The sequence below is a fragment of the Streptomyces sp. NPDC059989 genome (genome assembly GCF_042736975.1).
In the GTDB taxonomy this organism is placed as follows: domain Bacteria; phylum Actinomycetota; class Actinomycetes; order Streptomycetales; family Streptomycetaceae; genus Streptomyces.
Genome location: NZ_JBHWUO010000002.1, coordinates 117,454 through 230,358 on the forward strand (window position 1 = coordinate 117,454; position 112,905 = coordinate 230,358).

101 protein-coding genes and 2 pseudogenes (2 of these 103 cut by a window edge) are annotated in these 112,905 nt (G+C 72.9%); 54 read left to right on the forward strand and 49 right to left on the reverse strand.

The window, feature by feature from the left end; translation table 11 throughout:
* The 5 genes from ACFWBN_RS02370 to ACFWBN_RS02390 all read right to left on the reverse strand — a co-directional run.
* Positions 1 to 1,051: the 5' portion of an ABC transporter ATP-binding protein gene (locus tag ACFWBN_RS02370; RefSeq protein WP_385169240.1), read on the reverse strand. 29 nt of this gene lie to the left of the window's left edge; 1,051 of the gene's 1,080 nt are visible here — the first part of the coding sequence; its start codon is at positions 1,049 to 1,051; its stop codon lies beyond the left edge, outside the window.
* Positions 1,048 to 1,938, reverse strand: a complete 891-nt coding sequence (locus ACFWBN_RS02375) for an ABC transporter permease (protein ID WP_385169242.1) — start codon at positions 1,936 to 1,938, stop codon at positions 1,048 to 1,050. Before ACFWBN_RS02375 ends, ACFWBN_RS02370 begins: the two co-directional genes overlap by 4 nt.
* On the reverse strand, positions 1,935 to 2,903 hold the full coding sequence (locus ACFWBN_RS02380) for an ABC transporter permease (protein ID WP_385169245.1): 969 nt from the start codon (positions 2,901 to 2,903) through the stop codon (positions 1,935 to 1,937). The genes ACFWBN_RS02375 and ACFWBN_RS02380 overlap by 4 nt, the downstream gene beginning before the upstream one ends.
* Positions 2,900 to 4,513 carry an ABC transporter substrate-binding protein gene (locus ACFWBN_RS02385; RefSeq protein ID WP_385169249.1) on the reverse strand — a complete coding sequence of 538 codons (1,614 nt, stop codon included), beginning with the start codon at positions 4,511 to 4,513 and terminating at the stop codon, positions 2,900 to 2,902. Before ACFWBN_RS02385 ends, ACFWBN_RS02380 begins: the two co-directional genes overlap by 4 nt.
* Positions 4,514 to 4,695: 182 nt before the next feature.
* On the reverse strand, positions 4,696 to 6,369 hold the full coding sequence (locus ACFWBN_RS02390; protein ID WP_385169251.1) for an amidohydrolase: 1,674 nt from the start codon (positions 6,367 to 6,369) through the stop codon (positions 4,696 to 4,698).
* A 127-nt stretch (positions 6,370 to 6,496) separates the two neighbouring features.
* On the opposite strand from ACFWBN_RS02390, the gene ACFWBN_RS02395 reads away from it, so the two are divergent.
* Entirely contained in the window at positions 6,497 to 7,192 is a 696-nt protein-coding gene (locus tag ACFWBN_RS02395) for a TetR/AcrR family transcriptional regulator (protein ID WP_385169254.1), read from the forward strand.
* 46 nt (positions 7,193 to 7,238) lie between these two features.
* Here ACFWBN_RS02395 and ACFWBN_RS02400 read toward each other — a convergent pair whose 3' ends face one another.
* Both ACFWBN_RS02400 and ACFWBN_RS02405 read right to left on the reverse strand, forming a co-directional pair.
* The gene (locus ACFWBN_RS02400; protein WP_385169257.1) at positions 7,239 to 9,302 is read right to left on the reverse strand and encodes a prolyl oligopeptidase family protein; all 2,064 of its coding nucleotides are present in this window, start codon (positions 9,300 to 9,302) and stop codon (positions 7,239 to 7,241) included.
* Entirely contained in the window at positions 9,292 to 10,341 is a 1,050-nt protein-coding gene (locus ACFWBN_RS02405) for an AI-2E family transporter (protein WP_385169259.1), read from the reverse strand. Before ACFWBN_RS02405 ends, ACFWBN_RS02400 begins: the two co-directional genes overlap by 11 nt.
* A gap of 252 nt (positions 10,342 to 10,593) precedes the next feature.
* On the opposite strand from ACFWBN_RS02405, the gene ACFWBN_RS02410 reads away from it, so the two are divergent.
* Both ACFWBN_RS02410 and ACFWBN_RS02415 read left to right on the forward strand, forming a co-directional pair.
* Entirely contained in the window at positions 10,594 to 11,886 is a 1,293-nt protein-coding gene (locus ACFWBN_RS02410) for an MFS transporter (protein ID WP_385169263.1), read from the forward strand.
* A gap of 152 nt (positions 11,887 to 12,038) precedes the next feature.
* Positions 12,039 to 13,334, forward strand: coding sequence for a radical SAM protein (locus tag ACFWBN_RS02415; RefSeq protein WP_385169710.1), 1,296 nt, complete (start codon positions 12,039 to 12,041; stop codon positions 13,332 to 13,334).
* On the opposite strand, the gene ACFWBN_RS02420 is transcribed toward ACFWBN_RS02415, so the two are convergent.
* Positions 13,294 to 14,235 carry a glycoside hydrolase family 20 zincin-like fold domain-containing protein gene (locus tag ACFWBN_RS02420; RefSeq protein WP_385169265.1) on the reverse strand — a complete coding sequence of 314 codons (942 nt, stop codon included), beginning with the start codon at positions 14,233 to 14,235 and terminating at the stop codon, positions 13,294 to 13,296. The two genes, ACFWBN_RS02415 and ACFWBN_RS02420, sit on opposite strands and share 41 nt — an antisense overlap.
* Before the next feature lie 282 nt (positions 14,236 to 14,517).
* Between ACFWBN_RS02420 and ACFWBN_RS02425 the strand changes: the two genes are divergently transcribed.
* A complete protein-coding gene (locus tag ACFWBN_RS02425; protein ID WP_385169268.1) occupies positions 14,518 to 15,315 on the forward strand; it encodes an endonuclease/exonuclease/phosphatase family protein in 798 nt (265 codons plus the stop codon).
* A 270-nt stretch (positions 15,316 to 15,585) separates the two neighbouring features.
* Positions 15,586 to 17,028: a nucleobase:cation symporter-2 family protein gene (locus tag ACFWBN_RS02430; RefSeq protein WP_385169271.1), complete on the forward strand. Its 1,443-nt coding sequence runs from the start codon at positions 15,586 to 15,588 to the stop codon at positions 17,026 to 17,028.
* Between the two features lie 124 nt (positions 17,029 to 17,152).
* On the opposite strand, the gene ACFWBN_RS02435 is transcribed toward ACFWBN_RS02430, so the two are convergent.
* The 3 genes from ACFWBN_RS02435 to ACFWBN_RS02445 all read right to left on the reverse strand — a co-directional run bounded on the left by ACFWBN_RS02435 (position 17,153) and on the right by ACFWBN_RS02445 (position 19,904).
* On the reverse strand, positions 17,153 to 17,875 hold the full coding sequence (locus ACFWBN_RS02435; RefSeq protein WP_385169274.1) for a transcriptional regulator: 723 nt from the start codon (positions 17,873 to 17,875) through the stop codon (positions 17,153 to 17,155).
* Positions 17,876 to 18,009: 134 nt separating this feature from the next.
* Positions 18,010 to 18,819, reverse strand: a complete 810-nt coding sequence (locus ACFWBN_RS02440) for an MBL fold metallo-hydrolase (RefSeq protein ID WP_385169276.1) — start codon at positions 18,817 to 18,819, stop codon at positions 18,010 to 18,012.
* A gap of 122 nt (positions 18,820 to 18,941) precedes the next feature.
* Positions 18,942 to 19,904 (reverse strand): aldo/keto reductase family oxidoreductase, encoded by a 963-nt coding sequence (locus ACFWBN_RS02445; protein ID WP_385169279.1) that lies wholly within the window; start codon positions 19,902 to 19,904, stop codon positions 18,942 to 18,944.
* Between the two features lie 52 nt (positions 19,905 to 19,956).
* On the opposite strand from ACFWBN_RS02445, the gene ACFWBN_RS02450 reads away from it, so the two are divergent.
* The gene (locus ACFWBN_RS02450; RefSeq protein ID WP_385169282.1) at positions 19,957 to 20,094 is read left to right on the forward strand and encodes a hypothetical protein; all 138 of its coding nucleotides are present in this window, start codon (positions 19,957 to 19,959) and stop codon (positions 20,092 to 20,094) included.
* A gap of 171 nt (positions 20,095 to 20,265) precedes the next feature.
* Complete coding sequence (locus ACFWBN_RS02455; RefSeq protein WP_385169284.1) at positions 20,266 to 21,768, forward strand: UDP-N-acetylmuramoyl-L-alanyl-D-glutamate--2,6-diaminopimelate ligase; 1,503 nt, start codon at positions 20,266 to 20,268, stop codon at positions 21,766 to 21,768.
* Here the strand turns inward: ACFWBN_RS02455 and ACFWBN_RS02460 are convergent.
* The gene (locus ACFWBN_RS02460) at positions 21,741 to 24,953 is read right to left on the reverse strand and encodes a BTAD domain-containing putative transcriptional regulator (protein WP_385169286.1); all 3,213 of its coding nucleotides are present in this window, start codon (positions 24,951 to 24,953) and stop codon (positions 21,741 to 21,743) included. The genes ACFWBN_RS02455 and ACFWBN_RS02460 overlap by 28 nt on opposite strands.
* 138 nt (positions 24,954 to 25,091) lie before the next feature.
* On the opposite strand from ACFWBN_RS02460, the gene ACFWBN_RS02465 reads away from it, so the two are divergent.
* Positions 25,092 to 25,841: an SDR family NAD(P)-dependent oxidoreductase gene (locus tag ACFWBN_RS02465; RefSeq protein ID WP_385169290.1), complete on the forward strand. Its 750-nt coding sequence runs from the start codon at positions 25,092 to 25,094 to the stop codon at positions 25,839 to 25,841.
* 115 nt (positions 25,842 to 25,956) lie between these two features.
* Positions 25,957 to 26,577 carry an NAD(P)H oxidoreductase gene (locus ACFWBN_RS02470; RefSeq protein WP_385169292.1) on the forward strand — a complete coding sequence of 207 codons (621 nt, stop codon included), beginning with the start codon at positions 25,957 to 25,959 and terminating at the stop codon, positions 26,575 to 26,577.
* 29 nt (positions 26,578 to 26,606) lie between these two features.
* Here ACFWBN_RS02470 and ACFWBN_RS02475 read toward each other — a convergent pair whose 3' ends face one another.
* Positions 26,607 to 27,638, reverse strand: coding sequence for a saccharopine dehydrogenase family protein (locus tag ACFWBN_RS02475; protein ID WP_385169295.1), 1,032 nt, complete (start codon positions 27,636 to 27,638; stop codon positions 26,607 to 26,609).
* Between the two features lie 97 nt (positions 27,639 to 27,735).
* On the opposite strand from ACFWBN_RS02475, the gene ACFWBN_RS02480 reads away from it, so the two are divergent.
* A complete protein-coding gene (locus tag ACFWBN_RS02480) occupies positions 27,736 to 28,683 on the forward strand; it encodes a helix-turn-helix domain-containing protein (protein ID WP_385169298.1) in 948 nt (315 codons plus the stop codon).
* A gap of 108 nt (positions 28,684 to 28,791) precedes the next feature.
* On the opposite strand, the gene ACFWBN_RS02485 is transcribed toward ACFWBN_RS02480, so the two are convergent.
* Both ACFWBN_RS02485 and ACFWBN_RS02490 read right to left on the reverse strand, forming a co-directional pair.
* Positions 28,792 to 30,402 carry an MFS transporter gene (locus tag ACFWBN_RS02485; RefSeq protein WP_385169301.1) on the reverse strand — a complete coding sequence of 537 codons (1,611 nt, stop codon included), beginning with the start codon at positions 30,400 to 30,402 and terminating at the stop codon, positions 28,792 to 28,794.
* 94 nt (positions 30,403 to 30,496) lie between these two features.
* On the reverse strand, positions 30,497 to 30,904 hold the full coding sequence (locus ACFWBN_RS02490) for a hypothetical protein (protein ID WP_385169304.1): 408 nt from the start codon (positions 30,902 to 30,904) through the stop codon (positions 30,497 to 30,499).
* Between the two features lie 245 nt (positions 30,905 to 31,149).
* Here ACFWBN_RS02490 and ACFWBN_RS02495 point away from each other — a divergent pair, with 245 nt between their 5' ends.
* From ACFWBN_RS02495 to ACFWBN_RS02555, 13 genes are all read left to right on the forward strand, one after another.
* Positions 31,150 to 31,335 (forward strand): thiazolylpeptide-type bacteriocin, encoded by a 186-nt coding sequence (locus tag ACFWBN_RS02495; RefSeq protein ID WP_385169306.1) that lies wholly within the window; start codon positions 31,150 to 31,152, stop codon positions 31,333 to 31,335.
* A gap of 139 nt (positions 31,336 to 31,474) precedes the next feature.
* Entirely contained in the window at positions 31,475 to 34,024 is a 2,550-nt protein-coding gene (locus tag ACFWBN_RS02500; RefSeq protein ID WP_385169309.1) for a lantibiotic dehydratase, read from the forward strand.
* Positions 34,021 to 35,778 carry a hypothetical protein gene (locus ACFWBN_RS02505; protein ID WP_385169312.1) on the forward strand — a complete coding sequence of 586 codons (1,758 nt, stop codon included), beginning with the start codon at positions 34,021 to 34,023 and terminating at the stop codon, positions 35,776 to 35,778. Before ACFWBN_RS02500 ends, ACFWBN_RS02505 begins: the two co-directional genes overlap by 4 nt.
* Complete coding sequence (locus ACFWBN_RS02510; RefSeq protein WP_385169315.1) at positions 35,775 to 37,712, forward strand: TOMM precursor leader peptide-binding protein; 1,938 nt, start codon at positions 35,775 to 35,777, stop codon at positions 37,710 to 37,712. The genes ACFWBN_RS02505 and ACFWBN_RS02510 overlap by 4 nt, the downstream gene beginning before the upstream one ends.
* Positions 37,713 to 37,772: 60 nt before the next feature.
* On the forward strand, positions 37,773 to 39,458 hold the full coding sequence (locus ACFWBN_RS02515; RefSeq protein ID WP_385169318.1) for a thiopeptide-type bacteriocin biosynthesis protein: 1,686 nt from the start codon (positions 37,773 to 37,775) through the stop codon (positions 39,456 to 39,458).
* A 143-nt stretch (positions 39,459 to 39,601) separates the two neighbouring features.
* A complete protein-coding gene (locus ACFWBN_RS02520; protein WP_385169321.1) occupies positions 39,602 to 40,807 on the forward strand; it encodes a sensor histidine kinase in 1,206 nt (401 codons plus the stop codon).
* Positions 40,804 to 41,469: a response regulator gene (locus ACFWBN_RS02525; protein ID WP_385169325.1), complete on the forward strand. Its 666-nt coding sequence runs from the start codon at positions 40,804 to 40,806 to the stop codon at positions 41,467 to 41,469. The genes ACFWBN_RS02520 and ACFWBN_RS02525 overlap by 4 nt, the downstream gene beginning before the upstream one ends.
* Before the next feature lie 147 nt (positions 41,470 to 41,616).
* Positions 41,617 to 41,907 carry an SHOCT domain-containing protein gene (locus ACFWBN_RS02530; protein WP_214957944.1) on the forward strand — a complete coding sequence of 97 codons (291 nt, stop codon included), beginning with the start codon at positions 41,617 to 41,619 and terminating at the stop codon, positions 41,905 to 41,907.
* Positions 41,904 to 42,686: an ABC transporter ATP-binding protein gene (locus ACFWBN_RS02535; protein WP_385169328.1), complete on the forward strand. Its 783-nt coding sequence runs from the start codon at positions 41,904 to 41,906 to the stop codon at positions 42,684 to 42,686. The genes ACFWBN_RS02530 and ACFWBN_RS02535 overlap by 4 nt, the downstream gene beginning before the upstream one ends.
* Entirely contained in the window at positions 42,683 to 45,253 is a 2,571-nt protein-coding gene (locus ACFWBN_RS02540) for an ABC transporter permease (protein WP_385169331.1), read from the forward strand. Before ACFWBN_RS02535 ends, ACFWBN_RS02540 begins: the two co-directional genes overlap by 4 nt.
* Positions 45,254 to 45,364: 111 nt before the next feature.
* Positions 45,365 to 46,213 carry a CPBP family intramembrane glutamic endopeptidase gene (locus tag ACFWBN_RS02545; protein WP_385169334.1) on the forward strand — a complete coding sequence of 283 codons (849 nt, stop codon included), beginning with the start codon at positions 45,365 to 45,367 and terminating at the stop codon, positions 46,211 to 46,213.
* Entirely contained in the window at positions 46,210 to 47,463 is a 1,254-nt protein-coding gene (locus ACFWBN_RS02550; protein WP_385169337.1) for a sensor histidine kinase, read from the forward strand. Before ACFWBN_RS02545 ends, ACFWBN_RS02550 begins: the two co-directional genes overlap by 4 nt.
* Complete coding sequence (locus tag ACFWBN_RS02555) at positions 47,427 to 48,071, forward strand: response regulator (protein WP_385169340.1); 645 nt, start codon at positions 47,427 to 47,429, stop codon at positions 48,069 to 48,071. Before ACFWBN_RS02550 ends, ACFWBN_RS02555 begins: the two co-directional genes overlap by 37 nt.
* 37 nt (positions 48,072 to 48,108) lie before the next feature.
* On the opposite strand, the gene ACFWBN_RS02560 is transcribed toward ACFWBN_RS02555, so the two are convergent.
* Positions 48,109 to 48,357, reverse strand: coding sequence for a hypothetical protein (locus ACFWBN_RS02560; RefSeq protein WP_385169343.1), 249 nt, complete (start codon positions 48,355 to 48,357; stop codon positions 48,109 to 48,111).
* Positions 48,358 to 48,401: 44 nt separating this feature from the next.
* Positions 48,402 to 48,905 carry a hypothetical protein gene (locus ACFWBN_RS02565; protein ID WP_385169346.1) on the reverse strand — a complete coding sequence of 168 codons (504 nt, stop codon included), beginning with the start codon at positions 48,903 to 48,905 and terminating at the stop codon, positions 48,402 to 48,404.
* Between the two features lie 197 nt (positions 48,906 to 49,102).
* Between ACFWBN_RS02565 and ACFWBN_RS02570 the strand changes: the two genes are divergently transcribed.
* Together ACFWBN_RS02570 and ACFWBN_RS02575 are read left to right on the forward strand one after the other, a co-directional pair.
* Positions 49,103 to 49,918 carry a serine protease gene (locus tag ACFWBN_RS02570; RefSeq protein ID WP_385169349.1) on the forward strand — a complete coding sequence of 272 codons (816 nt, stop codon included), beginning with the start codon at positions 49,103 to 49,105 and terminating at the stop codon, positions 49,916 to 49,918.
* Between the two features lie 129 nt (positions 49,919 to 50,047).
* Complete coding sequence (locus ACFWBN_RS02575; protein WP_385169352.1) at positions 50,048 to 50,425, forward strand: toxin Doc; 378 nt, start codon at positions 50,048 to 50,050, stop codon at positions 50,423 to 50,425.
* 28 nt (positions 50,426 to 50,453) lie between these two features.
* Here ACFWBN_RS02575 and ACFWBN_RS02580 read toward each other — a convergent pair whose 3' ends face one another.
* From ACFWBN_RS02580 to ACFWBN_RS02625, 10 genes are all read right to left on the reverse strand, one after another.
* Positions 50,454 to 50,843 (reverse strand): hypothetical protein, encoded by a 390-nt coding sequence (locus ACFWBN_RS02580; RefSeq protein WP_385169713.1) that lies wholly within the window; start codon positions 50,841 to 50,843, stop codon positions 50,454 to 50,456.
* A gap of 314 nt (positions 50,844 to 51,157) precedes the next feature.
* Positions 51,158 to 52,075, reverse strand: a complete 918-nt coding sequence (locus tag ACFWBN_RS02585; protein WP_385169355.1) for a MurR/RpiR family transcriptional regulator — start codon at positions 52,073 to 52,075, stop codon at positions 51,158 to 51,160.
* Between the two features lie 64 nt (positions 52,076 to 52,139).
* Complete coding sequence (locus tag ACFWBN_RS02590) at positions 52,140 to 52,772, reverse strand: NADPH-dependent FMN reductase (protein ID WP_385169715.1); 633 nt, start codon at positions 52,770 to 52,772, stop codon at positions 52,140 to 52,142.
* A 173-nt stretch (positions 52,773 to 52,945) separates the two neighbouring features.
* Entirely contained in the window at positions 52,946 to 53,287 is a 342-nt protein-coding gene (locus ACFWBN_RS02595; RefSeq protein WP_385169357.1) for a TcmI family type II polyketide cyclase, read from the reverse strand.
* A gap of 16 nt (positions 53,288 to 53,303) precedes the next feature.
* A complete protein-coding gene (locus ACFWBN_RS02600) occupies positions 53,304 to 53,783 on the reverse strand; it encodes an SRPBCC family protein (protein WP_385169360.1) in 480 nt (159 codons plus the stop codon).
* A gap of 1 nt (position 53,784) precedes the next feature.
* Positions 53,785 to 54,039, reverse strand: coding sequence for an acyl carrier protein (locus ACFWBN_RS02605; RefSeq protein WP_385169363.1), 255 nt, complete (start codon positions 54,037 to 54,039; stop codon positions 53,785 to 53,787).
* A 51-nt stretch (positions 54,040 to 54,090) separates the two neighbouring features.
* The gene (locus ACFWBN_RS02610) at positions 54,091 to 55,329 is read right to left on the reverse strand and encodes a beta-ketoacyl synthase N-terminal-like domain-containing protein (protein ID WP_385169365.1); all 1,239 of its coding nucleotides are present in this window, start codon (positions 55,327 to 55,329) and stop codon (positions 54,091 to 54,093) included.
* Positions 55,326 to 56,597 (reverse strand): beta-ketoacyl-[acyl-carrier-protein] synthase family protein, encoded by a 1,272-nt coding sequence (locus tag ACFWBN_RS02615; protein WP_385169368.1) that lies wholly within the window; start codon positions 56,595 to 56,597, stop codon positions 55,326 to 55,328. The genes ACFWBN_RS02610 and ACFWBN_RS02615 overlap by 4 nt, the downstream gene beginning before the upstream one ends.
* On the reverse strand, positions 56,594 to 57,037 hold the full coding sequence (locus ACFWBN_RS02620; protein ID WP_385169371.1) for a cupin domain-containing protein: 444 nt from the start codon (positions 57,035 to 57,037) through the stop codon (positions 56,594 to 56,596). The genes ACFWBN_RS02615 and ACFWBN_RS02620 overlap by 4 nt, the downstream gene beginning before the upstream one ends.
* A 66-nt stretch (positions 57,038 to 57,103) precedes the next feature.
* Positions 57,104 to 58,201 carry a SchA/CurD-like domain-containing protein gene (locus ACFWBN_RS02625; RefSeq protein ID WP_385169373.1) on the reverse strand — a complete coding sequence of 366 codons (1,098 nt, stop codon included), beginning with the start codon at positions 58,199 to 58,201 and terminating at the stop codon, positions 57,104 to 57,106.
* A gap of 276 nt (positions 58,202 to 58,477) precedes the next feature.
* Here ACFWBN_RS02625 and ACFWBN_RS02630 point away from each other — a divergent pair, with 276 nt between their 5' ends.
* Positions 58,478 to 60,115 carry an FAD-dependent oxidoreductase gene (locus ACFWBN_RS02630; protein WP_385169376.1) on the forward strand — a complete coding sequence of 546 codons (1,638 nt, stop codon included), beginning with the start codon at positions 58,478 to 58,480 and terminating at the stop codon, positions 60,113 to 60,115.
* A 122-nt stretch (positions 60,116 to 60,237) separates the two neighbouring features.
* Here the strand turns inward: ACFWBN_RS02630 and ACFWBN_RS02635 are convergent, their stop codons facing one another.
* Positions 60,238 to 60,402: a hypothetical protein gene (locus ACFWBN_RS02635; RefSeq protein WP_385169378.1), complete on the reverse strand. Its 165-nt coding sequence runs from the start codon at positions 60,400 to 60,402 to the stop codon at positions 60,238 to 60,240.
* A gap of 314 nt (positions 60,403 to 60,716) precedes the next feature.
* On the opposite strand from ACFWBN_RS02635, the gene ACFWBN_RS02640 reads away from it, so the two are divergent.
* The 3 genes from ACFWBN_RS02640 to ACFWBN_RS02650 all read left to right on the forward strand — a co-directional run bounded on the left by ACFWBN_RS02640 (position 60,717) and on the right by ACFWBN_RS02650 (position 63,752).
* The gene (locus ACFWBN_RS02640) at positions 60,717 to 60,938 is read left to right on the forward strand and encodes a hypothetical protein (protein ID WP_385169380.1); all 222 of its coding nucleotides are present in this window, start codon (positions 60,717 to 60,719) and stop codon (positions 60,936 to 60,938) included.
* Between the two features lie 239 nt (positions 60,939 to 61,177).
* Positions 61,178 to 62,611, forward strand: a complete 1,434-nt coding sequence (locus ACFWBN_RS02645; RefSeq protein WP_385169383.1) for a glycoside hydrolase family 16 protein — start codon at positions 61,178 to 61,180, stop codon at positions 62,609 to 62,611.
* 100 nt (positions 62,612 to 62,711) lie between these two features.
* On the forward strand, positions 62,712 to 63,752 hold the full coding sequence (locus ACFWBN_RS02650; protein ID WP_385169386.1) for a LacI family DNA-binding transcriptional regulator: 1,041 nt from the start codon (positions 62,712 to 62,714) through the stop codon (positions 63,750 to 63,752).
* A gap of 140 nt (positions 63,753 to 63,892) precedes the next feature.
* On the opposite strand, the gene ACFWBN_RS02655 is transcribed toward ACFWBN_RS02650, so the two are convergent.
* The gene (locus ACFWBN_RS02655) at positions 63,893 to 64,561 is read right to left on the reverse strand and encodes a DUF4360 domain-containing protein (RefSeq protein ID WP_385169389.1); all 669 of its coding nucleotides are present in this window, start codon (positions 64,559 to 64,561) and stop codon (positions 63,893 to 63,895) included.
* A gap of 176 nt (positions 64,562 to 64,737) precedes the next feature.
* On the opposite strand from ACFWBN_RS02655, the gene ACFWBN_RS02660 reads away from it, so the two are divergent.
* On the forward strand, positions 64,738 to 66,594 hold the full coding sequence (locus ACFWBN_RS02660) for a galactose oxidase-like domain-containing protein (protein ID WP_385169392.1): 1,857 nt from the start codon (positions 64,738 to 64,740) through the stop codon (positions 66,592 to 66,594).
* Between the two features lie 13 nt (positions 66,595 to 66,607).
* Here ACFWBN_RS02660 and ACFWBN_RS02665 read toward each other — a convergent pair whose 3' ends face one another.
* Both ACFWBN_RS02665 and ACFWBN_RS02670 read right to left on the reverse strand, forming a co-directional pair.
* Entirely contained in the window at positions 66,608 to 67,186 is a 579-nt protein-coding gene (locus tag ACFWBN_RS02665) for a HutD family protein (RefSeq protein WP_385169395.1), read from the reverse strand.
* On the reverse strand, positions 67,183 to 67,623 hold the full coding sequence (locus ACFWBN_RS02670; protein WP_385169399.1) for a MarR family winged helix-turn-helix transcriptional regulator: 441 nt from the start codon (positions 67,621 to 67,623) through the stop codon (positions 67,183 to 67,185). The genes ACFWBN_RS02665 and ACFWBN_RS02670 overlap by 4 nt, the downstream gene beginning before the upstream one ends.
* A 144-nt stretch (positions 67,624 to 67,767) precedes the next feature.
* Here ACFWBN_RS02670 and ACFWBN_RS02675 point away from each other — a divergent pair, with 144 nt between their 5' ends.
* From ACFWBN_RS02675 to ACFWBN_RS02695, 5 genes and pseudogenes are all read left to right on the forward strand, one after another.
* Positions 67,768 to 69,285, forward strand: a complete 1,518-nt coding sequence (locus tag ACFWBN_RS02675; RefSeq protein WP_385169402.1) for an MFS transporter — start codon at positions 67,768 to 67,770, stop codon at positions 69,283 to 69,285.
* Positions 69,286 to 69,311: 26 nt separating this feature from the next.
* Positions 69,312 to 69,827 carry a DUF664 domain-containing protein gene (locus tag ACFWBN_RS02680; protein WP_385169405.1) on the forward strand — a complete coding sequence of 172 codons (516 nt, stop codon included), beginning with the start codon at positions 69,312 to 69,314 and terminating at the stop codon, positions 69,825 to 69,827.
* Between the two features lie 106 nt (positions 69,828 to 69,933).
* Positions 69,934 to 71,460: a S1 RNA-binding domain-containing protein gene (locus ACFWBN_RS02685; protein WP_385169408.1), complete on the forward strand. Its 1,527-nt coding sequence runs from the start codon at positions 69,934 to 69,936 to the stop codon at positions 71,458 to 71,460.
* 137 nt (positions 71,461 to 71,597) lie between these two features.
* Entirely contained in the window at positions 71,598 to 72,245 is a 648-nt protein-coding gene (locus tag ACFWBN_RS02690) for a helix-turn-helix domain-containing protein (protein WP_385169410.1), read from the forward strand.
* Positions 72,246 to 72,253: 8 nt separating this feature from the next.
* A pseudogene (locus ACFWBN_RS02695) lies at positions 72,254 to 73,531 on the forward strand (MFS transporter); the annotation flags it as partial.
* A gap of 270 nt (positions 73,532 to 73,801) precedes the next feature.
* Here ACFWBN_RS02695 and ACFWBN_RS02700 read toward each other — a convergent pair.
* The gene (locus ACFWBN_RS02700; protein ID WP_385169413.1) at positions 73,802 to 74,089 is read right to left on the reverse strand and encodes a hypothetical protein; all 288 of its coding nucleotides are present in this window, start codon (positions 74,087 to 74,089) and stop codon (positions 73,802 to 73,804) included.
* A gap of 5 nt (positions 74,090 to 74,094) precedes the next feature.
* Positions 74,095 to 74,601: a DUF2269 family protein gene (locus ACFWBN_RS02705; protein ID WP_385169416.1), complete on the reverse strand. Its 507-nt coding sequence runs from the start codon at positions 74,599 to 74,601 to the stop codon at positions 74,095 to 74,097.
* An 88-nt stretch (positions 74,602 to 74,689) separates the two neighbouring features.
* On the opposite strand from ACFWBN_RS02705, the gene ACFWBN_RS02710 reads away from it, so the two are divergent.
* The 3 genes from ACFWBN_RS02710 (at position 74,690) to ACFWBN_RS02720 (ending at position 76,423) form a co-directional block, all read left to right on the forward strand.
* On the forward strand, positions 74,690 to 75,031 hold the full coding sequence (locus ACFWBN_RS02710) for a PadR family transcriptional regulator (RefSeq protein ID WP_385169418.1): 342 nt from the start codon (positions 74,690 to 74,692) through the stop codon (positions 75,029 to 75,031).
* On the forward strand, positions 75,028 to 75,708 hold the full coding sequence (locus ACFWBN_RS02715; RefSeq protein WP_385169421.1) for a hypothetical protein: 681 nt from the start codon (positions 75,028 to 75,030) through the stop codon (positions 75,706 to 75,708). Before ACFWBN_RS02710 ends, ACFWBN_RS02715 begins: the two co-directional genes overlap by 4 nt.
* 586 nt (positions 75,709 to 76,294) lie before the next feature.
* On the forward strand, positions 76,295 to 76,423 hold the full coding sequence (locus ACFWBN_RS02720; RefSeq protein ID WP_385169424.1) for a hypothetical protein: 129 nt from the start codon (positions 76,295 to 76,297) through the stop codon (positions 76,421 to 76,423).
* Between the two features lie 73 nt (positions 76,424 to 76,496).
* On the opposite strand, the gene ACFWBN_RS02725 is transcribed toward ACFWBN_RS02720, so the two are convergent.
* From ACFWBN_RS02725 to ACFWBN_RS02735, 3 genes are all read right to left on the reverse strand, one after another.
* Positions 76,497 to 76,802, reverse strand: coding sequence for an HIT family protein (locus ACFWBN_RS02725; RefSeq protein WP_385169426.1), 306 nt, complete (start codon positions 76,800 to 76,802; stop codon positions 76,497 to 76,499).
* A gap of 159 nt (positions 76,803 to 76,961) precedes the next feature.
* A complete protein-coding gene (locus ACFWBN_RS02730; RefSeq protein ID WP_385169429.1) occupies positions 76,962 to 77,570 on the reverse strand; it encodes a hypothetical protein in 609 nt (202 codons plus the stop codon).
* Between the two features lie 513 nt (positions 77,571 to 78,083).
* Positions 78,084 to 78,476 carry a nuclear transport factor 2 family protein gene (locus ACFWBN_RS02735; RefSeq protein ID WP_385169432.1) on the reverse strand — a complete coding sequence of 131 codons (393 nt, stop codon included), beginning with the start codon at positions 78,474 to 78,476 and terminating at the stop codon, positions 78,084 to 78,086.
* A gap of 203 nt (positions 78,477 to 78,679) precedes the next feature.
* Between ACFWBN_RS02735 and ACFWBN_RS02740 the strand changes: the two are divergent.
* Positions 78,680 to 79,188 (forward strand): annotated as a pseudogene (locus tag ACFWBN_RS02740) (IS5 family transposase); the annotation flags it as partial.
* An 18-nt stretch (positions 79,189 to 79,206) separates the two neighbouring features.
* Here the strand turns inward: ACFWBN_RS02740 and ACFWBN_RS02745 are convergent.
* Together ACFWBN_RS02745 and ACFWBN_RS02750 are read right to left on the reverse strand one after the other, a co-directional pair.
* On the reverse strand, positions 79,207 to 79,821 hold the full coding sequence (locus tag ACFWBN_RS02745) for a hypothetical protein (RefSeq protein ID WP_385169435.1): 615 nt from the start codon (positions 79,819 to 79,821) through the stop codon (positions 79,207 to 79,209).
* On the reverse strand, positions 79,809 to 81,518 hold the full coding sequence (locus ACFWBN_RS02750) for a hypothetical protein (RefSeq protein WP_385169438.1): 1,710 nt from the start codon (positions 81,516 to 81,518) through the stop codon (positions 79,809 to 79,811). The genes ACFWBN_RS02745 and ACFWBN_RS02750 overlap by 13 nt, the downstream gene beginning before the upstream one ends.
* A 254-nt stretch (positions 81,519 to 81,772) precedes the next feature.
* Between ACFWBN_RS02750 and ACFWBN_RS02755 the strand changes: the two genes are divergently transcribed.
* Together ACFWBN_RS02755 and ACFWBN_RS02760 are read left to right on the forward strand one after the other, a co-directional pair.
* Positions 81,773 to 81,910: a hypothetical protein gene (locus tag ACFWBN_RS02755; RefSeq protein WP_385169440.1), complete on the forward strand. Its 138-nt coding sequence runs from the start codon at positions 81,773 to 81,775 to the stop codon at positions 81,908 to 81,910.
* A gap of 419 nt (positions 81,911 to 82,329) precedes the next feature.
* Complete coding sequence (locus ACFWBN_RS02760; protein ID WP_171166537.1) at positions 82,330 to 82,761, forward strand: VOC family protein; 432 nt, start codon at positions 82,330 to 82,332, stop codon at positions 82,759 to 82,761.
* A 68-nt stretch (positions 82,762 to 82,829) separates the two neighbouring features.
* Here ACFWBN_RS02760 and ACFWBN_RS02765 read toward each other — a convergent pair whose 3' ends face one another.
* From ACFWBN_RS02765 to ACFWBN_RS02790, 6 genes are all read right to left on the reverse strand, one after another.
* Positions 82,830 to 83,597 carry a transposase gene (locus ACFWBN_RS02765; RefSeq protein ID WP_385169444.1) on the reverse strand — a complete coding sequence of 256 codons (768 nt, stop codon included), beginning with the start codon at positions 83,595 to 83,597 and terminating at the stop codon, positions 82,830 to 82,832.
* 42 nt (positions 83,598 to 83,639) lie between these two features.
* Positions 83,640 to 84,494, reverse strand: a complete 855-nt coding sequence (locus ACFWBN_RS02770) for an alpha/beta fold hydrolase (RefSeq protein WP_385169447.1) — start codon at positions 84,492 to 84,494, stop codon at positions 83,640 to 83,642.
* Between the two features lie 53 nt (positions 84,495 to 84,547).
* Complete coding sequence (locus ACFWBN_RS02775; RefSeq protein ID WP_385169450.1) at positions 84,548 to 85,807, reverse strand: tetratricopeptide repeat protein; 1,260 nt, start codon at positions 85,805 to 85,807, stop codon at positions 84,548 to 84,550.
* Between the two features lie 27 nt (positions 85,808 to 85,834).
* Positions 85,835 to 89,629 (reverse strand): hypothetical protein, encoded by a 3,795-nt coding sequence (locus ACFWBN_RS02780; RefSeq protein ID WP_385169453.1) that lies wholly within the window; start codon positions 89,627 to 89,629, stop codon positions 85,835 to 85,837.
* A gap of 2 nt (positions 89,630 to 89,631) precedes the next feature.
* Complete coding sequence (locus ACFWBN_RS02785) at positions 89,632 to 90,105, reverse strand: hypothetical protein (RefSeq protein WP_385169456.1); 474 nt, start codon at positions 90,103 to 90,105, stop codon at positions 89,632 to 89,634.
* A gap of 102 nt (positions 90,106 to 90,207) precedes the next feature.
* Complete coding sequence (locus ACFWBN_RS02790; protein WP_385169459.1) at positions 90,208 to 91,014, reverse strand: NADPH-dependent F420 reductase; 807 nt, start codon at positions 91,012 to 91,014, stop codon at positions 90,208 to 90,210.
* Between the two features lie 123 nt (positions 91,015 to 91,137).
* On the opposite strand from ACFWBN_RS02790, the gene ACFWBN_RS02795 reads away from it, so the two are divergent.
* On the forward strand, positions 91,138 to 91,620 hold the full coding sequence (locus tag ACFWBN_RS02795) for a hypothetical protein (protein WP_385169462.1): 483 nt from the start codon (positions 91,138 to 91,140) through the stop codon (positions 91,618 to 91,620).
* A gap of 99 nt (positions 91,621 to 91,719) precedes the next feature.
* Here ACFWBN_RS02795 and ACFWBN_RS02800 read toward each other — a convergent pair whose 3' ends face one another.
* Positions 91,720 to 93,081, reverse strand: a complete 1,362-nt coding sequence (locus tag ACFWBN_RS02800) for an FAD-dependent oxidoreductase (RefSeq protein WP_385169465.1) — start codon at positions 93,079 to 93,081, stop codon at positions 91,720 to 91,722.
* A gap of 206 nt (positions 93,082 to 93,287) precedes the next feature.
* Between ACFWBN_RS02800 and ACFWBN_RS02805 the strand changes: the two genes are divergently transcribed.
* The 3 genes from ACFWBN_RS02805 to ACFWBN_RS02815 all read left to right on the forward strand — a co-directional run bounded on the left by ACFWBN_RS02805 (position 93,288) and on the right by ACFWBN_RS02815 (position 95,876).
* Positions 93,288 to 95,069, forward strand: coding sequence for an Imm49 family immunity protein (locus ACFWBN_RS02805; RefSeq protein WP_385169468.1), 1,782 nt, complete (start codon positions 93,288 to 93,290; stop codon positions 95,067 to 95,069).
* A gap of 35 nt (positions 95,070 to 95,104) precedes the next feature.
* Entirely contained in the window at positions 95,105 to 95,296 is a 192-nt protein-coding gene (locus ACFWBN_RS02810) for a DUF5302 domain-containing protein (RefSeq protein ID WP_327412189.1), read from the forward strand.
* A gap of 172 nt (positions 95,297 to 95,468) precedes the next feature.
* Entirely contained in the window at positions 95,469 to 95,876 is a 408-nt protein-coding gene (locus tag ACFWBN_RS02815; protein ID WP_385169472.1) for a rodlin, read from the forward strand.
* A gap of 37 nt (positions 95,877 to 95,913) precedes the next feature.
* Here the strand turns inward: ACFWBN_RS02815 and ACFWBN_RS02820 are convergent, their stop codons facing one another.
* From ACFWBN_RS02820 to ACFWBN_RS02830, 3 genes are all read right to left on the reverse strand, one after another.
* Positions 95,914 to 98,703 carry an AAA family ATPase gene (locus ACFWBN_RS02820; protein ID WP_385169475.1) on the reverse strand — a complete coding sequence of 930 codons (2,790 nt, stop codon included), beginning with the start codon at positions 98,701 to 98,703 and terminating at the stop codon, positions 95,914 to 95,916.
* Between the two features lie 186 nt (positions 98,704 to 98,889).
* Complete coding sequence (locus ACFWBN_RS02825; protein ID WP_385169718.1) at positions 98,890 to 100,650, reverse strand: S8 family serine peptidase; 1,761 nt, start codon at positions 100,648 to 100,650, stop codon at positions 98,890 to 98,892.
* A 390-nt stretch (positions 100,651 to 101,040) separates the two neighbouring features.
* Positions 101,041 to 101,793, reverse strand: coding sequence for a DUF1838 family protein (locus ACFWBN_RS02830; RefSeq protein ID WP_385169478.1), 753 nt, complete (start codon positions 101,791 to 101,793; stop codon positions 101,041 to 101,043).
* A 180-nt stretch (positions 101,794 to 101,973) separates the two neighbouring features.
* Between ACFWBN_RS02830 and ACFWBN_RS02835 the strand changes: the two genes are divergently transcribed.
* The 3 genes from ACFWBN_RS02835 to ACFWBN_RS02845 all read left to right on the forward strand — a co-directional run bounded on the left by ACFWBN_RS02835 (position 101,974) and on the right by ACFWBN_RS02845 (position 104,399).
* Positions 101,974 to 102,972, forward strand: a complete 999-nt coding sequence (locus ACFWBN_RS02835; RefSeq protein ID WP_385169481.1) for a DUF1996 domain-containing protein — start codon at positions 101,974 to 101,976, stop codon at positions 102,970 to 102,972.
* Positions 102,973 to 103,068: 96 nt separating this feature from the next.
* Positions 103,069 to 103,680: a sigma-70 family RNA polymerase sigma factor gene (locus ACFWBN_RS02840; RefSeq protein WP_385169483.1), complete on the forward strand. Its 612-nt coding sequence runs from the start codon at positions 103,069 to 103,071 to the stop codon at positions 103,678 to 103,680.
* Positions 103,677 to 104,399: an anti-sigma factor family protein gene (locus tag ACFWBN_RS02845; protein WP_385169487.1), complete on the forward strand. Its 723-nt coding sequence runs from the start codon at positions 103,677 to 103,679 to the stop codon at positions 104,397 to 104,399. The genes ACFWBN_RS02840 and ACFWBN_RS02845 overlap by 4 nt, the downstream gene beginning before the upstream one ends.
* 440 nt (positions 104,400 to 104,839) lie before the next feature.
* Here the strand turns inward: ACFWBN_RS02845 and ACFWBN_RS02850 are convergent, their stop codons facing one another.
* The gene (locus ACFWBN_RS02850) at positions 104,840 to 105,571 is read right to left on the reverse strand and encodes a hypothetical protein (protein ID WP_385169491.1); all 732 of its coding nucleotides are present in this window, start codon (positions 105,569 to 105,571) and stop codon (positions 104,840 to 104,842) included.
* A gap of 110 nt (positions 105,572 to 105,681) precedes the next feature.
* Here ACFWBN_RS02850 and ACFWBN_RS02855 point away from each other — a divergent pair, with 110 nt between their 5' ends.
* From ACFWBN_RS02855 to ACFWBN_RS02880, 6 genes are all read left to right on the forward strand, one after another.
* A complete protein-coding gene (locus tag ACFWBN_RS02855) occupies positions 105,682 to 109,092 on the forward strand; it encodes a hypothetical protein (protein ID WP_385169494.1) in 3,411 nt (1,136 codons plus the stop codon).
* Between the two features lie 157 nt (positions 109,093 to 109,249).
* Positions 109,250 to 110,155 (forward strand): RimK family alpha-L-glutamate ligase, encoded by a 906-nt coding sequence (locus ACFWBN_RS02860; protein WP_385169498.1) that lies wholly within the window; start codon positions 109,250 to 109,252, stop codon positions 110,153 to 110,155.
* Entirely contained in the window at positions 110,152 to 110,961 is an 810-nt protein-coding gene (locus ACFWBN_RS02865) for a RimK family alpha-L-glutamate ligase (RefSeq protein ID WP_385169500.1), read from the forward strand. Before ACFWBN_RS02860 ends, ACFWBN_RS02865 begins: the two co-directional genes overlap by 4 nt.
* Before the next feature lie 74 nt (positions 110,962 to 111,035).
* Positions 111,036 to 111,797, forward strand: a complete 762-nt coding sequence (locus ACFWBN_RS02870) for a hypothetical protein (protein WP_385169503.1) — start codon at positions 111,036 to 111,038, stop codon at positions 111,795 to 111,797.
* Between the two features lie 66 nt (positions 111,798 to 111,863).
* Complete coding sequence (locus ACFWBN_RS02875; RefSeq protein WP_385169505.1) at positions 111,864 to 112,721, forward strand: DMT family transporter; 858 nt, start codon at positions 111,864 to 111,866, stop codon at positions 112,719 to 112,721.
* 40 nt (positions 112,722 to 112,761) lie between these two features.
* On the forward strand, positions 112,762 to 112,905 hold the start of the coding sequence (locus ACFWBN_RS02880) for an alcohol dehydrogenase catalytic domain-containing protein (RefSeq protein ID WP_385169507.1). It continues 918 nt past the right edge of the window; only the first 144 of its 1,062 coding nucleotides appear in the window; its start codon is at positions 112,762 to 112,764; its stop codon lies off the right edge, out of view.

Sequence of the window (112,905 nt, forward strand, 5' to 3'; positions counted from 1 at the left end):
AAACGGGCTCGGCGGAAACGGGCCGAGCGGGAGCGGGCTGGGCGGGAGCGGGCTGGACGGGAGCGGGCTGGACGGGAGCGGGCGGGCCGCTGCCGTCGAGTTCCGCGGCCCGGTGGCAGGCGACCTCGGCCGGGCCGTGCCGGAGCAGCGGCGGCGGGGACTGGTCGCAGCGGCCGGGCTCGGCGAACCGGCAGCGGGGTGCGAAGGCGCAGCCCGGCGCGGATTCCAGCAGTCCCATCGGGGCGCCGGGGATCGGGGTCAGCCGCCCGAGCGGGCCCTCCAGGGGCGGGGAGGAGCCGAGCAGTCCCGCCGTGTAGGGGTGCCGGGGGTGGGAGAAGAGCTCCGCGACGGGCGCCGTCTCCACGATCCGGCCCGCGTACATCACGTAGATCCGGTCGCCGACGGCGGCCGCCAGCTCGATGTCGTGGGTGATCAGGAGCAGTCCGAGGCCGCGTTCGCGCCGCAGCCGGCCCAGGACGGCCAGGATCTCCGCCTGGGTGCTGACGTCGAGGGCGGTGGTCGGCTCGTCGCACAGCAGCAGGCGGGGTTCGGCGGTGAGGGCCGCGGCGATCACGACGCGCTGGAGCATTCCGCCGGAGAGCTCGTGCGGGTACTGCTTCATGTGGCGGGCGGGGTCGGGCAGTCCGGCCGCGCCGAGCAGTTCGACGGCCCTGGCGTTCGCCTGGTCCTTGGACCAGCCGTGGACCCGGCGCAGCGGTTCGGTGAGGAAGTCCCCCACGCGGTGTACGGGGTTGATGGCGGCCCGGGGATCCTGGTAGATCATCGCCGCCTTGTTCGTGCGGACCTCGCGCAGGCTCGCGGTGTCGGCGCCGACCAGATCGGTCCCGTCGACGCGGACCCGGCCGGAGACCTCGGCGCCCGCGGGGAACAGGCCCAGGGCGGCGCGGGCGGTGACGGACTTGCCGGACCCGGATTCCCCGACCAGGGCGACGGTCTCCCCGGCCGAGATGCTCAGGCTGATGCCGTCCAGGATCGGGCGGGCCGTGCCGGGCAGGGTGACGGAGAGGTCCTCGTAGGCGAGCAGTGTCATCGGGAGTCCCTTCCCGCGAGCCGGTCGCCGAGGTCTTCCCCGACGACGTTGAAGGCGACGACGACCAGGACGACGGCGACGGCCGGCACGATGGCGGACAGCGGCTGTCCCTGGAGCACGGCGGCCTGCCCCTGGTTGATCATGGCGCCCCAGTCGGGGGTCGGCGGCTGGACGCCGAGCCCCAGGAAGGAGAGGGCGGCGAGGTCGAGCAGGGCGTAGCCGAAGTTCACCGTCGACTGGGCGAGCAGGGTCGGGGCGATGTTGGGCAGCACCCGGCGGACGGTGACGAACAGGGCGGAGTGGCCCTGTACCCGGTAGGCGGCGACGTAGGGCCTGGCCTTCTCCTGTACGGCCAGGGCGCGCACCAGGCGTGCGGTGTACGGCATGTAGGCGATCGCCATGGCGAGGACGGGGGCCGTCATGCCCTTGCCGAAGAGGGCCACCGCGAGGATCGCGAGGAGCAGGGCGGGGAAGGCGAACAGGATGTCGAGGACCCGGCCGGTCAGGGTGTCGACCCAGCCGCCGCGCCAGGCGGTGAACAGGCCGACGGCGATGCCGATCAGGGTGGAGGACAGCACGACGGCGAGGGGGCCGGCGAGGCTGGTGCGCGTGCCGGCGATCAGGGCGGAGAAGGTGTCGTGGCCGCCCTGGTCGGTGCCAAGCCAGTGCTCGGCGCCGGGGCCCAGGAGGGAGTCGCCGAGGTGTCCGAAGGTGGGGTCCTGCGGCGCGAGCCAGGGTGCCAGGAGCGCGACGAGGACGAACAGGACGAGGAGCAGCAGGCAGGCCCGCTGGAGCGGGCCGCCGCCGAGGCGCCGGAGCCGGGTGAGGGGGCGGCGGCGGACGAGGGCCGCCTGCGTGTTCGCTGGCGTGGTCGTGGGCGTGGTCATCGTGCGCTCCCGGCCGCCGCCATGCGCGGATCGATCAGCGGATGGACGAGGTCGACCAGGGCGTTGACCACCACGAACGCGGCCACGACCAGCAGGACGATCGCCTGGACCACCTGGAAGTCGAGCTGGTCCACCGACGTGACCAGCAGGGATCCCACCCCGGACATCCCGAAGGCGGTCTCCACGATCGCCGTGCTCACCAGCATCCCCGAGACGAGCATCGCGGAGACCGTCACGATCGGTCCGAGCGCGTTGCGCAGGACGTGGCGGCGGATGACGGTGCGCCGGGGTGTCCCCCGGCTGAGGGCGACCTCGACGTGCTCGCGGCGCAGTTCGTCGAGCATCGCGGAGCGGGTCACGCGGGTGACCAGCGCCACGAAGGTGACGGAGAGGGCCGCGGCCGGCAGGACGACGTGGTGCAGCCGGTCCAGCAGGCCGGTGCCGTTCCCGATGGTCGGGAACCAGCCCAGGCGCACGCCCAGTACCGACCGGAGCAGGAGCGCGGCGACGAAGGCGGGCGCGGCGGCGCCCACCGTCACCAGGAGCATCAGCGAGCGGTCGATGCGGGTGCCTCGGCGCAGCGCGCCGAGCATCCCGGACCCGATGCCGAACACCGCGATCATCAGCGCGGACACGCCGATCAGCAGCAGGGAGGAGGGCAGGCGCGACCAGATGACCGAGGAGACGTCCTGGTGGAAGAGGTAGGAGCGGCCGAAGTCGCCCTGCAGCACCCCTTCGAGCCAGTTCCAGTACCGGAGGAGGAACGGCTCGTCGAAGCCGTACTGGCGGCGCATCTCGGCGAGTTCCTGCGGGCCGGGGCTGCGCCCCTTCACGAGGAAGCTGACGGGGTCCCCCGGCGCCAGGAACAGCGAGGAGAAGACCAGGAAGGAGGTGACGAGCAGGGTCGCCGCCATGCCGGCCAGGCGGCGCAGCACCCGTCCGGCCCGGGCCACCGCGGGCGTCATCCCTTGGCTCCGATCTCGGCCGCCCACGGGTGGTACAGGTAGGCGATGGACGGCTGGACGCCGGTGATCCGCTTGCCGAGGAAGACGCTGACCGGCTGGGTGTACAGCGGCAGCCAGGGCAGTTCCTTCATGGCGATCTTCTGGGCCTCGGCGTTGGCGGCGGCGTGCTCGGCGGGGTCGTAGGCCGCGACGGCCCGGTCGACGGCCGCGTCGAAGGCGGGGTCGGACCAGTTGCCGTAGTTGCCGAAGGCGCCGGTCCGGAGGGTGCCGTACATGTCCATCGGGTCGGTGATGGACGTGTACCAGAAGGTGAGGAAGAGGTCGATGCCCTCGCGTGCGGCCGGGTCGGTGAAGAGGGTCGTGTACTTCTCGGCGGAGACGGAGTCGATCTGCGGCTTGAGGCCGATGGCCGTGGCGGCCTGGGCGACGGCCTGGGTGATGATGGTCGTCTGGGAGTCGAGCGGGCTGGTCGCGATCACGATCTTCTGGCCGTTCACGCCCGCCTCGGCGGCGAGCGCCTTGGCCTTGGCCGGGTCGTACGGGTACTTCGGCAGGTCCTTCAGGAGCGCGTCGCGGGTCGCGGCGGGCGCGTCGGCCCAGAGGTTGTCGGTGACGAGCGAGTCGGAGACCTCGCCGACCCCGCCGGCGCCGGCCTTGAGGATGCCCTTGCGGTCGATGGCCATGAGCAGGGCCTGGCGGACGCGGGCGTCGCCGAGCGGGCCCTTGAGGTTGCTGACGACCTCGTCGGCGACGGTGGTGTTGCGACCGAAGTAGAGCGTTCCGGCCTGGGTCGCGCCCAGTTGGGCGTACGCGTTCGGCGGGACCATCCAGCCGCCGTCGACCTCGCCGCTCTGGAAGGCGTTGACGCGGGTGGTGGCGTCGGCGAGGAAGACGAACTTGACCTGGCCGGACTTGGCCTTCAGCTCGGGGTTCCAGTAGTCGTCGAACCGCTTGAGCGTGAGCGACTGGCCGGAGGTCCACGAGTCGAAGGAGAAGGGGCCGGTGCAGTTCACGCCGGTCTGCGGATTGCCGTAGTCCTTGCCGGACTTGGCGAGGGTGGCGGCGGACTCCACGGTGCCGGGGCCGGCGGCGAGGTACTTGTTGAAGGTGGAGTCGGGCTGCGCGAGGGTGACGGTGACTTCCATCGGTCCGGTCTTGTCGACGGACGTGACGTTGCGGAAGGGGTAGGCCCAGACGCTGGCCGTCTGCGGGTCGAGGTTGCGGCGCAGGGAGGCGACGACGTCGTCGGCGGTGAGCTCCGTCCCGTCGTGGAAGCGGACGCCCGGGCGGATCCGGTAGACCCAGGTGGTGGGGGTGGGGTTGGCGTACGAGGCCGCGAGGTTGGGCGAGGTCGTCAGGTCGGGGTTCCAGCGCAGCAGGCTCTCGCAGACGTTGGCGAGGATCTGGTTGGGCGGGTAGTCGAAGGAGTAGGCGTAGTCGATGGTGGTCGGCTCGGCGAAGGTCGACCAGGTGAAGGAGTCCAGGTTTCCGGTGGCGGCGGGTGTCCTGTCCGTGAGCTTGTAGGCGACTGCCTGGTCCTTGGCCGGGTGTGCCGTGCCGCTGCACGCGCTCGTGATGAGCACCGCGGCCGCGGCGAGCCCGGCCGCCACTGCGTGCCTGGTCCTTCTGCGCCGGCGGGGGGATCCCGGTCGGGGTGATGACATCGTCTGGCTCCCTGAGGTGAGCTGGGTGGGGATGCGGGGGGGGCGGGATGCGGGGATGCAGGGGGATGCGGGTGCGGTGCGGACACGGGGTGCTCGGCCGGTGGCGGCCCGGCCGGTGACCCCGCGGTTCAGTGCGTGGCGGTGAAGACGGGCACGCCCTCGATGTAGGTGCGGGTCACGCGGGTCCGGCCGATCTCCTCGGAGGGGTGCGCGAAGGGATCGCGGTCGAGGACGACGAGGTCCGCGTACTTGCCGGGCTCGACGGTGCCGGTGACGTCGTCGAGGTGGTTGGCCCAGGCGCTGCCCGCCGTGTAGGCGGTGAGCGCCTCGGCCAGGGTCAGCGCCTGCTCGGGGAAGAAGGGCTTTCCGGGCTCCTCACCGGGTACCCCGTCGGGCACGACGCGGTTGACGGCGACGTGGATGCCCCAGAGCGGGTTGGGGCTGCTCACCGACCAGTCGCTGCCTGCGACCAGTCGGGCTCCGGCCCGCCGCAGGTCCCCGAACGGGTACTGCAGGGCGGCTCGTTCGGGTCCCAGGAAGGGGATCGTCAGCTCGTCCATCTGCGGCTCGTGGGCGGCCCACAGGGCCTGGATGTTGGCGGCCGCCCCCAGGCTCGCGAAGCGCCCGATGTCGTCGGGGTGGACGATCTGCAGGTGGGCGAGGTGGTGGCGGTTGTCGTTGGCGCCGTTGGCCGCGCGGGCCGCGTCGAGTGCGTCCAGCGCCTCCCGGACGGCGCGGTCCCCGAGCGCGTGGAAGTGGATCTGGAAGCCGGAGCGGTCGAGCCGGGACACCGCCTCGGTGAGCAGTTCCGGATCGACGAAGCTGAGCCCGGAGTTCGCGGTGGCGCAGCCGCAGCCGTCCAGGTAGGGCTCCAGGAGTCCGGCCGTGAAGTTCTCGGCGATGCCGTCCTGCATGATCTTCACGCTGGTGGCGTTGAAGCGGCCCACCCGGCCGGTCCGGCGGCGCTCCTCCAGCTCGGGTATCTGCTCCAGGCCGCGTTCGCGGTCCCACCACAGGGCCCCGACGACGCGCACGCGCAGGGATTCCTCGCGGGCGGCGCGCACGTAGACACCGAAGTTGTCGGGGTTGCCGGGGAAGGCGCCGATCATGGCGTCCTGCCAGGCGGTGACTCCGAGGGAGAGCAGGTGCTCCTGTGCGGCGAGCAGGCCGGCGTACGCCTCTTCGGGTGTCGCGAGGGGCACGTGACGGGCGACCAGCTCCACGGCGCCCTCCTGGAGGGTGCCGGCCGGGGTTCCGTCCGGTTCCCGCTCGATGCGGCCGTCGGCCGGGTCGGGGGTGTCCCGGTCGACGCCGGCGAGCCGGAAGGCCAGGGTGTTGGCCCAGGCTCCGTGGCCGTCGCGGTTGGTGAGCATGACGGGCCGGTCCGGCACCACCCGGTCGAGCATGGCCCGGGTGGGCGTGCCGCCGGGGAAGACGTCCATCGACCAGCCGCCCCCGCGGATCCAGGCCGCCCCGGGGTGCTGTCGGGCGTACTCGGCCACGACGGCCAGGTAGCCGTCGAGGGAGTGCTGCCCGCTGAGGTCGCAGCCGAGCATCTGGACCCCGGCCACCACCGGGTGGACGTGGGCGTCCTGGAATCCGGCGAGGAGCAGGCCGCCCGCGAGGTCGACCACCTCGGTGTCCGCGTCGGCGAGGGCGCGCACCGCGTCCTCGTCGGCGACGGCGAGGATCCGGCCGCCGCCGATGGCGACGGCGGCGTCGACGGGAGCCGGTCCGGTTCCGGTGAAGACCTTCCCTCCCACGAAAACGGTGTCGGCCCGCTGGCTGGTGTTCTTCCGCATCGACGCGTCCTCCGGCTCGGCGGGCGGACCCGCTCGGCGTGTTGTTGAGGAGGAGTGAACGGGAGCGCAACGTTGTTGTCAACGGTGTTGCGCTGGGTGTGTTCCGCATCGATACACTGGCCGCACCATGCCGAAGCCATCCGCCACTCCCGCCCGGTCCAAGCGCGCGGGCAGTCAGCTCACACCCGACGCGATCATCGAAGCGAGCCTGCGCATCGCGGCTCGCGGCAGCGAGGACGCCTTCACCGTCCGCAGGCTCGGCGAGGAACTGGGCGCCGACCCCACAGCGATCTACCGGCACTTCCGGGACAAGGACGAGCTGCTGCTGTCGGTCGCCGACCGCACGCTCGGGGAGGTCCTCGACAGCATCCCCGAGGGGCTCGGCTGGCAGGACCGGCTGCGCGCACTCGCCGCGGGCTCCCTCGACGTCGCGCTGAAGTACCCGGTGGTCGGCTCGACCATGGCCAGCCGGACCACCAGGAGGCCGAACGAGTTCCGGGTCGTCGAGCTCATCCTGGGCGCGGTGACGGAGGCGGGGCTCGACGGAGCGGAGGCCGCCGTCCACTACCGCATGGTCGGCGACTCGCTCCTCGCCTTCGTCGGCCAGCGCGCCGCCTACCTGCTGTTCCCTCCGGACATCCGGGAGGCGGACGAGACCTCCTGGAACCGCGAGTACCGCATGGTCGACCCGGAGGGATTCCCCCACATCACCCGCCTGAGTGCCGAGTTGGCCGAGGTGACGGAGGAAGAGATCTTCCTGGCCCGGGTCGAGGCCCTGATCACCGCGATCGAGACGCGGGTCGAGACGCTCCGCCGGCCGTAGGCCGTCCGGCCCGGTCCCCGCCGTGGACGCGGCGGGGACCCGCGGGTCACCGGCGCGGGGTCAGGCGCTCCCACAGGAAGGTGTGGACCAGGGCCTCGTTGAAGGCGGTCTGGCCGTGGTCGGTGGCTCCGGAGTGGCCGCCGCCGATGTGCTCGTGGAACAGGACGGGATGGCCGTGCTCGCGCAGCCGGGCGGCCATCTTGCGGGCGTGGCCGGGGTGGACCCGGTCGTCGCGGGTCGAGGTGAGCAGGAGCAGCGGCGGGTACGGGGTCCCGTCGGTCCGCACCCGGTGGTAGGGGGAGATCTCCTCCAGGTGGGGGCGGTCTGCGGGGTTGTCCGGGTCTCCGTACTCGGCGGTCCAGCTGGCGCCCGCGAGCAGCCGGTGGAAGCGGAGCATGTCCAGCAGCGGCACGTGCGAGACGACGGCGCCGAAGAGCTCCGGGTAGCGGGTCAGCATCGCGCCCATGAGGAGGCCGCCGTTGCTGCCGCCCTCGATGCCCAGCTGGGCGGGGGTGCTGATGCCGCGGGCGGTGAGGTCCCGGGCGACGGCGGCGAAGTCCTCGAACGCCCGGACCCGGTTCGCCCCGAGGGCCGCCTTGTGCCAGCCCGGCCCGTACTCGTGCCCGCCGCGGATGCCCGCGACGACGTACGTGCCGCCGCGCGCGAGCCAGGCCCGGCCGGTGACCGCGCTGTACTGCGGGACCATCGAGATCTCGAAGCCGCCGTACCCGTACATCAGGGTGGGCCCGGGGCCGGGCCGGTCCTCCGGCCCGACGACGAAGTAGGGGACCCGCGTGCCGTCCGCGGAGACCGCGAAGTGCTGGCGTACGACCAGACCGGTGGTGTCGAACAGCGCCGGGCCCTGCTTGACGCTCTCGCCCGCGCCCTCGCCCTCGCCCGCCGTACCGCGGTGGAGGGTGGACGGCTGGAGGTAGCCGGAGACGTTCAGGAAGTACTCGTCGCTCACGTCCGGGTCGGTGCAGGTGACGGAGGCCGTGGACAGCGGCGGTACGTCGGCCAGCGGGGCGCGGCGCCAGCCGTCGACTCCCGGTCCCGGGGTCAGGATCTCCATCCGGGATGAGACGTCGGCGCTGGTGGTGAGGATCAGGTGGTGGCGGGTCCAGCTCCAGCCGGCGAGCGCGGTGTGCTCGTCCGGCGTGAACAGCACCGCCGCCTCCCGCGCCCCCGCCCGGAAGGCCTCGAAGTCGAAGGCGAGCAGACTGCCGGCGTCGTGGCCGAGCCACGGGGACTTCGGGGCGACGAGCAGCCACTCGCGGTGGACGGAGGTGCCGGCGTCGTCCGGTACCTCGATCTTCTCGGGCTCCGCGGCCGATCCGTCCTCCGGGCGGAGGAACAGCTCCTGGTTCCAGAAGTCGATCTGGCGGTGGACGAAGTCCCGTTCGAAGCCCGGGGTGTCGTCGTGCCAGCCGGAGGCCGAGATGTCGGAGGGCCGGCCCTCGTAGACGAGTTCCGCGGCCTTCAGTGGCGTGCCGCGCTTCCAGCGGCGTACCTGGAGCGGGTAGCCGGACCCGGACATCGAGCCGGGACCGAAGTCCGTCCCGATCCACACGTGGTCGTGGTCGATCCACCCGATGGTGGTCCTGGCCTCCTCGACCTCGAACCCGCCCTCGACGAACTCCAGGGTCTCCAGGTCGAACTCCCGGACCACGCAGGCGTCCGCCCCGTCCCGCGACAGCATCACCAGGGCGCGGCGGTGCTCGGGCCCCAGGACCTGGCTGCCCGCCCAGGCCCACTTCTCGCCTTCGGCCCCGGCCAGCGCGTCCAGGTCCAGGACCGGCTCCCAGGCGGGCCGGTCCTTGCGGTACTCCTCCAGCGTGGTGCGCCGCCACAGCCCGCGTACGTGGTCGGCGTCCTGCCAGAAGTTGTAGAGGTGGCGGCCCCGGCGGACGACGTACGGGATCCGGCCGTCGTCGTCCAGCACCTCGCGGATGCCGCTTTCGAGCAGCTTGAACGCGGGGGTCTCGGCCAGCGCGGCCACGGTCTCGGCGTTGCGCTCGCGGACCCAGCCGAGGGCGGCCTCGCCGGTGACGTCTTCCAGCCAGAGGTAGGGATCCGCAGAGGGGTCCACGGAGGGGTGTTCATCGCTCATCCGCCGATTGTGCCCCGCGCAGGGCCGTGCGCACCGACCAGGTCACCGAGACGAGCGGCACGGCGACCACCGCGCCGACCACTCCGGCGGCGATGGCGCCCGCCACCACGGAGATCGCGACCACCAGCGGGTGCAGGCGGACGGCCCGGCTCATCACCAGGGGATGGAGCAGGTGGCCCTCGATCTGGCCGATGACCACGATCAGCGCGACGACCAGACCCGCGACCAGCGGCCCCTTCGCGGCCAGGGCCACCACCGCGGCGACCCCGAGCGCCACCGGCGATCCGACGAGGGGGACGAAGGCCGCGAAGAACTCCAGCAGCGCGAGCGGCACGGCCAGCGGGACCCCGAGGAAGTACAGCGCCAGGCCCACGAGCACGGCGTTCGTCGCCGCGACGATCACGATGCCGTGGGTGTAGCCGGTGAACGTACGCCACGCCGCGCGCCCGCCGATCGCCACGCGCTCGCGCGCCCCCTCGGGCAGCTGGGCGCAGAACCACGACCACTGCCGGTCCCCGCCGTGCAGGAAGAAGACGGAGGCGAAGACGGCGAGCGCGAGGACGGTGAGCACCTGCACCAGGTGCCCGGCCCCGCTGAGCGCCGTACTGACCACCGTCGAGCGGTGGCTCGACAGGAAGGCGCCGATGCGGGACTGGACGTCGGACAGCGCCTCCGGGTTCAGCCGGAAGGGCGGCTTCTCCAGCCACTCCTCGATGCTGTCCAGTCCGGCGCGGAACTCCCGGACGAGCGTCGTGCTCTCCCCCGCCACCGCCTCGCCGACCAGCACCAGGACGCCCAGCACCAGCAGCGCGCTGCCGATCAGGCAGACGGCGACCGCGAGGGACTGGGGGACGACGCGCGCGAGGCGCCGGGTGGGGGGCGAGAGCAGGGCGGTGGCGACGAGGCCGAGGAAGAGCGCCACGGCGATCTCGTGGAAGCGGCCGAGCACGGCGAAGACCGCGTACACGGCGGCGCCGACGACCAGCAGACGCCAGGCGTAGGAGGCGGCCGTACGAAGGAACGCTGACACCGGCGGCATGACGCATGGGTGCCACCGCGGACCTGCGATGGCACGCGCCGGAGCGCGTATTCGCCCGTCCGCGCCGGTCCGGGCAAGGTCCGGGCGGGGCCGGGCAAGGTCCGGGCGGGGCCGGGCAAGGTCCGGGCGGGGCCGGGCAAGGTCCGGGCGGGGCCGGGCAAGGTCCGGGCAAGGTCCGGGCAAGGTCCGGGCAAGGTCCGGGCACGAAATTCCGTTGCCGACGGCGGGGTGGACCACGGACGATGGCCCGTCGTGAGCACCTCCCGTCTGTCCGCCGTCCTGCCCGACCTCGCCCCCTGGCGGTCCAGCCGCGACTTCCGGCTGCTCTTCTACCAGGGAACGGTCACCTTCTTCGGCTCGTTCATGGCGATGATCGCGCTGCCGCTCCAGATCAAGCACCTGACGGACTCTCCGCTGGCGGTCGGGGCGATGGGGGCGGTGGAGCTGGTGCCGCTCGTGGTCTGCGGGCTGTACGGGGGCGCCCTCGCCGACGCCGTGGACCGGCGCCGGCTGATCCTGCTGACCGAGGCCGGGCTCGGGGTGCTCGCCCTGGTGCTCCTCGTCAACGCGCTGCTGCCGAGCCCGCTGCTGTGGCCGCTGTACGTGGTGGCCGCCGGCGTCTCGGCGCTGACCGGGCTCCAGCGCCCGGCCCTGGACTCGCTGATGGCGCGGATCGTGCCGCACGACCAGCTGACCGCCGCCGCCGCGCTCAACGGGCTGCGCTACCAGTTCGGCGCGATCGCCGGCCCTGCGCTGGCCGGCCTGGTCGTCGCGTACGCCGGCTACGCGGCCGCCTACTCCGTGACCGTCGCCGGATTCCTCGTCTCCGTACTGCTGTGCCTGCGGCTCGCTGCGGCTCCGCCCGCGGGCGACGCGCAGCGCCCGTCGCTGCGCGGGATAGCGGAGGGCGCGCGCTACGCGTGGAGCCGTCCGGTGCTGCTCGGCACCTACGCCATCGACCTGGCGGCCATGTTCTTCGCCTTCCCCAACGCGATCCTCCCCTTCCTCGCGGACGAACTCGACGCCGTGTGGGCGCTGGGCCTGATGTACGCGGCGGGCGCGGTCGGCTCGCTGCTGCTGGGGATGACCAGCGGCTGGACCTCGCGGGTACGCCGGCACGGGCTGCTGGTGGTCTGCGGTGCGGCGGTGTGGGGGCTGGCGGTCGCGGCCGCGGGCTGGTTCTCCAGCATCTGGCCGGTGCTGCTGTGCCTCGCGTTCGCGGGCGCCGGGGACATGCTCAGCGGGCTGGGCCGCGCCACGATCTGGAACCAGACGATCCCGGAGGAGCTGCGGGGCCGTCTCGCCGGCATCGAGGTGCTCTCGTACAGCGTCGGCCCGCAGCTCGGGCAGGTCCGTGCGGGCACGATGGCCGGCTGGACGGGGACCCGGCCGGCCTTCTGGAGCGGCGGTCTGGCCTGTGTGGCCTCGGTGGCCGTACTGGCCGCGCTGCTGCCGAAGCTGATCTCCTACGACGCGGACACCGACGAGGACGCGCTGCGCCGCAGGGCCGCCCGCGAGGCGGAGCCCGCCGCGGCGGCGGCCTGACGGGCGGCCGGATGCCCGGCCCCCGGCGGCTCCGGCGGCTCCGGCGGCTCCGGCGAGGGTGAGATCATCGCCATGTAGCCGATGTGATCGCGGAGTCGGGAATGGAGCAACACGTGGACAACCTGAGCCGTACCGCGCTGGTCGAGGGCCTGATGGAGCGCTTCCCGCAGGTGCCGCGGGAAGCCGTCATCAAGGAGGACCTCCTCCGCGGGGGCATGGCCTTCGACGAGTCCGCGCTCAGCGGCACCGCCGACGGGGCTTCGGGCGACGTCAAGCCGAAGTCGTACTTCATCTTCTCCTTCGACCACCGCACCCTCCCCGAGCTCGGCGCGGCCGCGCTCAACCGGCCCCCCGAGGAGATCGTGCTCACCGGTGGCCCGTACGGACTTCGCCGCACGGTGGTGTCCGTACGGGTCAACCCGGACTCGCCGTACGTCGTGCGGGGCGGCGAGGACGGCGCGCTCGGCCTGTACCTGGACGGCGCCCGGATCGCGGACGTCGGACTGCCGCCGATGCCGGAGTACTACCGGCACAAGCTCTCCAACGGCAAGTCGGTGATGGAGGTCGCGCCGACCATCCAGTGGGGCTACCTCATCTACCTGACGGTCTTCCGGGTGTGCCAGTACTTCGGTGCCAAGGAGGAGTGCCAGTTCTGCGACATCAACCACAACTGGCGCCAGCACAAGGCGGCCGGCCGGCCCTACACCGGGGTGAAGCCGGTCGAGGAGGTGCTGGAGGCCCTGGAGATCATCGACCGGTACGACACCGCGGGCACCTCCCGGGCCTACACCCTCACGGGCGGCTCGATCACCTCACAGGTCGGCGGCCGCGACGAGGCCGACTTCTACGGCCACTACGCGAAGGCCATCGAGGAGCGGTTCCCCGGCCGCTGGACCGGCAAGGTCGTCGCCCAGGCGCTGCCCCGCGACGCCGTGCAGCGCTTCCACGACTACGGGATCCGGATCTACCACCCCAACTTCGAGGTGTGGGACCGCCGGCTGTTCCAGCTGCACTGCCCGGGCAAGGAACGCTACGTCGGCCGCGACGAGTGGCACCGCAGGATCCTGGACTCCGCCGAGGTGTTCGGTCCGCGCAACGTCATCCCCAACTTCGTGGCGGGCATCGAGATGGCCGAGCCCTTCGGCTTCACGAAGGTCGACGAGGCGATCGCCTCCACCGCCGAGGGCCTGCGGTTCTTCATGTCGAACGGCGTCGTGCCGCGCTTCACCACCTGGTGCCCGGAGCCGACGACTCCACTGGGCAAGGCCAACCCGCTGGGCGCGCCCCTCGAATACCACATCCGGCTGTTGGAGACCTACCGGGCGACGCTGGAGGAGTTCGGCCTGAAGTCCCCGCCCGGCTACGGTCCGGCGGGCCCCGGGCGTGCGGTGTTCTCCGTCAGCTCGTTCATGGACAGCCTGGAAGGGCTGGAGGACACGGAGTCCTGAGCCGCGCGCCGTGCGCCGCGAGCCGCCGCCGGTGGGCGTCCCGGTCCAGGGCGGCGGCGGGTGACCAGCCGAGTTCGGCGATGTCCAGGACCCGGGGGAAGGCCATGGAGTCCCACGCGCCCGCGGTGGCGAGGGTCCGCGCCCGCAGGGGCGCCGGCCGCGCCCGGTCGCGGCGGACCGCCATGTGGCGCGCGCGGGCATGGCGGGCCAGGTCTCCGTACTCGTCCTCGGTCCAGAGTCCGTCGGCGAGGTGCAGGCGCAGCACGTTGATCTTGTACAGGGCCAGCCGGTCCACGTGCCGCTTCACGCGGGCGACCGTGACGGAGCGGGAGACGACCTCGACCGTCGCGACCCGGTGGGCGAAGCGGGGCGTGTCGGTGACCGTGCCGCCCGCCACCGTCCACGGCGCGCCGCCCGGGGACAGGAGCTGACGGAGGGTCTGGGTGCCGCGGAAGAGGCCGGCCGGCCGGTGGGCGGTGACGAGGACGCCGTCCTCGTCGGACTGGAGCCGGTAGCCCTCCTCGCCGAAGCTTCCGGCGTACGGGTCGAGCCGCAGCCGGATGCCGTCGGTGCCCGCTCCCGCGTCGGTCGCCCGGACCGGCAGCGGCAGGCGGGCGCCGGGGCGCCAGGCGGCCGCCAGCTGTTCGCCGATGGCGCGGACCTCGGCGGAGCCGGCCGTCGTACGGATGACCGTGCCCGGACCGAGCGGGTAGCCGGGGCCGCCGGGTGCGGTCGAGGCGGGAGCCGGGATGATCTGCTCGTACGGGGACGGCGGCTCGGCCCGCCGGACGGGCGCGGCAGAGTGCACGGGGTCCACCGGGTCCACGGCGGGCCCGGAGGTCGCGACGGCCGCGCAGAGGAGCAGGGCACCGAGGGCGCCGAAGGCGACGGAGAGCTTCACCGGTCCAGGAATAGGCGCGTTTCGCCGGATTTGCCGGTAGGTGCGTGCGGGACGGGCCGAGCCCCTCCGAAAGGACGCGCGCCGTCAGCGCCGTAGCGGTCACGCCGGTCAGGGCCGCGGACAGGAACGCCCGGCGGGAAGTGCTCATGGGCACGGACGGTCGCCGGCGCGGGCCCGCCGCCGGACGGCGACGCGCAGGCGCCCGCCGATCGGGCGCGGCCGCCACGCCGCCCGCGGGGCAGGAGCAGTGGTGGCCACGGCCGGGGCCGCTACGTTCGCCTGATGATGCCGACCCGTCGCGGCGCCCTGGCGCTGCTGGCCGCCGGGCTGCCGTTGCCGCCGGCCGCTCCCCCGGTCCCGGTGCGCGTGGTCTCGTACAACATCCACGCGGGCACGGGCGCCGACGGGGCCTTCGATCCGGGCCGGCAGGCGGCGGTCCTGCGCGCGCTGCGCGCCGACGTCATCGGGCTCCAGGAGGTGGACGTCCACTGGGGCGCCCGGAGCCGGTGGCTGGACGTGGCGGGCGAGCTCGGCGGGCGGCTGGGCATGCACGTCTCGTTCGCGCCGATCTACCGGATCGACGGCCGCGCGTTCGGGGTGGCCGTGCTGTCCCGGCATCCCGTGGCGGCGGCGCGGAACCACCGGATCACCCGGCTCTCCACCCAGGACCCCGGCCGCGGGCCCGCGCCCGCGCCCGGTTTCGGGGAGGTGGTCGTGCGGGTCCGGGGCGTACCGCTGCGCGTGTACGTCACCCACCTCGACCATCGCGCGGATCCCGCGGTGCGGGTGGCGCAGGTCGCCGACATGCGGCGGATCATGGCGCGGGGCGGCGGGGGGCCGTACGTCCTCCTCGGGGACTTCAACGCGCCGCCCCCGGCACGCGAACTGGCCCCGCTGTGGCGCGAGCTGACGGACGCGGAACCGGGCGGATCCACCTATCCCGCCCGGAATCCGGTGAAGCGGATCGACTACGTGGCCGTGTCGGCGGGGGTACGGGTGCACGGGGCGGCGGTCGCCGACACGCTCGCCTCGGACCACCGGCCCGTCCTCGCCGACCTGCGGCTGGAGCGCCACGGCTGAGGGGGTTACTCGCGAGGAAACACAGCCTTTGGCTATGGTGAGCGCCTTCCGGTCGAGTCCCCTTCGGATCCCATGGTCAATCACGGATCCGATGTGCCGATCGAAGGATGTCCTGCCACTCCGGGACGCATTGTTCAGTGCAGAGCGACGTACTGTCGGCAACACCGCCCGACGTCGGTTCCGTACGAGCCGGCCTGCCCTCGCCCTGTCACCCAGGCGCTTGAGGGCGGCGGTCCTCTCATTCACCTACCTCGCGAAGGCAAGGCAGAGATGGCAAGAATCTCCCGACAGTCCCCCCGGCAGTCCTCGCGGACGCCCTCCCGACAGCAGACCCACCCCGTCGACGAGTTGCTCCCGCTCCCCAGGCTCGCCCTCTACGGCTTCCAGCACGTGCTCGCGTTCTACGCGGCGGCGGTCATCGTGCCCGTCCTGCTCGGCAACGCGCTGGGCCTCTCCCGCCAGGAGCTCGTCCACCTCATCAACGCGGACCTCCTGACCTGCGGCGTGGCCTCGATCATCCAGGCGCTCGGCGTCTGGAAGATCGGCGCCCGGCTCCCGCTGGTCCAGGGCGTCACCTTCACCGCGGTCTCCCCCATGATCGCCATCGGGCTGGGCGCGGGCGGCGGCACCGCCGGCCTGCTCGTCGTCTACGGGGCGGTGATCACGGCGGGCATAGCCACCTTCGTGTTCGCACCGCTCTTCAGCAAGCTCGTGAAGTACTTCCCGCCGGTGGTCATCGGCACCATCCTCACCATCATCGGCATCACCCTCATCCCCGTGGCCCTCCAGGACGCGGCGGGCGGCGCCCACCTCATCGGCACGCCCGCGTACGGGGACCCGAAGAACCTCGCGTACGCGGGCGGCACCCTGCTCTTCATCCTGGCCATGGCCAGGATCGGCAAGCCCTTCCTCAGCAGCCTCGCCGTCCTGCTCGGGCTCGTCGTGGGCACGGCGGCCGCGTGGCTCTTCGGCGACGCCGACTTCGGGGCGGTCAAGGAGACCGACTGGTTCGGGGTCACCACCCCCTTCCACTACGGCATGCCGCGCTTCGAGCTGCTGCCGATCGTCGCCATGCTCGTCGTCATCCTCATCACCATGGTGGAGACCACCGGGGACGTGTACGCGATCGGCGAGATCACCGACAAGCGGGTCGACGCCGACACCGTGGCCCGCGCGCTGCGCGCCGACGGCGTGGCGACGGTCCTCGGCGGAGTCCTCAACTCGTTCCCGTACGTGGCGTTCGCCGAGAACATCGGGCTCGTGCGCATGTCCAAGGTGATGAGCCGTTACGTGGTCGTCGCGGCAGGCGTGTTCATGGTCGTACTGGGGCTGCTGCCGAAGGCGGGCAGCCTGGTCGCCTCGATCCCCCACCCGGTGCTGGGCGGGGCGGCGATCTCCATGTTCGGCATCGTGGCCGCCGTCGGCATCCAGATCCTGGGCAAGGCCGATCTGCGCGACGAGCGCAACACCCTGATCCTGGCGGTCAGTCTGGGCGCCGCGCTGCTGCCGAGTACGGTCGGGCCGTTCTTCGACCGGATGCCCGACGACATGCGGGCCGTGCTCAACAGCGGGATCACGCTGGGCGCCCTCACGGCGATCACGCTGAACCTCCTCTTCAACGTCTTCACCAGCCGCTCCACGATGGAGATCGACTGGGAGGAGATGGACGAGGGCGGCGCGGCCGGTCCGCACGCGGGAGCCGTCGCCCGCTGAAACGGGCTACGGCGACGGGTCGTTGGAGCCGGACGCAACCGTGAGCGCGGGCCGGGAAGGGGCGCCGATCCCCTTCCCGGCCCGCGCGCGGGTGTCCGCGTCGGCGCCTCGGCGCCTCGGCGGCTCAGCGGCCGCCGGCGGGGAACGGCGACGCCTCGCCCGCCTCGCCGATCAACTCCCAGAAGTGGTCGACGAGTCGGCGCAGGTACGCGGCGCGCTCGGCCGCGACCTCCTTGAGCCGGGCGTCGGCGTTGAGGGCGACGAGGTGTCCCATGTACCGCTCGGCGAACTCCGCGAACTCCGCGTGCATCCTCTGGAGGGCGTCGCCCACGCTCGTCGCGTCCACCACGACGATCTCCGCCACGGGCTCGACGTACGCCTTCCAGCGCCCGTCGACGGCCGCCCGCAGGAGCTCCGCCAGTTCGTCGACCCGGCCCATGATCCCGATGAGCTTGCGCAGGGACAGGCCCAGGGCCTCCACCAGCGCCCTGGTCTGGCGGGAGTCCCCGTGCCAGCGCTGCGCCTGCTCGGCCGCCCGGTATTCGCCGGGGTCCATGCCTATGCGGTACGCCAGCCGCTCCACCGTGAGCTGGCGGGCGAGGCGGTGCTCGGCGAGCGTCCGCGGCTCGACCCCCATCAGGGTCGTGGCGTCGCACCACAGGACGTTGGCCAGGGCGAAGAGCTGCCGGTCGGACGGAAGGTGGGAGCCCGCCTCCCACGCCGTGACCAGGTCGGGGTGGACGGGGGTGCCGCAGGCCGCCATGGAGTGGGCCACCTGGGCCGCGGTCAAGCCCATGCGGGCTCGCGCGGACCTGGCCTCGGTGGGGGAGAACGGAGTGCTGTACACGTACGAGACACCTCGCAACGCCCTGGGGCGTGGGGCGCCCGAGGGGGAGACGGATTGATGGATGAACACCAAGCGCGGGCACCGTACCAGATGTTCAGTGGGGCGTAACCGACCCGTCTCCTTCAATTCCAAGGCTACGCGGGTCCTCCAGGCTCGAAGTCGGCGAGCATCCGCTCCAAGGCGGCCTGGTCCGGTCCGACGAACGCGTCGATGCCCGGGAGGGCGGCGATGGTGTCGAGGAACTGGCCGGTCAGACCGGTCGCCGGCGGCAGGTGGGTGCAGAGGATGGTCTCCGGGTCCATGGAGCGCAGCGGCTCCACGGTGGCGAGGAACCGGTCCGGATCCACCATCTGGACCCAGGGGCTGTCCACGCTCGCCCAGAGCCGCTGGGCGGCCCGCAGGTCCCCGGCCGGCACGGCGGCGACGTCGGTGCCCGTGGCGGTCTCGGCGCTGGGCAGCGGGCCGCCGAAGCAGTCGGAGCTGAAGCAGGTGTGCGAGCGGTCGTCGTAGAAGCCGACGGTGGCCGGGTTGTCGAAGAGCGGAGGCCGGAAGGCGTGCAGCGTACGGTCGCCGACGTCCAGGCTCTGACCGGGGTTGAGGAAGTACAGGCGGTCCATCGGCAGCGGCCGCTCGCAGGACATGATCCCCGCGCCCATGAAGGTGGTGACCAGTCGGGCACCGGGGGCGGCTTCGAGCAGCTCGAAGAGGCCGCCCGTGTGGTCACGGTCGGGGTGGGTCAGCCAGATCCACCGCACGTCGGCGGGGTCGACCACGGAACCGAGCGTGTTCAGGAAGTCCCGGTCGGGCAACCCGAGGCCGGTGTCGACGACGACGGGCTGGTCCGCGTGCAGTACGAAGGCGTTCACCGGGATGAAGCCGATGCCCGGCACTTCCAGGCAATCGGCGAGAACGGTGGTGTCGGGCCCCACTTTGTGTGTGCTCATGGCGATCTCCACGACCCTGCGACGGCCCTGCGCGGTACAGGCTCTCCCTACCCATCTTGGCGCGCTCGGGTTGCGCCCGCGCGCGGAAGGGGCTACCGGCGGAGCGGGAAGGGGGTTGCCGGTCAGGGAAGCGGAACACCCCTGGCCGTCACCCAGAGTTCGTACCACTCCTCGTGCGTGAGGTCGGGGTCGCGCGTAGCGGCGTCGCGGCAGGCGCGGATGCGGTCGGGGCGGGCCGTGCCCACGACCGGCGCGATGCCGGCCGGATGCCGGCGCAGCCACCACAGCAGGACGGATTCCGGCGTCGTGCCCTTGCGGCGGGCGAGATCGGCCAGCAGTGCGGCTGTGGCCCGTTCGGCGGGGGTCTGCTCGCCGCCGGTGAAACGGCCGCGCGCCAGCGCTCCCCATGCCTGGAGCCGGATGCCGTGGTCCCGGCAGTGCTCCAACGTCCCGAAGGGGAAGCCGTTGGCCGTCGAGGCGGGGGTGTTGAGCAGGACCCCGGCCTCCACCCAGTCGCGGCTGTGCAGGCTCATCTCCAACTGGTTCGCCACCAGCGGTACGTCGAGGCGGGACTGGAGGTGGGCCATCTGCGCGGCGCCCATGTTGGACACGCCGAAGTGCCGTACGAGGCCCTGCCGGTGGAGGGACATCAGGGCCGACGCGATCGAGTCCGCGTCCGCGAGCGGGTCGGGCCGGTGCAGCAGCAGGACATCGATCACGTCGGTGCGCAGCCGGGTCAGGCTCTCCTCGACCCGCCGCGTGATGCTCTCCCCGCGCAGGTCGTACATCCCCGGACCGTGGGCGCCCGCCAGGCGGATCCCGCACTTGGTCTGGAGCGTGATGCGCTCGCGCAGCCCGGGGGTCCGCGCGAGCACCTCGCCGAACACGGCCTCGGCCTTGCCGTGCCGGTAGATGTCGGCGTGGTCGAAGGCGGTGATCCCGCTGTCGAGGGCGGCGACGACCGCAGCCTCGGCGGCATCGATGTCGGCGGGCCCGTACGGACCGGGCTCCCAGCTCCCGCCCAGCCCCATGCACCCGTACAGCACCCGGTCACCGCTCACGGCCGCAGCCTCGTCCCTCACCACGCCCCCACCCTAAGCGGGATCCGGGGCACCGGATCGGCCGTACACTCGGCCCATGGGTCGCACGAGTTCCACGGGGAAGTGCCTGCAGCAGGCCGCCTCCGGACTGCGCCCGGCCGCCGTCGATCCGGCCACCGCCGCCGACGTCGAGGCGCCCGAGACCCGCCGTACCGCGTTGCACGGTCACGGCTAGCGAGCCACTCCGCGCGCCGCTCCCGTCGCGCCACTCCCGCCGGGCCGATCCACCTCCTGCGACGGTCCGCGCCCCCGCTCCACATCACCACCGCAGCCTTCCGGCATCCCGCCGGCGCTGCCGCCTGGCTACGGCCGCACGCCCGGGCCGAGCCCCCTCGAAGGGAACATTGTGAAGCTGAGCGCGTTGCTGGCCGGGCAGGAGCACCACGTACTCCAGGGTGACCCGGAGACGACACTGATCACCGCGGGAACGACCTTCGATGCGGACCGGGTGACCCCCGGCTCGCTGTTCATCGCCGTGCCCGGGCACCGGGAGGGCGGCCCCGGAGCCGTCTCGCCCGTGCTCGCGCGCGGCGCCGCCGCCGTACTCGTCGACGGCAGGGAGCCCGCGCTGCCTCCGTCGGTGTGGCCGCCGGGTGCCTGCGCCGTGCGGGTTCCCGACACCCGGACGGCGGCCGCGGTCGTGACCTCCCGCTACTTCGGCGAGCCCGGGCGGCAGATGGACATGATCGCGATCACCGGCACGAACGGGAAGACGTCGGTGTCGTACATGGTCGAGTCCGCCCTGCGGATCTCCGAGGGCGCCAAGGTCGGGGTGATCGGGACGGCGGGCAGCCGGATCGGCGACGAGCTGATCCCGATGCCGCGCTCCGTGCTGACCACTCCGGAGTCCCCGGACCTGCAGTACCTGCTGGGCGTCATGCGCGACCGCGGCACGGGCAGCGTGGTGCTGGAGGCCACGTCGATGGCCCTGCTGACCCACCGGGTGGACCGTACGTTCATCGACGTCGGGGTGTTCACGAACCTGACGCAGGACCATCTGGACGATCACGGCACGATGGAGAACTACCGCGATGCCAAGCTCCGCCTGTTCCAGGGGCTGTGCCGGCACGCGGTGGTCAATGCCGACGACCCGGTGGGCGCCGGGATCCGGTCGATGATGCCCGGTGCGGTGACCACGTACGCCGTGGACGCCCCCGCCGACTACCGGGCGACCGACCTCGACGTGACCGCCTCGGGCACGCGGTTCACCCTCCGCCACGGCGGGCGGTCCTACCCTGCTTCGATCCCCGTCCCCGGCCGGTTCTCCGTGGCCAACGCGCTCGCCACGCTGGCCGCCTGCCACGTGCTGGGGCACGACTTGGAGGGCCTGGTTGCCGCGCTCGACCGGATGCCGCCCGTGCCGGGCCGTTTCGAACGCTTCCAGACTCCGCTCGGTACCTCGGTGATCGTGGACTACGCCCACTCGCCGGACTCCCTGGACAAGGTCCTGACCACCATCCGCGGCTTCGCCCGGGGCCGGGTGATCACCGTCTTCGGCTGCGGCGGGGACCGCGACACCACCAAGCGGGCCGAGATGGGGAGGATCGCCGGAACACACTCCGACCTGTGCGTCCTCACCTCCGACAATCCGCGCTCCGAAGATCCCGAGGCCATCCTGAACGGGATCGCCCCGGGCCTCGCGGTGACCGGCACCCCGTACGAGCGGCTGGCCGACCGGCGCGACGCGATCGCCTTCGCGCTGTCCGCCGCGGGCCCCGACGACATCGTCCTGATCGCCGGGAAGGGCAGCGAGCCGCACCAGATCGTCGGCGAGGAGCTGATCCCCTTCAGCGACATGGCGACGGTGCGCGAACTCGCCGGTCAGCCCGCGGCCGTGAGTCTTTCGTAAGCCGTACCGGCGGGCTCCCCGGCGCCGCGGGCGAATTCCGCGGCGAAGCGCTCGGCGCCCAGGGCCGTGCGGGCGACGGCCGTCGTACGGTCCACGTCGCCGCGTTCCGCCGGGGGCAGCGGGGCGCCCGCCGAGCGGCGGGCCGTGTCCGCCGCCCCGAGGAGGGCCGCCGCCGGGGCGGGCCGGCCGGCGAGGGCGAGGGCTCCGGCCAGGCCCTCCAGGGCGAGGGCCAGTGCGCGCGGGTCGCCGGTGGTGCGGGCCATGGCCAGGCCCTGCTCCTGCAGGGCCGTGGCGGCCGGGGCGTCGCCGCCGAGCTGTGCGAGGTAGCCCAGTTCGGCCAGGACCAGGGCGTTGGCCCCGTCGAGGCCGACGCTCCGGTGCCAGTCCAGGACCCTGCGCATGTGCCGTTCGGCCGCGGCCGGGTCTCCCGCGCGGCGGGCCCCGAGCCCCAGACCCAGTTCGGCGTTGATCTCCCCGGCCGCGAAGCCCTGCTCCGCCGCCAGCCGCCGGGAGCGCTCGTGCAGATCGCGGGCGGCATCGAGATCGCCGGTCAGCAGGGCGCTGCGGCCCAGCCCGGAGAGGAGGTCCGCGGCCTGGGTGGTCAGGCCCAGGCTCTCGGCGGTCTCCAGGCCCTCGCTCTGGAGGCGGGCGGCCTCGGTGTAGTCGCCGTGGATCTCGGCGAGGGAGGCCAGCGGGTAGACGGTCCACAGTCGTGCGCTCCCGTCGCCCAGTTCGCGGAAGAGTCCGGAGCTGCGGGCGCCGTCGCGGGCGGCCCCTTCCAGATCCCCGGCGATCAGGAGCTGTACGGAGCGGTCGGCGAGGGCGGCGGCCGTTCCCCACCGGTCGCCGAGGGCGAGGAAGCCTTCGAGGGCCTGCCCGGTGAGGTCCCGGCCGCCCGTGAGGTCGCCGGTCCCGCTCAGGGCGTGGGCCAGGAACCAGCGGGCCCAGGCCAGGCCGCCGCGGTCCCCGCAGGCCTCGTACGCCCGCAGCGCCTCGCGGATGCGGGCCGTGCGGCCGACGCCCTCCCCCGCCATGATCGCGAAGCCGGTGTGCCAGACGGCGGCGCGGGCGCGCAGTTCCGCCGGGGCCTCGCCGGGGGTGGCGAGCGCCGCCCGGAGCGAGCGCTCCCCCTCGCCGAGCCGGCCGCGCAGCACCCAGTACCAGGCGAGGGCGCAGACCAGGCGCAGCGCCGCTTCGCAGTCCGCGGCGGCGAGGGCGGTACGGAGGTTGGCGGCCTCGGTGTCGAGCCGTTCCAGCCAGGTCCGCTGGTCCGCGGCGCGCAGGTGCGGTGCGGCCTCCTCGGCGAGGTCCAGGTAGTGGGCCAGGTGCCGGGCCCGGGCGGAGCGGGACTCCCCCGCCTCGTCGAGGCGTTCGGCGCAGTACGCGGCCACCGACTCCAGCAGCCGGTAGCGCGGGCCGGCCGGGGCCGGCACCACCAGGGAGCGGTCGACGAGGCGGACCAGGAGGTCCAGGACGTCGGCGGCCTCCACGCCGTCGCCCGCGCAGACCTCCTCGGCCGCTTCGAGGGTGCAGCCCTCGGCGTGTACGGAGAGGCGGCGCAGGACGGTCTGTTCGGGGGCGGTGAGCAGGTGCCAGCTCCAGTCGATCACGGCGCGCAGGGTCTGCTGGCGGGCGGGGGCCCCGCGCTGCCCGGAGCTGAGGAGGCGGAAGCGGTCGTCCAGGCGCTCCAGGAGCCGGTCGACGCCCAGGGCGCGGATCCGGGTCGCGGCGAGTTCGAGGGCCAGGGGGATTCCGTCGAGGCGGTGGCAGACGGCCTCGACGGCCTCCCGGTTCTCGGCGGTGAGGGCGAAGCCGGGGGCGGTGGCCGTGGCACGGGCGGTGAACAGCTCGACTGCCGCCCGGAGTTCGAGGGCGGGGACGTTCCACAGGGTCTCGCCGGCCAGGGACAGGGGTTCCTGGCTGGTCGTCAGGATGCGCAGGGCCGGGGCCGTGCGGAGCAGGAGCTCCACGAGGGACGCGGCCTCGTCGACGACGTGCTCGCAGTTGTCCAGGACGAGGAGCAGTTCGCGCTCGCGCAGGGCGCCGGCCAGTCGTTCGGCGAAACCGGGGCGCTCGGCGGCCGGCGCCGCGCCCCATACGGCGTCGTCGCGGATACCGAGCGCGGCGGCGGCCGCCTCGGCCACCTCGCCCTGGGAACCGGCGAGTTCGACGAGCCAGACCCCGTCCGGGAACGTCCCGGTCAGGCCTGCGGCGGCCTCGACGGCCAGGCGGGTCTTGCCGACGCCGCCGGGGCCGGTGAGGGTGACCAGGCGCCGGGTGGCGGCCAGTTCGCGTACGGCGGCCACCGCCCGGTCGCGGCCGACGAGCGCGGACAGGGCGGCGGGCAGGTTCGTACGGGCCGGGCTCGCCGCAGGTACGGCCACGGGTGCGGCCGCGGGTATGGGTACGGGGTCCGGTTCGGCGACGGGCGGGGCCTCCAGCCTCGGGTCCTGGGTCAGGATCGCCCGCTGGAGGGCGACGAGGGCGGGGCTGGGGTCCAGGCCCAGGTCGTCCGCGAGGCGCGCGCGCAGGTCCTCGTAGCCCGCCAGCGCCTCGCTCTGCCGGCCCGCCCGGTACAGGGCGCTCAACTGGACGGCGCGCAGCCGCTCGCGCAGCGGGTGGCGTGCGACGAGCTCGGCCAGTTCCCCGACGAGCAGGGCGTGTTCGCCGCGTGCGAGGCGGGCCTCGGCGTGCTCCTCCCGTACGACGAGCCGCTCCTCCTCCAGCCGGTTGGCCGCGGCCCGGGTGAAGGGCTCATCGGTGAAGTCGGCGAAGGCGGGACCCCGCCACACGGCGAGCGCGTCGGCGAAGAGCGCCGCCCGCTCCCCCGGGTCGGAGCTCGCACGGGCCTTGGCCGCCAGCGCGGCGAAGTCCGCGCTGTCCAGGGACCCTTGGGGTGCGGCCAGGGCATATCCGGGTGCCCGGGAGGCCACCAGGTCGCGACCGCCGGGCTCGGCCTCGTCCAGGACCCGGCGCAGCTGGGAGACCTTGGCCTGGAGGGCGCGCAGGGGGTTCCCGGGCGGCTCCTCGCCCCACAGGTCGTCGATCAGCCGGTGGGTGGAGACCGGCCGCCCCGCGTCGGCGAGGAGCGAGGCCAGCAGGGTCCGCACCTTCAGCTCGGGAACCCGTACCGCTGTCCCCCCGGTCGTCCAGACGCTCAGCTGCCCCAGCACTCCGAATCGCATGCCGTCACCGTATCCCGGGCCCTGAGCAGGGCCGTAACGGGATCCGAACGGCTCCCGAGCCGGACCCGAAGCGCCGGGCGGCAGGCTGCATCACGTCGACAGCAGCCGACGGACACACCGAAAGCAGAGGAGCCCATCATGGGAAAGCTCGACGGCAAGACGGCACTGGTGACCGGTTCGAGTCGCGGGATCGGCCGCGGCATCGCCCTGGCGCTCGCCGCCGAGGGCGCGCGGGTCTCGGTGCACTACGCCGGGAACGAGGTCGCGGCGAAGGAGACGGTCCGTACGATCGAGGAGGCCGGCGGCCGGGCGTTCGCGATCCGCGCCGAACTGGGCCTGCCCGGTGACGCGGAGGCCCTGTGGGCGGCCTTCGACGAGCACGCCGACGGCCTGGACATCCTGGTCAACAACGCCGGCATCGCCGGTCCCGGCCTGATCCACGAGGTCACCGAGGCCGATTACGACAAGGTCTTCGCGGTGAACGCCAAGGCCCCCTTCTTCATCATCCAGAAGGGCCTGGAGCGTCTCCGCGACGGCGGCCGCATCATCAACCTCTCCTCCGGCGTCACCAAGGTCGCCTTCCCCGGCATGACCTCCTACGCCGCCAGCAAGGGGGCCGTCGAGGTGCTCACGCTGACCCTCGCCGAGACCCTGGGGTCGCGCGGGATCACCGTCAACGCGGTCTCCCCCGGCACCATCGAGACCGACATCCACCCGTGGCTGGCGGACCCGGCCGCCAGGGCCCATGCCTCCGGCTTCTCCGTCTTCAACCGCGTCGGACAGCCCGAAGACGTCGCCGATGTCGTCGCCTTCCTCGCCTCCGACGACGCCCGCTGGATCACCGGCCAGAACATCGACGTCAGCGGCGGCTCCGGGCTCGGCATCTGACCAACCGTCCGCTCCGCACTCCCCTCTCACCCCTTGCTCCGGGCCGCCGCGCATCCAGCGGCGGCCCGGAGCCGTTCCCCCTGACCCCGCCGTGCTCCCCGCCCTGGAGGCCACCGTGTCCCGCCGCACCCTGCTCGTCCTGGCCCACCCCCGGTCCGACTCCCTCACCGCCCAGGTCGCCGGCCGAACCCGCCGCCTGCTGGAGGCCGCGGGAGGATCCGTGGACCTGCTCGACCTGTACGCCGAGGACTTCGACCCCCGGCTGACCCCGGCCGACGAACCGGACTGGACCGACCGCGAGAAGCAGTACTCGCCCGAGGTCCGCGCCCACATGCGGCGGATCGAGGACGCCGATGACGTGATCGTGGTCTTCCCGGTGTGGTGGTTCGCCCCGCCGGCCGTGCTGAAGGGCTGGATCGACCGGGTGTGGAACTACGGCTTCGCCTACGGGCGGAGCAGGCCGCGCCTCGCCGGGAAGCGGCTGCTGTGGGTGGCCCTGGCCGGGGGCTCCGAGGCCTCCGCCCTCACCGACGCGCTGGAACTCCAGCTGACGCGCGGTGTCTCGGAGTTCTGCGGGATCGGCCGGACCGAGTTCCGGTTCCTGTTCGGGACGGAGTTCTCCGGCATCCCGGAGAACCTGCGGGGCGAACGCGCCCGGGAGGTGTTCGCCGAGGCGGAGGCCGCCGTCTCGGCGTTCACCGCCGGCGCCGACGCCCTGGCCCCGACCCCGGCCTGATCCGGCGACACCCCTGGGTGCTTCCGCGGTCAGTGCGGAAGCTCGACCGACACGTGCGGGGCCAGCGCCCGGAGGAAGTCCGCCGCGTCGAACACCGCGCCGGCCGATGCCACGCCCGTCGTCCGCGTCCGCCCGGCCAGGATGCGCTGGACGGCCTCCACCGCCAGGGGTGCGGTGACCGCGTAGATGTCCTGGCCACGGGCCGTGGCCCGGCGCTCGACGCCGCCCGCTCTGACCAGCACGTCGACGACGAAGGTCTGGTGGGACCGCCCCTGGGCGTCGACCGCCTCCGGCTCCGGCGTGTCCGCCCCGGCCAGGTCCCTCGCGGCCTCGACGGCCATGTAGGTGCGGACTTCGGGCACCGCCAAGTGGCTGGGCACGGTGACGACATCGGCCATGGTGAACTCCGCGATCACCGCCCGCCGGCCCAGCGGGTCCGGAAAGACCCAGTCCTGCTCCACCGGCTTGTCGTCGTGGTACCGCAACGCGCCGTCCGCGAACCGCACCCGCCGGCCCGCGCGGCGCTCGTGGGACACATCACCCGCCGCGCGGGTGCCGGCCGTCGGGTGCCAGCTGCTCAGCCCGTAGGCGACGTGCACCTCGTCCGCCGCCGTCCACTCCCCCATGACCGCCGTCACCAGCAGGTCGCCCAGTCCGCCGAAGAAGGCCATCGCCGGCACCACGGGGACGCCTGCCGTGCGGGCCGCTTCCGCGTGCTCGGCGAACATCGACGCGTTCGCTTCGATCTCCGCCGCGACGTCGACGTACGGGATCCCCGCGCGCAGGGCCGCCTCCACCACCGGGCCTCCCGTCACCGCGAACGGTCCGGCGCAGTTGACGACGGCCGCCGCACCGGCGAGGGCCCGGTCCAGTGCGCCCGGATCGTCCACGGAGGCAGGCCGCACCACCACGTCTCCCCACTCGGCGGCCAGCGCCTCCAGCCGGGCCGCGTCACGGCCGGAGACGATCGTGGCGAAGCCGCGCTCGCGCAGTTCGGCGACGACGAAACGCCCCGTGTGCCCGGTCGCCCCGTAGACCACTACCGCAGCCGCTGTACTCATGGTGCCCCCGCTCTCGTTGTGCTGATGGGCCCAGTCTGGCCGCAGCCGGCACCCGGCTGTGATGGTCCGGAACGACATCACCCGTACACTTTCGGACATGCCCTCTGTCGCCCTGCTGACCGCCGGTCACCTGCTGCACTTCGAGCTGGCGGTGGCCTACGAGATCTTCGGCAATCCCCCCGGTGAGGCCACGCAGGGCTGGTACGACGTCCTGCTCTGCGGGCCCGGACCGGCGAAGGTCGGACCGTTCATGGTCGAGCCCGACCACGGGCTGGAGCGCCTGGCCGAGGCCGACACCGTGATCGTGCCCGCGTGCGCCGACATCGACGATCCGCCGCCGCCTGAGGTGATCGAAGCCGTACGGGCGGCCCACGCGGCGGGTGCCCGGGTCGCCTCCCTGTGCACCGGGGCGTTCGTACTCGGCGCCGCGGGCCTGCTGGACGGCCGGCGGGCCACCACCCACTGGGCCCATGCCGCGGAGTTGAGTGCCCGGCATCCGCTGGCCGTCGTCGACCCGGACGTGCTGTACACGGACAACGGCAGCGTGCTCACGGCCGCGGGCAAGGCCGCCGCCGTGGACCTCTGCCTCCACCTGATCCACCTCGACCACGGCGCCACCGTCGCCAACTCCGTCGCCCGGCGCCTGGTCATGCCGCCCCATCGGCCGGGCGGGCAGGCCCAGTTCGTGACGACGCCGGTGCAGGTGACGGGCGACCACACCCTCTCCCAGCTGCTCGCCTGGGTCCGTGAGCGGCTGGACCAGCCGCTCACGGTGACCGACATGGCGCGGAAGGCGAACACGAGCCCGCGCCATCTCGGTCGGCAGTTCCGGTCGGTGACCGGGCAGACGCCGCTCCAGTGGCTGCTGACCCAGCGCGTACGCCGCGCCCAGGAGCTGCTGGAGGCCACGGACGAGGGCATCGAGGCGGTGGCCCGCGCCACCGGGATGGGGACCGCCACCACGCTCCGGCGCCAGTTCAAGCGGATCGTCGGAGTCCCGCCGGACAGCTATCGGCGCTCGTTTCGCAGCGCGAATCCTGCCTGAGCGGCCGGGTCGGTGCCGGGTCCGGGTCCCGGTCCGGGGCAGCGCGCAGAGCCCGGGCGGCGGGGGCCGGCCGGGCTCTGCGCGGAGGTCGTCGGTGCGGGGGATGGGTCAGACGGTGGCGGGCTCCTCGGGAGCGGCCCCCGCGTTCCGGTCCTCGGCGCCGATCGGGGGGACGTGGCGCAGCAGGACCGCCACCACGACCGCGGTCACCAGGGCCAGACCCGCACTGACCGCGGACGCGGTGTGGAACCCGGCGGTGAACGCCTCCCGGGCGGCGGCGAGCAGTTCGCCGCCCGGGGCCCCGGGCAGCCCGGCCGCCGCGTCGGCCGCGCCCCCAACCGTGTCCCGGGCCGCCGCGAGCGCCTGCTCGGGCACTCCGGCCGGCGCCCCGGCCGCTACTTCGTCCCGGTAGACGGCCACCGCGATGCTGCCGGTCCCGGCGATGCCGAGGGCCAGGCCGAGGTCGTAGGCGGTCTGGCCGGTGGCCGCCGCCGAGCCCGCCTTCTCGGCGGGGGCCGCGCCCACCGCCAGGGCGGTGCCGAGCACGCTGATGGGGGCGACGCCGAACATCACCAGGGCCAGCCCCGCCGAGACGGCGAGAACACCGTCGGCGGCCGACAGCCCGAACCCGGCCGCCGTGACCACCAGGCCGCCCAGGATCACGTGGGCGGGCCGCACGCGCCGGGCCAGGACCGGCGTCAGCTGGGAGCCGGCCACCAGGCCTGCGGCTCCGGGCAGCAGCCACAGGCCCGCCGCGAGCGGGGAGAGCCCGCCGATGGCCAGGAGGTACTGCGGGACCAGGTACTCGATGCCGTTGAGCGCCATCATGCCGAGCAGCAGGGTCAGCAGCGCCCCGGTGAACGCCCGGTTCCCGAACAGCCGCAGGTCGAGCAGCGGGGCGGTGAGCCGGCGCTGGCGCCGCACGAACAGGGCTCCGAACACCGCGCCGGCCGCGACGGCCGCCAGGTGGGCGCCCTGCGGTCCGAACTCGGCCACCTTCTTCACCCCGTAGACGACCGGGAGGATCGCCAGCAGGAACAGCACCACGCTCGGCAGGTCGACCCGGCCGGCGGCCGGGTCCCGGTACTCGGGCAGCAGCCACGGCGCGAACAGCAGCACCGGCACCATCACCGGTACGCCCAGCAGGAACACCGAGCCCCACCAGAAGTGGTCCAGCAGCACCCCGCCGATCACCGGACCGACGGCGATGCCCACCGACAGGGCCGTCACCCACATGGCGATGGCCGTGGCCCGCTGCCGGACGTCGGCGAACATGTGGCTGATCAGCGCGAGGGTGGACGGCAGCACCGCGGCCCCCGCCACCCCGAGCAGCGCCCGCGCCGCGATGAGCATCCCGGGGCCGGTGGCGTACGCGGCGAGCAGCGAGGACGCCACCACGCCGGCCGAACCGGCCAGCAGCAGCCTGCGCCGCCCGATCCGGTCGCCCAGCCCGCCCATGATCACCAGGAATCCTGCGGTCATGAACCCGTACATGTCGGTGGTCCAGAGCAGCTCGCTGCTCGACGGGCGCAGATCGGCCGTGAGGAAGGGGGTGGCCAGCCACAGCACCCCGAGATCGGCGGTCATGAGGGTGACGGGCAGCAGCAGGACCGCCAGGCCCAGCCATTCCCGTACGCCGGCCCTGCCCGGCAGCGCCCCCGAGCCGGAAGGCGATCCCGAAGTCGAAGTCGTAGTCGAACCCTTGGTCGTTGAGGTCATGCCCACACCGTCGGGGCACGCGCCTCCGAACCGGCTCGGACGCGGTTACGGAACCGTTCGGGCCGGGTCCGCCACCGCCCCCTTACGACATGCGCTACGACATCCGCGCGAGATAGAGGCCGATGAGCGCGGCCACGCAGGCGAGGACCAGCCAGGAGCGCAGGCTCGTGTGCCGGGAGCGGCGGGTGCGCACCGGCCGCGGGGCGGCGGGGCCGTGGGCGGTCTCGGCCAGCAGGCGGCGGCAGACCGCGGCGAGTTCGGTGGTGCCGGCGGACAGGTTGGCCACCGCCTCCGAACGGGCCGGGGCGGTCGTCCCGCCGTCTAGTATCCGGCCGGCGCGCAGCAGGACCTCGTCACGGCCGGCGCCGATCGACAGGCTGATCCACCGCTGGACGTGCTCGCCGCGGATGACGACACCGCCCGACCTGTCCCGGTATACGGTGTGCTCCCGCCACAGCAGGTCGGCCAACTCATCTGCCGCCTCGCGCAGTTCCGCGCTCATCCAGTCCCCCACCCAAACGGTTGTTCGTAACGGCAGGGAACTTTAGCGCCCACCGACCGCCCATCCGCGGGCGGGGTCGGCCCGTACAGCCTCGAAACGTCAACTCACCGGTAATTAAAGGGTGTTGGTGGCAATGATTCGAGAGCAACTCGACCCGCGCTCCGTGATCCGGGCGATACGGTGTGTGCGTAAGTCCGCACCAACGGCACTATGCCGCATGTTTTCCCACAACCCCGGGAGATGATATGGCATTTACGGATAACGGCCTCGGTTTCGATTTCCAGGACCTGGACCTCGGAGACCTGACCGTCACCGCGATGCGCGACACCGTCGGACTCGGCAGCGCCGCGTCCGCCTATCCGACGTCCTCCTCCTGCCAGGCCTGTAGCGGGTGCAGTGTGACCGCGCCGCAGCTGCCCCAGGCGGGCTGACCCGGATAGCGTCATCCGCTCCGGCGCGCGCGGTACGGCGCGCCGGAGCGGCACGCCCCGGCACCACCCTGTCCCGATGCCCCTCGCCCACCGGCCCGGCCCAGTCGACGGGATCGCTGTGTCCTCGTATCTCCACGCCGTGCGAACGGCCCCCTACGCGCTGGTGCGCTCCACCCTGCTGAGCCTGCCCGCCGAGTCCGCGCCCGCCGCCGCCTTCCGCGCGGGACTGGACCGGCTCGCGGAGCTGGACGGCGCCCTGACGGCCCTGCTGCCGGCGCTGGGCGAGGCCCTGTACGCGAGCGCGGGCGGCCACTCCCCTGACTTCCACCGCGAGGTGGTACTGCCGCTGCGCCGCTCCCTGCACAACGGGCGCGCACCGCGCCCGGCGCTGCTCGCCCGCCTCGGCGACCTCCCGGTGCGGGTACCTGAGCTCGGCGCCTGGCTGGACCTGCGCGAGCGCAGGTCCACGGCCCTCGCGGAGCTCGCCGCGGGCACGGCCGACGCGCTGACGGCCGAGCGCGCGGCCCTGTCGGCACTGTGCCGCGAGCCCGTCTTCGCGCTGGCGGCCTCCTACACCAGCCCCGATCTGCTGCGCGCGGTCGAGCGGGCGGGGACCGGGGCCGCCGACCGCAAGGCGCGCAAGGAGGAACCGGGAATCCTGCGGCAGGCGCTGCGGGCCAGTACCCGGACCAGCCCGCTGTCCTGGTTCACCGGCGTCGGATGGGGCCCGCTGCCCGCCACGCCGGAGCCGACGGCGGGCGCCGCCTGGGACACGGGCGCGGACGATCCCGCCGCGGCGTTCACCGGCGTCACCGTGAAGACCAACCGGACCCTGCTGGACACGCTGTGTGCGGCCCTCCTGGCCGATCCGCGCCGCCGCGCCCGACTGCCCCACCGCATGACGAGTACGGCACGGCTCTCGGAGGACCGCGCGTCCTTCGTGCGGTCCCGCACCGCCTTCGCCGGGGGGCGGTTCCTCCTCGCGGACGAGGACGAGGTCACCGTCGCGGCCGCCGCCCCGCTGCTGCGCGTCGCCGCGCTCTGCGCGACCCCCGCCCCGCTCGACGAACTGGCCGCCGCGCTCGCTCCCCCGCAGGGCCGCGCCGCCGCGCAGGCCTACCTGGCGCAACTCGTCGACGCGGGACTGCTCGTACCCGTCCCGCCCGTCGGCCCCCAGGACCCAGATCCGGAGGCCCGCCTGGCCCGGTGGCTGCGCGGCCCCGGCGCCCTGCCCGGGGACGGCGCGCTCGCCGACCGGATCGAGGAGATCGCCGAGCTCACAGGAAAGTTCGGCGTCTCGGACCCCCGCGAGCGCGCCGGGCTGGCGGCCGTACTGCGCGAGCGCTGGCACACCCTGCTGACCGCCGCCGGCGCGCCCGTCGAGCAGGAGACGGCCGCGCTCACCGTGCTCGCCGAGGACGTGGTGGCCCGCCGGCCGCTGCCGCTGGACGGCTTCCTTGACGCGGCCGACCACGAGGCGCTGCGCGAACTCTCCGCCGTGGCCGAGGTGTTCGACCTCGGCCACGCGGTGCGCCGGATCATCCGCGACCGCTTCGTGGCCCGCTACGGCCCCGGCGGTATATGCCGGCACATCTGGGAGTTCGGCACGGAGGCCGCGCGGGCCTGGCAGCAGGCCGCCACCTGGGGTGGTGAGCAACTGGCCGCACTCCGCGCCGAGTTGGCCGCACCGGGAGACGGACCCGACGCCGATGTCGTCCTCCCCGTGGAGGTGGTCCGGAGCCTCGGCGGACGGCTGCCGTCCTGGGCGACCGTACGGCCGCTGTCGTACGCGTACTTCCTCCAGCGCGACAGCCGCAGCGGGCTGCTCTGCCTCAACCACGTGTACGGCGGCTGGGGCCGGTTCCTCAGCAGGTTCCTGGACTCCCTCGACCCGGAGGCCGCTCGGGCCGTCACGCGGGAGATCCGCCGGGCGGCGGACACGGACACCCGGCCCGTGCAGATCCGGCCGGTCGGCGGGTTCAACGCCAACCTCCATCCGCGGCTCGTCCCGGACGAGATCGGGCCGGAGGGCGGCGGCGCCTCGATCGCGGAGTCCGCGGTGGAGCTCGTGCACGACGAGGAGAGCGACCAGGTCCGGGTGCGGCTCACGGCCACCGGGGAACTGCTGGACGTGTTCTACCCCGGGCTGCTGGCCCCGCTGATGCACGCGCCCCGCATCGCCCCGCTGCTCGCCGACCAGCCGCACGGTGTCACCGATTTCACCGCCCTGGTCCCCCGGTACGTCACCCAGGTCCCCGGCGGCGCCCTCGTCCGCACGCCCCGGCTCCGCCACCGCCATGTCGTCCTGCGGCGGCGCCGCTGGCACCTGGCCGCGGGCACGGTCGAGGCGCTGCGCGCCGAGCTGGCCGCCGACGCGGAGGTCCCGGTGGCGGCGACGGCACGCTGGCGCTCCCTGCTCGGCGTCCCCGACCAGCTCTTCCTGCACCCGGTGGCCGCCGCGGGAGGGGAGAGCGTGGGCGAGGACTTCGTACGTCGACTGGCCCAGCCCAAACCGCAGTTCGTGGACCTCGGCAACGCACTGCACCTGCGCTGCCTGCACAAGTGGCTGGACCGCCACCCGGACGGGGTGGTGCTGGAGGAGGCGCTGCCGGCGCCGGGCGGCCTGGCGCGGCCCGGGCGGGCGGTCGAGCTCGTGGTGGAGTCGTACCGCGCGGGAGGGACGTCATGACGGCTCCGGCACCCGACGCCGTGGAGGCGCTGGGGCGGTGGCGGCTGCGGCCCGACATCGCGGCCACCGCGCTCAAGGAGGGCCTGCACCTGCGGGGCTGGACCACCAGCGTCACCCTGGAGGGCAGTCCCGCACTCCCGAAGCTGTGGCAGCTGGTGGAGGAGGCCCTGCTGACGGACGGCGCCGGCTCCCTGGCCGCCCTCGCGCCGGCCGGATCGCCGCTGCGCTCCGCGCTGTGCACGCTGATCGGCCAACTCCACGCGCACGGCCTGCTGGTGGAGCACGAGCACACCGCGGCCCTTCCGGACGCCCTGGAGGACCCTGCCGGGCGCTGGCTGCGTACCGTCGCGGACCGGCCCGCCGAGGCCGCGCGGGCGCTGCGGTCCGCCGCGGTGCGGGTATCGGGCGCCGAGCCCGAAGGCGCCCTGGCCCGGGCGGCCGTACGGGCCCTGGAGCGCTCCGGGGTCCCGTCCTCCCCCGGCTCCGATGACGGCCCCGCCGAAGGAATCCTCCTCACGGGCACGGACCCCGCGGGCCGGGTCCGGGCGGTCGCGGCCGTGATCCGCGACGGTGGCGGCTTCGTCACCCCCGTCGGCAGTCCGGACCGGGCCCGCGCGGACGCGGCGTCCCTCGCCGCCCGGCTGCGGAGGCGACCTGCGGGCGGCACGGAGGCGGACGCGGTGTCCCCCGCGGTGGTTTCCCTCGTCGCCGGAGCCTCCGCCCAGCGACTGCTGTGCGCGCTCGCCGGGCTGCCGGACCCCTCCGTCGAAGGCGGAGACGACCGGCCCGCGGTGCTGGTGGCCGACGGGCGGCCGCTGCGGGCCCGGTACCACCCCTGGCTCGGCCCCGCCGGCCCCGAGGCTCCCGCACCGCCCGCCACCCTGGCCGAGGCCCTCTCCGGGGTGGCCGCACTCGGCGACGAGCGGACCGGCGTACTGGCCGCCCCCGAGCCCGGATCCCTGCCCCAGCTCCCGGTGGCGCTGGTCCGCTGCGCGGTGCCCGGCGGCACCCTGCTGGCCGGCGCGGCCCGGGCCGACCTGGCCCGCCTGGAGGCCCTCTGCCGGGCGGCGGAGCTGCAGCTCGGGCCGGCCGGGCCCGGCATCGTCGTGGGCGCCGACCCCGGGCACGCGCTCGGGCGCGCCCTGCGCCGCACCACCGCCCGCGCCGCAGCCGGCACCGCCGTTGGTCCGGCCGCGGACACCGGCTGGGCGGAGCATCCCCAGGCCCGGCACTGGTGGTCCGTGCTCACCCTCAGGCTCGGCATCCGGGCCGAACTGAAGGTGGCCCGGATCGCCCCGGGCGGCCCGGCGTTCCGAGCCCTCGTGGAGGCAAGTCCCGTACCCGGGGGCCCCGTCCGGGTGATCGGCCGGGCGGTGGAGGCCACCGCGGCGGACGCGGCCGCCTTCGCGGCGATGGCCGCGGTGGTCCGCGTACAGGCCGGGGCGCAGCAGGCCGGGCAGGCGCCCGGCCGACGCCAACTCGCGCTCCCCGGCGGGGCGGTGGCACCGCTGGCCACCGCCGGGACCGCACGGGCGGCCTGGGAGGACGAGAGCTGGACGGCCGGATGGCTGGCGGATGTCGCCGAGCGGGAGCCGGCGCTCCGGTCCGCGCTCCTGGAGACCTCCGGACTGCACGCCCGGCCGTGGGAACCGGGACCGGGCGCGGCAGGCACGGACCGGGCCCTGTGGGCGGCCCTGCGCGGGTGCGGCTTCGCCGTCCTGCGGACCGGACACGGCGACGGAGGTACCCCATGACCACGCTGGCACGGGCCCTGGCCGAACACGGCCTTCCCGTACGGGACGCCGCCTCCGGGCCGCCCGACGCCGCAGGACCGGCCGATTCCGCGGCCCCGGACGGAGCCGCTGCCGTCGTCGTCCTCGACGACTGGAGCCTCGACCTCGCCGCCGCCTGGTCCCGGCACGCGCTGAGCCGCCCCGGCGTGCTCGTACCCGTCCGTTCGGACGGCGCGCTGACCGTCGTGGGCCCCGTACTGCGGCCCGGCGCGGTCGGCTGCCTGTCCTGTACGGAGTACCGCCGACTGGCCGCGATCGGCGGCCGGGTCCCGATGGACAGCCCCGCGCTCCGGCTCGCCGGGCGGCCCTCCCCCGCCCTGGTGGACGCGGTGGCAGCGCTGGCCGCCGAACTCCTCGCGGAGCCCGCCCCGGCCCCCGGGGCCGAGGCGACCGTGTACATCGTGCACAGCGGCCGGGCCACCTGGTCCACGCACCGCTTCCGCCCGGTCGGCGGCTGCCCGGTGTGCCTGCCGCTGCCCCCGGACAGTGCGGACGCGGCCCGGCCACGGCAGGCTCCCGGATTGCCGGTCGACCCGGCCGTGCTGCGCGGGCCCAACTCCCGTACCGACACGGCCGGGTTGCGGGCGGCGCTGTACGACGAGCGGTTCGGGCCGGTCCACCAGGTGGTCCGCACCGAGGACTCCGTGTACAGCCTGACGAGCGCGTACGTGGCCTACGGCCGGGCGCTGCGCGACGGAGGCTACGGCCGGGCCGCCGACTTCGACGGCAGCGAGCGCGTGGCCTTCTTCGAGGGGGTGGAGCGCCTCGCCGGCATGAGCCCGACCGGCCGGCGGACCGTACTGCGGGCCCCGTACGCCGAGTTGGGGCCGGAGCGGGCCGTGGATCCGGTGCGCCTGGGCCTGCCCGACCCTGTCCACCACGGGCACCCGGCCTCCTCCACCGTGCCCTACACCCCGCAGCTCGAACTCGACTGGGTGCACGGCTGGTCGCTCACCCACGACCGGCCGGCCGCCGTCCCCGAGCACGTCGCCTACTGGGACCCGAGCCCGGGCCGGCCGCGCGTGGTCTACGAGTGCTCGAGCGGCTGCGGCCTGGGCAACAGCCCCGCGGAGGCCGCGCTCTACGGGCTGTTCGAGATCGCCGAGCGGGACGCCTTCCTGATGGCCTGGTACGCGGCCACTCCGCTGGTCCGCGTGGCGCTGCCCGCCGGGGACGAGCAGGTGACGCACCTCGCCGACCGGGCGGCCCAGGCCGGGTACCGGCTCTCGCTGCTCGACGCCACCAACGACTTCGGCATCCCGGCCGTCATCGCCGTCGCCCGCCACCGGGACGAACGCGCCCGCGCACCCCAGGTGTTCGTGGCCGCCGGGGCGCACCACGATCCGCGCGTCGCCGTCCGTTCCGCGGTCGTGGAGGTGGTGACCAACGTCTTCAACGCCCCGCAGCGTGCCCTGGCCGAGCCTGAGCAGTACGATCCGCGGCGCCTGCGGCCCATGCTGGACGAGCCCGCGCTGGTCACCAGCCTGGACGACCACACCGCCCTGTACACCCTCCCGGAGGCCCGGCCGCGGCTGGACTTCCTGTGTGCCGACGGTCGCTCGGCGGGGGCCGGGGCCGACTGGCGGGAGGTGTGGCCCGGCGCGCCCGCACCGGTGAAGGACATCGGCGCGCTGCTGGACCGGACGGTGCGGAGGCTGGCGGGCCTGGGCCTGGAGGTGGTCGTGGTCGGCCAGGACGAGGCCGGGGTCCGCGACCGTCTCGGACTGCACTGCGTCAAGGCGGTGGTGCCCGGCTCGCTGCCCATGACGTTCGGGCACGTCAACCGCCGGACCCGGGGGCTGCCGCGCCTGCTGGAGGTGCCGCACCGGCTGGGGCGTGCCTCCGGTCCGCTGCGCTACGAGGACCTCGCGCTCCACCCGCACCCCTTCCCGTAACCCTTCCCGCAGCTCTTCCCGCACACTTCCCGCATCCCTTGCCGCCACGGAGGAACCGACGTGTCCGAAGGACCTGCTGCCGCCGCGCCCGGGTGGCTCGGCCTGCACTGCTTCCTGTCCACCACCCCCGAGGACACCGACGCGTTCCTCGTCGAGGAGGTGGCACCGCTGTTGGACGGCCTCGTGGCGGGGCGGCCGGGCGCCGCGTGGTTCTTCATCCGCTACAACGAGGGCGGCCCGCACCTGCGCGTGCGGGTGCGGGGCCTGGACGACGGGGCGGCGCTCGAACTGCGTGCTGCGCTGGACGTCCTGGCGAAGGGGCGGGACGGCCGGCTCGCGGAGGTGGCGTACGTCCCCGAGACCGAGCGGTACGGCGGACCGGCCGCGCTGCCGGTCGCGGAGGAGGTCTTCGTACGCTCGACCCGGGTGGCCGTGGAGGCGGTGGCGCGCACCCGGCGCGGGAGCGAGCGGCTGGCCCTGGGCGTGGACCTGGCCCATGCGACGGCCCTCGCCCTCGGACTGGACCGGCACGCCGCCGCGCGGTGGCTGCGGGTGCAGGCGGCCGGCTGGCGGTGGGCCACGGACGTTCCGCTCCTGCCCACGCGGTTCCTGCACGCCCAGGTCAACGTCGTGTACGCGGCCCAGCGTGAGGCGCTGCTGCGGCGGGCGGACGCGCTGCGGCAGGAGCTTGCGGAGGTGACTGCCGCGGGGATTGCGGAGGGGACCGCGGATGCCGACGGCCCGGCCGCGCGCTGGGCCCGGGAGGTGGCCGCCGCCGACGGGGAACTGCGGGCGCTGGACGGCTCCCCGAACCGCCTGTGGGTGTGGGGCTCCCAGCTCCACATGCTGCTCAACCGGATCGGCATCGTCCCCGACGAGGAGCGAGCCGTGTGCCGGCTCGCCGCGCGGGCCCTGATGGACGCGGGCGAGCCGGCCTCGTACTTCCCCGTCGGTCACCTGGCGTCCGACCGGCAGTACCTGGAGAGCAGCAGGTTCCGGATCGGCCGGGACAACGACTCGCTGCCCCGCCCGCTCGCCCCGGCCGCGGATCCCGGCCCGGCAGCGCTCGGGGCGGAGCTGGCCCTGCCCGCCGAGCCGCTGCCCGACGTGTCGCTGCGTACGGCGATCGCCGGGCGGGTCTCGGTGCGCGGGCCGCTCGGGGGTCCGCTGACGGCGACCGGGCTCGGCACGCTGCTGTGGGGGGCCCACGCCTTCAGCCACACCTCGGAAGTCCCGCTCGCGGACGGAACGGTGGGGGCCTCCCGGCACCGGCCCTATCCGAGCGCCGGCGCCCTGTACACGGCGGGGCTGCGGCTGTTCGCACTCGACGTGGAGGGCCTGCCGCCGGGGACCTACCAGTGCGTGCCCGAACGCCGGTCCCTGCGCTTCGTGGGCCCGGTGCCGGACCTCGACGAGATCAAGAGCATGTGCTCCTACCTGTCCCGGCCTGACGACGACCCCGAGGGCATCTCCGTGGACTCCGCCCCGGCGGTCCTGGGCCTGTACGTGAACCTCGGCCGCCTCAGGGCCCGCTACGGGCTGCGCGCGCTGCGCCTGGGCCTGCTGGAGGCGGGACACCTGGCCCAGTCGCTGCTGCTGGCGGCGTCCGCGCTGGGCCTGTCCACCACTCCGCTCGGCGGCTTCCGGGACGAGTCGGCCCAGGAGCTGTTCGGCCTGGACGAAGAGGACGAGCCGCTCCAGTACCTGCTGCCGCTGGGTCGCCGGATGCCGGGGGCCGGCCGGTAGCGTCGCGGGCTCCCGCCGAGGGCGCGCCCGCACGCACGCACCCGCACCCATGTACCCGCACCCATGTACTACCTGGGGAGTAGGCGGCGAACGCTACGCCGGGGTGACGCGGGTGACGGCGGGTGCGGTCTAGCGTGACGTGTATGGATGAGCAGCGCGAGCGCCCGGGTCCTCCGTGGCGGCGATGGATGGAACGGACCGGGCGGGGCCCGGCCTGGCGCTCGGCGCTGCTCGTCGCCGTCCTGGCCCAGGTCGGCTCCGGCTGGGCCGCGCAGCAGCAGACCGGGCGGGTGGCACTGGACGCGTTCGCGCGGATCCTGCTGCTGCTGGGGCCCGCGCTGCTCCTGCTGCGGCACCGCCATCCGGTGGCCGTGGCGTACGGGGTCAGTGTGGTCACGCTGGTGTACATCGGGGCCGGGTTCCCGTACGGCCCGGTCTTCATCAGCCTGGCCCTGGCCTGCTTCGCCGCCGTCGTCGCCGGCCATCGCAGAGCCGCCTGGGGCGCCGTCGGCCTGCTCTGGGCCGGGCACCTGCTCATCGGGCACTGGCTGTACCGGTGGCTGCCGCCCGCGGGGGACGGCCCGGCGCCCTGGGGGCAGGAGCTGGGCATCACCGCGTGGGTGCTCGCGATGCTCGCCGTCTCGGAGCTGGTCCGCGTACGCCGCGAGCAGTGGGCCCGGGAGCGCGTCGAGCGGGCGGCGGCCGAGCGGCGCAGGGTGGGCGAGGAGCGGCTGCGCATAGCCCGCGAGCTGCACGACGTCCTCGCCCACAGCATCTCGGTGATCAATGTCCAGGCGGGGGTCGGGCTGGCCCTGCTCGACACCGACCCCGAGCAGGCCCGTACGGCGCTGACCACGATCAAGGCCGCCAGCAAGGAGGCGCTGGGCGAGGTCCGGCAGGTCCTCGACACGCTGCGCACCCCCGGTGACGCGCCGCGCGCTCCCGCCCCGGGTCTCGACCGCCTCCCCGAGCTGGTCGAGCAGGCCGCCGCGGCCGGTCTCGCCGTGGACGTCGCGGCCGAGGGGAAGGCCCGGACGCTGCCGCCCGGGGCGGACCTCGCCGCCTTCCGGATCCTCCAGGAGGCGCTGACCAACGTGGTCCGGCATTCCGGTTCGCGTACCGCCCGGATCGGCCTCGCCTGGCGGCCGGGCGCCTTGGAGCTGCGCGTGGACGACGACGGCCCGGCCACCGGGAGCGCCGCCGGCGGCAGTGGCAACGGCCTCGTCGGCATGCGCGAGCGGGCCGCGGCCCTGGGTGGCACCATCGAGGCCGGCCCCCGTCCGGACGGGGGTTTCCGGGTGGTCGCGAGGCTCCCGCTGAAGGACGTCCACGCCGAGGAGGATCCGTGATCCGCGTACTGCTCGCCGACGACCAGCTGCTCGTCCGGGCGGGGTTCCGGGCGCTGCTCGACGCGCAGCCCGACATCGAGGTGGCGGGCGAGGCCTCCGACGGCGAGGAGGCCGTGCGGCTGGTGCGGGAACTGCGCCCCGACGTGGTCCTGATGGACATCCGCATGCCGGCACTGGACGGGCTCGCCGCCACCCGGCGGATCACCGAGGACGGGGCCCTGGCCGAGGTCCGGGTCGTCATGCTCACCACCTTCGAGCTCGACGAGTACGTCTTCGAGGCGATCCGCTCCGGCGCGTCGGGCTTCCTGGTCAAGGACACCGAACCGGAGGAACTGCTGCGCGCCGTCCGGGCGGTGGTGGAGGGCGACGCCCTGCTCTCCCCCGGCGTGACGCGTCGGCTGATCGCGGAGTTCGCGGCGCGTTCGAAGCAGCCCGCGGCCGCGGCCGGGCTGGGCCGCCTCACGGACCGGGAGCGGGAGGTGATGGCGCTGGTGGGCATGGGCCTGTCCAATGAGGAGATCGCCCGCCGCCTGGTCGTCAGCCCGCTCACGGCGAAGACCCACGTCAGCCGGACGATGGTCAAACTGGGCGCCCGCGACCGGGCCCAACTCGTCGTCCTCGCCTACGAGTCCGGGCTGGTCCGGCCCGGCTGGCTGGGCTGACCGGCACGGCTCGCGCGCACCCCGCGGGGCCCGTACTCCCGGGGAAGTACGCCCGGTGCAGCCGGTCGTACGACGACCCGGGCCCCCTCCCGGAGCCAGTCTCGGAGTGAGACGAAACGTCCACGCACTCCGAGGAGCTGAACCGAGATGAACACCCTCACCACCCTCGCGTACGACGGGCCCGGCCCGTGGATCCTGTTCTTCCCACTGATCTGGGCGGCGGTCGTGATCGGCGCCGTGACCGTGCTGCGCCGCACGGTGTGGCGCGGCCGCCGCGGCCCATGGCAGGGGCGCGGAGCCGCGTACGGCGAGCACGCGCCGATCGCGATCCTGGGGCGGCGCTTCGCCTCCGGCGAGATCGACGAGGACGAGTACTGGCGGCGGCTGTCCGTCCTGGACGAGCAGTTCGGCCCCGCCTCCAAGGGCGGTGCGGCATGAGCACCGTCACCCCCCTGCCGGGCGGCGGCCCCGTCGCCGCCCGGGTCGTCGACGCCGTGAAGGTCTACGGCCGGGGCGATACCGAGGTACGGGCCCTGGACGGGGTGAGCGTCGACTTCCCGGCCGGCCGGTTCACCGCCATCATGGGGCCGTCCGGCTCCGGCAAGTCCACCCTGATGCACTGCGCGGCCGGTCTCGACACGCTCACCTCGGGATCCGCCTCCATCGGCGGTACGGAACTGGGTGTGCTCGACGACCGCCGGCTCACCCTGCTGCGCCGCGAGCGCATCGGCTTCGTCTTCCAGGCCTTCAACCTGGTGCCCACCCTGACCGTCGCCGAGAACATCACCCTCCCGCAGGACCTCGCGGGCACCCGCGGCGACGGCGTCTGGCTCGAACGGCTCATCGACGTCGTCGGTCTGCGCGACCGGCTGCACCACCGGCCCTCCGAGCTGTCCGGCGGCCAGCAGCAGCGGGTCGCCGTCGCCCGCGCCCTCGCGGGCAGCCCCGACGTCGTCTTCGCGGACGAGCCGACCGGCAATCTCGACTCCCGCTCGGGCGAGGAGGTGCTCGGCCTGCTGGGACGGGCGGTGCGTGATATGGGCCGTACGGTCGTCATGGTCACCCACGACCCGGTGGCCGCCGCCCACGCCGACGAGGTCGTCTTCCTCGCCGACGGCCGCCTGGTCGACCGGATGGCGGCCCCGACCGCCGAGCGCGTCCTGGACCGGCTCAAGGCCTTCGACGCGCGCGCCGTGACGACGGGAGCGGAATCGTGAACGCGGCCCGGACCACCCTGCGGCTGAGCGTGGCCGCACTGCGCGCGCACAAGCGGCGCTTCGCCGGGACGTTCACGGCCGTGCTGCTCGGCGTCGCCTTCTTCGCCGGGACCCTGGTCATGGGCGACACCCTGCGCGCGAGCTTCGACACCATGTTCGCGGGCGCGGCGAGCGGCACCGACGCCGTGGTGCGCAGCTCGCGCGTGGTCACCGTCCCCGGCCAGGCCCAGGGCACCCGGCAGCCCGTGCCCACCGCCCTGGTGGACCGGATCCGGCACACCCCGGGCGTGGCCGCCGCCGTCCCGAACATCCAGGGCGCGGGGCAACTCGTCGGCAGGAACGGCGAACCGATCGGCGGCCAGGGCCCGCCCACCCTCGCCGGGAACTGGATCACGGACCCGCAGCTCAATCCGTACAAGCTCGCGGAGGGCCGCGCGCCGGAGCGCTCCGGCGAGGTCGTCGTCAGCCGGGGCACCGCCGCCAAGGGCGGGCTGAGGATCGGTGACACCACGGTGCTGCGCACCCCCGACCCGGTCCGGGTGACGATCGTCGGCCTGGCCACCTTCGGCGGCGCGGACGGCATGGCCCAGGTCACGTACACCGGCATGACCCAGGCGGACGCGGAGAAGTACCTGACGGCCGGCCCCGGCCAGGCGGCCTCCCTCCAGGTGCGGGCCGCCCCGGGCACCGGCCAGCGGCAGCTCGTCGACGCGCTGGCCCCGGTGCTGCCGCAGGGCGTCGAGGCGATCACCGGCCGGGAATCGGCCCAGGAGAACACCGACATGATCTCCGGTCAGTTCCTGACCCTCTTCACCACCCTGCTCCTGGTCTTCTCCGGCATCGCCCTGCTGGTCGCCACCTTCAGCATCCACAACACCTTCGCGATCGTCGTCGCCCAGCGCACCCGCGAGAACGCGCTGCTGCGCGCCCTGGGCGCCTCCCGCCGCCAGGTGGTCGGCGGCACGCTGGCGGAGGCCGCCGCCGTCGCGGTCCTCGCCTCGGCGGCCGGACTGGCCGGGGGCATCGGGATCGCCGCCGGGCTCCAGGCGCTGTTCCCGGCGATCGGATTCCCCTTCCCCGAGGGGAGCCTGGTGATCAGCGGGCTGTCGATGCTGCTGCCCCTGGCCGTGGGTGTCGTGGTGTGTCTGGGCTCGGCGCTGCTCCCGGCCGTGCGGGCGGGTCGTACCGCGCCGCTGGCCGCGCTGCGCGAGAGCGCCGTGGACACCTCCGGGGCCTCGCGGGCCCGTACCGCCGCCGGCGCCGCCCTGGGCGCGGCCGGTATCGCGGTGATCGTGGCCGGGGTACTGGCCGTACCGTCCCTGTGGCTGTCCGGGGCGGGTGCGGTGCTGGTCACGGCCGCGTTCGTGGTCCTGGGACCGGTCGCCGCCTCGGCCGCCGTACGGGTCCTCGCGCGGCCGCTGGAACGGCTGCGCGGGGTGACGGGCGCCCTGGCCGGGCGCAATGCGCGGCGCAGCCCGAAGCGGACGGCGTCGACCGCGACCGCGCTGATGATCGGCGTCGCCGTCGTCTCGCTGTTCACGGTCTTCGGCGCCTCCCTGAAGGCGACCATGGACCGGACCGTGTCGCGGTCCTTCGCCGGTGATGTCGCCGTCAGCGCGCCCGCGTTCGGGGCGGGCGGCAGCGGCCTCAGCCCGGCCCTCGCCCCGGCGGTGGCCGCGCTCCCCGAGGTGGCCTCGGCGGTCGGCCTCGGCAAGGGGGTCGCCGAGGTCGACGGCTCCGGGCGGGCGCTGACGGTCACCGACCCGGCCGCGCTCGCGGTCGGCGTGGACCTCGGCGCCGTCGAGGGACGGCTCGACGCGCTCGGCACGGACGGGATCGCCGTCGCGGGCAAGGAAGCCGCCCGGCACGGCTGGCGGCCCGGCAGCAGCGTCGAACTCGCCTTCACCGACGGGCAGAAGCAGCGGTTCACGGTCCGTGCGGTCTACGAGGAGTCGCAGCTCGCGGGCGACTACGTCATCACCCGCGCGGCCTGGGCCCCGCACCGGGCGCAGGACACGGACTCGCTGGTGTCCGTCACCTTCAAGGACGGCGTGCGGCTCGCCGACGGGGTGGCGGCGGTGGAGCGGACGGCCGCGCAGTACGGCGGCCCCGACGTGCAGACGCGCGAGGAGTACGCGCGGTCCTCGGCGGGCGGCATCGACATGATGCTCACCCTCGTCTACGCGCTGCTCGCCCTCGCGGTACTGATCGCCCTGCTCGGCATCGCCAACACGCTCACCCTCGCCGTGCACGAACGCACCCGCGAGCTGGGCCTGTTGCGGGCCGTCGGGCAGACCGGGGCGCAGCTGCGGGCCATGGTCCGCTGGGAGTCGGTGCTGGTCGCGGCCTTCGGCACGGCCGGCGGGCTGGTCCTGGGCGGCATCCTCGGCTGGGTCCTGGTGAAGGCCGCGGACGGGGCGGAGGACAGCGCGTTCGCGTTCGCCGCCCCGCCCGTACAGCTGGGCCTGGTGGCGCTGGTCGGCGTGGCCGCGGGCGTCCTGGCCGGCTGGCGCCCGGCCCGCCGCGCGGCGCGCCTGGACATCCTGCGGGCCATCGCCACCGAGTAGGTGTACCTGGGTACACCCCTGTCCGGTGTCCAGGTGCAGTGGCCCGGGCCGCCCCGACCGGCATCGTCGTCCGTGAAGGACAGCGGTCGACGAAGGGAACGGAACGGGGACATGGGAACGGTCGACGACATCGAGGACGTCCAGGATGTTGCGGATGCCGGGGCGACCGGCGCGACGGCGCGGCCACGCCGGATGTGGGGCACGGCGGGGGTGTTCCTGGCGGTGGCCTTCGCCGCGTCCGGTGCGCTGGGCGCGGCGCAGCCGGCCCTCGGGGTGCCCTCCGAGGTACTGGAGCTGACGCAGTTCGGCCCGGCGGCCGGGGTGGCCGCACTCGCCGTGTTCCAACGGGAGCGGGTCGCCCGGCTGTTGCGCGGCGGCGGGCTGCGCGGAGCGGGCCGGGCCGGCGCGCTGCTCGGCACGGCCGCACTGGTCGTCGCGCTGGGGGTCCTCGGATACCTCGCGTACCGGGGCGGCGGGGGCGGTACGTGGTTCACCCGTCCCGGCGCGTTCGGGCAGCCCTTCGCGCTGATCGTCGTGGCGCAGCTGGTCGGTGCCTGCGGGGAGGAGATCGGCTGGCGCTGCCTCCTCCAGCCGCTGCTGCGCACCCGGTTCGGGACGATCGCCTCCTCCGTCACCGTGGGCGTGCTGTGGGGCGCGTGGCACGTGCAGGTCTTCGCGCAGCGGCCCGGGTACGCGGCGGCCTTCCTCGCCGCGACCACCGGCATGTCGGTGGTGCTGGGCCTCGCGCTCGACGGCACGGGCGGGGCCTACCGGCTGCTGCTCGCGGGCGGCTTCCACACCCTGGTCAACCTCGGCATGCTCCTCTTCCTGGACGAGGAGGCCGGCGGCGTCCTCGCGATGGCGTGCTTCGCGGCCTCCTCCCTGCTCGCGGCCCTGCTGTGGGCCGCACGGGCCGGGGCCGGGGCGGGCAAGGCACCGGCTACCCTGCACGGGACATGAGTTCGATCATCTCCCGTGCCCTGGCCGCCGTCTGGCGGTGCCAGCTGGCGAGCTTCGCGGCCCTGGCCGTGGCGTTCGCCGGCGCGGGCGTCGTGGGATCCCTGCTGCTCCTGCCCGTCGGCCTCGGCCGGCGGGCGGTGCCTGCCGCCGCGGCCGCGCTGCGGCGGCGGTCCGACCGCTCCCGCGAACGGGCCGACCGGTGGTCGGGGATACGGATCGGCCCGCCCGAGCCCCTTCCCCTCCCCCGCCCGCCCCGCGCCGTACTGGCCGCCGACGGCTTCTGGCGCGATCTGGCATGGGCCTGGCTGGAGCCGCTGGTAGGCGGCCTGCTCGTCGCGGTGCCCCTCGCCCTCGTCGAGTACGGGGCCTTCGGCGCGCTCGTGCAGCCCTTCGTCTGGCGCCTCCTGGGCGACGGCAACTGGTACGCCTTCGTCCTCGTGGACGACGCCCCCGCCATGCTGGCGGCCCTCGCGCTGGGCCTCGCCTTCATGGCCCTGGGCGCCGCCGCCGCGCCGCGCGTCCTGCGCCTGCACGCACACTGGACCCGGCTGCTCCTCTCCGGCCCGCGGGGCGCCGAGCTGGAGCGCCGCATCGAGCAGTTGACGGACGGCCGGACCGACGCCCTGGAGGAGCGGGCCGCCGAACTGCAGCGCATCGAAAGGGATCTGCACGACGGCGCCCAGGCCCGGCTCGTCGCCCTGGGCATGCGCCTCGACACCGCCACCCGGCTCCTGGAGCGGGACCCGGCCGCCGCCCGGGCCGAACTGGCGGAAGTGCGCGCGCTGTCGGCGCGGGCGCTGGCCGACCTGCGCGACCTGGTCCGCGGGATCCAGCCGCCCGTGCTCACCGACCGCGGGCTGGGCGACGCGCTGCGCTCGCTCGCGCTCGACAGCTTCCTCGACGTGCGGGTCGAGGGCCGGCTGCCGGGGCGGCTCGCCGCGCCCGTGGAATCCGCGGCCTACTTCGCGGTCAACGAGCTGCTGGCCAACGCGGCCAAGCACTCCGGCGCCGACCTCGTCCGGATCACTCTTGAGCACCACGCCACCCGCCGGCCCCTGCTCCGCGTCACCGTCACCGACGACGGACGCGGCGGAGCGGACCCCTCCCTGGGGACCGGGCTGCTGGGCGTGCGGCGGCGGTTGGCTACCTTCGACGGGACCCTCGCCCTGGCGAGCCCGCCGGGCGGACCGACCACAGTGACGCTGGAGATTCCGTGCGCGTTGTCCTTGCCGAAGACCTCTTCCTGCTGAGGGACGGGCTGGAACGCACCCTCCGGGAGCACGGCTTCTCCATCGTGGCCTCGGTGGACAACGGCCCCTCCCTGCTGCGGGCCCTGCTGGAGGAGAGCCCCGACGTCGCGGTCGTGGACGTACGCCTGCCGCCGACCTTCACCGACGAGGGCCTGCAGGCCGCCCTGGAGGCCCGCCGCCGGCGCCCGGGGCTGCCCGTCCTGGTGCTCTCCCAGTACGTCGACCAGCTCTACGCCAACGAGCTGCTGGCCGGTGACGAGGGGGGCGTCGGCTACCTGCTCAAGGACCGGGTCACCGACACCGGCCAGTTCGTCGACGCCGTGCGCCGGGTCGCGGCGGGCGGCACCGTCCTGGACCAGCAGGTCATCTCCAGGCTGCTCTCGCGCGGCGACGCCCGGGGCACCATCGCGGACCTGAGCCCGCGGGAGCGGGACGTACTGGAGCTGATGGCCGAGGGCCGGTCCAACGCGGCGATCGCCCTCGCCCTCCACGTCAGCGAGAGCGCCGTCGCCAAGCACACGGCGAGCATCTTCGCGAAGCTGCGGATCGCCCCCTGCGCCGAGGACAACCGGCGCGTGCTCGCCGTCCTGGCCTACCTCCGCCGCTGACCGGCGTACGCGGGGCGGGGGCCGGCGGGGAGCGCCGTCAGGGGAGGTCGCCGGTCGGCGGGTCGGCCTCGTAGACGTGGGGCGTGTCGGCGTCCCACTCCACCAGCTCCGCGCCGCCGAGGACCGCCTCGTCCGGATCGGGCATGCCGGCCCGCCGCAGGAACTCGATGACGTCCTCGTCCGAGCGGGCGACGCCGAGGGACTCCTCCCCGCCGGCGGTCCGCAGGGTCACCTGCCGGCCTCCCGACGGGAAGATCCGGTGCACGACCACGGGTGCGTGATGCATACCACCAGCCTCGCCCCGGCGGCCGGACCCGGCATCCCGGGCGCTCACGGCGTGCGGCCGGCCGCCGGTGCCGGGATGCGGAACGTCGAGGGGTCGGGGTAGGTCGCCTGCTCGGCGTGCACGACCTCCTCCATCTCCGCCTTGAAGGCGGGGTCGAAGAGGTCGACGGCGAGCAGCAGCCGCAGCCCGCGCAGGGTCGGGTCGAGCAGCGGGCGGGCCATGCGGGAGCCGCCGCCGCGGATCGCGGCGAAGCCCGTCCGCGCCGCTTCCGCCCTCCCGCCCACGCGGTCGCCGAGCCCCGCGGTCGCGTAGCCGGCGATCAGCGCGAGCTCGGTGAGGAACCGGCGGGCCCCGAGGGCCATCTCCTCGGCGCCCTGGAGCGTCTGTACGGGGCCGCCCGCCACGTTGAAGTCCTCGGTGGTCCGCTTCGGGCCGCGCGCCCCGTAGACGGCGAGTGCCTCCTCGAAGAGCCGGCCCGCCTCGTCGACCGCTCTCATCGCCGTCACCAGCCGGTCGATGTCGATGTCGATGTCGATCTCGCGCTCCACGCTGCCTCCTGGTCCGGAACCGTTCTGGACAGACCGTAGGAGGCAACAGCTCCGCTACGGAACACCCGTGCGGTTGCGAGATCTTCACGGTTCCCGACTCCCCACGCCCCCTTGCGAGTTGAGACAAGGGTTCTCGACAATGCGCATGACAACCGAAGGATCTTCGGTCGCATTTGTCCTCAGAGGGGAACCCCCACATGAACAAGCCTCTCGCCGGCGCCTTATTCTCCCTGCTCCTCGTGGGAGCGGCGGGCGCCCCGGCCGTGGCCGCACCGGCCGTCGCGGTCAACTTCGCGGGTACCGTGGCGCTCAGCAACTGTTCCGGCTCCGTCGTCCGCGCTCCCTCCTCCCAACCGAACGACCCCGCGCTCGTCCTGTCCAACGGCCACTGCCTGGAGACCGGCTTCCCGGCGGCGGGCGAGGTGATCAAGGACCAGCCGTCCACCCGCTCCTTCTCCCTGCTCAACGCGGCCGGGTCGAAGGTCGGGACGCTGCGGGCGAGCAAGATCTCGTACGCGACGATGACCGACACGGACGTCTCGCTCTACCAGCTGACCAGGACGTACGCGCAGATCCAGAGCCAGTACGGCATCAGCGCGCTCACCCTCAACGACGTCCGCCCCGCGCAGGGTTCGTCGATCAAGGTGGTCTCGGGCTACTGGAAGCGGACGTACAGCTGCAACGTGGACGGCTTCGCCTACCGCCTCAAGGAGGGTGAGTGGACCTGGAAGGACTCGGTCCGCTACACCTCGTCCTGCAACACCATCGGCGGCACCTCCGGCTCGCCCGTGATCGACACGACGACCGGCAAGGTCGTCGCGGTCAACAACACGGGCAACGAGGACGGCGGCCGGTGCACGGACAACAACCCGTGCGAGGTGGACGAGAGCGGCAACGTGACGGTCCGCAAGGGCATCAACTACGCCCAGGAGACCTACACCATCGTCCCCTGCATAGCCCCCGGTAACAAGATCGACCTGAACCGCCCCGGCTGCGCCCTGCCGAAGCCCTGAGGCGTGTCCGCCGCCCGGCCCCCCACGGGCCGGGCGGCGGCCGCCGGTTCACGCCGACCCGCGGCGCCGGCCCGGCCACACTGGCCGAACCGGCCCCGGGCCGGGCCCCGGACAGGGATACTCGGACGCGTGGAACTGCACATCGATCACCGCTGGCTGCTGGAGCGGCAGGAGGCGCTGTTCAAGGACGTGGAGGTGGCCGACCACTCCGCGCTGGTCGCCGCCGTGGCCCGGCACCGGGTGAACACGCCCAGCCTGGACGTGGACCGGCCCGACGCCTACTGGCGCGCGGCCGCGCTGCTCGACGCGATCGTCCTGCTGCGCCCGCTGCCCGACGCCAACGAGTACTTCGGCTACGGGGTCGCCGTCGCGTACATCGAGGCCTCCGGCAAGGCGGTGGAGGCCTCGTACGAGCAGTGGCGCGACCTCATCACCGACATCCGCACGCTCCGCGTGACGGTCTTCGACGTGGCCGACCGGCTGCGCTCCTGGCAGCCGCCCACCTAGCGCCGCGGCCCTTCAGCCCCTCCGCACCTCAGCGCTTGCGCTGGGCGGGGGTGGTGCCCACCAGGAGCGCGTCCGTGACGAGCCGCGCGCCGCGGGCGAGGCGCCCCAGCTGTTCGAGCTCCACCGCGTACATCCTGATCGTGTTCTCTATGACGGACTCGGCTACGCCCATCATGGGCAGTTCGGCACGGCTGGTCTGCAGGGCCACCCGGACGGCGCGCATCTCGTGCTGCAGCTGGAGCTGCACGTGCCGCGCCAGGAGCGCGTGATGCCGGGTCAGGGTCAGGTAGCCGCCGTAGCGGGCCGGGAGCAGGTCCCGCAGCCAGCGCGTGGCCGTGCGTTCCCAGTCGTGGGTCCCGGGCGCCTTGACCTGCAAGGGCCAGTCGGGACTGCGCGTGATGGTGGCCGTCTGGGGCATTCTCGTCACTTCCGAGTGGTGTCGAACTCTGATCGAGACGTTGCTTGGGCGGCCTCGGCCCAGGGGTTGACCGAGGCCGCCAGGGCGCTCTGCGGGATCCGAAAGCCTGGACTCGACCCGCGGCCGCGACGTGAGGAGGTTCGTCGTGCCGCGCGTGTGGTTCGGGAGGACGTGGGGTCGCCCTCCTTGGCATCTGGTGGATCCGGAACGCCGTCGTCAGTAAACATATATACCGTCGAGTAGGCAAGCGCATGAAAAATTTCATGCACGCCGCAGGCTGAATATATCCCCGCGTAGATCGGCTGGGATTCGCCCTAGAGGAAGAAACCGTGCTGGTCAGCGACCTGCTCGTAGTCCTCCAGGCGCGCCTGCGTCCGCTCCGGATCGGCGTCGGCCATGGCCTGAAGTAGTGCCGCGGAGAGCATCCCGGGCGCCGCGTACGAGTCGAAAACCAGCCGCGACCCGGTCCCCGCCGTGAGCGTCACGTCCGCCTCGTCCACCAGCGGTCCCAGCGTGGGGTCCGTGATCAGGACGACGCGCAGGCCCGTGCTGCGGGCGGCCCGGATGGCGGCCAGGGTCTCCTTGGCGTGCCGGGGCATGGCGAAGGCCAGGACCCAGGTCCCGCCGGCCGCCCTGGACTGGAGCAGGGCGTCGAAGGCGACGCTGCCGCCGCGGGTGACCAGGCGCACGTCGGGGTGGATGCGCCGGGCCGCGTAGGCGAAGTACTCGGCGAGGGAGACCGAGATGCGCAGCCCGAGGACGGTCAGGGGCACCGAGGCGGCCAGCTCGCGGCCGATGTCCAGCACCTGGTTGGTGTCCGCGAGCAGCCGGCGTACGTGCTCCAGGTTCTCGATCTCGGCGTCGACGGCCGCCTGGAGCTCGTTGCGGCGGATCTGCTCACGGGAGTCGGGCGATCCGGCGACGGCGCTCAGCGCGATCGGCTGGAGCACGTCGCGCAGCGCGGGGTAGCCGCTGAACCCGAGGGAGGCGGCGAAGCGGGTCACGGAGGGCTGGCTCACGCCGACCCGTTCGGCGAGCTCGGTGATCGAGAGGAACGCGGCCTCGGTGAGGTGGTCGATCAGGTACTGCGCGATGCGGCGCTGGCCCGGGGAGAGGCGGCGGCCGTCGAAGAGCGCGAGGAGCCGGTCGGCCGGAGGGCGGACCTCCTCGGACGACTGGCCGCTCGGCGTGATCGCAGCCGCCTGTGCGCGTGCCTGCTGACCCGATGACACCGGAGGGCCTCCTTCTCATGTCACCCGGGATCAAACATAGCTCACGCCCTGTGGCCGACGAAGATCAGTCCTGGGCCCGGGAGGTCACCGCGGCGTCGGTCTGGTCGCCGAGGAACTCGTACCAGCGGCGCTGGAGGCACAGGTAGCGGGTGTCGGCCTCGACGAGGTCCAGGAAGGACGCGGTGGTCGCGGTCAGCCGCTCCGCCAGGCCCCGGTCGGCGAGCGAGCCGTCCGCGCCGAAGGCGTGGTGGGCATTGGCGAGGCTGAACATGTCGGGGTAGACCCGGGCCCCGAGGTGTTCGAGCGGGACGCGCAGGGCCCACAGGCCGCGGTTGCCGCCGACCATCGACGGCGAGGCGGAGACCAGCAGGGTCTGCTTGTCCTTGAAGGGCTGCGGGCGGAAGCGGGAGACCCAGTCGATGGCGTTCTTCACCACGCCGGGGACGGAGGCGTTGTACTCGGGCGAGGCGATCACCAGCGCCTGGGCCGCCTCGATCCGCTCGCACAGGGCCTGCGCGCCCTTCGGCAGCCCCTCGTCGGCCTCCGCGTCACCGTCGTACGGCGGCATGGGGAACTGTCCGAGCGACGCCGGGTCCGCGACCGCCCCGGCACCGACCACCAGGCGCGCGACGAGGGCGGCCAGGCGGGCGTTGACCGAGCCGGTGCGGGAGGACCCGGACAGCACGAGCACGCGCAGGGAGGAACGGGCTTTCGCGCCGTCGTGCGGGCGGGCCGGGTCCGCGGGGAAGGTCTCGTGGTCGGTCGGGTTCATGCCGTCTCCTGGTCTCGGGGCAGGACACCCCCTGGGGTGCCGGCGGTTCATGCGGCGGGACCCGCACACGCCGGTGTGCGGGTCCCGTGCCGCTCGGGTCACTTCGCGGGGGGCTTCTCCCAGCGGTAGAACTCGTGGGCCATGGCGTCCTTCGGGCTGCGCCAGGTCTCCGGGTTGTGCGGGCTGATGTAGGCGGTGAGCCGCTCGCTGAGGTCCCGGAACTCGGGGTGTTCGGTGACCTTCGCGATGGCGGGGCCGGGCGGCCGGTCCGACTCGATCAGGTGCATGTACACGTCGCCGAACTGGAACAGGCTGCGGCGGGTGACCCCGACCAGGTGCGGGAGTTCGCCCGCGTCCGAGCCGGAGAAGAGTTCGGCGATGTCCGGGGCCGATCCCGGCGCCATGCGGGCGACGATGAGAGCGCGGTGCGTGGACTGCATCCGGATGGCCTGCCTTTCAGACGCGGGTGACGGCGGGGGTGCGGTTCTCGCGTTCGCGCTGCTCGATCTTGTCGCGGATGAGCGCCATCTGGATCGGGGAGTTGCGGTTGATGTTGTCGGTCATCCACGCGTCGTCGACCGGCGCTTCCGGCTTCATCGCGAAGTCCTGGGTCCACTTCATCCGGGTGCCGCCCGGCACCTTGAAGTACTGCCAGTGGATGTCCATGTGCGCGAACGGGCCGGTCTCCACGCGCCGGGCCCGGACCGTGAGGCTCTTGCGGTCCATGGTCCGCTCCGAGACCCAGCTCCACACCTTGCCGTTCTCGTCGGGGTGCATGGTGAGGCGGAAGCGGGTGGTGTCGCCCTGCTGGTCGAGGATCTCCAGCGACGCGTACTCGCTGAAGAGCTGCGGCCAGTTGGGGAGGTCGTTGGTCATCTCCCACACGACGTCCACGGGCGCGTTGACGGTGATCTCGTTCTCGGTGTGTCCTGGCATGTCACGCTCCGGTCATGAGGCTGTTGTTGACGAGGTCGAGGAACTCGCCGGGGGTCTTGCAGCGGTCGGCATCGGTGGGCAGCGCCCGGCCGCGCCGGTTCTCCAGCTCCCCGACGATGCCGAGCAGGCCCAGCGAGTCGAGGCCGTAGTCGTCGAAGGCCGAGTCGGGACGGCTCGCCAGCTCGGAGGGGTCGACGGTGATGCCGGCGGACTTCATCAGGGCCGCCAGCTCCTCCAGGGTCAGTCGGTCGGACATGTGGAGTTCTCTCTTCCTACGAGGGGACCGTGCGGGTCCTGACGTGTCCCGCTACATGGGCGCCGAGGAGCCCTTGCGCAGGACGAGCGCGGAGTTGGAGCCCATCCGGCCGCGGCTCAGCACGAGCGCGGTGCGCAGCTCCGCGGGGCGGGCGCTGCCGGTCACCACGTCGAGGTCGTGGCACACGTCGAAGACGTTCGGGGTCGGCGGGACGATGCCGTGCTCCAGTGCCAGGACCGCTGCCGCGGTGTCCAGGGCGGGCGCCGCGCAGTACGCCCTGCCCGTACCGGACTTGGGCGCGGTGACCGCCACCTTGAGCCCGTGCGCGCCGAGCGCGTCGGCGATGGCCGCCGCCTCGGCCGCGTCCGCCTCGGGCGTGCCCAGGGCGTCCGCGAAGACCACGTCGATCTCCTCGGGTGCGCAGCCGGCTTCCCGGAGGGCGCCCCGGATCGCGTGGGCCAGTCCCTCGCCCGAGGGGTCCGGCCGCTGCGTGCCGCTGAAGGTCGCGGCGTGGCCGGCCAGTACGGCGCGCACCGTGGCGCCGCGCCCGCGGGCCGCCGCCTCGTCCTCGACGACGAACATCGCTCCGCCCTCCGCGGGGACGTACCCGCAGGCCTTGGCGGTGAACGGCCGGTAGGCGCGCTCGGGGTCGTCCCGGGTGCTCAGGCCCTCGTACCCCAGCTGGCAGACGATGGAGTACGGCGCGAGGGGCGCTTCCGTCGCCCCGACCAGCATCGCCCGGCTGCCCTGGCGGATCGCCCGGACCGCGTGCGCGAAGGCGTCCAGTCCGCCCGCCTCGTCGCTGCAGACGACCCCGCACGGGCCCTTGAGGCCGCGGCGGATGGAGATCTGGCCGGTGCTCGCGGCGTAGAACCAGGCGATGGACTGGTACGGGCCCACGTAGCGGGGTCCCTGGTCCCAGAGGTGCTGCAGCTCGCGCTGCCCGAACTCGCCGCCGCCGGAACCGGCCGCGGTGACGACGCCGAAAGAGAAGGGGTCGTCCGCGTAGTCGGCCTGCCCGAGCCGGGCGTCCTCCAGGGCGAGGTCGGCCGCGGCGAGGGCGTGGTGGGTGAAGCGGTCCGTCTGGACGAGGAAGCGGTCCTCGACCATGCTGCCGGGCTCGAAGCCCCGTACCTCTCCCGCGACCCGCAGCGGCAGGTGTTCGCAGCCCGCCCGGGTGACCCGGTCGAGCACGCTCACACCGGACTGGGTGGCCTTCCAGAAGGCTTCGGCGCCGACGCCGTTGGGCGCGACGACCCCGATGCCCGTGATGACCGTACGGCTGGTCACGAGACCTCCTCCTTCGGCCGGGTCATGACCACGGCGGACTGGAATCCGCCGAAGCCGCTGCCGACCGAGAGCACGCTGCGCAGCTTGCGGCCGCGGGCGGTGCGGGGCACGTAGTCCAGGTCGCACTCGGGGTCGGGCGTCTCGTAGTTCGCCGTCGGCGGTACGACCTGATGGGTCATGGCGAGCACGCAGGCCGCCAGTTCGATCGCCCCGATGGCGCCGAGGGAGTGACCCACCATGGATTTGATGGAGGTCATCGGCGTCTTGTAGGCGTGGTCGCCCAGGACCCGCTTGACCGCCGCCGTCTCGTGGCGGTCGTTCTGCTTGGTTCCCGAGCCGTGCGCGTTGACGTAGTCGATCTCGCCGGCGCCGGTCCGGGCCTGGTCGAGGGCGGTTTCGATGGCGCGGGCCATCTCCAGGCCCTCGGCGGTCAGCCCGGTCATGTGGTGGGCGTTGCCGAAGGTGGCGTAGCCGCCGATCTCGCAGTAGACGGTCGCACCGCGGGCGCGGGCGTGTTCCAGCTCTTCGAGTACGAGGACGGCGCCGCCTTCGCCGAGGACGAACCCGTCCCGGTCGGCGTCGAACGGCCGGGAGGCGTGCGCCGGGTCGTCGTTGTTCGGCGAGGTCGCCTTGATGGCGTCGAAGCAGGCCACCGTGATCGGCGATATGGGCGAGTCCGAGGCACCGGCTATGCACACGTCCATCCGGCCCTCGGCTATGGAGTGCACGGCGTACCCGATGGCGTCGAGTCCCGAGGTGCAGCCGGTGGACACGGTCTGTACGGGGCCGCGCGCACCGGTGTGCTCCGCGACGGCGGAGGCGAGGGTGGCGGGGGTGAACGCCCGGTGCAGGTAGGGCCCGGCGAGCTTCTCGTCCACGTCCCACCAGGCGCCGGACTGGCTCACGGCGACGTAGTCGTGCTCCAGGCGGGTGGTGCCGCCGACGGCCGTGCCGAGGGAGACTCCGGTGCGCCAGGCCTCGTCCGTGGTGAGGTCGAGGCCGGCGTCGAGCAGGGCCTCGCGGGCGGCGACCAGGGCGAACTGGATGTACCGGTCCGCGCGGGCCGCTTCGCCCGCGCCGAGGCCGTGCGCGGCGGGGTCGAAGTCGACCTCCGCGGCTATCCGGGAGCGGAAGCCGGTCGGGTCGAAGAGGGTGATGCCGCGCGTCGCCGTACGGCCGTTGGACAGCAGGTCCCAGAAGGCCGAGACGCCGATCCCGCCGGGCGCGACGACCCCGACTCCGGTGACGGCCACCCGGCGGCGGGTCACGAGACCGCTCCCGTGCGGTCCGGGGGCTGCGCCCACGCGGTGCTCTCCGGGTGCGGGGCCTCCTCGGTGTCGACGTGGCCGAGCTCGGGGCGAGGGGCGAGGGGGCCGAGGTGGAAGACCATGCGGGCCTCGGTGTCGCCGATGTTCCGGAACCGGTGGCGCACGTTGAGGGGGACCAGCAGCCCCTGGTCGGTGCGCAGCGGATGGGCCTCGCCGTCGAGGTCGACCTCCAGCCGGCCCGCGACCACGTACACGAACTCCTCGGAGTACGGGTGGTAGTGCTCGGCGATGGACTCCCCGGGGGCCATGATCGCCATGCCCATGAAGCCGCTGGTGGAGCCCACGGAGGTCGGGGTGAGGACGGCCCTGAGGTCGCCACCGCGCCGGCGGTTGGGCGGCGTCTCGCTGAGGTCGACGATGCGTGGGCGCTGTCTGGTCATGGCGGGTTCCTCCTGGCGTGTGGGGAGCCTGGACGGGGCTGGGGGTGGTGGGGGGACCGAGAGGGATCAGGACTGGGCGGGGGCCCGGCGGTCGGTGATCAGGTTCATGGTGTGGTGCGCGGCACGGACGCGCTCGCCGTGCTCGGCCATCAGGCGACCGAGCACCGCCGCCTTGCGCGGGCCCCGGATGCCGAAGGTCGTGTCGGGCTCGGCGTCGAACGGGCCGCGCACGTCGATCAGGCGGACGACGATGTCGTCGCGCTGGAAGATGCTGCTGCTCCGAACGGGGCTGGCGGGGCGGCCGGCGGCGGCCTCGTCCTGGCGGGCCAGGAACCGGGCGAGCGCCGTGCCGCAGCCGGGCTTGGCCGGGTAGAAGAGCGCGTGCCGCTGCACGTCGTCGGATTCCGGCTCCGGTGCGGCGATGTGGTGGACCGCAGGGACCGCCGCCCGCATGAAGAACATCCGTGCGGATTCCGGGTCGTTGAGGTCCCGGTCCTGCTCCAGGTAGGGGTTGATGGCCTCTTCGACGGCGCGCACCTCGGGCTGTTCCGAGACGTGCCGCAGGGCCGCCATCAGGTCTCCCTTGACCTCCACGGTCCGTACGACGCGGTTGCCGTGCATGAACAGCGAGGTGCGGCACAGCCGGGTGTGGTCGTCGACGCGGGCCGCCGGGGAGGCGTAGTCGGAGAGGATGGCCGCGACCTGCTTCTCGCTGCCCGGTTTGACGGTGAAGGTGAGGGCGTGGCGGACGATGCCCTCGCCCAGCCGGGGTACGGGCTGGAGCCGTGCGGTGGCCGGCCGCGCCGCCTGGTCGTAGCCGCGCCCGGTTTCGCGCAGGACGGTGAACTTGAGCGGGCGCATGGCGCGGGCACAGGCGCCCAGCGGCTTGACCTGTTCGGCGTGGTGCTCGCTGTTGACCCATGCGAGGTACTGCGGGGCGCTCTCCCACTCGCTGGTGATGAGCCACTGCGAGGGGTTCTCGAAGGATTGGCACAACTGGTCGCTGATGTGGCCCGGGATCGACGCGATGTCGTTGCGGAGCTTTTCGTACGCCTCGAAGAACTGCTGCTGGGTTCCCTCGTGGAGGTCCATCAGCAGGACGACCCGGAGCATGGAGCCGTCGAAGGCTGACTGCGACACCCGTTCGGACAGGGTGGTTGTCATCTACTCACTCCTTCATGAGGGGGTGGAGATCCATCGCGTACGGACCCCTCGTCCGTCACCGGTGGCGTCCGCCCGGGCCGGCGGCCGTCTCGGTCGGGAACGGCGGGGCCGGCGCATCTCAGGGGGAGCCGCTGTCGCTCATCGTCATCCGGGTGGGCGGGTACCGCTACATGTCCGGATCAAGCGGGTGACAACCGGCGAATCAACCGGGCCTCATCGACGATCGGGGGCATAAAGAGTCCACTCCCCCACACAGAAAACAGGAGCCCGCAGCTGATGGAAGACAACGCCGATGTTCGCGTACCGGTTCTCGTCGTGGGCGGCTCCCTCGTGGGCCTGTCCACATCGCTTTTCCTGAGCCGCCACGGAGTGAGGCACCTTCTGGTCGAGAAGCACTCCGGTACCTCCCCGCACCCGCGCGGCCGCGGCATCAACGCCCGGACCATGGAGCTCTTCCGCACGGCGGGGGCCGAACGCGCGATCCGCCAGGCGGCGTCCGCGCTGGAGGGTGTTCAGGGCATTCTGCAGGCCAGGTCACTGACCGACGGCGACCACACGTGGCTGATCAAGTCGGTGGACCCGTCCGGGGCGCTGCGCAAGTTCAGCCCCACCGGCTGGTGCCTGTGCAGCCAGAACAACATCGAGCCGGTACTGGCCGCGCAGAGCCGCGCGCAGGGAGCCGAGATCCGGTTCTCCACCGAGCTGATGAGCTTCGACCAGGACGCGACCGGGGTGACCGCCCTGGTCAAGAACCGCAAGACGGGCGAGCACACCACCGTGCGCGCCGACTTCCTCATCGCCGCCGACGGGCCGCGCAGCCCCGTGCGGGAGCAGCTGCGCATCCCGCAGACGGGTAACGGCGAGCTGTTCCACAACGTCAGCGTCACCTTCCGCTCGGAGCGGCTCATCGAGGTGCTGGGCGATCTGCGCTTCATCGTCTGCTACCTGATGCGGCCGGGAGCGGACGGGGCGCTGCTGCCGGTGGACAACGCGACGCAGTGGGTCTTCCACGCCCCCTGGCACCCGGACCGGGGCGAGACCCTGGAGGACTTCACCGACGAGCGGTGCGTGGAGCAGATCCGCAACGCCATCGGAGTACCCGACCTGGATGTGGAGATCGGCGGCAAGGCTCCCTGGCACGCCGCCGAACGGGTGGCGGAAACGTACTCGTCCGGCCGCCGGGTGTTCCTGGCCGGTGACGCGGCCCACGAGATGTCCCCGACCGGGGCCTTCGGCTCCAACACGGGCATCCAGGACGCGCACAACCTGGCCTGGAAGGTCGCCGCGGTGCTGGACGGGGCCGCCGGCATCGAGCTGCTCGACACCTACGAGGTCGAGCGGCTGCCGGTGGCCAAGGCCACGAGCGAGCGGGCGTCGGCCCGTTCGGCGGAGCACAGCCACCCGGGGTACGCGCCGCCGCCCACCATGGGCGGCGGGCCGGGCAGCGGGGTGCTGCCCACCGCCATGGGCTACTGCTACCCGAGCGGCGCGGTCATCGGCGGCGATCCGCAGCGGGCGATCATCCCCCAGGCAATGCGCCTGACGGGTGACACCGGTACCCGGGCCCCGCACATGTGGCTGCTCAGGGCCGGTGAGCGGATCTCCGCCCTGGACCTGTACGAGCGCTCGTTCGTGCTGCTCAGCGGCGCGGGTACGCCGTGGCGGGAGGCGGCCGAACGGGTGGCCGGGCAGCTCCCGGCCGTCCGGCTGGACGCCTACGCCATCGGCTCCGGGCCGGGCGCCGACCTCGTCCAGGAGGAGGGTACCGATTGGGCCGAGGTCCACGAGACGGACCCCGCGGGCGCGGTGCTCGTACGCCCCGACGGGTTCGTGGCGTGGCGCTCGGAGGGTGCCGTGGCCGATCCCCCGGCGACCCTGCTCGAGGTCCTCTCCACGGTGCTCCGCCGGAAGTGACCCCTTCACTCCCCCTCCCGCCGGCCGTGCGCGCGGCCGGCGGCCGGGGTTCAGCGACAGACACGCCGACGGGCTCGGGGACGGGCTGGGGAACGGGTCCGGGAACGGGTCCGGGGGCAGGATCAGCTACAGGCCCAGCAGCCCGCCCAGCAGCCCGCGGACGGCTTGGCCGGGCGCCGGCGGCCTTCCCCCGCTCCGGCCTTCGCGGCATGACGGGCCTCGGCCGTGCGGCGCGCGCAACAGGCCACCACGACCGCGATCGCGGCCAGTTCCTCGGGTGCGGCCATGCCCTTTTCCACACGCAGCAGGCTCGATATCGGTACGTCGTTCTGCATCGGCACGGCCTCTCGTACGGGGGCTGCGCGTACGCCCTGCCGCGGCGCGAGGGATCGACCGTCTCGGCGCCCGCGCGGGCTGCGCTCAGGTGGCTCGGTGCGCTCGTGGGGCGTGTGCCGCGGATGCGCACCGGCCGGCGGATTCCTGTCGGACCACCAGGTCTCCTGACGCGTCCGACGCTACAAGCGCGGGGCGGACCCGGCACGTTGGCCGGGAGCGGGCTTCCTCTCCCGCTCCCGGCCGCGGCGCGGCCCCCGGGCCGGCCGTGACCGGCCACGACGCCCTGCTCTGCCGGGGCTGCGCGGGCCGGCTCTACGCGGTGTGCACCACCGACCGCGGCGGTCGCGGGAGCGCGGTCGGCGAGTGGGAGGTCGACCACGAGATGCCGTCGTCCTGCCCGCTCGCCGGGCTGCTGCCGCTCACCGGAAGGGCGGCCTCGGTGTACGAGCTCCCCGGCGCGGAGGAGGTCCTCGGCCGGCCGAACTGAGCACGGCGGGCTGGTCCGCACGGGTGAACGGGTGGCGGACGGGCTCACCGGCGGCGGGTCGGCGAGCGATCCGCGAGCGAGGGGTGGGTGTTCAACGTGTGAACTCCCTTGGCCCGCCCGCCCCTTCCCGGTTCAATCTCTTGACGCCCTCATGGGCGGGGAGCACAGTGTCCAGCGGCGCCGCTTGAGAGCGCTCTCAAGCGGTGTACTCCCCCGACCCCCCGTCCGAGAGGGCCCCCATGCGTGAGACATCCGGTAGGAAACGGCCGACCGTCCGACGGGCCGTGACGGCCGCGATCGGCACGATCGCCGTGGTCGCGGCGGCCGCCGCGGCCGTCACCCTGCCCGCGAGCGCCGCGGCTCCCCCCACCCCGCCCGGCTGGTCCCAGGTCTTCCTTGACGACTTCAACGGGGCGGCGGGCTCCGGCGTGAACACCGCCGACTGGCAGTACACCACCGGCACGAGCTACCCCGGCGGCCCCGGGGGCTTCGGCACCGGCGAGATCGAGACGATGACCTCCGACCCCGCCAACGTCTCCCTCGACGGGGCGGGCAACCTGCGGATCACCCCGCGGCGGGACGCCGCCGGGAACTGGACCTCCGGGCGCGTCGAGACCAGGCGGTCCGATTTCCAGCCCCCGGCGGGCGGCAAGCTCCGCACCGAGGCGCGCATCCAGATGCCGAACGTCACGGGCCCCGCGGCCAAGGGCTACTGGCCGGCGTTCTGGATGCTCGGGGCGCCGTACCGCGGCAACTGGTGGAACTGGCCGGGCATCGGCGAGATCGACATCATGGAGAACGTCCAGGGCATCGACAATGTCTGGGCCACCATGCACTGCGGGACGAGCCCGGGCGGCCCCTGCAACGAGACCTCCGGCATAGGCGGCCAGCGCGTCTGCCCGGGCACCAGCTGCCAGGGCGGCTTCCACACCTACGCCGTCGAGTGGGACCGGTCGACGGCGGTCGAGGAGCTGCGCTTCTCCGTCGACGGGCTGACCTTCCACACCGTACGGGCGAACCAAGTGGACGCCGCCACCTGGACCAACGCCACGAACCACGGCTACTTCATCATCCTGAACGTCGCCATGGGCGGCGGCTTCCCGGACGCCTTCGGCGGCGGCCCCGACGCGGGCACCCAGCCCGGCCATCCGATGGTCGTCGACTACGTGTCCGTCCTGCGGTCGACGGGCGGCACGACCCCGCCCACCACACCTCCGACGACCCCGCCGACGACTCCCCCGACCACCCCGCCGGCCGGCAACCGCGACGCGTACTCCGCGATCCAGGCCGAGTCCTACGACGGCCAGGCGGGCGTGGTGAAGGATCCCACCTCGGACACCGGCGGCGGCCAGGACCTCGGCACGATCGGCAACGGCGACTGGGTCCTCTACAGGGGCGTCGACTTCGGCTCCACCGCCGCGCGGCAGTTCCACGGGCGCGTCGCCTCCGGCGCGGCCGGCGGGGTGAGCGGGCTCGTCGAGGTCCGGCTGGACAGCCGTACCAGCGCGCCGATCGGCAGCTTCTCCGTCGCGAACACCGGCGGCTGGCAGAGCTGGCGTACGGTACCGGCGAACATCAGCGCCGTCACGGGCACGCACGACGTGTACCTGACCTTCACCAGCGGCCAGGGCGCCGACTTCGTGAACGTCAACTGGTTCGACTTCGGGCACTGAGACGGGCCCGGCCGCCGGGAGCGCTCCTCGTCTCCCGGCGGTACGGGTTACCCTGCTGCCCGGCCGGGCCACCGGCCGCGGACACCCAGGAGGAGCGCCCGTGCCCGAACAGCGTCCCGGCAACCGCCCCACTCTGGAGGCGGTGGCAGAGCGCGCCGGGGTGTCCCGGGCCACGGCGTCCCGCGTGGTCAACGGCGGTGACGGGGTCCGCGCGCACCTGGTGGACAAGGTGCGCGAGGCCGTCCGGGACCTCGGGTACGTGCCCAACCCGGCGGCCCGCACCCTGGTCACCCGGCGCACGGACGCCGTCGCGGTGATCATCGCCGAGCCGGAGGTCAGGATCTTCTCCGACCCGTTCTTCTCCCGGCAGGTGCGCGGCATAAGCAAGGAACTGACCGCGCACGACACCCAGTTGGTGCTGCTGCTGGTGGAGGACCGCGGGGACTACGACCGCATCGAGCGCTACCTGGCGGGCGGCCACGTGGACGGGGCGCTCGCCTTCTCCCTGCACACCGACGATCCGCTGCCCGCGATCACCCGCCGGCTCGGCATGCCCACGGTCTACGGCGGGCGGCCGGGCTGGACCGCGGGCCCCGGTGAGCCCGAGGGCGTGGCGTACGTGGACGCGGACAACCGCGGCGGAGCCCGCGCGGCCGTACGGTACCTGCTGGAGCAGGGGCGCGAGCGGATCGCGCACATCGCCGGCCCGCTCGACCAGACCTCGGCCGCCGACCGGCTCAGCGGCTACCGGGACGTGCTGCCGGCGGTCGATCAGGCGCTGGTCGCGGAAGGGGACTTCACCGTGGCGGGCGGGGCCCGCGCGATGGCCGGACTGCTGGAGCGCGGCACCGGCATCGACGCGGTGTTCGCCGCGAACGACCTGATGGCCACGGGCGCCCTGCGGGTGCTGCGGGAGGCCGGCCTCTCGGTGCCGGCGGATGTGGCGGTGGTCGGCTTCGACGACGCCGAACCGGTGGCCGAGAGCGCCGATCCGCCGCTGACGACCGTACGCCAGGACATCGAGGGCATGGGCCGGCTGATGGCGCGGCTGCTGCTGGGCACCCTGGCGGACCGGGGCGAGGGGGCCGTGGCCGGACCGGTGATCACCGCCACGGAACTGGTGCGGCGCGCTTCGGCCTGAGGCCGGGACCTCGACGATCGGCGATCCCCCGATCCCTCGATCCCTCGATCCGCGGGACACGGCCGGCCGGACGCGCCGTTGCGCCGAGGCGCCGGAGCCCGCACTGACGGGCCCCGGCGCCTCGGCTTGCCGATCCCGGGTCAGCGCCGCACGGGGCACTGCTTCCAGGAGAAGTGGTACACGCTGTTGATGCTGCCGTCCGTCGAGTCGAGCGCCATGAAGCTGGTCTTGTCCGGGTCGGAGGTTCCGACCTCGGCGCGCAGCTCGGTGTTGATGTTGAAGTTGCGCTTCTCGCCGCAGGGGGCGAAGACGAGGGCCTCGACGCCCGTGGTGTCCGTCGCCTGCCAGTTGTCCTCGAGCGCGCCCTTGTACTTGTGGGTGCGCTGCGCGGTCTGGCTCATGCCCTGGAAGTAGTAGCTGGCCTTCTGCGTTCCGATCGCACCTTCCTGCAGGCTGCCGAAGCCGCGGTAGTCGACCCGGGCCACGGCGTAGGTGAAGCCCTGGGGGACGTGGACGACGAGGGAGAGCTGACAGTTCTTGCGGCCTGCGGTGGCGGGGGCGCCGCCGCCCGCCTCGGCCAGGTACTCGCTGTAGGTGACGGTGAAGGCGGTGTTGTCCGGCGCGACGGCCACGGCGGCGGTGCCTGGCGCGCAGCCCGAGCCGTTGACGGAGGCGACGTCCACGGTCACCTGGTCGGTGGGGGCCTTGGCGGCGGGAGCCGAGGCGGAGGCCCCGGCCGACGGGGTGAGCGCGACGAGAGCTGCGGTCACGGCGGCTGCGGTGAATCCGGTACGGAGCGACTTGATCACGAGGACATGGATAGCGGTCCGCGGCGGCTCGGGGCGGGCGACGGGTACGTGGGCTCACCTCTATGGCCGCAGCGATTCACCGAAGAAACGTTCATCCATCCCATATCGGACGGCCGAATGGCTCCACCTCGCGTCACATCGGCGCGATTGATCCCCTTTCTCCTAATATCGGCGCAATGAGGAGTCCCCTGCCCCGCGCCCACCGGTCCGCCGTCGTGTCGGCATGGGTGATCGCCGCCGCCGTGGCCCTCGCCGCGGCGAGCCCCGCCCCGGCCCTCGCCGACGCCCCGCTCACCGTGGGCCGCCACGCCGACCCCGTGGGCAGGCCCGAGCCCAAGGCCGGCGAGGCCGCCGTGATCGGCGAGGAGCACGCCCGGGTGCACGCGCGGCTCCGGGAGGCCGCCAAGGGCACCCAGAGCTATCCGCAGGCGAAGCGCACCGCGAGCCTGGCCTCACTCCAGGAGTCCCAGCTCAAGACCAACGCGGGTTTCGCGGCGGCGCAGTTCGGCCGGTTCGCGGAGTTCTTCCCCTCGCCCGATTTCGGGGTCCACGTGGCCCTGCTGCCGACCGGCAAGGTGCTGCTCTTCTCCTTCGAGCGCACGGAGGCCGACCCCACCAAGGAGACCGGGCCCACCAACACGGTCGGCGTGACCAACGCGGGCCGCGCCTACCTGTGGGACCCGTCCCGGGGCACCGGGCCCCGCGCCTTCAAGAACGTGCCGCCGCCCGTGGTCCTGATGCCGGACGGCAGCTACGCGCCGCGCCCGGCGCCGTTCTTCTGCGCCGGGCACGCCTTCCTCCCCAACGGGATGGTCGGCGTCTTCGGCGGCAACGTCGGCGGGAAGGGCGGCAGCGGCGCCAAGCTGTCCTTCGTGTTCGACCCGTGGACCGAGCACTGGTACCGCAACCGGGACATGGCCGTGGGCCGCTGGTACCCCTCGGCCGTGACGGGGGCGGACGGCCGCCAGATCATCATGTCCGGCCAGTCCGAGCGCGGTACGGGCACCCCCACCCCGGTCGTGGAGCGCTTCCCCTCCCTGCGGCATCCCGTGCCCTGGCGCCCGTACGACATCCCGCTGGACCTCGCCCCGCAGCGGCTCCGGACGGACGCCCCCTTCCGGAACGACTATCCGCACCTCTTCTCGCTGCGGGACGGGATGATCTACGGGCTCGGCCGCGACGCCGACCAGCAGTGGCTGTTCGACCCGGTCAAGGAGGTGCGCACGGACCTGCCGCGGCGGCCGGCCGACTTCCGGGGGTACGGCTCGGCCGTCCCGCTGCCGGCCGGGTTCCGCGGCCCGGACTCGGTGCTGGTGCTCGGCGGCGATCCGCGCGATCCGCTCACCTACAAGCTGGCCGGCGGCCGTTGGACCATCGAGGGGCCGCGGGCCTTCGGCCGGACGCAGGACGACACGCTGATCCTGCCTGACGGCACCCTGCTGACCGTCAACGGCGCCCTCGACACCCGGGATTACGGCAACGGACCGTTCAATCCGAAGGCCGATCCGAAGTACCGGCAGATCGAGCTGCGCGACGCGGGCGGGCACTGGAGGCTCGGTCCGGCGCAGCGGCTGCCGCGCGGCTACCACTCCAACGCCCTGGTCCTGCCCGACGGCCGGATGCTGGTCACCGGCGACGAGCTCCAGCAGATCGCCAACGACCCCGACATCCGGGACGGGATGGACGGCAGCATCGAGCTCTACGAGCCCGCCTACCTGCACCGCGGTCCGCGGCCGGCCCTCGACCGGGTGCCGGGCGGCGAACTCGCCTACGACGCCGCCTTCCAGGTGTCGAGTTCCACGCCGGGGAAGGTCGCGCGCGCCGTGCTGCTGGCGCCGACGACCGTGACCCATTCGGTGAACACCAGCCAGCGCCACCTGGAGCTCCGGCGCGCCGGCGGGAGCGGCGACACGATCGGGCTGCGGACGCCGCCGAGCGCGGCCGACGCCCCGCCCGGCTACTACATGCTGTTCCTGCTCGACGCGAAGGGCGTCCCCAGCACCGCGAAGTGGGTGAAGCTCGGGGTCCGCTGAGGTCTACGGCCAGCTACCGGAAGCAGACCAGCGCCGCGTGGCCGGAGATGTCCGTGTAGTCGAGGAAGTCGCCCATCACCAGGACCGCGTCGTACGGGGCCAGGGCGAGGGCCGGGCCCCGTCCCACGCGGACCGTGGCCGCCCCCTCCAGGGCGAGCACCAGCAGGGTCTCGTCCGACACGACGGCGCGCGAGAGCCGGCCCCGTACGACGGCGGTCGCCACTTCCGCGGCGCCTCGGCGGTGCATCACGTTGAAGTTGACCACGGGACCCGACAGGAGCCGGCAGTCGGTCGGCTCGTCTCCGGGGAAGTCCTGTGGCGCGAACCGCTCGTCCACCAGGCGGCGTACGCCCCCGACCGTGAGGTCCATACCCGCGCCTTCGGCCAGGGTGAGGGTGCGGTCGATCTCGGGGAAGGCCGAGAAGGGCCCGTCGGCGGCGACCTCTGCGAGGCTCGCCCGCCAGACGAAGTCGTCCATGCCCGCACCCTCGGGGAAGACCGCGATCTCCCGGGTGACTCCCCCGCCGTTCTTCCAGACGGTGGCGGCGCGATCGGCGGCCCGCAGGATCCGGACCTGGGCGCCGCTCCTCACGCTTCCTTCTCCATCGTGGGGCGCAGCCGCTCCAGCAGGGCGTAGAGCGTCGCGCTCTCGGTCTCGTCGAGGGTGTCGAGCGCGCCGTGCGTCGCCTGCATCTCCTCGCGCACGCGGCGGATGACCTCGCGGCCCGCGTCGGTGGCCACCACGTTCTTGACGCGGCGGTCGGCGGGGTTCGGCTCGCGGCGCACCAGCTCGCGGGCCTCCAGGCGGTCGACGATCCCGGTCACGTTCGAGGCGTCGCACACCAGCAGGGTGGCGAGGCCGCGCATGGGGAGCGGGCCGTTCAGCTGGGCCAGGACCCTGGCCTGCGTGGAGGTGAGGCCGTGGTGGGCGGCGGCGGCCGCGAAGTCGCGCCACTGGGCGGTGCCGATGGCCGCGAGCAGCTCCAGCAGCTCGAGCTTGGAGGGGGCGTGCGTGGCGGTGTCGCTCATGCCTGGAGCCTACCCAGATTGGTTGACATTATCAATTGTTTACTTGACCACCTTAACTATTGAGGTCTACCTTCGGTTGAGTTACTTGATGACATCAAACATCTGCGTCCTGAAGCTCTGAAGCACGAAGAAGGTCCCTCAGCCATGAGCACCCCCTCCACCGCCGCCGCACCGGCCGCCGCCGGGCAACGGAACGAGACGGTCATCGTCTTCGCCCTGAGCCTGGCCGCCATGGTCGTGTCGATGATGCAGACCCTGCCGGTCCCGATCCTGGGCCTCATCCGCAACGACCTCGGCACCTCCACCGCCAACGTGAGCTGGGTCACCACCGCCACCCTGCTGTCGGCGGCCGTCTTCACCCCGCTGCTCGGCCGCTTCGGCGACCAGCACGGCAAGAAGCCGACCCTGGTGGCCGTGCTCGGCGTCATGGTCGCCGGATCCGTCATCGCCGCGCTGGCGACCTCGCTGCCCCTGCTGATCCTGGGCCGGGTGCTCCAGGGAGCCGCCACCGCGATCTTCCCGCTCGCCCTCTCGGTGCTGCGCGAGGAGGTCCGGCCGCAGAAGCTGCCCGGCGCCATGGCGCTGGTCAGCGGCACGCTCGCGTTCGGCAGCGGTCTCGCTCTCGTCGCCACAGGACTGCTCACCTCCGGGTCCGACGCGGACTACCGCAACGCCTTCTGGATGGCGACGGGCTTCGCGGTCCTCGCCCTGCTGGCCGTGGTCTTCCTGGTCCCCGCGACCCGCCACAAGACGGGCGGCCGCACCGACTTCCTCGGCGCGCTGACCCTCGGCATCGCCCTGCTGCTGCTCCTGCTGCCGATCTCCCAGGGCCACGAGTGGGGCTGGGCCTCCGCCCGTACGCTGGGCAGCTTCGCCGGCGCCGCCGTCATGACCGCCGTCTGGGTGCTCGTCGAGCGCAAGGTCCGCGAGCCCCTCGTCGACATGCGGATGTTCGTCCACCGCCCGGTGCTCATGGCCAACCTGGCCGGCATCCTCGTCGGCTTCGGCATGTTCGCGAACTTCCTGGGCGTCTCGTACCTCGTCCAGATGCCCGAGGCGCTCACCGGCTACGGCTTCGACGCCTCCATCCTGCGCGCCTCCGTGCAGTTCCTGCTGCCCGGGGCGATCGTCTCCCTCCTGGCCTCCCCGATCGGCGGCCAGCTGGTCCGTCACCGGGGTCCGCGCGTGGCGCTGGGCCTGGCCGCCGCGCTCGGCGCCGTCGGCTTCGGCTGGCTCGCCGTGGACCACCAGCACAGCCTGTCGGTGATCGGTGCGGGGCTGGTCGTCGGCGCGGCCGTCAGCTTCGGCTACGCCGCCATGCCCGCCGTGATCATGTCCAGCGTCCCGCACCACCAGAGCGGTATCGCCAACGGCATCAACTCGATCTCCCGCTCCACGGGCAGCGCGATCGGCTCCGCCATCGTGACCACGATCCTGGCGTCCAAGACGATCGAGCACCTGCCGGCGGGCGTCCCCCCGCTGCCGGCCGAGTCGGGATTCACCCTCACCTTCGGGATCGGCGCCGCCGCCTTCGCGCTCGTCGCCGTGATCAGCTGGCTCGGCCTGCGGGGCGGCCACGGGACCGTGGCGGCCTCCGGCGCGGGACAGCCGGCGGCCGCTGCCGACGAGGCGTCCGCCGAGAAGGCCGACGCCGTGCGCTGACGCGCGGGGCGCCGCATGGTGGGTGCATGAAGGCTACGGACATCATCGCCGACGGGTTCGGACGCATCCGGGAGATCGTGCACGAGGCCGTGGAGGGGCTCCCGCCGGAGCGGCTCAACGCGCAAGTCGACCCGGCGGCGAACTCGATCACCTGGCTGGTCTGGCACCTGACCCGGATCCAGGACGACCACGTGGCGGACGCCGCGGACCTGGAGCAGGTCTGGCAGGCCGGGGGCTGGGCGACCAGGTTCGCCCTGCCCCTGCCCCAGGCGGCGACCGGGTACGGCCACACCGCCCGCCAGGTGGCCACCGTACGGGTCGACTCCGGCGAGCTGTTGCTGGGCTACTACGACGCGGTCCACGAGCAGACCCTGCACTTCGTGCGGGGCCTCGCCGCCGCGGAACTGGACCGGGTGGTCGACGAACGCTGGGACCCGCCGGTCACCCTGGGCGTACGCCTGGTCAGCGTCCTCTCCGACGACCTCCAGCACGCCGGCCAGGCCGCCTTCGTACGGGGCCTGCTGGAGCACACCGCCCCCTAGCAACCGCACGGCCGCCAAGGCCTCGAGTACGCTCCGCGCATGATCACATTTCCTGTCCGCCCGCGACCGGCCCTCAGGGCACCTACGAGCCGCGCGGGGCGCTGACATGGCGGCCTTCGCGTACTGCGTCACGCCGTACGACCCCGCCGATCCCCCTGCGGCTTCCGGTCCGGGTGGCACTCGTATCCCCTACGACTCCCGGGAACGGGTCGTCGGCGCCCTCACGGCCGCATTGGCAGGCTTCGCCCTCGATGCCGGCGCCGACTACCTGACGATCGACAACCCGATGACCGACGGGTTCTTCTCCTTCTCGTCCTCCGTTCGGCACGGGGGCGGAGGGTACGGGCTGTGCGGGCTCTTTCCCTACGACCGCTCCGGCTACCACGACGGCGCGCGCATCCCGCTCGCCACCGGGCTCGGCCTCCTGCGCGCCATGGTGCTGCGTCAAGGCGCCTGGTGCCGACTGCGCGGCGACCACGACTTCTTCCTCCACGTCGGGGAGGAAGACGACATCTACGTCGGCAGCAGTCGCCCGCTGGAGGAGGCCGCTGCCCGCGCACGTACGCTCGGCCTGTTCAGCCGGCAGGTCGAGCACTCCCCCTACGACCCCGCCTTCGACGAAACCTGGGGCGAAGGACCGGCCGACGAAGCCTTCTGGACGGACCTGAACGCCTTGGTCGCGGATCTCGGCACCGTCCTGATGGAGGAGCGCCCCGTCGCCAACTCCTACCGGTGGCACCGCCTGGCCTCCGCGGCCGACGTCCAAGGCGTGCGCGAGTGGTTGACGCCCCGCGCACGACTGGCGGTCTGGCCGGACCTGACCGAGGACGCCGAGACCGTACGCACCGCCTTGGCACGGCAGGACCGTCTCGAACTCCTCGTCCAGCAGTTCCCCGACGGTAGCTTCAGACCGGAACGCATCGCCGAGCCGGCCCTGGCCACGGCCGACGTCCCCAACCCAGCCGTCCCCGCCGAGCCGGGCCACCGGGCGGCACTGGTCCCCCTGGAACCCGCCGACCGGGATCCTCTGCTCGCCGCCGTGCTCCCCGATCCCGACGGCGTTCTCCGAGCGCGGTGGCGGACCAACCGCACGCGGGCCGATGAGCGCCGGACGTTCCTGGCCTCCCTAGCCATCGGGGATGCCATCTCTGGCGTCGTCGCCACGGGCCTGAACGACGTGGGCGTGTACGTGCACCTGGGCGACGGCCCGGGCCACGGCCTCGGTTTCCTTCGCGTACCCGAGATGTCCTGGGCCCGCTTCGACTCGGTCGACGACATCGCCCCGATCGGACGGGAAATCCGCGCCCAAATCATCCACATCGACTGGCTACGTGAACAGGTGAGCCTGTCCCTCAAGGAGCTGCTGCCCAACCCCTGGCAGGCGTACGTCGACAGCCACGAGACCGGTCAGACCGTCGCCGGCACGGTCACCAGGCTGCTCCCGTTCGGCGCGTTCGTCCGAGTCGCGGACGGCATCGAGGGCCTGGTCCCCCTCACGGAACTGGCCGACCACGAAGTACGGAGCCCGGAAGACGCGGTCGCCGTCGGGGACGAGGTGTACGTCGCGCTCCTCGGCGCGGACCCCGAACGGCGCCGCATCAACCTCTCGCTCAGCCCGTCTCGTCCTCGGTGAGACCGTGCGCGGCGAACTCGGCGTCCTCGGCCGAAGCACGTGCGGACGCGTGAGCCTGTCCAGCGCCGGCCAGCTTCCCAAAAGAAATTCTGCAAAAATACTTTTGGGAAGCTGGCTGAGAGTCTTAGCCTCCCGTCATGGTCAGCGAAGAACAGAGACGCGTCCTCGATCCTGAGCGGGACGCCGCAGCCCTGAAGGCCCTCACGCACCCCTTGCGCATCCGGCTGCTCGGCTTGCTGCGGCAGGACGGCCCGGCAACCGCGAGTGAGCTCGCCGTCAGGACCGGGGAGTCATCCGCTTCCACCAGCTATCACCTGCGGGTTCTGGCGAAGTACGCGTTCGTCGCCGAGGCCGAGCACCGCGACGGGCGGGAGCGCCGCTGGCAGGCGGTGCACTCCGTGACCTCCTGGAACAACAGGGCGATGGAAGCCTCACCGGACAGCCGGGCCTTCCTCAGCTTCTCCCGCAAAGGCCAGGTCGAGCACTTGGAGGCATCGCTCGTCCGGCACGAGGCAGACGTCGCCGCCGGGCGACTGGGCCCGGAGTGGCTGGAGCCGGCCGGGATCGACGACTTGATGCCCCGTCTTACCCCTGAGTCGCTCACCGAACTCTGGGACACACTCGACCGGAAGCTGGAAGAACTGACCCAGCGCGACGAAGCCGACCCCCGCGCCGCCCAAGTCGTGCTCGTCACCGCCGGACTGCCACTCGCACCCCACGGCCCCGATGCGGAGGAGCCGGACACCTCCACCCCGCCGGAGACGGACACCGAGGCGGCATCGTGACCGGCCCGCTGGACTTACCCACCGCACGACGCCGCTACGCGACGGCCTGCGTCCTCTTCTGGCTCCCCCTGGGCCTGGCCGTCACCCCCCTGATCCTGCTCTTCACCGAACGCGGCATGACCCTTGCCGCCATCGCGGGCTTCTTCGTCGCGCACTCCCTCACCGCCGCCGCGCTGGAACTGCCCACCGGCGGACTCTCCGACGTACTCGGCCGCCGGGCCGTCCTGGCCGCAGCCGGCCTGCTGAACCTGGCCGCCTTCACCCTCCAAAGTCTGGGCACAGCGCCCTGGATCCTCACCCTCGGCATGGCCCTCATGGGCGCGGGGCGCGCCCTGTCCAGCGGGCCGGCCGAGGCCTGGTACGTCGACACCGTCCAGGCGCACTCCGGCCCCGACGCCGACCTACGCACCGGACTGGCCCGCGGCGCCACCGCCACCTCCGCCGCGCTCGCCGCGGGCACCCTCCTCGGCGGCGCCCTCCCCTGGCTGCTCGCACGGGGCCCCGACGTCGGTGCCCGACTCAGCCAAGCAACTTCAGGGCTGGTGATCCCACTCTCCGTCCCACCGCTGCTGGCCGCATCAGTCGAGATCGCCTTCGTGCTGTACGTGCTCGCCGCCCTCCCCGAGCCGCCCCGTCCACCCAGCACGCTGCGCTCCGTATTCCGGGGCATCCCGGCCACCGTCGCCGACGGGGTGCGGCTCGGCGGACGCGACGTGCTGGTCCGCCGTGTGCTCCTCAGCGCAGCAGCCGCCGGCAGCGCCCTGGCCACGATCGAGCTGCTGACGCCGGGCCGTGCCGCGGCTTTCACCGGAGCGCCGGAGTCGGGTGCGATGCTCTTCGCCGCACTCGCCTGTGCCGGCTTCGTCTGCTCGGGCATCGGGAGCCATCTCGCGCCGCTGACCGCGCGGCTGGCAGGCAGCGGCGAACGCGCGGTCCTGGTGAGCCTGGGCACCAGCGCCAGCGGCCTGCTCCTGCTCAGCGCCACCGCCGCGGCAACAGGCCCCGTCTCCATGGCTCTCGCGGCTGCCGGTTACGGCCTGGTGTATCTCGGTCTCGGCGCGGCGGGACCCAGCGAGAACGACCTCCTTCACCGCCGAGTCCCAAGCACGGGACGCGCCACGGCACTGTCCGTTCAGTCCCTCGCACTGCAACTGACCGGAGCTCTCACCGGCCTGGCCGTCGGCATCCTGCCGCCTGGTCCACTTCCCTGGCTGCTGGGAGGCACTGCGCTGATGGCTGGAGCCCTCCTGTGGATTCACCGCAGCGAGCCCACTGCCCCCAACCTGGCCGGCTCCCATCTGCACCAGACGGATGCCGATCACTCTCACGAGGACGGCTCGACGTCCAGGGGAGCGGCAGTCGGTCGTCGGTGGTGCGTGGCACGACGTGGACGTGCAGGTGTTCCTCGCGGTTCGCATGTCTCACGAGACGTGGACTTCCGGGTCGTGGGGTGGGGTGTGGTTCACCCGTTTCGGGGCACCGACGGAAGTCGTCAGCCTGCGTCTGAGCAGCCCGCCGGGAGAGGGGTTTCCCGCGCTGCGATGATCGTTTCCCAGTCATCTGTCGGCGCCGGGCAGTCTGTCGGGTGAGGAGGCGGGTGGCTGCTGCCCCAGCAGGCGCAGCGCGAGGAGCCCTCCGATGCCGGGAATGAAGGCACACCCCTTGGTTCCCGGCCGCGCGAGGGCGGAAGTGAGGAAGACGGCGACGATAGTGGCCAGATAGGCCGTGCCGTGGAGCAGTCCGCCCAGCGACGTGATCACCCCGGTGTGCACGGTGAACAGGTTGAGCAGCAAGAGCGTGAGGGATACGGCTTCAACTGCGGCCGCGATGCGCAGGGTTCGCATGCTGATCAGGCTCCCGTCGTGGAGCCGGGGCGGACGATCATCAGGACGACGACGGCTGCCCACAGCAAGTTGAACATCCCCGTGGTCATGGAGAGGCGCGCCGCCGCCGACCGCAGCTCCGGCATGGCGTTCGTGGCCACGCCGGTGCCTGTCCCTCCTGCGCCGGATGCGTCCGCGGGTTGGGCGAGCAGTCGGGCCTGCCCGGGAAGGACCACCGTGAGCAGCAGGGCCGCGGCGGCAGCCGTGAGAGCGATCGACGTCAGCAGCCAGGCGTCGGTCAGGACGCCCATCCGGGCGCCGGTGGCGACACCGAGGACCGGGACGGCGATGCCGACGACCGTGTACCCGCGGCAGATCTTGTGCAGGAACGCGGCGGTCTGGCCGTTGGCCTCCTGTGCGTCGCTGCTGGCCGACAGCCTGGCGTAGCGGGGGAACATCGAGGCTGCGACGGTGATCGGCCCGATCGCCAGGATCGCGGCCAGGACGTGCAGCGAGAGCAGCAGCTTGGTCACAGGGGTCCTTTCATGGATTGGCTGCCAATGGATTGGCTACCGATCTATAGGTAGCACAGGGGAAGTCACTTGGGTAGGCTGCCTGACTATGAAGACGGATGCGGTACGCGGCCACCTGGACGGACTGCTGCTGTCCGTACTGGAATCCGGCCCCCTGCACGGCTACGCGATCATCACTGCGGTCGAGGAGCGCAGCGGGGGCGTACTAGAGCTGCGCAAGGGCACCATTTACCCCGCCCTCAACCGGCTCGAGCGGATCGGACTGCTGAGCAGCGCCTGGGAGTCGGTGGGCGAACGCCGTCGGCGCTGCTACGAACTCACCGACGCCGGACGGCGCAGCCTGGCCGCCGAGCGGACCCACTGGCAGGAGTTCATCGCAGCGATCGGCTCGGTGCTGGAACCCGCGCCGGCCCCCGGACGCGCCACGTGAAGGCGCCCGAGACTCGTGCCGACGACCCCATCGAAGCCCACCTCGCGGACCTGACGGCCACCCTGCACGGCCCGGCCCGACTCAAGACCCAGATGGTGGACGAACTGCGCGAAGGCCTCCTGGACACCGCGCGGGAACTGTCGCCCGATGCCGAACCTGACCGGGACGCCGCCCGCCAAGCCATCCGCCAGTTCGGCACCGTGGCCGAGCTCGCGCCCAGCTTCCAGCATGAACTGACCATCACCCAGGCCCGTCACACCGCGCGCACCGTCATGTTGGTCGTCCCGTGCGTGCTGGTGTGTCGGTACCTGGTCGAGCTCGCCACCCACGCGGCGGACCGCCGGCTGCCGGACCCGCTCCAGGTGGCCGTCGCCCACCTCGGCGGCCTCGCAGTGCTCACCGCGCTGCTGGCGGCCGTGTTCCTGTCCGTCACCGGCCCCCTGGGCCGCCGACTGCCCCTCCCGCAACAACTGCCGCTCGTGGTCGCCTGGACGGGAACCACCGCGGCAGTCGCCCTCGGGCTGAGCGCGCTGACCCTCATCACTGCCGCGGTACTGGCCACCAACTGGCCACTGACCGCGGCCGCCTGTCTGATCACCATCGCCCTCCACGCGCGCATCGCCGCTTCTGCACGCGCGTGCCGCCACTGCGCCCGCCTGCCTGTCACCACCCCCTGACGAACGGGAGGCCGCGGAGCCCGCGACCTGAGCGACGTATGTGTCGACCGAGCCGACCGCGTCCTCGGGGATGTAGCGGGCCTTGCCGTATTTAGCGCAGGCTTGAACCGTGAACTGGGCCGCCTGGCCAGGGGGATTGACCCCGATGCCGAGCTCAGGCAGCAGCACCGTTGCCCACTCCTGCCAGCGGGCCCCCGAGCCCAGGGCCACGTCGGAGCCCGCGCGGTTGTGGTGTGGTGCCCAGCCGCGAAAGGTCCGGTCGACCTGGGAGTCCGGCCGTTGCCCGCCCAAGCCGACGTCGCGGAAGTAGCGGTACTGATCCAGCAGCCCGGACTCCTTGCCCCAGGCCGACGAGCCGATGGGCCGTTCCTGCAACAGGGTCCGGACCTTCTTGAACGCCACCAGATCCGACTCGGTGGCCGCCAGAACATCGCGGCCGCGGCCCTCCTGGTGCCCAGCGAATCGGGCCATGATCCGTCCGTAGTCCTGCAGCGTGGACCCGGCCAGATCGACGTACGACATGTTCCGGCCCCACGAACACAACGGCTCGGCCGGCATCATCGTCTCGTCATTCAGATAGATCGGGGTGCCGTCCGAGACCGACAGGTGTTCCAACAACCCGGCCGCTTCCCCACCGGACAGCACCGGACTCTCCAGATACTCCTTCGCCACCTTCGAGTCCACCGAGAACAACAGCATCTTCATCTCCCTGTGAGACAACGTGGGAGATGAGAGATAGCAGCGGGCTGAAGGGCTCCGGGACAACGCTCATCCGGTCGAGCGACACCTCATGAGACAGATTCCAACTGCCCGAAGAACAGCTGGAAGACGGTCTGCGTGGCCTCGGCGCCTTTCGACGTGATGATGTTCGCGGCGGAATGCTCGGCCATCAGCTCTGCGGCGCGGCGCATGACGATCGCGGTCACTTCAGGGTCCTCTCCCGCGTCCTGGACGTGGACGCGGGGCAGGACCAGGACGTGCTCGGGGTGGACGCCGCCCGGGCTCGGGCGGATCGCGATGGCGTCGTCCCACTCGCGGACGACAGCGGCCGGAGCGTTGCCGACGGCGATGGAGCAGAAGGCGCAGTCGCGCACGTCAGGACTCCTCCTCCGTCCGGGCAACGGCGCTGTGGCGGCCACCGCGGCGCACCGCGGTCGCGCGGACGAGCCCCCGGTGGTGGGCGTGGCCACATGAAGAGGCGGTGGTAGAGGTCATGCCCACCATGCTTCTCGATACCACCGCGCCGCCTGCGGCTACCGGAAGGATCGTGGCGGCTCCGTCAGCCACGACTTGATGAGCGACGCCGGCGGGGGCACCGGAACGTACGGCACCAAGGCAACGGCGATGACGGTCGCGAGCTCCTCGATGTCCCGCACGAGGTACCGGGGCGGAGTGATCCAGATCCGTGGGTCCGCGTGCGCGCCGTCCTGGTTCGCGATCAGCTGGGCGTACAGGTTCGTCTCTCCGTGCGGGCCGCTCTCGTAGCCCCACGTGCTGAACTGCTCCCAGCCCGGCATCCGGAACGCGTGCGGGCCACCCCTCGTCAAGTCGGGCTTCGGTACTCGCGCAGCGGGCGCGTCGCCGTACAGGGGCCCGTAGACGATCTCCCAAACGCCATCGGCGACGTGCTCCAGCACATCCATCCGTACGAGCTCCCTCAGAGCCCGCAGCCGGCTGCGGAACTCCTCCGGGGCGATCCCCACCCGTCGGGCGAGCTCCGGGACGTCCGCGTCCAGGAGCTCCAGCCCCATCACCTCGGGAACGTCCTGCGGCCTGTACGGATCACCCGGCGCATGGGTGAGCTCCGCCAACAGCAGGAACACCTTCCTGGCGGTCTCGTCGGTGATGTCCCTGCTCCGCACGTACGCAATGGCGTGCCGGTTTAACACGGCGAACCCCCCTCTCCCGCTGCCCCCTCGGCAAGGCCCGGGATCAGACTCACGCTACCGACCGCGAGCCACCGCCGACAGGCCCCCTTGCTGCCCGAACAGGTACCCCGGCCGCACGGCGGCGTTCCCCACCACGCCGGTCATGCAGCGCGGACTGTCGCCGCGCCTGCCACGGGGCGGCCAACTCCTCGATCAAACCGCCGAGATGTGCGCGGGAGATACCGATGAAGGCAGGATGGGACAAGGCCGCACGGGCCCATTTCGTCGTCATAACCGAAGATCCCGTGCGGCCGTCCACACGTCACGGCCATGGCCATGGCCCCGATCTTCAATAGCCGACAGCGTCTTGGCCGTCGCAGAGATATCACGCTGATGACCCGGCGCCTGACTCGCAAAGGCTCAGCCACCACCTGGTCCAAAAACCCCAGGCCCACCGGCAGCTGAAGGACCGGCTCGGCACCGCTGCCGCCGGCTTCCGACGTGTCCCTACGACCAGAACTCGTCGTATGTCGCTTGATCAGCCCAGAGCTCCCAACCTTCGACGATCTTGCCGTCGCTGATGTGGAAGACGATGACATAGTCCATATCGAGCTCCTTGCCCGCGCGCGACGCCGTGGCATGGAGCAGAGCGACCGTATGGGCATCGTTCGCGAGAACATCGTGAAGCTGGGGGCGGTACGTGCCACCTGACAGCTCGAAGTCCCGGGCGAACATCTCGAACGTGGCTTCGCGACCCTGGTAGTCCCCCGACAGCGGTCCCCGGCCCCCCAAGTGCCATGCAACATCGGGATGGAAGACCTCCGCCAGCGTGTTCATGTCGCCGGCCGAGAAGGCCGCCATCGCTCGCCGGAACACACCGATGTGCGGGTGATCCGTCATCGCTTCCTCCCTTCGCTGGCTGTGAACGTAGTCCGAAGCCCGCTAGCAGGGTGGGGGCACACCGTCCGGGCAGGTGCTGTCACCTGATCGGATGCGACGCCCGGCGGACGGCGGGACTGAGCTCAGGCCAGCACGCCCGAACATCAATAGCCGACAACGTCGTAAGACCGTGTCCTATGCGGTGAGGGGTCGTTGCCCCCAGCATGGGGCGGGGTACATGGAGTTGGATTGTTCCGGACGGGTTGTGGGAGATTGCGGAGCCGCTGATCCCGCCATCTCGGGTGAGGCCGCAGGGCGGTGGGACGCAGGACACGCCTGATGAAACGCTGTTCGCGGCCGTCATCTACGTGCTGCTCTCCGGGTGCGCCTGGCGGGCATTGCCGCCGTGCTTCGGGATATCGAAGTCGACCGCCCACCGCCGGTTCCTGATTTGGTCCAGAGCCGGGGTGTGGGGGCGGCTGCACGAGGAGATCCTGCACCGTCTGGACGCCGCCGGCCTGCTCGACCTCTCCCGCGCTGTCCTCGACTCCGCACAGGCGCGGATGAAAAAGGGGGCGGACTCACGGGTCCGAGCCCCGTGGACCGGGGCAAGCCGGGTTGCAAGATGCACGTCCTGTCGGAGGCGAGCGGACTGTCCCTCCCCGTCGGCCTCTCGGCCGCCAACACCCACGGCGGTCTCGCGCTGAAGCCCGTGATCATAGGTCACCAAACGACGCCGTCGTCCTGTGCACTACTCGATCGAGAACCTGAAGCGCGCATTTCCACTCGGGACCACACGGAGTCGTGAGTCGCCGTCATCGACAAGCAGCCCAGCGCGCCGATAAGCATCCAGGAAATCGAGGAAATCCAAGTAGTTAAGGGACTCGCGGTGTCGCTCTGGAATCCGGTCGTAAAGCTCTTGTGCGCTAAATTCTCCGTCCTGCACTTCGGACACACGGACGAGTTCGGCATGAATGAGACCCTGCGAGGCCGTCACCTTTACTTTACGAATTTCAAAAAGCAAGGGAGTTACCGCAGTAATAATCTGCGGTGCAATGACGTCAGCACCTCCACCAGTGACAGCAAGAGACGCGGACAAGAAAGCGGTGGCCAAAGCAGATTTCGCAATAGCTTGGCTGAGATTTAACTGCCATCCCCCAAGGCGGACTTCAAGAGGAGCGGCTTCCTCTTCACCGCCGCCTTGCACGCAACCCACAAGAGCATGGATGAAGTAGTCAGCCTCCGCTTCGCCACTCCCGGAGAGCCGCGACCAGAAAAGACGAAGATCGGACTCGGACAGAGAGGCCCGATCCCCCAGCTCCGCGGCCTGCAGCAGGGAATCAGAAACGACATTCAGGTTTTCCATGGGAGAGTCCTCCGTATGGGAGCGAAACCGACATATGGACGAGTGTCCAATAGGTTCTGGATCGTAGCTGCCAACGATTCGGACTGAAGCTCTTCGTCCGCGACCGGTGACCCAGGCTCCTCACCAAAGACATCACGAAGAGTAGCCATTATGTCGGCCGCCGCCGACTGTCCGCAAACACCCACCCACAGCCAGTAGGACGACGACATGTACGACAGGACGTATCGCCCCACCAGGACGGCCAGGTGAGCATGTTCAGGACTTGGCAGTCCTGCAGAACGGAGCGACACAGACCCATTGTTCATCAACCAATACAAGGCCACATAGTTGAGTTCCACATCTATGATGAAGAATCTTGGAACATGCAACGACATCCACCGGAACGCCCTGATTCCCGGAAGCTTGCCCAGCAAGAGGAAACGGCACGACATGTTGACTACCACCTTGCCGCGCCCAATCTTCCTTTCCAGGGCTTTGGCTCGTCGCGGTGACGGCACCTCGATCACCACGAGATCACACCCGTCAAACTCCTCTCTATCCACCGAAATGCAGATGGCTGCCAAAGCCCCGGAATGCTTGCTCAGTGCAGCCCGAGATGCATCGCTCCAAAGATAATCGGCAAGCCAGTCCTCAGGTGGGCGAACGGTGATAACAAGACTTGAGCCTGATTCAATTACCTCTGCAACGAACTCTTCCACTCGCAGTGCATCCCACTCCATCCACTGCGCCCGCATCGGAAGGGGCTTGAGCCATATACGCTCCTGCGCGGCCGTTACGAATTTCACGATTCCTGGTGGCGGATCCGGCAGATCCCCGCCTGCCATCACGTCGACGGCAGCGAGTCCGGCTGCACGCACTTCAGACAGGAGGCGACTGGTGAAGTCGGCGTGCTCAAACCGCTCCATCGATGGACTCCCAGCCGCGGCTAGAATCTCCGATAGGGCGCGATAGAAGCAGTCGGTATACTTCCCCAACACTTCGTAATTGTCTTCCGTTTGAAACCTCTGCTGCGCCTCCCTGCTGCCGGTGTCCCCATCCCACTCCTGGCTGAGTTGCACTTCGCGGTTTGCTTTACGGACCAACTCATCCCATTGCTCGGGGGATATCTTCAGGATCTGCTGTAGGCGCCAATCCGGATGGTGTCGCCTTCTCACTTTCCCTAGTTCCCAAGGTGGGTTACAGCCCATAAGGCCGTACAGGGCATCCGGTTGCATCGCCAGCAGGGCCACCGCCGTGACTGCGGCCTGATGGCGATGAGATGCCATCGGAAGTCCCGGGGCTATACACAGCGCCATATCCAAGTAGCGTTGGTACGTCACATTCTTCAGTACACGGCCGGATCGGGCCAATTTTTCCGGCTCCGAGCGGGCGAGCGAGATGTAGGTGGCAAACATCTCCTGCACCTCACGGTTGGCTTCCACGAAGCCGGAGAAGCTTCGCCGGATCTTTTCCTGTTCTGCTTGGGGAAAACTGAACAGGTCTGCCCGGAGCAGGTCCGCGCTCAACATTAGTATCGCGCCCCAGGCCGTATGCTCCGTAAGTAGGGCGTGCATTCGCTCATGCCCGCTCACTTGCCACGACACAAGAGGCAAGACCTGAGACGTATAGCGAATATCCCACCCGCCCACGTAGTAAGCACCTTCGGCCTGATCATCTCCAATTAATACGCGCAGAAAATGGTCGCCGTGTCCCTCCATGGCCCCTAGTATCGGGTATCGGACTCGTCCCGCCATAGACCCGCGCACGACATATCTGAGGCTGTTTGACCATTGGCTCCACTTAGACCGTGTCCTATGTGGTGAGGAGTGTTCCGGACTGGTTTGGGGAGATCACGGAGTCGCTGATCCCGCCGTCCAGGGTGCTGCCGCAGGGCGGCGGAATCCAAGACACCCCGCCTCCTCGATCCCTCCCAGGCGGCCCTCGACTCCACCCACGCCCGGGCTGAAAGGGGGTGAACGATATCCCTCAGTTGCGGAAATGGATACGAGGAAATCGCATCGGCGTCCGCACCGCCCGCAACCACCTGGTCTTCCTCGGCTTCGCCGCAGCCCTCTACTGCTACAAACGACTCGCCCGCCTCACCACATAGGACACGGTCTACATGCGAAGCCGCCCGTCTTCCGCGTCGCCGCGATCGGGGCGACCCCGATGCTGCCGGCCTGGTCCCCCTTCACGCCTCTGTCCGCCCCCTGGAGCGGTACGCCCGCCCCGGCGTCGACGCTGTTCGCCCGCCCTCTACCTGCGTGGGCGGGAGACGAGCCTGCGCGACGTCGGATGAGCCCTCAGGCCCTTCCGGCGACTGAGCTAAGGGCTGTCCCGTAACTGATCTTTGGCACGAGAGTGGTCGGCTGAGATCGGATCCTGGGTCCCACCCTTTGGAAGAGGCGCCGACCTCGGTTCACCCCTGTGACCGCACGACACAGCAGCGGATGGCAGGGGCCGTCCTCCCGGCAACGTGTGGATCCACCCGCCCGGGGAGATGAGCAGGGCCCCTGTTATCGTGCGCCGATGTCAACGATCAAGCAGTTCCAAGTGACCTTCGACTGCGCGGAACCTGCGCGCCTCGCCGCCTTCTGGTGCGAGGTGCTGGGGTACGTCGTACCGACAGTCCCGGAGGGCTTTGCCACGTGGGAGGAGTACCACCACTCGCTGCCGCCTGAGGACGAGGTCTACTTCGCGTGCGCTGATCCCTCCGGTGTGGGCCCGCGCGTGCTCTTCCAGCGAGTTCCCGAAGGCAAGGTCGTCAAGAACCGGGTGCATCTTGATGTGCGGGTCGGCACAGGGCTCGTGGGTGACGAGCGCCTGGCCACACTCGAGGCCGAATGCGCACGGCTGATGGCGCTCGGCGCGAAACACGTGCTGACGCAGCGTGCCGATGGCGTCAACGAGTCGTGCATCACGATGCAGGACATCGAGGGCAACGAGTTCTGCCTCGCCTGATTCTCCTCCGAGACTGCGAGGGGGGAGCCGTCTCCCGGGGACCTCTCAGGTCTCGTATGCGGCAGGAGCTATCCCGTGAGAGCGAGGTTGTGCAGTCGGGCGATGCCGAGCATGGCGTGTCGGACCCCGTCGCCCTTGAGACGGCAGTCGCGGAGGATCTTCCGGGTCTTCATGTGGGCGAAGACGTGCTCGACGCGGGCCCGGACCTGTTTGTGCGAGCGATTGTGCTCGCGCCTCCAGCCCGGCAACTCTTCGCCCGGGGTGCGGCGGTGGGGCATGAGGAGGCCGGTGCCCGGATAGTCTCCGTCGGCCATCGTGAGGGTCCTGCCCACGGCGGCCTTCGCGCCAGACTCCCCCCATGCCCGGCAGTCGTTGCGATTGCCGGGCAAAGGCTCACCGACCACAACGACCAGGCGGGTATCCGCGTCAATGACGACCTGGTGGTTGGTGGAGTACCGGTAGTTCTTCGACTGTTCAGCGATGCTGTGGTCCGGGGTAGGCACCAGGGTGCCGTCGACTACCAGCACGGTGTCCGTGGCGAACCGGCGCCGAGGCTGGAATGCGATGAGCGGGTCGAGCTGGTCGATGATGCGGTCGGCCGCCGACTTCGAGATGCCAAACAATGGGGCGAGTTGGCGCATCGTCAGGTTCGTGCACCAGTAAGCGACTACCAACAGCACCCGGTCCTCCAGCGGCAGACCCCACGGCCACCCCTGGCCCGGGGAGCTGGCGCCCTCGCGGCGACGCGCGGTCACCAACTTGCCGAAGACGCGCGGGCTCAGCCCGGTAAACAGGGCTATCCAGGACGGTTCCGACGCCGTGATCACACCTGACACGATCAAGATCATTGCAGGGCGAGATCACTTACGGGGCAACCCTTAGGCCCGTTCGTCCGCAGCGGTATGCGTCAGGATCGCGCCGACGATCGTCTCCCAGTCGGCTCGGTCGACCCCGTGGCCGGCGTCTTTCAAGGCCAACAGCTCCGCGGCGGGGATCTCTTCGGCGAGTGCCTCGCCGTGCCCGAAAGGGAACATCGGATCCGCGGTCCCGTGGATCACCAGCGTGGGCACGCTGATCGAGGACAGGGGTTCCCGGGATGGCTCGCCGTCCGGAAGTACGTCGTGGTTCCGCATGGCGGCGAAGTCGTGTGCACGCTCGACGTCCCGACGGACGAGGTCGCGGACGGCGGTCTCGTCGAACGGGCGCCGGCCTCCTGCGAGTACGCGCGAGTACGCGACCAGGTACTCGATCACCGAGGCGGCCTGTGACCAATCGACCTCCGCGGTCGATGCGAATCGCATGAACTCCTCGGTCGGCGGGGGCAGTTCGCGGTCGCCGGCCACGGCTCTGGACGTGCTGATCAGGACGAGCGAGAGGACCCGATCGGGATGGTCTAGCGCGAGCAACTGCGCGAACCCCCCTCCGGCCGAGACACCCACCACGTGTGCGGCCGGGATCCCATGGGCATCGAGTACACCGACGGCGTCGCCGACCAGATCCGCGCCCGTGTATCCGGGGCGGCCCGGCTCGTAGGTGACCGATCGGCCGGTGTCGCGGTGGTCGTAGCGGATCACGAAGCGTCCGCCCTCGGCGAGCATCCGGCAGAAGCCCTCCTCCCACCAGAGCATCGAAGCCCCCGTGCCCATGACGAGCAGGACCGGTGGGTCCGACCGATCGCCGAAGGACTCGGTGCACAGTTCGACGCCGTCGGTGTCGATCATCCACTCAGACATCGCCAGGTCTCCTCACCGCACCCATTGTGCCTCTGCGCAGGGCTGGGTACCGGCTAGGGGAGGGCCCGTCTCAGCTGGTCGAGGTAGGTGCGCACCTCGGGGAGCTTGGGGTGCGTGGGGCCGCCGATGCGCTCCAGGGCGGCGATGAGGCGTTCGGTCGCCTCGATCGCCTCGTCGACCCGGCCGGCCTGGTCGTAGCCGGAGATGAGGCCGATCAGCGCGTCCAGGGTCCCCGGGTCGTCCGGGCCCAGGCTGTGCTCGCGCGCGGCGAGGGCCGCCTTCAGGTAGGGCAGGGACCGCTCCGGGCGGCCGGCGTCCAGGTGGGCGATCGCGAGGTTGTGGTAGCGGTAGGCGATCTCGTCGCTGTCGGCTCCGTGGATGCGCTCGAAGCCGTGGATGGCCCGTTCGTAGCAGGCGATGGCCGCGTCGAGGTTCCCGGCGTCGTGGTGGAGGTGCGCCAGGTTGTCCACCCAGATGTAGGTGTCGAGGTGGTCGGGGCCGTAGTACCGCTCCTTGTCGGCGACGATCTCCAGGCAGAGCGCGGTGGCCTCGGGCAGCCGGCCCGCCTCGCGGTAGGCGGTGAACAGCTTCTGCTTCCGGGCCTCCAGCTGCTCCCCGCCCGGCGGCAGGAGGCGCCTGCTGCCGGCCACGGCCTCCTCCAGCAGGGTGATCGCGCGGTCGGCGCGGCCCGAGGCGGCGTAGGCGCTCGACAGCTTCTCGCGCCAGGTGAGGCTCTGCTCCTCGTCGGTGTCGGGGTTGAGTTCGCTGCCCTCCACGGCCTGTTCGAGGTAGGGGACGGCTTCGGCGGGGCGCCCCGCCGACAGGTGGGCGGCGCCGATCCCCTGGAGGGTGATCAGGGTGTCGCGCGCGTGCGGGCCCATGGCCGCGGACTGGTGGGTCAGGTTCTCCAGCAGCAGCGGGATCGCCCGGTCCAGCATGTACGTGTCCCCGGGCGGGGCGGCGGCGGACCACATGCACAGGAAGAAGGCGTAGTTGTGGCGCAGCCGCAGGACGTCCTCGTGGCTCGGGCCCAGCCGCCGCTCCGCCTCCGCGAGTTCGTCGCCCATCCGCAGGGTGGCGTCCATGCCGAGGTGCATCGGCGTGTCGTCGGGCTCGCCCAGGCGCAGGTCGAGCGGATCCGCCGGAGACCCGGGCGCGGGCGCGGGCGCGGGCGCGGGCGCGGGCGGTGGATCCTCCGGATGGCCCGGGTCCGGCGGGTCAGGTCGGTTCGGCGGGCTCTCCGGGGTGCGCGGGTCCTCCGGGATCCGGGGCTCCTCCGGGCTGCCTTTGGCGCGCTTCCTTCGGAAGAACATCGCGTCACTCTCCTCGGTCGGTGACGGTCACCAGGAGGGCCCGAGGTCCCGTACGAGCTCCAGCAGTTCCCGGATCGCGGCGTACGGCGCCCGCCCGCTGTCGAGGTAGGCGTTCAGGGCCGCCCGGTCGGCCGCGGTCAGCGAGGCCGTCGGGCGTTCGGCGAAGGAGAGCGGGTCGCCGAGGTCGTGCACGGACGAGCCGTGCACCACGTGGCGGCCGCCGGGTGCGGCGGTCACCAGGCGCGGGGCGCCGCGGGACGGCCCGGCGAGCGGGCGCGGCTCCGGGACCGGGGCGAGGCCCACGGAGTCGTTGAAGTACGTCGTCTCCTCCCCCCGGGCCCGTCCTCCGACGACGCGCCACCCCGGGACCGCGAACAGGTGCTGCAGGCTGCGTCCGGACGTGTTCCAGGCGGTCACCATGGTCTGGTCGGGATCCTGTTGGAAGAGGTAGACACCGCCGGTCGAGGCGGCGGTCACGAACTCGTCGGGTGAGAGGAAGGCGGCGGCCCGTACGGTGCCGTGCTGCTCGGGCACGCCCCACCAGCCGCGGGCGGACAGCGGCTGCAGACCCGCGTCGGTGAGGATCACCCGGCGGTCACCGGCCAGCAGCAGCCGCTCCCCGGAGGGGTCGACGGCGTGGACGGTGCAGCGCTCCAGGCCCAGGTCCGGCAGGTCGATCCGCTCCAGCGGCCGGCCCACCGCGCCGACCAGGGCCACGGGCTCGCTCCACAGGAGGACGACGAACCCGCGGGCGGTGGCGAAGGTCCGGGCCGAGATGAGCTCCGGACCGCCGGCCAACACCTCCACCCGGCCCGGCCGGTACAGGACGAGTTCGGGAGCCAGCCAGAGGTCCGTGCGCAGCGCGAGGACCGCGTCGGGCCCGAGGCAGGCCACGGCGTCGGTGCCCACCCTGAGGTGGTCGGCGGACCAGAGGCGGGAGCGGGAGGCGAGGTCGTACACGTCGATGCGGGTGGCGTGCTCGTCGCGGGGGCGCCCCTTGCCCGGGCCGCGGTACGTCTCCCAGGTCATGACCGGTGCGCCGGGGGCGAAGGAGACCCGGTCCGGGGCCACGGGGCCGTAGCGGTGGGGCAGGCGCCACACCGCCCGCGCGGCGGCCGACCGCGCGGCGCGCTCGGCGGCCTGCGGCCGGTGGCGCCGCGAGGTCAGCCGGGCGGCCAGAGCGCGGCCGGGGCCGTCCTCGGGCGGGGCCCAGTGCTCGGCCGGGTGGCGGTGGGCGATCCGGATCGCGTCCGTGACGGGGATCCTTCGCATGAGGTCCCACAGCGCGGCGGGGTCGGCGGCCCGTACGAGCTGCTCGGCGGCCTCGTCGATCTCCGCGGGCGTGCCCCAGGGCAGGCGGTCGGCGCCGCGCCGCTCACGCAGGTAGAGCAGTGCGCGGCCGATGGCGCCGCGTTCCGTTTCGACGGTCGCGGCGCTGTGCGGATCGAGGGCGAGCCGCTCCCGGTGCAGGGCGAGGCTCTCTTCGACGATGGCGACGGCCTCCGTGTGCCGCCCCAGCGAGATGAGCCGGGCCGCCGCGTCGTCGAGCCGGTCCACGAGGACGTCCCGGTAGCGGGTGCCGACCTCGCCGAGCTGGCGGTAGAGGTGGAGCGCCTCCAGGAGGGCGTCGACCGCTTCGGCGTACCGCCCCGCGCTCCACAGGTGCAGGCTCTGGATCCCCAGGCTGCCGGCCAGGTCGTTCCCGTACCGGACGGGATCGAGGTCCGCCATCTGGCGCGTGTACGCCACCACCGCGCCGGTGCCCTCGGCCGCCTCCTGCGGGCGTCCGGACTTCGCCAGCAGGAAGCCCCTCACCATCTCCAGGTTCCCGACGTCCGAGGACATGGACCACCACAGGAGGGGGTCGCGGTCCAGCACTTCCCCGAAGAGGCGTTCCGCCTCCCGCACGGACTCCTGGGCCCGTTCCCCGGCCCGGGTCTCCCAGAGGGCGAGGGCCAGCCGGGTGTGGGCCTGGGCCAGGGAGCCCAGGACGGCCGGAGTGTCCGCGTCCTCCCGCATCAGCGCGATCGCCTCCTGGAGGAGGTCGATCCGGCGCTCGGCGGCGAGCTCGTGGAGAAAGAGGCCGCCGAGGTTGAGGAGGGCGTCCGCGTACGAGGACCGGTGCGACGGATCCTCCTCGGCGGCCTCCCTGGCCAGGCCTACGGCCTCCTCCATGTGCGCGAGCGCCTCGGTCCGCCGGCCCGTCCTGAGGTGGGCGGTGGCCAGCTGCCTGGAGAGCCGGGCCCGTTCCATGCCGTCCCCGGCGCCTTCGAGGCGGTGGGTGGTGAGCCGCAGGGCCAGTTCCCCGGCCCCGCCCTGCACCCGTACGTCGTCCGGGGGCACCAGGGGCTCGATGGCCTCCAGGACGTCGACGGCCACGGTGTCGAGGGTGGCGATGGCGGTCAGTACCGCGTCGCCGCCGCGGACGGCGAGGGCGGGGTCGCGGCGCAGCAGCGGGAAGAGGACGGCGGGGCCGATGTGCGGCCAGCGTTCGGCCGCGGCGATGAGGAAGGTGAGGGCCCGGGGCGTCCAGGCGGGCGCGGCCCCCGCTTCGCGCCGGAGGATGCGGGTGGTCGCGGTCACGGACCACAGGTCGGTCGGGTAGCCGGTGACGGGGCTGCCGGGGAGGGTGAGGGCCAGGTAGTCCTCGGCGAGCCGGTCGGGCAGCAGGGGTTCGAGTACGTGGGCGGCCGCCGGGTCGGTGGGCGGGTAGTGGACGGCGTGGGCGGCGAGGACCCGGTCGGCCGGGGCGCGCAGCAGGAGCCCGTCCAGGAGCGGGCGGGCGACGTCACGGCGCAGGGGGCCGGTGAGGACGGCGGTGAAGACGGTGCGGGCGAGGTCGAGGGCGCGGCGGTCGTCGTCCTCGGAGCCGATGTCGGCCGCACCGCCCGCGTCGTGCCCGTCCGGCCGGCGCCAGTTCTCGTGTTCGCGGTCGAGCAGGTACGCGGTCATGCCGGCGAGGTCGGCGGGCGGTTCCCGGCCGCCGGCCCGGGCGTCCACGGCGGTGAGCGCGGCCATGTGGACGGCGAGGGTGAGCCCGAAGTCGGGGCGGGCGAGGTCCGCGTAGGGCGGGCGCAGGTCGGCGAGGGCGGCCGGGTCCGGGTAGTGGGCCGCGAAGCTGCGGCGGGCGGCCTCGAACATCCGGCTGCGCTCGCCCTGTTGACCGGAGAGCGGCTCCAGCGGCTGGTCGGAGAGGTCGGTCGCGCGCCGTTGGCGGTTCAGCTGCGCCCGCAGGGCGGGCCAGGGCCGCACCGACCGGGCGATGAGGAGGATCCGCGCGGGGAGTTCGCCGAGGAGCAGTCCGTTGTGGAACAGCCAGGTGAGGTGGGCGTCCGGCCAGCGGTCGGCGTAGTCGACGAGGAGCAGTACCCCGGCGCGGTGGTCGGTGCGCAGGTCCTGGCTGCCCTGGGCGGGCGCGTGGGTGTCCGTGCCGTGCACGGCGTCCACGACGAGCCAGCCGGCGTCGGCGGATTCGGCGGCGAAGCGGGCGGCGAGGCGGGACTTGCCCGCGCCGCCGGGTCCGTGCAGCCAGCGTACGGCCGACCGTGCGGGCTGCTCGCGCCACTCCCGCAGCCGGGCCAGTTCCGCTGCGCGGCCGGTGAACTCCACGATCTCGCTGCGGGCGTCGAGCATGCGGCTGGGCTGGGCGCGCAGCCAGGCCGAGTCCCGCCGCAGGGTGTCCGCGGCGCCGTGCGTGTCGCGCGCGTACAGCAGGTAGACGGGGGTGCCGTCGCCGAAGACGTGGATGTCCGCGCCGACCGCGCCGTAGGCGAAGCCGGCGACGGCGCGGACTTCCTGGTGGACCTCGTCGGGGAGGTCCACCGTCAGCGGGTCCCGTCCGCGCCGTCCTCGTCGGCGGGAGGTGGCACGTGCCCGTCGGCCGCCTGGTGGTAGTGGAGGTTGCCGCCCTGCACGGCGAAGAGGGTGCCGTGGTCGCGTGCGGTGTTCGTCTGCGTCCAGACCTGCCGCTCGGCCGGCAGGCCGCTCTGCACGCGGGCGATCAGCTCGCGCAACTCGCCCTCGGAGTCGGGGTGTTCCTCCAGCAGCAGGAGCAGCCGCCGACGCCATACGGGCAGCAGCTCCGCCCGGATCTCGTCCGCGCCGGCCGGTTCGGCGCGGCCGACGAGGACGGCGTCCTCGTCGAGCTGCGCCCCGACCAGCTCGCCCCGGGCCTCACCGCCGCGCCCGAAGAGCCGGACGACCCCGCCGCGGGCACCTTGCCAGACGTCGGTGGCCATGGCGCCGATGAGCGCGGTGGCGCCCGCGCCGGCGAGTGCCGTCAGTGACTCGGCCAACATCCGTCCTCCTGGGTTCGATGCGCCGGGCAGCAGCCCTCGGGATGCCGAACTCCCCTTGCCTGGACCCAGGTTAGCCCGCGCCCGCGCGGTGGGCGCCCGTCCTCAGCCGCGGAAGGCCGCGGGGCGTTCCGGGGAGGCCTGGGCCAGGGCCTTGGTGACCCCGTCGATGCCCTCGCGGAGCCCGTAGACGGGGGTGTCGGGCTGCTGGCGCCAGGAGTCGTCGATGCCGCCGGCGTCGACGGTGTCGAAGCCGAGTTCGTCGATGAGGGCGCGGACGGCCTTCTTCGCGGCCTCGTCGTCGCCCGCGACGGGCAGTGCGATGCGGTCCGGGGCGCCGGCCGGACGGTGCAGGTCGAGGATGTCCTGGGCATAGGTGCCGTTGAAGGCCTTGATGACGCGGTGCCCGAGCTGCCGCTCGGTCCACCGGCTCTCGGTCAGGCCCTCGTCCTCGACGGCGGCGATCCGGCCGTCGCGCTGCTGCGGGTAGTAGTTGTTGGTGTCGATGACGCTGAAGCCCTCGGCGGCCTCGTCGAAGAGGCCCGCGGGCAGGTCCGGCACGTTCTTGAAGGGGACGGTGACCACGACGATCTCGGCGCCGCGCGCCGCTTCGGCGACGGTGACGGGGGTGGCCCCGGTCTCCTCTGCGAGCGCGGTCAGGGTCTGGGGGCCGCGCGAGTTCGCCACGGACACGTCGTGGCCGAGGGCCGTGAGGCGGCGGGTGAGGTTGCCGCCGATGTTTCCCGCGCCGATGATGCCGATCTTCATGAGCTCTCCAGTGCGTCCGGATTCGGGTGTCGCACCGGTACGAACCCGCCCGCCCTGCGGGGCATTCCGTCCTCGGGCGCGCGTCCCCCGGACGAGCGACGCGATCGGGCCGACGTACGAGGTCCGGCGGCGCCGGGGGCGCACCTCTGACCTGGCCCGCGCCTCCGGCGGCGTAATATTTCGGCCATTTCACACATTCCGAGAACCGGACGGGTCCGGGGCCGCGTCGGTCAGTGCAGTCACTCAGCACGGGGAAAGGCTCAGACGATGTTCAAGCTCCCGTCCAGGCGCACCGCCGCCGTCTCCCTCGCGGCCGTCGCCGCGCTCTCCCTCCCCTTCGGCACCACCGCCTCCGCCTCGGCCGGCGGTTCCGCACCGAAGGCGGTCCCCACCGCCGCGGCCCCCTCCGTATCGGGCAGCCCCGAGGCCGCCTTCACCCGGATCGCCGACTTCTACGGCTCCTACATCGACGCGGTCTACGACGGCGACGGGGCGACGGCCGAGCGGCTGCGCTCCTTCTACCTCTCCCCCGCGCTCCAGGCGGAGCTGGCGAAGTGGGAGGAGGCCAACCACGCCGACGGCGTGCTGCGCGCCCAGAACGTGCCGCTCCAGTGGAAGGTCACCTCCACCGGCAGCGGCACGGGCAAGACCAATGCCACGGTCACCCTGACCTGGGGCGGCGGCGACACGACGCGGATCTTCGTCCAGGCGGACCTGGCCACGCGGAAGCTCGTTTCCATCAAGGACTGACCCGCGCGAGGGGGCCGGGACCCCGTCCGGGCCCCGGCCCCCTCGTCCGCCGTTTCCGGCGCTTCTTCCCGCTTCTTTCCGCTTCTTTGCCGCTTCTTGTTAGGCGCCGCTCGCGTCGAGCATGTCCTCGCGCTCGACGATCTTCACGCGCTCGCGGCCCTGGGGCTCACCGAGGGCCTTCTCGGCCGCGTCGAGCCGGTGCCAGCCCTCCCACGTGGTGTAGCGGACGCTGCGCTCGGCCAGGAAGGACTCGACGGCCTCCGGCGCGGGCGCGGCCGGCTCGTGCAGGCGGCCCTCCGCGTGGTCGGCCAGCAGGTTCGCGACCGTCTCGTTCGCATCGCCCTTGGTGTGGCCGATCAGGCCGACCGGACCGCGCCGGATCCACCCGGTCACGTACGTCGACTGCAGGTGGCCGCCGGCTTCGACGACGCGGCCGCCCTCGTCCGGAACGGTGCCGGAGTCGACGTCCCAGGGAAGCTTGGGCAGCTCGTCGGAGAGGTAGCCCACGGCCCGGTACACGGACTGGACGTCCCAGTCGGTGAACTGGCCGGTGCCCTTGACGTTGCCGGTGCCGTCGAGCTCGGTGCGCTCGGTGCGCAGGCCGACCACCTTGCCGTCCTCGCCGAGCACCTCGGTGGGCGACTCGAAGAAGTGCAGGAACAGCTTGTGCGGGCGGTCGCCGATGTCGCGGATCGCCCAGTTCTCGAGGGTCTTGGCGACCATGTCCGCCTGCTTGTTGGAGCGGCGGGTCGTGATCGAGCCCTCGTCGTAGTCGATGTCCTCGGGGTTGACGATGACCTCGATGTTCGGCGAGTGGTCCAGTTCCCGCAGCTCCATGGGGCTGAACTTGGCCTGGGCCGGACCGCGGCGGCCGAAGACGTGCACCTCGAGCGCCTTGTTGGCCTTGAGGCCGTCGTAGACGTTCGGCGGGATCTCGGTCGGCAGCAGCTCGTCGGCCGTCTTGGCCAGGATGCGCGCGACGTCGAGGGCGACGTTGCCGACGCCGAGCACGGCGACCTTCTCCGCCTCCAGCGGCCAGGTGCGCGGGACGTCCGGGTGGCCGTCGTACCAGGAGACGAAGTCGGCGGCGCCGTAGGAGCCGTCGAGGTCGACACCCGGTATGTTCAGCGAGCGGTCGGCGGTGGCGCCGGTGGAGAAGATCACGGCGTCGTAGAAGGAGTGCAGCTCGTCGAGGCTGATGTCGTTCGGGTAGTCGACGTTCCCGAAGAGACGGACCTGCGGCTTGTCCAGCACCTGGTGGAGGGCCGTGATGATGCCCTTGATGCGCGGGTGGTCGGGGGCCACGCCGTAGCGGATCAGACCGAAGGGCGCGGGCATCTTCTCGAAGAGGTCTATGGACACACCGGGCTCGGCGGCGGCCTCGGACTTCAGCAGCGCGTCGGCAGCATAGATACCGGCGGGGCCGGCACCGACGATTGCTACTCGCAGAGGGCGAGGCATGGCAAGGGTTCCCTTCGAGCGACAGCAAGATGGATCAAGGGAACCCTAAGCGAAGGCAATCCTAACCCGGCACCCGGCATCGGGTTATGACCCCATCAGCAGAACTTATGACCCCTCAAAGCGAACCTTGGATATCGGACGCCTGTATACGACCCCTCTTATGCTGACCCGTAAAGATCGAACTGGGATCCGAGCAGGAGGCAACGGTGCGAATCGAGCGCCACACGGTAACGGATGCGGCGCTGGACGCGGCGTTGGAGGGGTTCGCCGAGCGCATCGAGGGCGAGGTGCACCGGATGGGCAACGACGAGGTGCCCGACTACGGTTGGAGCCGGGTGTCCGAGTCCTTCCTGGACTACGTGGGCGCCCGCTCGCTCCGCGATCCCGAACGGCTCGGCGGGAAGGACTGCCGTCTCGCCGTCCAGTCCGCGGCCACGGCCGCGATCGGCGCGATGGCCCTCAACGCGGGCCTGAAGGACCGGGCGCGCTGCATCGTCGAGTACACCGGCAGCGGGATCCTCTACGAGGACGACGCGCCGGCCCCGGCCGAAGCCGCCGCGTCCCCGCGCATGTGGCTGGACGCCTTCCACCTGCACTGGATCAGCGGCGCCCAGGAGGAGAACCTGCTCATCGACGCGGCCCCGCCGCTCCGCGGCCGCGAGGAGCGGCCCGACATCGCGCTGATCCACGCCCTCATGGCCTACGGCTTCGGCCACATCGAGGACCGGGACCCGGCCGAGGCGGGCAAGGGCACCTCCGACGCCCAGCGACTGGCGGTGGTCGAGGCGGCGGCCGCCGCGGTCGCCGCCGGCACCGACCTGCCGGCCCACCGGGCGACCCTCGCCACCCTGCGGGCGCTGGCCGCCGGCGACCGCCCCGGCTTCGGCCGCGCGCTGGCGGCGCAGCTGGAATCCCACCGCGAGCGGCACTCCACGCAGGACGCCCCCGCACCGCGCACCCTGCTGCCGCTCGACGCGATCGTCCTCGCGTCGATGGCGCAGTGGCGGGGCGAATGGCCGGACGGACTCTCCTCCGACTACCTTCCCGCCCCACTGCTCCGCCGTTTCGAGCAGGGGGAGCCGCGGGTGCGTCCGTACGGGCGCAAGAAGCGCGCCGACGCCGTCGAGGCCCTCGCCGCGGAACCGCTCGTGGTCGAGCGGCCCGCGCACCCGCTGGCCGCGGGGGCGGATCTGACCCCGTACGACACGCACGCCCAGGAGCTGGTGGACGGGTTCCGCTCGGCCGCCACGGGGCCGGAGCGGGCGGCCGGCTTCCTGCTGGGGCTGATGGAAGCGCAGCTGCGCCGCTTGCGGGTGCGGGCGGCCGTCGACCCACAGGGTCGTGACGCGCGACAGCAGGAGGCGCTGCTGTGCGCGGCCGAGGCGGGGGCGGGGGCGCTGCGCCTGATGAAGTCCGAGCCGGGATCGGAGCCGGCGGTCACCGTCGGGGGCACCACGCGCCGGCTGTCCGCGGGCGGCGGCGGTGCGACCGGCGGCCCGGCCCCGTACGTCTGGCTGGACCTGGTGGCCCTGGGGCTGATCACCGGGCAGCGGAGCCTGGTGGCCGACTGCGTCCTGGCCGACCCGGAGATCTTCGCCCGGAGCGTCACCGCGGGCGCCGCGTACGGGGCGGCGCTCCAGGCCTACCTGCGCGGGGCCGACCCGGAGCCGGCGCTGGACCGCGCGCTGCGGACCATCGTGCCGCTGCGCGACTCGAACTTCGTCGTGCCGCCGGTCGTCCTGCTGTCGCAGCTCGTCGAGGGCGACCGGGAGGGCTTCGCCCTGGCGCTGGCGGACGCTCTGGAGGAGCACCGGGACCACTACGAGGTCGGCGTACTGGGCCGGGAGACGGAGGCCACCCTCAGCCTGGACATCCTGGCGCTGGTCTGCCACGCCCGGCGGATGGGCTGGCCCGTGCCGGTGGTCTCCCCGTACCTGCCCGAGGAGCTGATCAAACTGAACTCGCTGGTCAGCGGGCACACCAGCTGACAGACTGAAACGGCTTGACCACCCCAGGAGGACACATGGCAGACGAGACAGACACCCCGCAGGACGAATCACCGGCCGACGAGGCCAAGCGCAAGTTCCGGGAGGCACTGGAGCGGAACGCCGCCAATGCCCAGTCCCAGCAGGCGCACCAGAGCCGGGCCAAGGTCCAGGGTGCGAGCAGCGGCCCCGGCGGCAAGAACAAGAAGGTCCGCCGCAAGACCGGCTGACCCTCGGACACGAGGTGCTCAGTCTCGCCGTCACGGCGGCGAGGCCGGGCCGCCCCGGTGTGTTGGGCCACCCGGGTGAGAGGGGATAACCCCGAGCGTCGCCGGCAGTTGATCAGCGCGTCCCGCCGAGGGCAGCCATCACATGCGACAGAGCGACAGAAGGATCCCCCACATGTTCAAGAAGTTCATGGCCACCGCCGCGGTCACCGCCTCCGTGATCGGTGTGGGCGCCGCGGCGGCCAGTCCGGCCATGGCGATCGGCAACGACGACGGCATCAAGACCGTGAACGGCAACGGCGAAGCGCAGATCTACGGCAACCAGGAGACCAAGGGCGCGCTGAGCCCCCAGGCCAGCCTGGTCCAGGGCTCCCTCAACAAGCTCTGCGTCGGTCTGCCGGCCAAGGCCAACGTCCAGTCGATCCTGCTGATCAACGTGGGCGTCCAGGACATCCCGGTCCTGTCGAACCCGCAGAACCAGCAGTGCGCCGAGAACTCCACCCAGGCCAAGGGCGACGAGCCGCTCTCGCACATCCTGGACAACATCCCGGTCCTGTCGGGCAACCTCTCGGCCAACAGCTGACGCTCACCGTCCTACGGCTCCGCGCCGGCGTGGCACGCTACGCCGGCGCGTTTCCGTGTGCCCGGGCCAGGGCCGTGGCCAGCTGGGCCCGGGAGCGGACGTCGAGCTTCTGGTAGATGCGGGTCAGGCGCGACTCCACCGTCTTGACGCTGAGGAACAGCTTCGCCGCGGCCTCCTGGTTGCTGGCCCCCTGGCTGACGAGCAGGGCGAGGCGGGTCTCCGCCTCGGTCAGGGCCGCGATGGCCGCCACCTCCGGACGGCCGGCCGCCTCGCCGGCAGCGGGCTCCCGGGCGAGCGCCGTCCACGGAGCGGCTCCCGCCCGTTCGAAGACCGCGGCCGCCGCCAGCAGCGCGGCGCGGGCCGGTGCGCGCCGTCGGCGGCGGCGTTCCACCCGGGCGAGCGCGAGCAGGGTGCGGCCGCGCTCCAGCGGCAGGCTCAGGAGCTCGAACCGCTGCGCCGTGGCCTCCAGGACGTGGACGGCCTCGTCGGCCTCGCCCTGGACGGACAGGCACAGGCCCCGGGCCCGGTCGAGGGCGGCGACGACCCCGGTGCGGCCGAGGCCGCGGGCGACGGTGCGGACGGAGTCGATCAGGCGGGCGGCCTCGTCGGGTGCGTCGGCGGCGACCAGGGCCTCCGCGAGCTCCCCGTGCCAGCGCAGGATCGAGGGGTCCACCACCTGCTGGGCGGCCTCCAGTTCGGCGACGCGGCGCAGGGTGGCGACGGCCTTCGCCGCCTCGCCGGTGGCCAGTTCGACGAGGCCGAGCGCGTGCAGGCTGCGGGAGAGGAAGACCTGGTCGTGCTCCTCCTGCGAGGCCTGGATGCCGCGCCGGGCGTATCCGGCGGCGCGGGCGAAGCTGCCGCCCATGGCCTCGGCCATCGCGGCGATGTACCAGGCGGGGCCGGGCGAGAGGCCCGCCTCGATGGTCAGTTCCAGGGCCCGGCGGGCGCGGGCGGAGGCGGCCTTGCAGCGGCCGCTGCGCAGTTCGGCCTCGGTGAGGCTGCGCAGGACCTCGAAGACGTCCTCGGCGGAGCCGGTGCGCTGGACGGCGGGCAGCAGGACCATCAGCTGGTTGCGGGCGTCGTCGAGCCGGTCGTCGAAGAGGGCGTGCCGAACGGCGAGGTACTGGGGCGCGTTGCGCATGCCGAGCGGCACCTCGGGAGCCGGGAGGGCGAGGGCCTCGGCAAGGATGGCCTCGGCGCCCGGGTCCCCTAGGATGCGGCCCATCCGGGCCCGTACGGTCAGGGCCATGGCCTGGGCGGTCCGGTCGCCGCCGAGCGCGGCGAGGGCGCCGGCCCGGGCCGCGGCGTCGCGGGAGCGGACGGGGTCGCCGTCGCTGAGGTTGTGCTTCCAGGCGATCCGCAGTTGGACGGCGGCCTGGAGGGAGGGGTCCCCGGCGGCCTCGTCCATGGCGTACGCGAAGGTCTCGTCGAGGGCGCCGAGGGCCTGCCCGGCGGCGTCGATGACGGCGAGCCGGACCCGGACCCGGTCGGCGGGCGAGGCATCACGGGCCAGGACGGCCCGGGCGGCGAGGCGGGCGAGGTCGGCGCGGCCGGCCCAGCCCGCGTCCTCGGCGGCGGTGACGAGCCGGGCGAGCGTCTCGCCGGCCAGGAGTGACGGCGTACGTTCGGCGGCGAGCATGCCGAGTTCGGCGGCGAGGGCCCGCTGGCCCCGGCGGCGGCAGACCGCCGCGGCCTCGCTGATCTCCGCGGCGAGCCACTGGTCGGGGGTGTCGACGGCCAGCGCGCGGTGGCGTACGGCCTGGACGGGGTCGTCGACGGCGGCGGCCAACGCCGCGTGGCCGGCGGCGCGTTCGGGCCAGCCCGCGTCGGCGGCGAGGGCGGTGGGCAGGGCGCCGGCGGTGAACTCCACGGTGCCGTCCTCGCCGACCCGGACCAGCGCGGCCCGTTCCGCCTCGGCCAGCTCCGCCTCGGCGTCGGGGCGCCCGGCCCGGCGCAGCAGGGCGGTGGTGGGGCGGGCGGCGAGGGCGGCGAGCAGCAGGGTGCGGCGGGCCTGGGCGGGGGCTTCGGCGAGCAGCCGGCGGGCGACCTCGCGGGCCTGTCCGGAGACGGGCAGGACGTCGGCGTGGTGGGCGCCGCCGTCGCGGGAGCCGGCGGCTTCGGCGAGGGAGTGCCCGAGGGCGAGGGCGAGGCGGGGGTTGCCGCCGCTGGCCTGGTGGATGCGGCCGGCGAGGCGGGCGGGGAGCCCGTGGCGGACGAGGAGTTCGGCGACCTCGTCGGCGCCGAGCGGGGGCACCCGTATCGCGGGGGTGCCCGTACCGCAGAGGGGTTCGCCGACCGGTGTGCCGCCCTGGACGCATTCGGCGACGAGGACCCGGACGCGGGGCGGGGTGAGGCGCAGGGCGAAGCGGAGCAGGTCGGTGCTCTCGGCGTCGAGCCACTGGGCGTTGTCGAGGACGAGGAGGACGGGGTTGCGGGCGGCGAGCGTGCGGAGCACCTCGACGACGGCGAGGCGCAGCGCGACGTGGTCGCGGCCTGCGCGGGGGGCGTCCGCCTCGCGGCACAGGAGGGCGATGGCGGTGCGCTGGGGGCCGGAGAGCCGCTCCAGTGCGCAGCCCGGAACGGAGGCCAGGAGGGCGGCGGCGGAGGCCTCGGGGATCCATTGGTCGGTGGCCTCGGGGGCCAGGCGCAGCACGGTCTCGCGGCGGGATTCGGCGGCGGTCGCGACGGCGCGGACCACCTCGGTCTTGCCCGCTCCGGCGGGTCCGGTGAGCAGGGCGCGGCCGTGCTCGGTCAGGGCGCGGTCGACCGCCCTGATCAGTTCGCCGTGTCCGACACTTGTGTCAGCGTGCCCCGTCGCCGCCACCACGCACAGCCACCAGCCTTCCGGTCCCCCTGTGCCCTTCCTGTGAGACGCGACAATACGAGGTCGGATGCCTGGTGGGCCCGCATTGTGACGCAGAAATCAGCCAGAGGACGGGAAAACCCGTCGGACCTGCCGATACGAGGTGTATCGACAGGTCCGCGGGCTCTGTTGGTCCGTACTATCGGTCCGTCAGAAGGTGAGGTTCCAGGAGTTGATGTAGCCGGTGTCGCCGCCGGCGTTGTCGTTGACCCGGAGCTTCCAGGTGCCGTTGGCGACCTCGGAGGAGGCGTTCACGGTGTAGACGGTGTTGATGTTGTCGGTGCCGCTGCCGGTGCGGTTGTGCACGTTGTAGACGGTGCCGTCGGGGGCGACCAGGTCGACCTTCAGGTCACCGATGTAGGTGTGCACGATGTTCACGCCCACCTTGAGGGCGGCCGGGGCGTTGCCGGTCACACCGCTGACGGTGATCGGGCTCTCGACGGTGGTGTTGTCGCCGATGGTCACGTCCGAGGTGTTCTCGAAGACCGGGGTGGTCGGGGTCGAGGTCACGGCGGTGACGGTGGCGGCCGCGTCGGCGAGGCCGGCGCCGCAGCCGCCGGTGCAGGTGCCGGCGAGCGGGCGGGCGCTGGCCTTGATCGCCGACTCGATCTGGGCCGGGGTCAGCGAGGGCTTGGCGGCGACGAGGAGGGCGGCGAGGCCCGCGACGTGCGGGGCGGCCATGCTGGTGCCCTGGTAGGGCTTGTAGATCTCGGCGCCGGGGGTGGTGGTGCCCGCGTTCAGCGTGGAGAGGATGCCGTTCTCGGGGGTGGTGACGGTGCCGGGCGTGTCGGTGGCGCGGCGGGTCTCACCGCCCGGGGCGGCGATGTCGATGATCGCGCCGTAGTTGGAGTAGAAGGAGCGGTCGCCGGTGCGGTTGCTGGCGGCCACGTTGATCACGTTGGCGCAGCTGGCGGGCGAGAAGCCGCTGGCGTTGGCGTTGCTGTTGCCGGCGGCCACGACGACGGTGGTGCCGCGGCCGACGGCCGCGTTGATGGCGTTCTGGTAGCTGGTGCCGCAGGCGCCGGAGCCGCCGAGGCTCATGTTGATGACCTTGGCGGGGGTGGCGTTGGCCGGGACGCCCGCGACGGAGCCGCCGGACGCCCAGGTGATGGCGTCGACGATGTCCGAGGTGGTGCCGCCGCACTTGCCGAGCACGCGGACGGGCTGGATCTTCGCGTTGTACGCGATGCCCGCGACGCCCTTGGCGTTGTTGGCGGACGCGGCGATGGTGCCCGCGACGTGGGTGCCGTGCCAGGAGGAGCTGCTGGCCGTGGAGCCGGTGCCGCACTCGCCGGCCGCGGTCCAGTCGCCCTGGTCGGCGGCGTTGTTGTCGCGGCCGTTGCCGTCACGGGCGTCGACGGCGTCGGAGATGAAGTCGTAGCCGGCGACGATGTTCGACGCAACGTCCGAGTGGGCGACGTAGCCGGTGTCGATCACGGCGACGGTGACGCCGGAGCCGGTGGTCTTGTCCCAGGCGGCAGGAACGTTCATGCCGGCGGTGGGCTCGAAGAGGTCCCACTGCTTGGCGTACTCGGTGTCGTTCGGGGTGACGGCCGTGGCGTAGGCGCGGGTGTCCAGCTCGACGTAGGCGACGTCCGGGTCGGCCTTGAACTGGGCCATGACGTTCGCGGCCTCGGCGGGGGCGGTGGTACCGCCCAGGCTGACGAGGGCGGCACCGGTGCCGAGGCGGCGGTCGAACTTCGCCTTCTTGCCGGCCTTCTTGCCCTTGGCGGCGGCGTCGGTGGCGGCCGCGGTGTTGGAGCTGGCCTCGGTGGCGGAGGACTTGTATCCGACGATGAGGTTCTCGACCGGGGCGGCGGGGGTGGCGACCGAGGCGGCCGGGGCCGCGGGGATCTCGGCGGCCAGGGCCACGGAGGCGGTGGCGGAGCCCGCGAGCAGGGTGACGGACATCGCCACCACGGATATGAGCCTACGTCTGGATGCGTGCACGGTGTTCCCTTTCGCGGGCCGTTCCGGGCAGGCCGGAACGGCCGGTCGGTGCAGTGTGGGAGGTGTACCGGCGGCTGCGGAACCGGGGCGAGCTGGTCGAACTCTCCCCGGCGCCGCCGCGCGCCACGTTGTCCCGGCCGCGACGGCGGGGCAGGGCAACGGCGGTGCCGGCAATTCCCCGGGCGGCACGGCATCGCGCCATGTGGGGTGGGCGCGTTGGCCGTTGACCTGGGGAAGATCGCCGGTGGGCAGACAGTAGGCAACGCGGAGATGAACCGGATACGGGGAAAACCCTTGTCCGCCCCCTGCCGCTCCCCCCTCGGGTCCTACCGCCGCCCTTGTTCTCCGCTATCAGGGGCGGGGCGGGAGGAGCTTACGGTAGTAGGTCCAGCTGGTTTCGTTGGGGTCGCTCCACTTCTCCGGAGCGTGTGCGAACTCGGGATGCCGGTCGGCGACGTACGCGCGGGTGCGCTCGGGGACCTCGGCGTAGGAGCCGAGTTTGCGGCCCCGGCAGTGGAAGGTGAGACCGCCGGGGCGCTGCCCCTGTTGCATCCAGGGCAGCCACGGCGACATCCGCGTCCAGGACATCGTCGAGGGGACGCTCGGGGCGTCGGTGGTGAGGGCGGCCGCCGGCGCGAAGAACTGGAACAGCTCCAGCGCCCGGTAGGTGTCGTCGGCCGACTGGGCCGGATACTGCGCGACCGGCAGGGGCGAGGGGTAGGCCAGCGGGATCTCCAGGCTGAAGCAGACCTGGTCGCCCAGCTCCGTCACGGGGACCGGGAAGGGCCGCAGCCGCTGGTTCGCGGGGTCGTTCCAGACGTGGACCACCGGCTTGTCCTGCCAGGTCTCCACGATCTCCCGGGTCCGGGGGTCGAGGTAGAAGGCGGCTTCCCTGGACAGCAGCCGGTAGCCGCCGGTCTCCTCGTCCGCGGTCAGCCGGGCGACGTTCAGCCCTTCGAAGCCGAAGAGCCGCTCGTACGGCTCCCCCGGGGCCCAGGAGTACACGTCGCCGGTCCACCAGAAGGTCACCTCGGCGCCGTCGAGCGAGGCGCGGGTGCGGGCCAGGGCCCGCAGGAGCTCGGCGGGCGTCATTTCGGATGTCATGGGCCGTACTGTGCGCGGCGGCCGACCCGCACGGCAAGGGCGCAAACGGACAATCCACCCGCCGCTGGGGCCGGTTCGCGCCGCCCGGGACCGGCATGCGGACGGGGTACCGACCGGCATGCGGACCGGCATGCGGATGCCCGGTTGACTGGGCTGTCGCCACCGGCAACCGTGACCGCCATGGGGAACGAACGCCGACTGCTCACTCTCGTCGTCTGCCTGGTCCTGGGCAGCGGGCTGATCGCCGCCGTGCTGGGGGCCTCGCGGGCGGCCGGGCCGCACGCGGGGGCGGGGGCGGCGGCCGGCCCGGCCGCCGGCGACTACGTGGACATCCGCGACGTGCCGCGCGCGCCGGCCGCGGCCCCGGCCGGGCCCGACACCTCGGCCGGCTCGGTGGCGGTGGCGTGCGGGCGCAACGAACAGGGCCACTACAACGAGGACAACCTGGTGGTCTCGCCCGGGCTGCGGGCCGGCGCCCACCACACGCACGCGTACGTGGGGAACCTGTCCACGGACGCGATGTCGACCGACGCCTCCCTGGACGCGGCCGCCACCAGCTGTACGGGCGGGGACCGCTCCACGTACTACTGGCCCGTGCTGCGCCGCCTCGACCGGCAGGGCACGCGCCCGCACGAGGGCGCGGCGGGCCACGGCAACCAGGGCGAGATCCTGCCGGAGGCCTCGGTGCTGGTGGAGTTCCGCGGCAGTCCGGCCGGCAAGGTGGTGCCGATGCCGCGGTTCCTGCGCGGGATGACCGGCGACGCCGTCGCGTTCACGGCGGGCAGCGACGCCGACGTCCGGGCCCGCTGGGGCTGTTCCGGCTCCCCCGACCGCGCCACCACCCACTACCCGCGCTGCCCCGCGGGCGACCGCGTCACCCGCACCCTGGTCTTCCCCAGCTGCTGGAACGGCCTGGACACCGCCAGCGCGGGCCACCGCTCGCACCTGCGCTTCCCCGGCGCGGGCGGCCTCTGCCCGCAGGACACCTTCGCCGTGCCCGAGTTGCGCATCTCCCTCTCCTACGAGGTCCCCTCGGGCGTGGCCGTCGCGCTGGACTCCTTCCCCGAGCAGCGGCACAGCCCCCGGACGGACCACGGGATGTTCGTGAACGCGATGACCGACCGCCAGATGGCGGCGGTCGTCGCCTGCCTCAACGAGGGCCGCGACTGCCGGATGTGAGCGACGGCCGCGAGTGACGTACGCCACATGAACCGGAGTCGTACGGGGGGCGTGTTCCGACCGCACCACACAAGCGAGGAAGACGGAGAGGGTGAGATGGCCGGACCACTGTGGCCCCGCACTCGGCGGGGCTCGACCGATGAGGCACTGATCAAGTCGGTGTACGAGGAGCACGGTCACGCCCTGCTCGCGTACGCCACCCGGCTGACCGGGGACCGGGCCGCCGCCGAGGACGTCGTCCAGGAGACGCTCATCCGGGCCTGGCGGCACTCCGAGGTCCTGGTCAACGGAAAAGGTTCGGTACGCGGCTGGCTGCTGACGGTGGCCCGCAACATCATCACCGACCGCTACCGGGCCAAGGCCGCCCGGCCGCCCGAGGTCTCCGGAGCCTCGGCCACTCCCCCGGTGGAGGCGGACCACGCCGACTCCGTGGTGGACAGCATGACGGTCCTGGGAGCCCTCGACCAGCTGTCGCCGGAACACCGGGACGTGCTGACGGAGTTGTACTACCGGCAGCTCAGCGTCGCCGAGACGGCCGACCGCCTCGGCATTCCGGCGGGGACCGTCAAATCGCGTTCGCACTACGCACTCAAAGCCCTCCGCGAGGTCTTCCGGGACAACAGCGGCGGGGACAGAACGTCCGGAAACGGCAATCGATCGGGCAGGCCGCCCCAGCAGCCCGCCGCACTGCGTGAGGTGGTGGCATGAACCGGCAGCGGCACGAGGAGGAACAGCTCGGCCCGTACGTGCTCGGCGTCCTGGACGAGGGGGAGGTCCGCCGGGTCGAGGAACACATGAGCGGATGCGTGCAGTGCCGGGAGGAGGTGGCCGCGTTGCGCGAGATGGAGGCGGCACTGGGCGAGGTGCCCGAGGAGGCGTTCCTGGACGGACCGCCGCAGGGCGGGGACCTGCTGCTCCAGCGCACCCTGCGGGAGATGCGCGGCGAGCTGGCCGGTGCGCGGCGCCGCCGGGTGGCGCTCGGGGGACTGGCCGCGGCGGCCTCGCTGGCCGCCGTGTTCTGGGTGGGTACGCAGCTGGGCGCCGGTGACGCGGGCCCGGTGGCGCTGCCGTTGCCGTCCCCGACGGTGTCGACGGCCCCTTCGACCCAGCCGGCCGGGACCAAGGTGGGCTCGGCGACCGATCCGGCCACGGGCGCGCGGCTGACCGTACAGATGACCCCCGCCGCGAAGTGGGTGAGGGTGCACGCGGCCGTCACCGGGGTGCCGCAGGGCGAGCGGTGCCGGCTGGTCGTGGTCGCCAAGGACGGTACGCGCACCACCGCCGGCGGCTGGGTCGTGGGCGGCACGGCGAACGGCGAGGCCAAGGGCTCCGGGCTGGACGGCTCGGCGGCCGTGGACCCGGCGGACGTGCAGGCGATCCTGGTCGAGAACGAGGCCGGCAAGCCGTTCGTGTCCGTACCCCTGTGACCGGCTCGGCCGACCGGCCGGGGCGGGGACACGGGGAGGACACGGGAACGTGACGGAGCCCGGGAGCATGTCCAGCTCCCGGGCTCCTGTTTGCCACCCAATTGCGCACACCGGCGGCGTTTAAGAGCCGCGGATCATTCTTAGATCGCCGTGTTCTGCCTTTGAACTACCGCGCCACGAGAGAGGCGCAGGAGGGACTTGAACCCCCATCCGTCGATGATCGTCCGCGCTCGGTCGATCCGGTGTTCGGCGGCGAATACTGAGACTGGAGCGAGAATCTGAGATTGACGGGGCCGCCTCTGCCAGGCTTGGGCCACCCCGGCTCGTAGTGCCGGGGGAGGGATTCGAACCCCCAACTGACACCCCTGTTCAGCTTCGACATTCAGTTTCAGCTTGCGCTCTCGCGCACCCCCTGCGCTCGACAGGGGGCGATCATGGGGCTACCCGAACAGGTAGCCGAACACCGCGTCCCCGACCCGCTGGTCGGTGACCTCGGTGCCGTTGGCCTCCTCGCGGGCGAACTTGACCGCCTGCTGGAGCTTCTCCACGCGGTCCAGCAGCTCGTTCACGCGACGGGCCGGAAGGGCGCCGGAGAACTTCACCGTCGTCCAGTACCCGACGGCGACGTCCTCGTAGTAGACCTCGACCTGCGCCGGGTGCTTCTCGGTGGCCTCGGCCTTGACGTGGTTGCGCGGCACCTTCTTGGTACGGATGGTGCGGACCGGGTCCGTCCGCCAGGAGTCCGTGGACGGGTCCAGGCTCCACGCCTCGGAGGCGTCCAGCACCGGCAGCTTCCGTACGAAGGTGTGCATGTCCGTCAGCTGCTTCTCCAGGAAGAGCAGATAGGGCACGGGCACCTCCGCCAGCAGGACCCTGCCGTCCACGACGACGTCGGCGACCGCCGTGCGGTTCGCCCAGTCCTTGGTCGCCGTCACGTCGAACAGGCGCGTCAGCGTCCCGGCCGTCGCCCGCAGCACGTCCTCCGCCTTGACCTGGACCCTCGTGGACTCGGGCGGCAGCTGCTCGCCCTCCTCGTCCTTGGGCTGGTAGGTCCGCGAGATGCCGGCCAGCAGGGCGGGCTTCTGGACGTCGTGGTGAGCCTGGGTGAGCTCCTGGAGGGACTTGGACTTGACGCCCTTTTCCACTGCGATGATCTGATTCAGCTTCGGCACGCGATGAACGTAACAGCAGTCGGGACGCCCGCACATTCGATTATCGCCCTGCCGCGGAACTCCCCGGGGGCGGCGGCGAGGGTGAATTCGGGCAGCGTAAGAATGAAGCCATGTCGCCCACCCTTCCCGACGCGGACCGTTTGCTGGCCTCCCTCGAACCGCTCCCCCACGCGCTCCGGCTGCGCCTGATGGCCACCACCGCCCGCGACCTCGCCCGCTCCGGCCGACTGGCCCCCGTACTGGCCGACCTGGCCGGCCGCGGGCGCTACGAGCGCCGGCTGGCGGCCCTGGGAGCCCTCGCCGGACGGCACACGGCCCACCTCACGGAACGGCTGGCCGACCCCGACCCGGTGGTGCACCGGTACGTGCGGCGGGCCGTGCGGACGCTGCCCGTGCCCGACGAGGCCATCGCGGCGGCCTACGCCGGCGCCTCGGCCACCCTGCGCGGCCGGCTGGCCGAGCCCCTCCTGACCGGATCGCGGCCGGCCCTCGCCGAGCGGCTGGTACGGGAGCTGCGCGAGCAGTGGGGCGACCGCGAGGCCGCCGCCCTCCTGCCCGCCTGCGGACCGGAGTTCACGGCACGCATGCTGCCCGAGCTGGCACCGGCCGTCGCCGACTGGACCCGGCTGGCCCGCCGCCACCCGGGCCCGGTGCTGGACCGGGCGGAGAGCGAGCTCGCCGCGCTGCCGCTCACCCTGCGCCCCGCCTGGTGGGAGCGGCAGGCTCCGGCCGTGGCCGCCGCCGTGCCCGGCGCACCCGAGCGGGTCCTCGGCCTGCTGGAACGGTACGGACCCGGCCGCCTCCCGGGCCGTCTCGTGGACCGGCTCGGCGACCTCGCCGAGGCCGATGCCGACCGCCTGGTGCGCTGGATCACGGCGCCCGAGCGCGAGAACGGCTGGGGCGAGCTGCTCCCCCGGGCCTCCGTACTGCGCCGGATCGTGCGGGCCGATCCGCCGTCGCTGCCCGCCCTCGGGCGCCGCTGGGCGGACCGGTCGAGGCACCTGGCCGCGCTGCTGAACGCCATGCCCGCGGGCCGCCGCACGGCGTTCCACGACGAGGTGACGCGGGGCACCGGCACCCGGAAGGAGTCGCTCCCGCCCGACGTGCTGGCGGCGCTCCCCCGGGAACGCCGCATCTCCGAGGCGCGCCGCGCCCTCGCCTTCGAGGAGACCGGGAACCCCCTGGCCGCCGGCCGGCTCACGCTCCTGGCCCATCTCCCGGTCGCCGAGGCCCGGTCCGGGCTGCTCGCCGCGGTCGGGGACCACGAGGCGCTGGTCCGGGCGGCCGGCTGGGAGCACCTCGTCGCGAACGCGGGCCACGCGCGGGACCGCGCCGCGCTGGCCGAGGTGCTCGCGCTGATGACCCGTCGGCTGCGCAACGACCGCGACCCCGTACGCCGCGCCGCGCTCGACGCGCTGGCCGGCCTCCCGGCGTCCCTCTTCAACGGCACGCCCTCCGACGGCAGTCACGCGGCCGAGGCCGTGCCGGACGCCCTGGGCCTCGTCGCACGGCACGCCCTGGACGCCCCCGACTGCTCGCCCGCCACCCGGAACGGCCTCCAGCGGCTGGTCTTCACGGTGCTCGCCGCCCCCGACCTCGACCCCGCCCTCCTCGGCTGGGCCCTGGACACCCTGGGCCTCCTCACCGACGACAGCGGCCGCATCCCCGGCGCGTACCTGTTCCACACCCTGCCCCGCGCCCGCGACCGGCAACTCCTCGACGCCCTGCGCCCCTGGGTCGACCGGGCCGCCGACAAGGGCGACCACCGGCTGCTGGTCGAGCTCGTGGAGTTCCTCGGCGAGCGGGGCCGCGCCATGCCCGAGGTCCAGGAGCTGCTCGCCGCAGCACTGCGGCGGTGCGACGACGCGGACTTCCCCGACCTCGCCCGGGTCTGGCTCCGCGACCCGGCCACCCGCGGCGACCGGGTCGCGGAGCTGCTGGCCCGGGAGCCGTCCGCCGCCGCGCTGAGGCCCGTACGGGAGGTGCTGTCCGCGCAGCGCACCGACCTGCTGGACGGCCTGCTCGGCACGCATCCGCCGCTCGGCCGGTTCCTCCGGGAGGGGGCCGACCGGCCGCTGCCCGAACTCGCCCACGCGGACCGGTGGCTGCCGCGGCAGCAGGAGGCGGCCGCCCGGCTCGCCGGGGCCGTCGTCGCCGACGAGTCCCGGACCCCGCGGTCCCGGGCCGCCGTGCTCCGCGGGGCGGCGCGCATCCCCGACCTGGGCCCGGCCCTCGTACGACGCCACGCGGGCGCGGAGCAGGCCGTGCTCGCGGAGGCCGCGCTCGGTGCCTGCGCACGGGCCGACGAACCCGCGGCCGCGCTCGACGAGCTGCTCGCGCAGGCCTCCGGCGACCGGGCCCGCGTGGCGGTGTACGCGGCCGGCCGCGCGGCGGCCGGGACGGCGCCGGACCGGCTGGCGGAGCTGCTCGACGGCCTGCTGGACCCGGCCGGGGACGCGAAGGTGACGAGCCGGAAGGAGGCCCTGCGGCTCGCGGTGCGCTTCCTGCCGCCGGGCCGGGCGGCGCGGATGCTGGCGCGGGCCGGCCTCGCCAGGGACGGCCATCCCGACGTGCTGGCCGCGGCCGTGGCCCTGGCTCCCCGGCTGCTCGCCTTCGACGCGGCCTGGGAGCTGATGGAGGCCGCGGCCGCCACCGGCGGCCCGGCGGCGCGGCAGGCGGTCCTGCGGACCGAGCCGCTCGATGTCGCACCGGAGTTCCGCAGCCGCTACGGGGAGTTGGTGGCCGCGCTCGCGACCGCGGCCGACCGGCAGGCGGCCGCCCTGGCGGTCCACGTACTGCCCCGGTGGATCGCCTACGCGCCCGGGGCGGGCGAAGCGGTCCGGGCGGCGGTCTGCGACCTGTCCCGCCGGGACCGGAGCTGGCGGGGCGCGGCGCAGGTACTGGGGGAGATCGCGGTGTCGGGGCTGGAGCACCCGGTCGGCGGGGCCGCCCCCGGCAGCCTCCTCCACCGTACGGTCGAGCCCCTGCTGGCCGCCGTACGGGCCGGGGAAGGACCGGAGGCCGAGGAGGACGGCGACCTCCCCGCGCGGCAGCGGCTGCGCTGGCTGACGACGCAGGCGTTCGGCGACGACACCGGCCTGGTCACCGCCCTGGCCGGGCAGTTGGCCGGCGAGCCGTCCCTGACGGGCATGCGGGTGGAGCTGCTGGTCCGCACGGTCGACCCGCACGCGCCGGCGCCGGCGCGGCTGGCGGCCCTGCGCGAGCTGGCCGCGGCGCACGAGGGCCGGCCGGTGATGGCCGCGGCCACCGCGGTAGTGGTGGGCCACCGCCACAAGAGCGCGGACCCGGTGCCGGACGCGGCCGGGACGCTGGAACTCGTACGGACCCTCGCGGACGACGGGGAGACGGCAACGGGGCTGTTCGCCGCGGCGATCCTCGGGGGCGTCGGGTGGCGCCACGACTGGCCGCCGGAGTGGCGCGCGCAGCTGAGGGCGCTGCGGCGCCATCCGGAGCCGGAGGTGCGGGACGCGGCGCTGGCCACGACGACGTACAAGGAGTGACGGCGGGGGCCTGCGGGTGTCCCGCCCGGTCGCGCCGTGCGCCCGGACGGGGCGCCGCCGACGCGGGACGATCATCACATTGCGGTCCATGACATCCTGTGACGTCACAACTCGCCGGACGGGATCGGCGGACGTCCGGGGAATATGGGGAAGGTCCATGAGGCTCTGCTTCCTGGTGGAGGAGCACTACCGCCACGACGGCATGCCGAACGAGGTGATCCGGCAACTGACCGCGTGGGGCCACCAGGTCGATGTGGTGCGGCCGGGCGGCTCGCTGCTGCGCATGACCGAGGCGGTGCACGCGGGCACGCACGACGCCTGGGTGCTCAAGACGGTCTCCGGCGGCCCGGGGCTGACCCTCCTCGAGGCCGCGGCCGCCGCCGGGTTGACCACGGTCAACGACGCACGGTCGATCCGGGGCGTCCGGGACAAGGCGCTGGCCGCCGCCATCGGCCGCGCCCGGGGACTTCCGCTGCCCCCGACCTACGCGGCGGCCTGCCCCGAGCTGCTCGCGGAAATACCGGCGGCGGAGTACCCGCTCGTCGTCAAGCCGGCCGACGGCAGCTCCGGACGGGCCGTGCACCTGGTGTCCTCGCCGGAGCGGCTGGCGGCGATGCTCCCCGAGCTCGCGGGCGAGGGCATGCTCATCGCCCAGCCGTACGTGCCCAACTCGGGCACCGACATCAAGGTGTACGGGGTCGGCGGGGAGCTGTTCGCGACCGAGCGCTGCTCCCCGCTGCACCCGGACCCCTCGATGCGGGAGCGCCGCGTGCCGCTGACCGCAGAGGTCGCGGCGATCGCCGCGCAGGTGGGGGCGGTGTACGGGCTCGACCTGTACGGGGTGGACGTGCTGCTGGGGCCGGACGGGCCCGTGGTCGTCGACGTCAACGACTTCCCGAGCTTCCGTCAGGTGCCGGACGCGGCGGCGCGGGTGGCCCGGGCGGTGCTCGGGCTGGCGCGCACGGGCGGCTCGCCGCCCCCGTCCGCGCCGTCGCCGCGGCCGTACACGCTGCCCGTCTCCATCCCGGTACAGGCATCGGCGCGGGCGGGTGACGGCGCGTGAGGATCGGTCTGATCACGCCGGAACCCGGCCATCCGCTGCTCGCGGGCACGGCGGCCCTGCTGGCGCCCGATCACGCCGTCGAGGTGCTCGACCCGCTCGCACCGGGGGACGCCCTCCTCTCCCCCGCCGACGTGTACCTGCTGAAGTCGAAGACCCCGCACGCGCTGGGGCTGGCGCGGGATCTGGAGCGGCGGGGCGTTCCCGTCGTCAACTCGGCCGCGGCGACCGGGCTGTGCCAGGACCGTACGGAGATGGCGGAGCTCGCGCTGCGGGCCGGTCTGCCCTTCGCCGCGACCCGTACCTTCGATTCCCTCTCGGCCTGGGCGCCCGGCGCCTCGCCCGCCGGCCCGGTGGTGGTCAAGAGCCGGTACAGCTACCGCGGCGATCTGGTCGCACGCGTCGACGACCCGGCGGGGCTGGAGAAGCTGGCTGCGGACTGGCCGCGCGAGCCGGTCGTGGTCCAGGCATTCGCGCCCAACAGCGGCTGGGACCACAAGCTGTGGGCGATCGGGGACCAGGTCTTCTCCGCCCTGCGCCGCTCCGAGCTCTCGCCCGGGGGGCGCGGCCCCACCCGGCCGCTCGCCGTGGACGAACTGCCCGCCGGATGGGCCGATCTGGTGCGCCGGACCGGCGCGGTGTTCTCGCTCGACGTCTACGGCGTGGACGTCATCGACACCGGCGACGGCACACCGCTGATCGTCGACATCAACGCCTTCCCCGGGATCCGCGGCCAGGCCGGCGCACCGCAGGCCCTGGCGGCGCTGGCGCTGCGGCGGGCGGCCGGGCGAACCCGCTTCACCCGGTAGGGGAATGGCCCGCGACAGGCATGCGCCCGCACCATGGAGGGGGCGGATCGAACGTCGCGACGGGGGGCCTGTCCATGCCGGTGACGGGCACGCTCGTCCTCGTCCTCGGCGCCGCCCTGGCCACGGCCGCGGTCTTCGGGGTCTCCCGCGTCCTGCCGTCCGAGCGCCGCGAGCGGCACAACACCGTGCTGGGTGTGGTGTACGGGGAGATCGGCGTGATCTACGCCGTCGTCCTCGCCATGGTCGTCGTCGGCGTCTGGGACACCCGGGCCCGCGCTCACGACAACACCTACACGGAGACCAACGCCCTCCTCCAGATCTCCTGGTACGGCCGTTCGCTCCCGGAGCCGCAGCACGGTGAACTGCGCAGGCTGAACGAGGCGTACACGACCGTCGTCATCCGCGAGGAATGGCCGCGCCTCAGCCGGCAGCAGGCCAGTCCGACCGCCTGGGCCCTCTTCACCGAGCTGCGCGACTACGTCAGCACGCGCACGCCCTCCACCGCTGCCGAACAGGCCCGCTACCAGGTCGCGCTGGAGGCCGTCGCGCAACTGGGCGACGCGCGCCGGGAGCGGGTGAACGAGGCGGCGAACGCCGGAGTGCCGCCCTTGCTGTGGGCGGCCCTGCTGGTCGGCGCGTTCGTCACGATCGGGTTCGGCTGCATGTTCGGGATGACCAGTCTGCGCATCCACTGCTTCGTCGTGTTCTGCCTCGCGCTGACCGTGGGGTTCATGCTGCTGATCGTCTACGAGTTCAACTACCCCTTCGGGGGCGCCATGAAGGTCGAACCCACCGCCTTCGAACTCGCGCTCGACCGGATGCACGTGGTCGGTTGAGGCCGGACGGGTCCGGCCGGGGGTGTCGTGGCACCGACGGGCAGCGGGATCCGTGAGGATCGGGGCATGGGCCTCGTCCTGCCGGTCTTCTGCGCGCTGTTCGCGGCGTTCAGCAACGCGCTGGCCACCGTGCTCCAGCGGCGCGCCGCGCTCACCGTGCCCCAGAGCTCCGGCTTCCGCCCCGGGCTGATCCTGGACCTGCTGCGGCGGCCCGTGTGGATCGCCGGGATCCTGGCCGTGATCGCGGCCGGGGTGGGGCAGGCCATCGCCCTCGCCACCGGTGCGCTGGTCCTCGTACAGCCGCTGTTCGTACTGGAGCTGCCGCTCGCGCTGCTGATCGCCTCGGCGGCGGCGCGGCGGCGGCTGCCCGCGGCGCTGTGGCTGGCCGTGGCGGGGGTGGTGGCCGGGCTGGGCCTGGCCCTGGCGGCGGCCGCGCCCTCCGGGAACCGGACGCACGTACCGCCCGACCGGTGGGCCCCGGCGCTCGCCTCGTGCGCGCTCGTCGCCCTGGCCCTCGCGGTGGCCGGGCTGCGCCGGCCGCCGGGCCGGGCCCGGGCCGGATGTCTGGGCGCCGCCACCGCCGTCTGCTACGCGCTCACCGCCGCCCTGATGAAGGACTCGGTCAAGCTGCTCGGCGAAGGGGGTCTCGGCCCGTTCCTGAGCGCGTGGCAGACGTACGCCTTCGCGGCGACCGGTATCTGCGCCCTGCTCCTGCTCGAACACGCCATGCAGGGCGGACCGCTGGTCGCCTCCCAGCCCGCGCTGACCCTGGGCGACGCGACCGTCAGCGTCGCGCTGGGCGTGGTGCTGTACGAGGAGCACCTGCGGACGGGGTGGTGGGTGCTCCCCCAACTGCTGGGGATCGCGCTGATCTGCGCCGGCGTCCTCGCGCTCGCCCGGGCCGGGGGCGGCGCCGCGCCCTGACCGGTAGCGTGCCGGGCAGTCGACAGCGGAGGGCGGAACCGTGCGCGCGGTGGTCTTCGAGGAGTACGGAAAGCCGGCCGAGGTCCGGGAGGTGGCGGATCCGCGTCCGCCGGCGGGCGGGGTGGTCGTGCGCGTCGAGGCGACGGGGCTCTGCCGCAGCGACTGGCACGGGTGGATGGGGCAC

Bases quoted from the DNA above. Each gene is read 5' to 3' on its own strand.
- ACFWBN_RS02375 (WP_385169242.1), bottom strand. From the start codon at position 1,938: ATGACCACGCCCACGACCACGCCAGCGAACACGCAGGCGGCCCTCGTC.
- ACFWBN_RS02380 (WP_385169245.1), bottom strand. From the start codon at position 2,903: ATGACGCCCGCGGTGGCCCGGGCCGGACGGGTGCTGCGCCGCCTGGCC.
- ACFWBN_RS02390 (WP_385169251.1), bottom strand. From the start codon at position 6,369: ATGCGGAAGAACACCAGCCAGCGGGCCGACACCGTTTTCGTGGGAGGG.
- ACFWBN_RS02395 (WP_385169254.1), top strand. From the start codon at position 6,497: ATGCCGAAGCCATCCGCCACTCCCGCCCGGTCCAAGCGCGCGGGCAGT.
- ACFWBN_RS02400 (WP_385169257.1), bottom strand. From the start codon at position 9,302: ATGAGCGATGAACACCCCTCCGTGGACCCCTCTGCGGATCCCTACCTC.
- ACFWBN_RS02405 (WP_385169259.1), bottom strand. From the start codon at position 10,341: ATGCCGCCGGTGTCAGCGTTCCTTCGTACGGCCGCCTCCTACGCCTGG.
- ACFWBN_RS02415 (WP_385169710.1), top strand. From the start codon at position 12,039: ATGGAGCGCTTCCCGCAGGTGCCGCGGGAAGCCGTCATCAAGGAGGAC.
- ACFWBN_RS02425 (WP_385169268.1), top strand. From the start codon at position 14,518: ATGATGCCGACCCGTCGCGGCGCCCTGGCGCTGCTGGCCGCCGGGCTG.
- ACFWBN_RS02430 (WP_385169271.1), top strand. From the start codon at position 15,586: ATGGCAAGAATCTCCCGACAGTCCCCCCGGCAGTCCTCGCGGACGCCC.
- ACFWBN_RS02440 (WP_385169276.1), bottom strand. From the start codon at position 18,819: ATGAGCACACACAAAGTGGGGCCCGACACCACCGTTCTCGCCGATTGC.
- ACFWBN_RS02450 (WP_385169282.1), top strand. From the start codon at position 19,957: ATGGGTCGCACGAGTTCCACGGGGAAGTGCCTGCAGCAGGCCGCCTCC.
- ACFWBN_RS02460 (WP_385169286.1), bottom strand. From the start codon at position 24,953: ATGCGATTCGGAGTGCTGGGGCAGCTGAGCGTCTGGACGACCGGGGGG.
- ACFWBN_RS02465 (WP_385169290.1), top strand. From the start codon at position 25,092: ATGGGAAAGCTCGACGGCAAGACGGCACTGGTGACCGGTTCGAGTCGC.
- ACFWBN_RS02475 (WP_385169295.1), bottom strand. From the start codon at position 27,638: ATGAGTACAGCGGCTGCGGTAGTGGTCTACGGGGCGACCGGGCACACG.
- ACFWBN_RS02480 (WP_385169298.1), top strand. From the start codon at position 27,736: ATGCCCTCTGTCGCCCTGCTGACCGCCGGTCACCTGCTGCACTTCGAG.
- ACFWBN_RS02485 (WP_385169301.1), bottom strand. From the start codon at position 30,402: ATGACCTCAACGACCAAGGGTTCGACTACGACTTCGACTTCGGGATCG.
- ACFWBN_RS02490 (WP_385169304.1), bottom strand. From the start codon at position 30,904: ATGAGCGCGGAACTGCGCGAGGCGGCAGATGAGTTGGCCGACCTGCTG.
- ACFWBN_RS02495 (WP_385169306.1), top strand. From the start codon at position 31,150: ATGGCATTTACGGATAACGGCCTCGGTTTCGATTTCCAGGACCTGGAC.
- ACFWBN_RS02505 (WP_385169312.1), top strand. From the start codon at position 34,021: ATGACGGCTCCGGCACCCGACGCCGTGGAGGCGCTGGGGCGGTGGCGG.
- ACFWBN_RS02510 (WP_385169315.1), top strand. From the start codon at position 35,775: ATGACCACGCTGGCACGGGCCCTGGCCGAACACGGCCTTCCCGTACGG.
- ACFWBN_RS02520 (WP_385169321.1), top strand. From the start codon at position 39,602: ATGGATGAGCAGCGCGAGCGCCCGGGTCCTCCGTGGCGGCGATGGATG.
- ACFWBN_RS02530 (WP_214957944.1), top strand. From the start codon at position 41,617: ATGAACACCCTCACCACCCTCGCGTACGACGGGCCCGGCCCGTGGATC.
- ACFWBN_RS02535 (WP_385169328.1), top strand. From the start codon at position 41,904: ATGAGCACCGTCACCCCCCTGCCGGGCGGCGGCCCCGTCGCCGCCCGG.
- ACFWBN_RS02545 (WP_385169334.1), top strand. From the start codon at position 45,365: ATGGGAACGGTCGACGACATCGAGGACGTCCAGGATGTTGCGGATGCC.
- ACFWBN_RS02550 (WP_385169337.1), top strand. From the start codon at position 46,210: ATGAGTTCGATCATCTCCCGTGCCCTGGCCGCCGTCTGGCGGTGCCAG.
- ACFWBN_RS02560 (WP_385169343.1), bottom strand. From the start codon at position 48,357: ATGCATCACGCACCCGTGGTCGTGCACCGGATCTTCCCGTCGGGAGGC.
- ACFWBN_RS02570 (WP_385169349.1), top strand. From the start codon at position 49,103: ATGAACAAGCCTCTCGCCGGCGCCTTATTCTCCCTGCTCCTCGTGGGA.
- ACFWBN_RS02580 (WP_385169713.1), bottom strand. From the start codon at position 50,843: ATGCCCCAGACGGCCACCATCACGCGCAGTCCCGACTGGCCCTTGCAG.
- ACFWBN_RS02595 (WP_385169357.1), bottom strand. From the start codon at position 53,287: ATGCAGTCCACGCACCGCGCTCTCATCGTCGCCCGCATGGCGCCGGGA.
- ACFWBN_RS02600 (WP_385169360.1), bottom strand. From the start codon at position 53,783: ATGCCAGGACACACCGAGAACGAGATCACCGTCAACGCGCCCGTGGAC.
- ACFWBN_RS02605 (WP_385169363.1), bottom strand. From the start codon at position 54,039: ATGTCCGACCGACTGACCCTGGAGGAGCTGGCGGCCCTGATGAAGTCC.
- ACFWBN_RS02620 (WP_385169371.1), bottom strand. From the start codon at position 57,037: ATGACCAGACAGCGCCCACGCATCGTCGACCTCAGCGAGACGCCGCCC.
- ACFWBN_RS02625 (WP_385169373.1), bottom strand. From the start codon at position 58,201: ATGACAACCACCCTGTCCGAACGGGTGTCGCAGTCAGCCTTCGACGGC.
- ACFWBN_RS02630 (WP_385169376.1), top strand. From the start codon at position 58,478: ATGGAAGACAACGCCGATGTTCGCGTACCGGTTCTCGTCGTGGGCGGC.
- ACFWBN_RS02635 (WP_385169378.1), bottom strand. From the start codon at position 60,402: ATGGCCGCACCCGAGGAACTGGCCGCGATCGCGGTCGTGGTGGCCTGT.
- ACFWBN_RS02645 (WP_385169383.1), top strand. From the start codon at position 61,178: ATGCGTGAGACATCCGGTAGGAAACGGCCGACCGTCCGACGGGCCGTG.
- ACFWBN_RS02660 (WP_385169392.1), top strand. From the start codon at position 64,738: ATGAGGAGTCCCCTGCCCCGCGCCCACCGGTCCGCCGTCGTGTCGGCA.
- ACFWBN_RS02670 (WP_385169399.1), bottom strand. From the start codon at position 67,623: ATGAGCGACACCGCCACGCACGCCCCCTCCAAGCTCGAGCTGCTGGAG.
- ACFWBN_RS02675 (WP_385169402.1), top strand. From the start codon at position 67,768: ATGAGCACCCCCTCCACCGCCGCCGCACCGGCCGCCGCCGGGCAACGG.
- ACFWBN_RS02680 (WP_385169405.1), top strand. From the start codon at position 69,312: ATGAAGGCTACGGACATCATCGCCGACGGGTTCGGACGCATCCGGGAG.
- ACFWBN_RS02685 (WP_385169408.1), top strand. From the start codon at position 69,934: ATGGCGGCCTTCGCGTACTGCGTCACGCCGTACGACCCCGCCGATCCC.
- ACFWBN_RS02690 (WP_385169410.1), top strand. From the start codon at position 71,598: ATGGTCAGCGAAGAACAGAGACGCGTCCTCGATCCTGAGCGGGACGCC.
- ACFWBN_RS02700 (WP_385169413.1), bottom strand. From the start codon at position 74,089: ATGCGAACCCTGCGCATCGCGGCCGCAGTTGAAGCCGTATCCCTCACG.
- ACFWBN_RS02710 (WP_385169418.1), top strand. From the start codon at position 74,690: ATGAAGACGGATGCGGTACGCGGCCACCTGGACGGACTGCTGCTGTCC.
- ACFWBN_RS02735 (WP_385169432.1), bottom strand. From the start codon at position 78,476: ATGACGGATCACCCGCACATCGGTGTGTTCCGGCGAGCGATGGCGGCC.
- ACFWBN_RS02745 (WP_385169435.1), bottom strand. From the start codon at position 79,821: ATGGAAAACCTGAATGTCGTTTCTGATTCCCTGCTGCAGGCCGCGGAG.
- ACFWBN_RS02750 (WP_385169438.1), bottom strand. From the start codon at position 81,518: ATGGAGGGACACGGCGACCATTTTCTGCGCGTATTAATTGGAGATGAT.
- ACFWBN_RS02760 (WP_171166537.1), top strand. From the start codon at position 82,330: ATGTCAACGATCAAGCAGTTCCAAGTGACCTTCGACTGCGCGGAACCT.
- ACFWBN_RS02770 (WP_385169447.1), bottom strand. From the start codon at position 84,494: ATGTCTGAGTGGATGATCGACACCGACGGCGTCGAACTGTGCACCGAG.
- ACFWBN_RS02775 (WP_385169450.1), bottom strand. From the start codon at position 85,807: ATGTTCTTCCGAAGGAAGCGCGCCAAAGGCAGCCCGGAGGAGCCCCGG.
- ACFWBN_RS02785 (WP_385169456.1), bottom strand. From the start codon at position 90,105: ATGTTGGCCGAGTCACTGACGGCACTCGCCGGCGCGGGCGCCACCGCG.
- ACFWBN_RS02795 (WP_385169462.1), top strand. From the start codon at position 91,138: ATGTTCAAGCTCCCGTCCAGGCGCACCGCCGCCGTCTCCCTCGCGGCC.
- ACFWBN_RS02800 (WP_385169465.1), bottom strand. From the start codon at position 93,081: ATGCCTCGCCCTCTGCGAGTAGCAATCGTCGGTGCCGGCCCCGCCGGT.
- ACFWBN_RS02810 (WP_327412189.1), top strand. From the start codon at position 95,105: ATGGCAGACGAGACAGACACCCCGCAGGACGAATCACCGGCCGACGAG.
- ACFWBN_RS02815 (WP_385169472.1), top strand. From the start codon at position 95,469: ATGTTCAAGAAGTTCATGGCCACCGCCGCGGTCACCGCCTCCGTGATC.
- ACFWBN_RS02825 (WP_385169718.1), bottom strand. From the start codon at position 100,650: ATGTCCGTCACCCTGCTCGCGGGCTCCGCCACCGCCTCCGTGGCCCTG.
- ACFWBN_RS02830 (WP_385169478.1), bottom strand. From the start codon at position 101,793: ATGACATCCGAAATGACGCCCGCCGAGCTCCTGCGGGCCCTGGCCCGC.
- ACFWBN_RS02835 (WP_385169481.1), top strand. From the start codon at position 101,974: ATGGGGAACGAACGCCGACTGCTCACTCTCGTCGTCTGCCTGGTCCTG.
- ACFWBN_RS02840 (WP_385169483.1), top strand. From the start codon at position 103,069: ATGGCCGGACCACTGTGGCCCCGCACTCGGCGGGGCTCGACCGATGAG.
- ACFWBN_RS02845 (WP_385169487.1), top strand. From the start codon at position 103,677: ATGAACCGGCAGCGGCACGAGGAGGAACAGCTCGGCCCGTACGTGCTC.
- ACFWBN_RS02855 (WP_385169494.1), top strand. From the start codon at position 105,682: ATGTCGCCCACCCTTCCCGACGCGGACCGTTTGCTGGCCTCCCTCGAA.
- ACFWBN_RS02860 (WP_385169498.1), top strand. From the start codon at position 109,250: ATGAGGCTCTGCTTCCTGGTGGAGGAGCACTACCGCCACGACGGCATG.
- ACFWBN_RS02870 (WP_385169503.1), top strand. From the start codon at position 111,036: ATGCCGGTGACGGGCACGCTCGTCCTCGTCCTCGGCGCCGCCCTGGCC.
- ACFWBN_RS02875 (WP_385169505.1), top strand. From the start codon at position 111,864: ATGGGCCTCGTCCTGCCGGTCTTCTGCGCGCTGTTCGCGGCGTTCAGC.